The organism is Streptomyces sp. NPDC102279 (genome assembly GCF_044766365.1).
Taxonomy (GTDB): domain Bacteria; phylum Actinomycetota; class Actinomycetes; order Streptomycetales; family Streptomycetaceae; genus Streptomyces.
Map to the genome: position 1 here is coordinate 450189 of NZ_JBIWLU010000007.1, position 115343 is coordinate 565531.

Genomic DNA, 115343 nt, shown 5'->3' on the forward strand with positions numbered 1-115343 from the left:
ACGTCGACCTGCTGCACACCCTCGGCGCCGAGGTCACCCTCGTAGCGCCGCCCACGCTGGTGCCGGTCGGCGTCGAGTCCTGGCCCTGCGAGATCTCCTACGACCTCGACAGCACGCTCTCCAAGGCCGACGCGGTGATGATGCTCCGCGTCCAGCGCGAGCGGATGAACGCCGCGTTCTTCCCGACCGAGCGCGAGTACTCGCGGCGCTACGGCCTCGACGGCGAGCGCATGGCGAAGATGCCCGAGCACGCCATCGTGATGCACCCCGGCCCGATGGTCCGCGGCATGGAGATCACCGCCGAGGTCGCCGACTCCGACCGCTGCACCGTCGTCGAGCAGGTCGCCAACGGCGTCTCCATCCGCATGGCCGTGCTCTACCTGCTGCTGGGCGGCAACGAGCCCGCCGTCACCCACACCCGTACCGAGGAGAAGTAAGAACCATGAGCAAGATCCTTATCCGTGGGGCGAAGGTGCTCGGCGGCGAGCCGCAGGACGTCCTCATCGACGGCGACACGATCGCCGCGGTCGGCACCGGACTGTCGGCGGAGGGCGCCGAGGTCGTCGAGGCCGACGGCAAGGTGCTCCTGCCGGGCCTGGTCGACCTGCACACCCACCTGCGCGAGCCCGGCCGTGAGGACTCCGAGACCGTGCTCACCGGCACGCGCGCGGCGGCCGGCGGCGGCTTCACGGCGGTGTTCGCCATGGCCAACACCTTCCCCGTCGCCGACACCGCGGGCGTCGTCGAGCAGGTCTACCGGCTCGGCCAGCAGCACGGCTACTGCGACGTGCAGCCGATCGGCGCCGTCACCGTCGGCCTGGAGGGCAAGAAGCTCGCCGAGCTGGGCGCCATGCACGAGTCCGCCGCCGGCGTCACGGTCTTCTCCGACGACGGCAAGTGCGTGGACGACGCGGTGATCATGCGCCGCGCCCTGGAGTACGTGAAGGCCTTCGGCGGCGTCGTCGCCCAGCACGCCCAGGAGCCCCGCCTCACCGAGGGCGCCCAGATGAACGAGGGCATCGTCTCCGCCGAGCTGGGTCTCGGCGGCTGGCCCGCGGTGGCCGAGGAGTCGATCATCGCCCGGGACGTCCTGCTCGCCGAGCACGTCGGCTCCCGCGTCCACATCTGCCACCTGTCGACCGCCGGGTCCGTCGAGATCATCCGTTGGGCCAAGTCCCGCGGCATCGACGTCACCGCCGAGGTCACCCCGCACCACCTCCTGCTCACCGACGAGCTGGTGCGCACCTACAACCCGGTCTACAAGGTCAACCCGCCGCTGCGCACCGAGCGGGACGTCATGGCGCTGCGCGAGGCGCTCGCCGACGGCACGATCGACATCGTCGCCACCGACCACGCGCCGCACCCGCACGAGGACAAGGACTGCGAGTGGGCCGCCGCGGCCATGGGCATGGTCGGCCTGGAGACCGCGCTGTCCGTCGTCCAGCAGACGATGGTCGAGACCGGCCTGCTCGACTGGGCCGGCGTCGCCGACCGCATGTCCACCAAGCCCGCGCTGATCGGCGGGGCCACCGGCCACGGACGCCCCGTCTCGGAGGGTGAGCCCGCCAACCTCACGCTGGTCGACACCGCATACCGTGGGGACGTGGACCCCGCGGGCTTCGCCTCGCGCAGCCGCAACACCCCCTACCAGGGCCGCGAGCTGCCGGGCAGGGTCACCCACACCTGGCTGCGGGGCAAGGCCACCCTCGTCGACGGGAAGCTCGCGTGACACCTCTCCTCCCCCTGGCCGCCGAACAGAAGTCGGCGGAAGTGACCGACTGGGCCGCCCGCATCGGCTGGCTCGTCGGCATCGTCCTCTTCATCGCGCTCGTCTACTGGCTGATGCGCGAGGGCTGGAAGTGGCGCGGCACCCTCCAGGGCGACCTGCCCGAGCTGCCCACCGCGCCGGAAGACCCCGGCCCGGTGAAACTGGGCATGAGCGGCCGCTACCACGGCTCCACCACCGCCGGGCAGTGGCTCGACCGGATCGTGGCGCACGGCCTCGGCACCCGCAGCCGGGCCGAGCTCACGCTGACGGACGCGGGACTGGACGTCGTACGCCCCGGTGCGAGCGACTTCTTCGTCCCGGCCTCGCAGCTGCGCGAGGCCCGGCTCGACAAGGGAATCGCGGGCAAGGTCCTCACCGAGGGCGGACTGCTCGTCGTCACCTGGCAGCACGGCGACCGGCTGCTCGACTCCGGCTTCCGCTCGGACCGCGCGGACGAGCACGCGGCCTGGGTCGAGACCCTGAACAACATGATCAACACGACGGAAACGGAAGGCGCACGATGACGACCTCCACCCAGGGGAACGCCTCGCAGAGGGAGAAGGCGCTTCCCGCCGTACTCGTCCTGGAGGACGGCCGGGTCTTCCGCGGCCGCGCCTACGGGGCCGTGGGGGAGACCTTCGGCGAAGCGGTGTTCTCCACCGGCATGACCGGTTACCAGGAGACCCTCACCGACCCGTCCTACCACCGCCAGGTCGTCGTGATGACCGCCCCGCACGTCGGCAACACCGGTGTGAACGACGAGGACCCCGAGTCCCGGCGGATCTGGGTCGCCGGGTACGTCGTCCGCGACCCCGCGCGCGTGCCCTCCAACTGGCGCTCCCGCCGGTCCCTCGACGAGGAGCTGCGCACGCAGGGCGTCGTCGGCATCAGCGGTGTCGACACCCGCGCCCTCACCCGCCACCTCCGCGAGCGCGGCGCCATGCGCGTCGGCATCTTCTCCGGCAACGCGCTGCCCGACGAGGGCACCATGCTCGCCGAGGTCCGCCAGGCGCCCGAGATGAAGGGCGCGAACCTCGCCGCGGAGGTCGCCACCAAGGAGACGTACGTCGTCCCCGCGATCGGCGAGAAGAAGTTCACCGTCGCCGCCGTCGACCTGGGCATCAAGGGCATGACCCCGCACCGGATGGCCGAGCGCGGCATCGAGGTCCACGTCCTGCCCGCGACGGCCACCGCCGAGGACATCTACGCCGTGAACCCGGACGGCGTCTTCTTCTCCAACGGCCCCGGCGACCCGGCCACCGCCGACGGTCCCGTGGCGGTCATGCGGGAAGTGCTCGCCCGCAAGACCCCGCTCTTCGGCATCTGCTTCGGCAACCAGATCCTCGGCCGCGCCCTCGGCTTCGGCACCTACAAGCTGAAGTACGGGCACCGCGGCATCAACCAGCCGGTGCAGGACCGTACGACCGGCAAGGTCGAGGTCACCGCGCACAACCACGGCTTCGCCGTCGACGCCCCGCTCGACAAGGTCTCCGACACCCCCTACGGCCGCGCCGAGGTCTCCCACGTCTGCCTCAACGACAACGTGGTGGAGGGCCTCCACCTGCTCGACCAGCCGGCCTTCAGCGTCCAGTACCACCCCGAAGCGGCAGCAGGACCGCACGACGCCGCCTACCTGTTCGACCGTTTCACGTCTTTGATGAACACAGTCCTGATGGAGGGCCAGCGTGCCTAAGCGCACCGATATCCAGTCCGTCCTGGTCATCGGCTCCGGCCCGATCGTCATCGGCCAGGCCGCCGAGTTCGACTACTCCGGCACCCAGGCGTGCCGCATCCTAGGGGCCGAGGGCCTGCGGGTCATCCTCGTCAACTCCAACCCGGCGACGATCATGACCGACCCGGAGATCGCCGACGCCACCTACGTCGAGCCGATCACCCCCGAGTTCGTCGAGAAGATCATCGCCAAGGAGCGCCCGGACGTCCTGCTGCCGACCCTCGGCGGCCAGACGGCCCTGAACACCGCGATCTCCATGCACGAGCAGGGTGTGCTGGAGAAGTACGGCGTCGAGCTGATCGGCGCCAACATCGAGGCCATCAACAAGGGCGAGGACCGCGACCTCTTCAAGGGTGTCGTCGAGGCCGTCCGCGAGAAGATCGGCCACGGCGAGTCCGCCCTGTCCGTGATCTGCCACACCATGGACGACGTGATCGCGGGCGTGGACACGCTCGGCGGCTACCCCGTCGTCGTCCGCCCCTCCTTCACCATGGGCGGCGCCGGCTCCGGCTTCGCCCACAACGAGGAGGAGCTGCGCCGCATCGCCGGCCAGGGCCTCACGCTCTCCCCGACCACCGAGGTGCTCCTGGAGGAGTCCATCCTCGGCTGGAAGGAGTACGAGCTGGAGCTGATGCGCGACAAGAACGACAACGTCGTGGTCGTCTGCTCCATCGAGAACTTCGACCCCATGGGCGTCCACACCGGTGACTCGATCACCGTCGCCCCGGCGATGACGCTCACCGACCGCGAGTACCAGCGACTGCGCGACATCGGCATCGCGATCATCCGCGAGGTCGGCGTCGACACCGGCGGCTGCAACATCCAGTTCGCGGTCAACCCCGACGACGGCCGCATCATCGTCATCGAGATGAACCCGCGCGTCTCGCGCTCCTCGGCGCTCGCCTCCAAGGCCACCGGCTTCCCGATCGCCAAGATCGCCGCCAAGCTGGCCGTCGGCTACACGCTCGACGAGATCCCGAACGACATCACCGAGAAGACCCCGGCCTCCTTCGAGCCGACCCTCGACTACGTCGTCGTGAAGGCCCCGCGCTTCGCCTTCGAGAAGTTCCCGTCCGCCGACTCCACCCTCACGACCACCATGAAGTCGGTCGGCGAGGCCATGGCGATCGGCCGCAACTTCACCGAGGCGCTCCAGAAGGCGCTGCGCTCGCTGGAGAAGAAGGGCAGCCAGTTCACCTTCGTCGGCGAGCCCGGCGACAAGGCCGAGCTGCTCAGCGAGGCCGTCCGGCCCACCGACGGCCGCATCAACACCGTCATGCAGGCCATCCGCGCCGGCGCCACACAGGAGGAGGTCTTCGAGTCGACGAAGATCGACCCGTGGTTCGTCGACCAGCTCTTCCTGATCAAGGAGCTCGCGGACGACCTGGCCGGTGCCGACAAGCTCTACCCCGAGCTGCTCGCCGAGGCCAAGCGGCACGGCTTCTCCGACACGCAGATCGCCGAGATCCGCGGCCTGCGCGAGGACGTCGTGCGCGAGGTGCGGCACGCGCTGGGGGTACGCCCGGTCTTCAAGACGGTCGACACCTGCGCCGCCGAGTTCGCCGCGAAGACGCCGTACTTCTACTCCTCCTACGACGAGGAGAGCGAGGTCGCGCCGCGCGAGAAGCCCGCCGTGATCATCCTGGGCTCCGGTCCCAACCGCATCGGCCAGGGCATCGAGTTCGACTACTCCTGCGTCCACGCCTCCTTCGCGCTCAGCGACGCGGGCTACGAGACGGTGATGGTCAACTGCAACCCCGAGACCGTCTCCACGGACTACGACACCTCCGACCGCCTGTACTTCGAGCCTTTGACGCTGGAGGACGTGCTGGAGATCGTCCACGCGGAGTCGCTGGCCGGTCCCATCGCGGGTGTCATCGTGCAGCTGGGCGGCCAGACCCCGCTCGGCCTCGCGCAGGCCCTCAAGGACAACGGCGTGCCGGTCGTGGGCACCCCGCCCGAGGCCATCCACGCCGCCGAGGACCGCGGCGCCTTCGGCCGGGTCCTCGCGGAGGCCGGCCTGCCGGCCCCCAAGCACGGCACCGCCACCACCTTCACCCAGGCCAAGGCCATCGCCGACGAGATCGGCTACCCCGTCCTCGTCCGCCCGTCGTACGTCCTCGGCGGCCGCGGCATGGAGATCGTGTACGACGAGACGCGACTGTCCTCGTACATCGCCGAGTCGACCGAGATCAGCCCCTCCCGGCCGGTCCTCGTCGACCGGTTCCTCGACGACGCGATCGAGATCGACGTCGACGCGCTGTACGACGGCGAGGAGCTCTACCTCGGCGGCGTCATGGAGCACATCGAGGAGGCCGGCATCCACTCCGGCGACTCGGCGTGCGCGCTCCCGCCGATCACCCTCGGCGGGTTCGACATCAAGCGGCTGCGCGCCTCGACGGAGGCCATCGCCAAGGGCGTCGGCGTCCGCGGCCTGATCAACATCCAGTTCGCGATGGCCGGCGACATCCTCTACGTCCTCGAGGCCAACCCGCGCGCCTCGCGCACCGTCCCCTTCACCTCGAAGGCGACCGCGGTGCCGCTCGCGAAGGCCGCCGCCCGCATCTCGCTCGGTGCGACCGTCGCCGAACTGCGCGCCGAGGGACTGCTCCCGGCCGTCGGCGACGGCGGCACCCTGCCGCTCGACGCGCCGATCTCCGTCAAGGAGGCCGTCATGCCGTGGTCGCGCTTCCGCGACATCCACGGTCGCGGCGTCGACACGGTGCTCGGCCCGGAGATGCGCTCCACCGGTGAAGTCATGGGCATCGACTCGGTGTTCGGCACGGCGTACGCCAAGTCCCAGGCGGGCGCCTACGGTCCGCTGCCGACCAAGGGCCGCGCGTTCATCTCGGTCGCCAACCGCGACAAGCGCTCGATGATCTTCCCGGCGCGTGAACTCGTAGCCCACGGCTTCGAGTTGCTCGCCACGTCCGGCACGGCCGAGGTGCTCAAGCGCAACGGCATCAATGCCACCGTCGTGCGCAAGCAGAGCGAGGGCACCGGCCCGAACGGCGAGAAGACCATCGTCCAGCTCATCCACGACGGCGAGGTCGACCTCATCGTCAACACGCCGTACGGCACCGGCGGCCGCCTCGACGGCTACGAGATCCGGACCGCGGCCGTGGCCCGGGCCGTCCCGTGCCTGACGACGGTGCAGGCGCTCGCCGCCGCCGTCCAGGGCATCGACGCGCTCAACCACGGAGACGTGGGCGTGCGCTCACTGCAGGAACACGCCGAGCATCTGACCGCCGCGCGCGACTAACAGCCCAGAGGGGGACACCGGGAAACGGTGTCCCCCTCTTCATGAGGCCCCTATCCCGCCTGAGGCCCTCACCGGGCTCTTCCGAGGACACGATCATGTACAAGTTCTTCTTCAACCTCGTCTTCAAGCGGATGGACCCGGAGCAGGCCCACCACCTCGCCTTCCGCTGGATCCGGCTCGCCGCCCGCGTCCCCGTCCTGCGCACCTTCGTCGCCGCCGCGCTCGCCCCCCGCCACAAGGAACTGCGCACCGAGGCGTTCGGGCTGCGCATGCACGGCCCCTTCGGACTCGCCGCCGGGTTCGACAAGAACGCCGTGGCCATCGACGGCATGGCCATGCTCGGCTTCGACCACATCGAGATCGGCACGGTCACCGGGGAGCCGCAGCCCGGCAACCCCAGGAAGCGGCTGTTCCGCCTCGTCCCGGACCGCGCGCTGATCAACCGCATGGGCTTCAACAACGAGGGCTCCGCGGCCGTCTCCGAGCGCCTGGCGGCCCGCACGCCCGTCTTCAGGACCGTCGTCGGCGTCAACATCGGCAAGACCAAGGTGGTCCCCGAGGAGGAGGCCGTCGGCGACTACGTGACGTCGACCGAGCGGCTCGCCCGGCACGCCGACTACCTCGTCGTGAACGTCTCCTCCCCGAACACGCCCGGTCTGCGCAACCTCCAGGCCACCGAGGCGCTCCGCCCGCTGCTGAGCGCGGTCCGCGAGGCCGCAGACCGCTCGGTGACCGGCCGGCGCGTCCCGCTCCTCGTCAAGATCGCTCCCGACCTCGCCGACGAGGACGTCGACGCGGTCGCCGACCTCGCCGTGGAACTCGGCCTCGACGGGATCATCGCGACGAACACCACCATCGAGCGCGAGAGCCTCGGTCTGCTCTCCGAGCCCGCACTGGTCGGGGAGACCGGCGGACTGTCGGGCGCCCCGCTCAAGGCCCGCTCGCTGGAGGTGCTGCGACGCCTCTACGCGCGCGTGGGCGACCGCATCACCCTGGTGGGCGTCGGCGGCATCGAGGACGCCGAGGACGCCTGGCAGCGCATCCTGGCCGGCGCCACGCTGGTCCAGGGCTACAGCGCCTTCATCTACGAAGGACCCTTCTGGGGCCGCGCCATCCACAAGGGGCTCGCCGCCCGTCTGCGGACGAGCCCGTACACCACCCTCGCCGACGCGGTCGGCGCCGACGTGAGGAAGTCCGCATGAGCCTGGAACCCTTCGGCGCCCGCCTGCGCCGCGCCATGGACGAGCGGGGCCCGCTGTGCGTGGGCATCGACCCGCACGCCTCCCTGCTCGCCGACTGGGGCCTGGCCGACGACATCGCGGGCCTGGAGCGCTTCAGTCGCACGGTCGTCGAGGCGCTCGCCGACCGGGTCGCCGTCCTGAAGCCGCAGAGCGCCTTCTTCGAGCGCTTCGGCTCGCGGGGGATCGCCGTCCTGGAGAAGTCGGTCGAGGAGGCCCGCGCCGCCGGGGCCCTGGTCGTGATGGACGCCAAGCGCGGCGACATCGGCTCGACCATGGCCGCGTACGCCGAGACCTTCCTGCGCAAGGACGCGCCCCTCTTCTCGGACGCGCTGACCGTGTCGCCCTTCCTCGGCTACGGCTCGCTGCTGCCCGCGGTCGAGCTGGCGCGCGAGAGCGGGGCCGGGCTTTTCGTCCTGGCGCTCACCTCCAACCCGGAGGGCGGCGAGGTCCAGCACGCCCTGCGCGAGGACGGCCGGAACGTCGGGGCGACGATGCTGGCGCACCTGGCCGTCGAGAACGCGGGCGAGACGCCGCTCGGCTCCTTCGGCGCGGTCGTCGGCGCCACGCTGGGCGATCTGTCCTCCTACGACCTCGACATCAACGGCCCGCTCCTCGCGCCCGGCATCGGCGCCCAGGGTGCGACCCCGGCCGATCTGGCGGGCGTCTTCGGCCCCGCGGTGCGCAACGTCGTCCCGAACGTCAGCCGGGGTGTCCTCCGGTTCGGTCCCGACGTGGTCGCGCTGCGCTCCTCCGCGGACCGCTTCGCGGAGGAGATCAGGGCCGCTGTGGCCGCCGCCTGAGCCCTTCGCGTCACTCCGGAACAGCCCTGACGACGGTCTTCCCGGCGCCCCGAGTCTGAATACATTCTCAAATCCGGGGCATTATGTCGGAAATGTCGGGCCCCAGGGAGGCTGACCAGGACTTTTCCGCTGTTCTCGCTGACTCTGGCGCACTTGCCCGCTAGTCTCCGTCGAGAGAACGGGCAAGCGTGTTGCTCGTACCTCCCCAGGTGTGGGGCGAACAGGTTCCTCACCGGTCCCTATCCGACAGTTCGACATCCGAGGTGACGTAGGCGTGGCTCTTCCGCCCCTTACCCCTGAACAGCGCGCAGCCGCGCTCGAAAAGGCCGCCGCGGCTCGCCGGGAGCGGGCCGAGGTCAAGAATCGACTCAAGCACTCCGGTGCCTCTCTCCACGAGGTCATCAAGCAGGGCCAGGAGAACGACGTCGTCGGCAAGATGAAGGTCTCGGCCCTTCTGGAGTCCCTGCCGGGCGTGGGCAAGGTCCGCGCCAAGCAGATCATGGAGCGACTCGGGATCTCCGAGAGCCGTCGCGTACGCGGTCTCGGCTCGAATCAGATCGCCTCTTTGGAGCGCGAGTTCGGCGGTTCCGGCGCCTGAGTCCTGGGCACCCCGGGATTGCTGGAATAATCGCTGCATGAGTGAACGTCCGCGGCTGACCGTGCTCTCCGGCCCCTCAGGGGTCGGCAAGAGCACGGTCGTCGCTCATATGCGCAAGGAACACCCCGAGGTCTGGCTCTCGGTGTCGGCGACGACCCGCAAGCCCCGCCCCGGTGAGAAGCACGGGGTGCACTACTTCTTCGTCTCCGACGAGGAGATGGACAAGCTGATCGCCAACGGCGAACTGCTGGAGTGGGCCGAGTTCGCGGGCAACCGCTACGGAACCCCGCGTGCCGCCGTCCTGGAGCACCTGGAGTCGGGTGTGCCCGTCCTCCTGGAGATCGATCTCCAGGGTGCGCGCCAGGTCCGCGAGTCGATGCCGGAGGCGCTGCTCGTGTTCCTGGCCCCGCCCTCCTGGGAGGAGCTGGTGCGCAGGCTCACCGGTCGTGGCACCGAATCCCCCGAGGTGATCGAGCGGCGCCTCGCGGCCGCGAAGATCGAACTGGCGGCCGAGCCGGAGTTCGATGTCACCCTGGTCAACACCTCCGTCGAGGACGTGGCTCGTGAGCTGCTAGCCTTGGTGGAAGTTGTTTGATCTTTCAGGTCTTTTTCCACCATTCGGAAGGCAGAGCGTGTCCTCTTCCATCACCGCTCCCGAGGGCATCATCAACCCTCCGATCGACGAGCTTCTCGAGGCCACCGACTCGAAGTACAGCCTGGTGATCTACGCGGCCAAGCGTGCCCGCCAGATCAACGCGTACTACTCGCAGCTCGGCGAGGGCCTCCTCGAGTACGTCGGTCCGCTCGTCGACACCCACGTTCACGAGAAGCCGCTGTCGATCGCCCTGCGCGAGATCAACGCGGGACTGCTGACGTCCGAGGCCGTCGAGGGCCCCGCCCAGTAGTCGTTCACCATCCTCATCCCAGGCCCGGCGGCGCGACCGCCGGGCCTGTGGTGTGTCATGGAGTCGTACGTTTCCTAGCGCGGGGAGAGACGGTGGACAAGCCGAGGGTCGTCCTGGGGGTCAGCGGTGGCATCGCCGCGTACAAGGCCTGTGAGCTGCTGCGACGGCTGTCCGAGTCGGGCCACGACGTACGGGTGGTGCCCACCGCGTCCGCCCTGCACTTCGTCGGCGCCGCCACCTGGTCCGCCCTCTCGGGCCACCCGGTCTCGACCGAGGTCTGGTCGGACGTCCACGAGGTCCCGCACGTACGCATCGGACAGCACGCCGACCTGGTGGTGGTGGCCCCCGCGACGGCGGACATGCTGGCCAAGGCGGCCCACGGCCTCGCCGACGACCTGCTCACCAACACCCTGCTCACCGCCCGCTGCCCGGTCGTGTTCGCGCCCGCCATGCACACCGAGATGTGGGAGCACCCGGCCACCCGCGAGAACGTGGCGACCCTGCGGCGCCGCGGAGCCGTGGTCATCGAGCCCGCCGTCGGCCGCCTGACCGGCGTCGACACCGGCAAGGGACGGCTGCCCGACCCGGGGGAGATCTTCGAGGTCTGCCGCCGCGTCCTCGCTCGGGGCGTCACCGAGCCGGATCTCGCCGGACGGCACGTCCTCGTCAGCGCCGGCGGCACCCGCGAACCGCTGGACCCCGTCCGGTTCCTCGGCAACCGCTCCTCCGGCAAGCAGGGGTACGCCCTGGCCCGCACCGCCGCCGCGCGAGGCGCCCGCGTCACCCTGATCGCCGCGAACACCGGCCTGCCGGACCCGGCCGGGGTCGACGTGATCCAGGTCGGGACAGCCGTGCAGCTGCGGGAAGCCGTGCTGAAGGCGGCCCCGGAGGCCGACGCCGTGGTGATGGCGGCCGCGGTGGCGGACTTCCGCCCCCAGTCCTACGCGGCCGGGAAGATCAAGAAGAAGGACGGCCGGGAGCCGGAGCCGATCGTCCTCGTCCGCAATCCGGACATCCTCGCGGAGATCTCCGCCGAACGGGCGCGGCCCGGCCAGGTGGTCGTCGGCTTCGCGGCGGAGACGGATGACGTCCTCGCCAACGGACGGACGAAGCTGGCACGCAAGGGCTGCGATCTGCTGGTGGTGAACGAGGTCGGCGAGAGCCGGACGTTCGGCTCCGAGGAGAACGAGGCCGTGGTGCTCGGGGCCGACGGAAGCGAGACGCCGGTGGCCCACGGACCCAAGGAAGCGCTGGCCGACACGGTCTGGGACCTCGTGACACGCCGACTGGGGTGAATGTCTCATCCACCCCTCCGGATGCCCCGAAGCCCACGAAATCGGGCGTGGCGACCCTGGCGGACCCCCCTGGCGATGGCGCAGAATGCCCGTGCCGCAGGTCACAGGCTTCCCGAGAGGCGAGACAGGGGTCCTGCGGATGAGCGCGACCGATAAACTGTTCTCGGACGACGCCGGGCGCAGCCCCCGGCCCGTCCACCCATGATCAGCCAGCAGCCGCTGCAACCACAGGGAGCGTTGTGTCCCGTCGCCTGTTCACCTCGGAGTCCGTGACCGAGGGTCACCCCGACAAGATCGCTGACCAGATCAGCGACACCATTCTCGACGCGCTTCTGCGAGAGGACCCGACGTCCCGGGTCGCCGTGGAGACGCTCATCACCACCGGCCTGGTGCACGTGGCCGGAGAGGTCACGACCAAGGCCTACGCGCCGATCGCGCAGCTGGTCCGCGACAAGATCCTCGAGATCGGCTACGACTCGTCGAAGAAGGGCTTCGACGGGGCGTCCTGTGGCGTGTCGGTGTCGATCGGTTCCCAGTCCCCGGACATCGCGCAGGGTGTCGACACGGCGTACGAGTCGCGGGTCGGGGGAGCCTCCCAGGGGGACGAGGGCGACGAGCTGGACAGGCAGGGTGCCGGCGACCAGGGCCTGATGTTCGGGTACGCGACGGACGAGACCCCGAACCTGATGCCGCTCCCGATCCACCTCGCGCACAAGCTCTCGCGCCGACTGTCCGAGGTCCGCAAGAACGGGACCATCCCGTACCTGCGCCCCGACGGCAAGACCCAGGTCACCATCGAGTACGACGGCGACAAGGCGGTCCGTCTGGACACCGTCGTCGTCTCCTCGCAGCACGCGTCGGACATCGACCTGGAGTCCCTGCTCGCCCCGGACATCCGCGAGTTCGTGGTGGAGCCGGAGCTGAAGGCCCTCCTCGACGACGGCATCAAGCTGGAGACCGAGGGCTACCGCCTGCTGGTGAACCCGACCGGCCGCTTCGAGATCGGCGGCCCGATGGGCGACGCCGGCCTCACCGGCCGCAAGATCATCATCGACACGTACGGCGGCATGGCCCGCCACGGCGGCGGCGCCTTCTCCGGCAAGGACCCGTCCAAGGTCGACCGCTCCGCCGCGTACGCGATGCGCTGGGTCGCGAAGAACGTCGTCGCCGCCGGTCTCGCCTCCCGCTGCGAGGTGCAGGTCGCGTACGCCATCGGCAAGGCCGAGCCGGTCGGTCTGTTCGTCGAGACCTTCGGCACCGCCAAGGTCGACGCCGAGAAGATCGAGACCGCCATCTCCGAGGTCTTCGACCTCCGCCCGGCGGCCATCATCCGTGACCTCGACCTGCTCCGCCCGATCTACTCCCAGACAGCCGCCTACGGTCACTTCGGCCGTGAGCTGCCCGACTTCACGTGGGAGCGGACGGACCGGGTGGACGCTCTCCGCAAGGCCGCGGGCCTGTAGTCCCCGACTTCTCCGGCCGATCCGGGAGGCCCGGCACCCCAGGGTGCCGGGCCTCCCGGCTGTGCGGACGCCCCGCGGTGGCACGGGAACCGACGGCCCGGACAACCCTGCTCGGGACGCTGGTGATCTCCCGGTGCGCCGGTCGTGGCCACTTCGGTGGCGTACGTCCCGGAGGCGTGCGGTGAATCCGGGAGGAAACCAGCCGCTGCCGCCTTCCCGGCGTTCGCGATCCGCGGCCGGCCTGAACTCGGGCCCGCGGCGGTGTCGGTGCGGTCTGGTAGGAATACTGCTGTGAGCAGCAGGAACGGGCGACCCGAGGGTGACGGGGCTGACGGCGCCGACGCGGACGACACGGGCGGCGCGGACGGCGGGCCGCCCGAGCAGCTTGCGCTGATCCGGGAGACGGTCCGCCGGTCGAAGACGCCGAAAGAGCCGAAGGCCAAGCCGCGGACCTGGCGCGGGGCAGCGGTGGCGAAGGAGCTTCCCGTCGCGCGGGTCCTCGTCGACAAAGGGGTGCTGCACCTCGACCGCTACTTCGACTACGCCGTGCCCGAGGACCTCGACGAGGCCGCTCAGCCGGGCGTGCGGGTACGGGTGCGCTTCGGTGCCGGCGGACGCAATGTCCGGGACGGCCGGCGCGAGGGCGGCGGCCTGATCGACGGCTACCTCGTCGAGCGGATCGCCGAGTCGGACTACTCGGGGCCGCTCGCCGCCCTCGCCCAGGTCGTCTCGCCCGAGCCCGTCCTCGGGCCCGACCTGCTGGGACTCGCCCGTGCGGTCGCCGACCGGTACGCGGGATCGCTGGCCGACGTCCTGCAACTGGCCGTTCCGCCACGGCATGCCCGGGCCGAGGCCCGCGAATCGCCGCCGCCTCCGCCGCCGCCCGCGGCGCCCGACCCCGGGACGTGGCGGCGGTACGGGCGGGGCGCGGACCTCCTCGCCTCGCTCGCCTCCGGCGGTGCCCCGCGCGCCGTGTGGACCGCGCTGCCCGGACCGGAGTGGGCCGAGGAGATCGCCCGGGCCGTTCAGGCGACGCTCGCCTCCGGGCGCGGCGCCCTCGTCGTCGTGCCGGCCGGACGTCCCACCGCCCGCGTGGACGCGGCGCTCCTGGCCCTCCTGGGGGCGGGGCAGCACGCGGTGCTGACCGCCGACGCCGGACCGGAAAAGCGCTACCGCGAGTGGCTGGCCGTTCGACGCGGCGCGGTGCGGGCGGTCGTCGGCACCCGAGCGGCGATGTTCGCGCCGGTGCGGGACCTCGGGCTCGTCGTCGTGTGGGACGACGGTGACGCGGGACACAGCGACGACAACGCCCCCTTCCCGCATGTCCGCGAAGTGCTGGAACTGCGTGCGTCGCGGGACAAGTGCGGCTTCCTGCTGGGCAGTTGGACGTGCACCGTGGAGGCCGCGCAGCTGGTCGAGAGCGGCTGGGCGCTGCCACTGGCCGCCGACCGGGACCAGGTGCGCGCCGCCGCGCCCCTGGTGCGCACCGTCGGGGACGGCGATCTCGCGCGCGACGAGGCGGCCCGCGCCGCGCGACTGCCCACGATCGCCTGGCAGATCGTGCGGGAGGGGCTGCGACAGGGGCCCGTGCTGGTCCAGGTGCCCAGGCGGGGGTATGTGCCGCGGATGGCGTGCGCCCAGTGCCGGGCCCCCGCGCGGTGCCGGCACTGCGCGGGCCCGCTGGAGGCGCAGGACGCGCAGGCTCTGAGGTGCGCGTGGTGCGGGCGCGACGAGACCGCCTGGCACTGCGAGGAGTGCGGCGGGTTCCGGCTGCGGGCCCAGATCGTCGGCGCGCGCCGGACCGCCGAGGAACTGGGACGCGCGTTCCCGGCCGTGCCGGTACGCACGTCCGGCCGGGAGCAGGTGCTGGACACGGTGTCCGGGACCCCCGCCCTGGTGGTGAGCACCCCGGGCGCCGAACCGGTCGCCGAGGGCGGCTACGCGGCGGCCCTGCTGCTCGACGGCTGGGCCATGCTCGGCCGGCCCGACCTGCGGGCAGGGGAGGACGCGCTGCGCCGCTGGATCGGCGCGGCGGCGCTGGTCCGTCCGCAGGGCGAGGGCGGCACGGTCGTGGTGGTGGCCGAACCGACCCTGCGGCCCGTGCAGGCGCTCGTGCGGTGGGATCCCGTCGGCCACGCGGTGCGTGAACTCGCCGAGCGGGCCGAGCTGGGCTTCCCGCCGGTCTCCCGGATGGCGGCCGTGTCCGGCACCCCGGAGGCGCTCGCCGGGTTCCTCGCCGGAGCCCAACTGCCGGGCGACGCCGAGGTGTTGGGACCCGTCCCGGTGCCGGCCGCCGAGGCGGTACGCGGACGTCGGCCCGGCGGCCCACCCACCGGGGAGCCGACGGAGCGCGTACTGGTCCGGGTGCCACCCGGCAGCGGCGCCGCGCTGGCGGCGGCCCTGAAGCACGCCCAGGCGGCACGTATGGCCCGCGGCGGAACAGAGCCCGTACGGATCCGGATCGATCCCCTCGACATCGGCTGACCCCGACCGGCGGAAGGGTGCCTTCCTTTCCGTCCGAAGGGGAGTGGGACGGGCGGCGGTGTCCGGTCGGGGGCAGACGCACGACTGCCTCCCGGGGCCCTGGCCGGGAGGCAGTTCTCGGTCTCTGGTGGGGGAGTGGGTCAGCCGTTGCGCGGACCGGGGAAGGCCGTGGGCCTGACCTCGTCGCGGAAGGGGCTGCCCGCCGTGGGCTGGGTGGGCATGGAGCGGGCTGCGGGGACCGTGGGCACCGCGGGGAGTCCGGCACCGACGGAGACCGTGCGGGTGCTCGCCGTCTCCGTGGCGCGCTCCGCCTCGGCGGCTGCCTGGGCGGCGGCGCGGCGGGCGCCGTAACGACGGTGCACCGCCTGCTTGGTGACCCCGAGAGCCGATCCCACCGCGTCCCACGAGAATCCGAGTGAGCGGTCGAAGTCCACGGCAGCCGTGACCAGGGTCTCGACACTGTCCCGCAGCTCCTGCGCGAGACGGACGGTCGGGGCGGGGGCACGCCCGTAGACGACGAAGCCCGTGGACGGGCCGGAGCGGCGCGGGCGGTAGACGTTGCCCAACTGGGCGGTGAGCGTGCGCAGTGCGTCCACCTGCCGGCGGACCCGCTCGATGTCCCGCACCAGCAAGTGCAGGCTGGCCCGAGCCTGGGCGTCGTGGGTTGCGTGGTCGGCCATGAACAAGCCTCTCGAACCGGCGTTGAAAAAGGATCGGGCCGCTCGTGCAGCCCGCTGTGGTCAACTCTTTCTTGACCAACGCGTGGACGGGTGAGTGGTCACGCTGCGGGGGCGTGAGGGCATATGCACGGGGCGCGCCGCAGGACGTACGCCCCCTGTCATGGGGGTGACGCGCCCCCCGGTCCGGCGCCCGGACACGTCACCCGCCCGGGCCCCCCGGACGGGGGCGGGAGAACCCCCGAGCCCCGGCGCCGCGGGCGGCATAGACTGGTGCGCTGCCCCGCGCTGCGCCCTTCACGGCTCGCGCGTGGGCCTGGAAGAGCTCCCGCCCGAGAGGCCAACCGCCACCCATGAAGCTCGTCTTCGCAGGCACCCCCGAGGTCGCCGTTCCCGCCCTGGACGCCCTGATCGCCTCCGGGCGGCACGAGGTGGCCGCCGTCGTGACCCGGCCTGATGCGCCGGCCGGCCGAGGGCGGCGGCTCGTCGCGAGCCCGGTCGCCGTCCGGGCGGAGGAGGCCGGGATCGAGGTGCTCAAGCCCGCGAAGCCCCGTGACGAGGAGTTCCTGGCCCGGCTGCGGGAGATCGGGCCCGACTGCTGTCCCGTCGTCGCCTACGGCGCGCTGCTGCCCCGCGTCGCCCTCGACGTCCCCGTGCACGGCTGGGTCAACCTGCACTTCTCCCTGCTGCCCGCCTGGCGCGGTGCCGCCCCCGTGCAGCACGCGATCATGGCCGGCGACGAGATCACCGGCGCCTCCACCTTCCTGATCGAGGAGGGCCTCGACTCGGGCCCCGTCTACGGAACGGTCACCGAGGAGATCCGGCCCACCGACACCAGCGGCGACCTGCTGACGCGGCTCGCGTTCGCCGGTTCGGGACTGCTGGCGGCCACGATGGACGGCATCGAGGACGGCACCCTCAAGGCCGTGCCGCAGTCCGCCGACGGTGTCAGCACCGCGCCGAAGATCTCCGTCGAGAACGCCCACGTCGACTGGGCCGCCCCGGCGCTGCGGGTCGACCGCGTGGTGCGTGGATGCACCCCCGCCCCCGGCTCCTGGACCGTCTTCCGGGACGAGCGGCTCAAGCTCATCCAGGTCGCCACCGTGCCCGACCGCACGGACCTCGCCCCGGGCGAGCTGTCCGTCGCCAAGAACAACGTGTACGTGGGCACCGGCTCGTACGCCGTCGAGCTGCTCTGGGTGCAGGCCCAGGGCAAGAAGCCGATGCGCGCGGCCGACTGGGCCCGCGGGGTGCGGATCCCCTCCGGTGAGCGCCTCGGGGTCTGACGTCCGCCCCACGGCCGGTCTGCGCCGCGCGGCGTAGGCTGAACACCGCACCTTTTCCTGGATCCGGAGCACCTTTTTCGTGAGTGAGCAGTCCCGTCGGCCGGACAAGCCCGGCAAGCCCTACCGCCGCCCCCAGAAGGACCCGGTCCGCATGCTCGCCTTCGAGGCGCTGCGGGCCGTGGACGAGCGCGACGCGTACGCGAACCTCGTCCTGCCGCCGCTGCTGCGCAAGGCGCGGGAGAAGGGCGACTTCGACAGCCGGGACGCCGCGCTCGCCACGGAACTGGTCTACGGCACGCTGCGCCGGCAGGGGACGTACGACGCCGTCATCAAGGCCTGTGTCGACCGGCCGCTGCGCGAGGTCGACCCACCGGTCCTCGACGTGCTCAGCCTCGGCGTCCACCAGCTGCTCGGCACGCGCATCCCGACCCACGCCGCCGTCTCCGCGTCGGTGGAGCTGGCCCGGGTGGTGCTCGGCGACGGGCGGGCCAAGTTCGTCAACGCGGTCCTGCGCAAGGTCGCGCGGCAGGACCTCGACGCCTGGGTGGAGCAGGTCGCCCCGCCCTACGACGAGGACCCCGAGGACCACCTCGCCGTCGTGCACTCGCACCCCCGCTGGGTCGTCTCCGCTCTGTGGGACTCCCTCGGCGGCGGCCGGGCCGGCATCGAGGACCTGCTGGAGGCCGACAACGAACGGCCCGAGGTGACGCTCGTCGCCCGGCCCGGACGCTCCACCGCCGACGAGATCCTCGGCGCGCTCGACGAGGACTCGGCGCTGCCGGGCCGCTGGTCGCCGTACGCCGTGCGGCTCACCGAGGGCGGCGAACCGGGCGCGATCGACGCTGTCCGGGAGGGGCGCGCGGGCGTCCAGGACGAGGGCAGCCAGCTCGTCGCCGTCGCCCTCGCGAACGCGCCGCTCGACGGGCCCGACCGGGTCTGGCTGGACGGCTGCGCCGGACCCGGCGGCAAGGCCGCGATGCTGGCGGGCCTCGCGGCCCAGCGCGGCGCCATGCTGCTCGCCTCGGAGAAGCTGCCCCACCGCGCGGGACTGGTCGCCAAGTCGCTGGCCGGGAACCCCGGCCCCTACCAGGTCATCACGGCGGACGGCACGCGTCCGCCGTGGCGTCCCGGCACCTTCGACCGGGTGCTCATGGACGTTCCCTGCACGGGTCTGGGCGCCCTGCGCCGTCGTCCCGAGGCCCGCTGGCGGCGCCGCCCCGAGGACCTCGACGGCTTCGCCCCGCTCCAGCGCGGACTGCTGCGCACGGCCCTCGACTCGGTGCGGGTCGGCGGTGTCGTCGGATACGCGACCTGTTCGCCGCACCTCGCCGAGACCCGTGCGGTCGTCAACGACGTCCTCAAGCACTATGACGGAGGCTCCGCCGAACTCCTCGACGCCCGGCCATTGCTGCCCGGCGTCCCGGCCCTCGGCGACGGCCCCGACGTACAGCTGTGGCCGCATCTGCACGGCACCGACGCCATGTATCTGGCGCTCATCCGCCGGACGGGCTGACCGCGGCCGCGCTCTCCCGTAGCGGCCGTCTCCGTCAGCCCGGGGGAGCGGCCGGTCCCGGTGCCTCACCCGCCCCCGTGGCGGCGTGATCCGGTGGGGGCCGGGTCCCGCCGTCCTCGTGCGCCAGCCGGTTCGGCCACCACACCTTCGGGCCCACGTCCAGGAAGAGCGAGGTCACGAGGACCGAGCGGACGATGAAGGTGTCCAGCAGCACGCCGAAGGCGACCGCGAAGCCGATCTCGGCGAAGCCCACCACCGGGAGGGTGCCGAGCGCCGCGAACGTGCCCGCGAGGACCAGGCCGGCCGAGGTGATCACCGCCCCGGTGGTGGCGAGGCCGGTGACCACGCCGGCCCGGGTGCCCTGACGGGCCGCCTCCTCGCGTACGCGGGTGGTCAGGAAGATGTTGTAGTCGATCCCGAGCGCCACCAGGAACACGAAGACGAACAGCGGGAAGGACACGTCCTCGCCCGCGTAGTCGAAGACGTGCCGGAAGACCAGCGCGCTCACCCCGAGGGCCGCGGCCAGCGAGAGCACCACGGTCCCGATCAGCAGCAGCGGTGCGACCAGGGCCCGCAGCAGCACGCTCAGGACGAGCAGGACCACGATCAGGACGAGAGGGATGACCAGATAGTTGTCGTGCGTCTGGGCGTCCTCCATGTCCAGCAGGGCCGCGGTGCCGCCGCCCACCTTCGCGTCGGCGTCGGGCAGCGCGTGCACGGAGTCCCGTACCCGGTCGACCGTGGCCTTCGCCGCGTCGCTGTCGGACGGATCGCGCAGCGTCGCCTCGAACAGCACGCTGCCGTCGTGCTCCGGCGCCGTGCCCGGTGGCACGCCGATGCTCGCGGGCACCACGCCCGGATCCGCCGCCACGGTCCGGCGGACCTGCTCGGCCGATGTCGCGTCCGAGACCACCACCAGCGGATCACCGGCGCCGGCCGGGAAGTAGTGCTCGGAGATCTGCTGGCCCACGATCGAGTCCGGTTTCCCCGTGAACTGATCGGCTGTGGGGATACCCGCGGCCCGCAGTTCGACGAGCCCGATGGAGAGGGCCGCGAGCACCAGCGCCGTCCCGATCCAGGTCGTCCGGGGACGTCGGGCGATGCGGTGCCCGGTGCGCGACCAGAAGCCGCTGCGGGTCGGGTCGGACGAGCCGACGTGCGGCACGGCGGGCCAGAAGACCCAGCGCCCGAACACGAGGAGCAGAGCGGGGAAGAGGGTGAGCATGGCGAGCAGGGCGACGGCCACGCCGATCGCCGCGACCGGGCCGAGGCCCCGCGTGGAGTTCATCTCGGCGACCAGCAGCACCAGCATGCTCAGCACGACCGTCGCGCCCGAGGCGAGGACCGCCGGGCCCGCCCGGTTCATGGCGCGTGCCATCGCCTCGTGCCGGTCCTCGTGACGGCGCAGTTCCTCCCGGTAGCGGGCGACGAGCAGCAGGGCGTAGTCGGTGCCCGCGCCGAACACGAGCACCGTGAGGATGCCGGCGCTCTGCCCGTTGACGGTCAGCCCGGCATGGGTCGCCAGCAGATAGATCAGCGCCTGGGCCGTGAACAGGGCGACGATCACGCCGAGCAGCGGGACGAAGAGCAGGGTCGGGCTGCGGAAGGTGATCAGCAGCATCACGATGACGACGGTCATCGCGGCGTAGAGCAGCGTGGAGTCGATGCCCTCGAAGGCCTTCGAGGAGTCCGCGGAGGTCCCGCCGGGCCCGGTGATGTGCACGGCGAGCCCGTCACCGCCCTTGCCCACCTGGTCGCGGATCGAGTCGACGGCGGGAGCGATCCGCTGCCAGCCGGCCGCGTCCATGGTGATCGGCACGTAGATCTGCGCGGCGCGCGGATCGGCCGGACGGTCGAAGACCGGACCCCGGGTCTCCGCCCCGCGGATGCCGTGGTCCCGCAGCTTCTTGATCTGCTGCACGTCCTCGGTGATCTGCCGCCGGTCCTGCGCCGTCAGGCCGCTCCCGCGGGCGTACACGACGACCGCGGGGATCTGCTCCGGACGGAACTCGTGGGAGATGTCGAGGACTTGCGTCGACTCCGCCGAGCCGGGCAGCCAGGACTGCGCGTCGTTGTCCTGGGCGTCGCTGAGCTTCATGCCGAGCGGTGCCACGAAGAGCAGCACCAGCAGCCACAGGGCCAGCACGAGCCACTTCGACCGGCGCCCGCACACGACGCCGATGGCCGCCCGCTTCCAGGCGTCGAGCCGCTTCATGCCCACCCCCGGGGTCGGACGCAGCGCCGCTGGGCCGCCCAGCATGGCACGCGCGACGCCCGCAGGACATCGGCGGAGAGACCGAGGGCCGGACCGAGGAGAGCAACCGGCCCGGGACATGGCAGGCTTGGGGCATGGCCGCGCAGATCAACCCCAGCATCCTGTCCGCCGACTTCGCCCGTCTTGCCGAGGAGGCAACAGCGGTGGCGGGGGCGGACTGGCTGCATGTCGACGTGATGGACAACCATTTCGTACCGAACCTCACGCTGGGTGTGCCGGTCGTAGAGTCCTTGGCCCGGGCGACGGACACTCCGCTGGACTGCCATCTGATGATCGAGGACGCCGATCGGTGGGCGCCCCAGTACGTGGAAGCGGGTGCCGGCTCGGTCACCTTCCACGTGGAGGCGACCGCGGCGCCGGTCAGGCTCGCCCGCGAGATCCGGGCCAAGGGGGCCCGTGCCTCGATGGCGCTCAAGCCGGCGACGCCCATCGAGCCGTACGAGGATCTGCTTCCGGAGCTCGACATGCTGCTGATCATGACCGTCGAGCCCGGGTTCGGGGGTCAGGCGTTTCTCGACATCATGCTCCCGAAGATCCGCCGCACCCGCGAGTTGATCAAAAAGCACGGCCTCGAGCTGTGGCTCCAGGTCGACGGCGGTGTCTCGGCGTCGACCATCGAGCGGTGCGCCGACGCGGGGGCCGACGTCTTCGTCGCCGGATCGGCCGTCTACGGGGCCGCGGACCCCGCCCAGGCGGTACGTGCACTGCGCACCCAGGCCGAGGATGCGACGGCCCGCGCCTCGTGGGCGTGCGGCCACTGAACCAAGGGAACGTGAACGCCGCCCTTCCGGGCGGATCAAGTGCGCCGGATCTGCGAGGATGAACGGCGAATCCAGAGTGTGAACAGCAGTGAGGAGATCGCCGTGTCGGGTATGTCGTCGGGCCGGTCAGCCATGCGGATGGGACCCGCTGAGCTGGTGCAGGCGGCGGCCATGGCCCGCCGCTTCTACCTCGAGGGCAAGTCCAAGATCCAGATCGCCGAGGAGTTCGGCGTCAGCCGCTTCAAGGTGGCCCGGGTCCTGGAGACCGCTCTCGAACGGGATCTCGTGAGGATCGAGATCCGCGTCCCCGCCGAGCTGGACGCCGAGCGCTCGGACGCGCTGCGCGCCCGCTACGGCCTGCGGCACGCCGTGGTCGTCGAGTCCCCGGCGGACGCCGAGGAGTCGCCCGACCCGGAGAACCTCGGTGAGGTGGCCGCGGACCTGCTCGGCGAACTGGTCAACGAGGGCGACGTGCTCGGCCTCGCCTGGGGCCGCTCCACGATCCACATGGCGGCGGCCCTGGACCGGCTCCCGCCGTGCACCGTGGTGCAGCTGACGGGTGTCTACGACGCCGGGACCGCCGAGCGCGGCTCCGTCGAGGCCGTACGGCGTGCCGCGCAGGTGTCGGGCGGCGACGCCCACCCCATCTACGCGCCGATGCTGCTGCCCGACGAGGCCACCGCGGCGGCGCTGCGCAACCAGACGGGGATCGCCCGTGCCTTCGAGTACTTCGACAAGGTCACGGTCGCCTGCGTCTCCATCGGCTCCTGGGAGCCCGGCATCTCGACGGTGCACGACATGCTCAGCGACGAGGAACGCGCCCACTACGCGTCCCTCGGTGTCGCCGCCGAGATGTCCGCCCACCTCTTCGACACCGAGGGCCGGCGGGTCGGACGCGACCTGGGAGAGCGCTGCATCACGGTCGAGGCCGACCGGCTGCGCCGTATCCCCGAGGTCGTGGCGATCGCGGGCGGCCAGCGCAAGGCGGCCGCCATCGACGCGGTGCTGCGCTCCGGGCTCGTCACCAGCCTGGTGACGGACACCTCGGCCGCGGACTATCTGATGACGGCGGGCACGACCCCGCGTCCGGCGCTGAACCGGGCGGACCCGGACGGCCCCTGAGGGCACTCCAACGCGCGCCCCGAGGGGACGGCCGTGGCAGCATCGACGCATGCTGCCACGGCCGTCCCCTCGCGCGTTCGCGGGCCGTCTGACGGCCGCCCTGCTGGCCTGCCTGGCGGTGCTGCTGACGGGCTGCTCCTCGACGGACACCGCCACCCCGGTCGACCGGGTGACGACCACCGCGAGCCGCTCCGGGGCCCGTCCGTCCTGGGCGGGCGACCTGGGGACCGTCCGCGCGGCCGAGCTGCCCGCCGAGGCCCGTACGACCCTCGCCCTCATCGACCGGGGCGGGCCGTACCCGTACGCCAAGGACGGTGCCGTCTTCGGCAACTTCGAGCGGGAGCTGCCGCAGCGTCCGCGGGGGTACTACCACGAGTACACGGTGCGGACGCCCGGCGAGGGCGACCGCGGAGCCCGGCGCATCGTCACCGGGCAGAGCGGGGAGATCTACTACACCGATGATCACTACGACTCGTTCAAGGCGGTGCTGAGATGACCCGTGGGCCGCTCGCGGAGGTGTGCCGCTCGGCAGGGTGGCAGGTCAGCGAGCTCGACCTCTCCGGCGTCCTCGACAAGGCCGGCTTCATGGCCCGCTGCGTCCGCGCCCTCGACCTGCCCGAGTGGTTCGGCCGGAACTGGGACGCGCTCGCCGACGTCCTGGGCGACCCCGACTGGGGACCGGCCACCCCGGGCAGGCTCCTCGTGGTGAGCGGCTGGCGCCCGTACGCGCGGGCACGGCCCGGGGAGTGGGAGACCGCCCAGGAGATCCTGGAGGCGGCCTCCGGCCACTACCAGCAGTTCGACGCCACGCTGTCGGTCGTCCTCGTCCTTGGAGGATCCGACCAATTGCCCCCTGACCTGCCTGGATGATCTGTCCGGGCATCGCATACCGGCCGTCATGGGACAATGAAGTACGTGCTCTTCCCCCTGGCTGACCTGTCCGGGGGCCACCTCTGATCGACTGGGATGTGCAGCACGTGCGTTTCCTCAACGACATCCAGCCCCCGTACGACCTGACGTACGACGACGTGTTCATGGTGCCCAGCCGCTCCGCGGTCGGCTCGCGTCAGGGCGTGGACCTCAGCTCCCCGGACGGCACGGGCACCACCATCCCGCTCGTCGTCGCCAACATGACGGCGATCGCCGGCCGGCGGATGGCGGAGACCGTCGCCCGCCGTGGTGGCCTCGTCGTCATCCCGCAGGACATCCCGATCGAGGTCATCACCGAGGTCGTCTCCTGGGTCAAGGGGCGGCCCCTGGTGCTCGACACCCCGATCGTCCTCGCGCCCCACCAGACCGTCGCCGACGCGCTGGCGCTGCTGCCCAAGCGCGCCCACAACGCGGGCGTCGTCGTGGACGACGAGGACCGCCCGGTCGGCGTGGTCACCGACGCCGACCTCACCGGCGTGGACCGCTTCACGCAGCTGTCCGAGGTCATGTCCAAGGACCTGCTGCTCCTCGACGCGGACATCGAGCCCCGCGAGGCGTTCAACCGGCTCGACGGCGCCAACCGCCGCTACGCCCCCGCCGTGCACGCCGACGGCCGCCTCGCCGGCATCCTCACGCGCAAGGGCGCCCTGCGCGCCACGCTGTACACGCCGGCCACCGACGCCGACGGCAAGCTGCGCATCGCCGCCGCGGTGGGCATCAACGGCGACGTGGCAGGCAAGGCCAAGCAGCTCCTCGACGCCGGCGTCGACACGCTCGTCATCGACACCGCGCACGGCCACCAGGAGTCGATGATCAGCGCCGTGCGCACCGTGCGCGCGCTCGACCCGCAGGTGCCGATCGTCGCGGGCAACATCGTCGCCGCCGAGGGCGTCAAGGACCTCATCGACGCGGGCGCCGACATCATCAAGGTCGGCGTCGGCCCCGGCGCCATGTGCACCACCCGCATGATGACCGGCGTCGGCCGGCCGCAGTTCTCCGCCGTCCTGGAGTGCGCGGCCGAGGCCAAGAAGTACGGCAAGCACGTGTGGGCCGACGGCGGTGTCCGCCACCCGCGCGACGTCGCGATGGCGCTGGCCGCCGGTGCGTCCAACGTCATGATCGGCTCCTGGTTCGCCGGGACGTACGAGTCCCCGGGCGACCTCCAGCAGGACGCCAACGGACGCCTGTACAAGGAGTCGTTCGGCATGGCGTCGGCGCGTGCCGTCAAGAACCGCACCAGCGAGGAGTCGGCGTACGACCGGGCCCGCAAGGCGCTGTTCGAGGAGGGCATCTCCACCTCGCGCATGTTCCTCGACCCGTCCCGTCCCGGCGTCGAGGACCTGATCGACTCGATCATCGCGGGCGTCCGGTCCTCCTGCACGTACGCGGGCGCCAACTCCCTGGAGGAGTTCGCCGAGAACGCGATCGTCGGCATCCAGAGCGCCGCGGGCTACGCCGAGGGCAAGCCGCTGCACGCCAGCTGGAGCTGACCTCCGCACCGACGGCCGGAGCCGCCACACGCCGCGGCCCGGTCCGCCGCCTCCAGGGCCCCTGTTCCCCCGCGTGGGAGCAGGGGCCGTCCGCGTACCCGGACGTCCCGCGACGGGCGGACCGGCCTCCTCGGACAGGGAATTGACGCACCGTCGGTTCAGCGGCCCGCGAACCCCTTTCACCAGCGAAAAGACGCTTCGCGCAACCATCGAAAGGCCTCGCGCAACGAACCTCCGCCCCACCGCGATGAACGCAACGATCCTGCGGAGACGCGCAAGGTTGCTGCATTACGCCCGCGAAGCCCGGGCTCATAGGGTCAAGCGCTGTACACAGGCGTGGCGGGGACCCCGCTCGGTGGGTCCCCCCTGTCAGGGATGCCGCCGGTCCCCGCCCTTTTCGACCGGCAGCGATGAAGGAGCCACCCGCGTGCTCGACCACGGCGCACCCCCGCAGTCCCGAACCGCCTCCTCCCCACCGTCCCCGGGGTTCGGCGCGCGCCTGATGCGCCGCAAGCCGGTGGAACGTCTGCTCGCCGAGGGCGGTCAGGGCGAGGGAGGCTCCCTGCGCCGCTCCCTCGGACTGTGGCAGCTCACGATGATCAGCATCGGTGCCACGCTCGGCACCGGCATCTTCGTCGTCCTCGGCGAGGCCGTGCCCAAGGCCGGTCCCGCGGTCACCCTGTCCTTCGTGATCGCCGGTCTCACCGCGCTCTTCTCCGCCCTCTCCTACGCCGAGCTGGCGGGCACCATCCCGGTCGCCGGGTCGTCGTACTCGTACGCGTACGCAACCATGGGCGAACTGATCGCCTGGATATGCGGCTGGTGTCTCGTCCTGGAGTACGGCGTCTCCGTCGCGGCCGTCGCGGTCGGCTGGGGCGAGTACCTGAACGAACTGCTCGACGGCACCATCGGCGTCACCATCCCGGACGCGCTGTCCGCGCCGCCCGGCGCCGGAGGCATCTTCAACCTGCCGGCCCTCATCGTCGTCCTGCTCGCCATGGCGTTCCTGCTCGGCGGAGCCAAGGAGTCGGCGCGCGCCAACACCGTCATGGTGACCGTGAAGATCGCCGCGCTGGTGATGTTCTGCGCGATCGGCATCCAGGGCTTCCGTTCGGGCAACTACGAGCACTTCATGCCGCTCGGCATGGCGGGCGTCAGCGCCGCCGGTGCCACGCTGTTCTTCTCCTACATCGGCTTCGACGCCGCCTCCACGGCGGGCGAGGAGGCCAAGGACGCCCAGCGCGACCTGCCGCGCGCGATCATGCTCTCGCTGGTCATCGTGACCGCCCTGTACGTCCTCGTCGCGGCCGTCGCCGTCGGCGCGAAGCCCTGGCGGCGCTTCAACGACTCCGAGGCCGCGCTCGCCGAGATCATGAAGGACGTCACCGGACAGACCTTCTGGGGCACGCTGCTGGCCGCCTGCGCCGTCATCGCCATCGCGAGCGTCGTGCTCACCGTGCTGTACGGCCAGACCCGCATCCTGTTCGCCATGTCCCGGGACGGTCTCGTCCCCAAGGTCTTCGGCCGCGTCCACCCGAAGACCGGCACGCCCCGTGCCAACACGGTGATCGTCTCGCTGTTCTGCGGTGTCCTCGCCGCCGCGATCCCGCTCGGCCAGCTCGCCGACGCCACCAGCATCGGCACCCTCTTCGCCTTCGCGCTGGTCAACATCGCCGTCGTGGTGCTGCGCCGGACGCGCCCGGGCATGCGCCGCACTTTCCGCGTCCCGCTCGCGCCGGTGCTGCCCGCGATCGGCTTCCTGCTGTGCCTGTGGATGATGGCCAGTCTCTCCGCCGTCACCTGGGTGGTCTTCGGTGTCTGGATGGCCGTCGGGCTCGTGTTCTACTTCAGTTACGGCTATCGCCGGTCCCGGATGGCGACCGCGGAACCCGTCGCCGAGCAAGCCTAGAACCCCCGCAGGAACCCTCGCAGAAAAGTGAACCACCCGCAGTGCTGAACGATCTCGACGAACGCATCGTGCACGCCCTCGCCGAGGACGCCCGCCGCTCCTACGCCGACATCGGGCAACAGGTCGGCCTGTCCGCGCCCGCGGTGAAACGGCGGGTCGACCGGCTGCGGGCCACCGGTGCCATCACCGGGTTCACCGTCCGGGTGGACCCGGCGGCGCTCGGCTGGGAGACCGAGGGGTTCGTCGAGATCTACTGCCGCCGCAACACCTCGCCGGAGACGATCCAGCGCGGTCTCGAGCGGTACCAGGAAGTCGTGGCCGCCTCCACCGTCACCGGGGAGGCGGACGCGGTCGTGCAGGTCTTCGCCTCGGACATGCGTCACTTCGAGCGGGTGCTGGAGCGGATCGCGGGGGAGTCGTTCGTGGAACGGACGAAGTCCGTCCTGGTCCTGTCGCCGCTCCTGCGGAGGTTCTCCTCGGGGTCGCCCACTTAGGCGATGTCCGGATTGCCGGTGGCTCGTCGCCGGGGGCATGGACACGGTCGATCGAGAGTCGTCGGCGTCAGGTGGTGGCTGCCCCGTGGCGCAGGACCCCGCCACGCGGCAGCAGCTATCCCATACCGCGTTCCTCGGGCAACTCGTCAGCCGGCATTGCGGAGTCGGCGAGTCCGGAGACCGTCCAGCCGACGACACCCAGGCTGAACGGCGCCTGCTTGAAGGCTTCGGCCGCGATGCCGGCGAGCAAGTCGTCGATGACCGCGGATCGGAAGTGCGGCCGGCCGTCCCAGTACCTGGTGGTACCTGGTGCCCGTCTTGGCTCTACTCGGCCGTCTTTCTCGCCAGGGCGTTGTTGTCCATCGAGTTGTGGACGCTGAAGCTCACGGCGTCGGAACGGTAGCGGTCGTCGGACCACTCGACCGGGCGGCCCTCGCGGGTGGTGGTGACGCGGCGGACACGCAGCAGGGGGCTGGTGCGGCGGACGCCGAGGAGGTCGGCGTCCTGCGCGCCCGCGGCGACGGCGTCGATCACGTGCTCGCCGTACGCGAAGACCAGGCCGGTGTCCTCGAAGAGGCGCTGCGTGACGGACGGGCACCCGGGCTCGATGGCCGCCACGGCGGGCGAGATCCAGTCCGCGTACACCGTGCGCTCCAGCAGGACCGGCTCGCCGTCCAGGCCGCGGATCCGCAGTACGTGCAACACCGGTGTCTTTTCGGGCAGTTGCAGCCGGACGGTGTCCGCCGCCGTCGCCGGCAGGTACTCCTGCGACACCACCTGCCCGGTCGCCACGCGGCCCATCGCACGCGCCCACTGGGCGAAACTGCGCAGCTCGGCGAAGCTCTGGCTGCGGCGGCTGGCCAGGACCACGCGGCGGGCACCCTGGCGGGAACCGATCAGCCCCTCGGCGGTCAGGGCCGCGACGGCCTGGCGGACCGTGCCGCGCGAGACGCCGTAGTGGGCCGCGAGGTCGGTCTCCGCGGGCAACAGGCTGCCCACGGTGTACTCCTCGCGGTCGATCGCCCGCCGCAGCTCCTCGGCGATCTCCTCGTGTCGCGCCGGCATGCTTCCCCTCTGGCTGGACCACTGTGCACAGCGTGATCAGCCTAATCGACCGCGCGGTGCGATCCGTATCCGCCGGGATTGTGCAGGGAATGAGGGGTCACGGTTTGGCCAAAGTTTACGGACAGGACACCAACGCCGGGCCTACTTGGGCCAACTTGTTCAGACAAGTTCTCCGTCCCACCACACCCTCGTGCGTCATCCTGGAGAGACCGTGACCGTGTTCCTGCCGAGGACCGCCCTCCTCACCGGCGGCCTCGCCGTCGCCGCAGCCCTCACCCTGAGCGCCTGCGGCGCCGCCCCCGACGACAAGGCGACCAGCGCCGACGGCAAGAGCGCGGCCACCGCGACCTCCGCCGCGGACCTCGGCGGCCTCGACGCCCTGGTCAAGGCCGCCAAGAAGGAGGGCACGCTGCACGCGATCGCCCTGCCCCGCGACTGGGCCAACTACGGCGCCCTGATCGACGGCTTCACCAAGAAGTACGGCATCAAGATCGACGTCGAGAGCCCGGACGGCTCCAGCCAGGACGAGATCACCGCCGTCACCTCGCGCAAGGGCCAGGACCGCGCCCCGGACGTCCTCGACCTCGGCAGCTCCTTCGCCCTCAGCGCGGCCCAGCAGGGGCTGCTCGCCCCGTACAAGGTGGGCGCCTTCGGTGACATCCCCGAGGGGCAGAAGGACGCCACCGGCCGCTGGTTCAACGACTACGGCGGCTACATCTCCATCGGCTGCGACGCCAAGAAGGTCAAGGAGTGCCCGACGACCTTCAAGGACCTGCTCAAGCCGCAGTACAAGGGCCAGGTCGCCCTCAACGGCAACCCCACCAAGTCCGGTTCGGCGTTCGGCGGCGTGTACGCGGCCGCGCTCGCGAGCGGCGGCTCCTTCGACGACATCCAGCCCGGCCTCGACTTCTTCGCCAAGCTGAAGAAGAACGGCAACTACACGCCCGTCGAGTCGACCCCGGCCACCGTCGAGAAGGGCGAGACGCCCATCAGCATCGACTGGGACTACCTGAACGCCGGCTACGCCGACGAGTTCAAGTCCAAGGGCGTCGACTGGAAGGTCGCCATCCCCTCCGACGGCCAGTACGCCCAGTACTACTCCCAGGCCGTCAACAAGGACGCACCGCACCCCGCGGCCGCCCGCCTGTGGCAGGAGTACCTCTACAGCGCCGAGGGCCAGAACCTCTGGCTCAAGGGCTACGCCCGCCCGGTTCTGATGCCCGCGATGGACAAGGCCGGCACGCTCGACAAGACGGCCGCCGCGAAGCTCCCCGCGGTCACCGGTACGCCGAGTTTCCCGACCGAGGACCAGCAGAGCAAGGCCAAGACCGTGCTCGGTCAGGGCTGGGGCAAGGCCGTATCCGGATGACCACCGCTCTCACCGAGGCCCCGGCCGACGTGGCGCCCGCCGCTGCCCACCGGCAGCGGCGGCACCGCCGCGCCCCGGGCTGGCTCGCCGTCGCACCCCTGCTCGTCTTCGTGGCGATCGCCTTCGGCATCCCCGCCCTCGCCATGCTCAACGGCGCCTTCACCGTCAAGGACCCGACGACCGGCGCCAGTTCGTACACCACGGACAACCTGACCAGCTCGTTCCAGGGTGCCTACCTGACCGCCCTGATCGGCAGCGTCAAGCTGTCGGCGGTCTCCGCGGGCATCGCGACGGTCCTCGGACTGCCGCTCGCCCAGGCCGTGGTGACCTCGCGCTTCCGCGCGCTGCGCGAGGCCGTGCTCACCGCCTCCGGCGTCCTCGCCAACTTCGGCGGCGTCCCCCTGGCCTTCGCGTTCGTCGCCACCCTCGGCAACTCCGGTGTCCTGACCCGGCATTTCGGCCTGACCGACAAGGGCTGGAGCCTCTACAGCTTCTGGGGCCTGGTCATCGTCTACCTGTACTTCCTGATCCCGCTCATGGTCCTCACCATCACGCCCGCCCTCGACGGACTGCGCTCGCAGTGGCGCGAGGCGGCGCAGAACAACGGCGCGACCTCCGTCCAGTACTGGCGGCACGTGGCCCTGCCCGTGCTCGCGCCCTCGCTGCTCGGCGGCCTGGTGCTCCTGTTCGGCAGCGCCTTCGCCGCGTACGCCACCGCCGCCGCCATGGTCGGCAGCGCCGTCCCGCTGGTCACCCTCCAGATCGCCGACGCCATCTCCGGCAACGTACTGGTCGGCCAGGAGAACGTGGCGCTCGCCCTCAGCCTCGACATGGTCCTCATCGCGGGCCTGGTCATGGCCGTGTACCTGCCCCTGCAACGACGGAGCGCGCGATGGCTCGCCTGAACCTGTGGCGCTGGGTGGTCCTCGCCCTCGCCGCGCTGTACTTCCTGGTGCCCATGGCCGCGTCCGTCATCTTCACGGTCGACGTGCCCGGGCAGGGCGTCACCTTCGACGCCTACACCCAGATCGTCTCCGCCGACGGGTTCGTCTCCAGCCTGCTGCTCTCGCTGGAACTCGCCGTCGCCACCATCGTCGTGGTGCTGCTGCTGATGGTTCCGGCCACCGTCGCGCTGCGGCTCGGCGCGCCCCGGCTGCGGCCGGTCGTCGAGGTGGTGTGCTCGCTGCCCCTGGTCGTCCCGCCGATCGCCTTCGTCGCCGGCATGGCGACCGTCCTCAAGTGGGGACCCGAACACCTCTCGCGCACCCCGCTGTTCCAGACCTTCGTGGCCATCCAGAATCCGGACTTCCCCGTCGTGCTCGTCCTCGCGTACGTCGTGATGGCACTGCCGTTCGTCTACCGGGCCCTGGACGCCGGACTGCGCGCCGTCGACGTACGCACCCTCGTCGAGGCCGCCCGCAGCTGTGGCGCGAACTGGCCGCAGGCACTCGTCCGGGCGGTGCTCCCCAACCTGCGCGGCGCTCTGCTCAACTCCTCCTTCCTCACCCTCGCCCTGGTGCTCGGCGAGTTCACGGTCGCCCGGCTCCTCGGCTACCAGCCGTTCGCCGTGTGGATCTACAACGTCGGCGGCTCGCAGGCCCAGATGTCCGTCGCCGTCTCCGTGCTCAGCCTGTTCGTCACCTGGGCCCTGCTCCTCGCGCTCGCCGGCTTCGGCGGCCGCTCCCGTACCGCTTCCGCCTCCCGGGGATGACCATGACCCTCGCCACGCTCGAAAAGGCCGCCACCGTCGAATTCCGCGGACTGCGGCGCGAGTTCGGCCCGACCGTCGCCCTCGACGGTCTGGACCTCACCGTCCGGCCCGGTGAACTCCTCGCCCTGCTGGGCCCCTCGGGCTGCGGCAAGACCACCGCGCTGCGCATGCTCGCCGGCTTCGAACACCCCGACTCCGGCGAGGTGCTGGTCGACGGCGAGGACGTCACCCGGGTCCCGGCGCACCGCCGCGACGCCGGGATGGTGTTCCAGTCGTACAGCCTCTTCCCGCACCTCAGCGCCGTCGACAACGTCGCCTTCGGGTTGCGGATGCGCAAGGTGCGCACGGCCGAACGGCGTTCACGGGCCGCCGAGTTGCTCGACCTGGTGGGCCTCGCGGACAAGGGGGAGCAGTACCCGCACCAGCTCTCCGGCGGTCAGCAGCAGCGCGTCGCGCTGGCCCGCGCGCTCGCCCTGCGGCCCCGCGTCCTGCTGCTCGACGAGCCGCTCTCGGCACTGGACGCCAAGGTGCGCCTCTCGCTGCGCGAGGAGATCCGCCGCCTCCAGCAGGAACTCGGCATCACCACCCTGTTCGTGACGCACGACCAGGAAGAGGCGTTGTCCATGGCGGACCGGGTCGCGGTGATGCGGTCCGGGAAGCTCGAACAGTGCGCGGCGCCCGCCGAGTTGTACGGGCGTCCCGCCACCGCCTTCGTCGCCGAGTTCGTGGGCACGATGAGCCGGATACCCGGGACGCTCGACGGCGAGTCCGTCGAGGTCCTCGGCAGGCGCCTGCCGGTGGACGGGGAGGCGCCCGCCGTACGGGAGGTGGATGTGCTGGTCCGGCCCGAGGCCGTGCGGGTGAGCGCCGACGAGTCGGGTGGCGCGCGCCTCGTGGCCACGGCGTTCCTCGGCGCGGCCACCCGGGTCACCGTGCGCCTCGCCGACGGCACCGAGGTCAAGGCCGACCTGCCCACGCACGAGGCCGCGGCCCTCGCACCGGGCGCGCCCGTCGCGGTCACGCTGCCGGAGCGCCCCGTCCTCGTCGCCGCTCGCACGAGCTGAGCAGGGGCCGCCGTCCACGACCCGGTGCCGCCGGCACCGGCACCCGGCAGGGTGCCCCGCCCCGAGACCCCGCCGGGTCCCGCGTCCGCCGACCCTCCGGCGGACCGGCCCCGGCCTCCGTGGCCGGGCGAGGGCCGCGGCGCGGCAGCGGCCCTCGCCCGGGCCGTGTCGCGCCGCGGGCGCCCTTCCGGCCGGGCGGCCTCCTGACCGGACGGTCCTCCGACCGGGACGGCCTGCTGACCGTGCGGCCTTCCGGCCGGGCGGTCCGGGGTGCCCGCCCCGCCCGCGACCGCCCCCACACTTCCCCCACCGACGAAAGAGATCACCGTGAGCCACCGCACCACCGACCGACTCCCGCTCCAGGCCGTCCTGTTCGACATGGACGGCACGCTCGTGGACACCGAGCGACTGTGGTGGGAGGCGGTGGAACAGGTGGCCGACGGGCTCGGACACGCGCTCACGGGGGCCGACCAGCCCGAGGTGCTCGGACGGCCCGTCGAGCACACCGCCTCCTGGCTGGCGGGCGTCACCGCGTCCCCGGCGGAGGCGATCGCCGCCGAACTGCACCGCGAGTTCTCGGACCGGGTCCGCACCGGCATCGTGCCCCGCCCCGGGGCGACCGAGCTGCTCGACGCGCTCGCCCGCGAGGGCGTCCCCACCGCCCTCGTCACCGCCTCCCCGCGCGCGGTCGCCGACACCGTGCTGGCGGCGCTGGGCGCCGAGCGCTTCGCCGTCTCCGTCACCGCCGACGACACCGAGCGCACCAAGCCGGCCCCTGACCCCTACCTCGCCGCCTGCCGCGCCCTCGGCGTCGAACCCGCCGCCTGCGTCGCCGTCGAGGACACCCAGACCGGCGTCACCTCCGCCGAGTCCGCGGGCTGTGCCGTCCTCGCGGTGCCCTCGCTCGCGCCGATCGGCCCCGCCGCCGGACGCACCGTGCTCGGCAGCCTGGAGGAGGTGTCCCCGGCGCTGCTGCGCGCCATGGTCGCCCCGGACGAGCTGCGGGTGCTGAGCTGGAACCTCTGGTGCGGCGGCACCAAGGTCGACGACCACCGCGAGAAGCAGCTCAAGGTCATCGCCGAGACGGGCGCGGACGTCGTCGGCCTCCAGGAGACCTACGGGGACGCGGCGCGGGAACTCGCAGAAGCCCTCGGCTGGCACCACCACCGGGCGGGCGACAACCTCGGCGTCATCAGCCGCCACCCGATCACCGCCCAACTGGGCGACCCGGACGTCGGCTTCTACGGCGGCACCGGCGTCCGCGTCGAGCTGGCCGGCGGCCGGCGGGTGGACGTCTGGAGCGCCCACCTCGACTACACGCCGTACGGCCCCTACGAGGCCCGCTTCGACGGGCTCCCGGCCGCCGACCTGGTCGCGCACGAGAGCGGGCGGCTCGCCCGGATGCGGGAGATCCTGCGGATGATCGCCGACTCCGCCGAGGCGGCCACGCCGGTCGTCCTCGTCGGGGACTTCAACGCGCCCTCGCACCTGGACTGGCCGGACGTCGCATGGCCGGTGACGAAGGCGGCCGAGGAGGCGGGCCTGCGCGACTCCTACCGCGAGATCCACCCCGACCCGGTGCGGGACCCGGGACACACCTGGTCGCCGGTCCATGCCGACCACGAGGACGGCAGCGGGCGCCCCGAACCCCAGGACCGCATCGACTTCGTCCTGCACCGCGGGCTGACCGCCCTCGAATCCCGCACCGTCGTCAGCGGCACCCCGCGCTCCTGGCCCGACGTGGCGGGTAACGACTGGCCCTCCGACCACGCGGCGGTCCTCACCGTCTTCGGAGTGCCCCGCGGGGAGTGACGGGAGGGGGCGCGGGCGGCCGCGTCCGAGCGGCCCGCGCGGCGCCCGGCCGGTGGGGGAGCGCCCCGCGGGACCCGGCGCCGCCCGGCGGGACACGCGTCGCGCCGAGCGGGCCGCCCGTCACCGTTCCGCTACGCGGAAACCCGCCTGTGACCTGCGTCTCCCCGTGTTCTCCGGCGGAATCAGGGCCCGGGGGTGGACGCGCAACGAATCGCCGCCGGGGGCCCGGCGCACGCAACGATTCGTTCGGTGACGCGCAACGGGTCCTTCTTGTCCGGCCGAGGCCGCCGACCGTACCGTCTAACAGGCCCCCCAAACCCTCCGTACCGGTGGAGAACACGCATGCGCACAGCCCTGCTCCAGAGCTCCGGCCGCCCGGGCTCGATCGCCGAGAACCTCAAGGTGCTCGACGACGCCGCGGGCCGCGCCGCCGCGGCGGGCGCAGGTCTCCTCGTGACCGCCGAGATGTTCCTCACCGGCTACGCCATCGGCGACGACATCGGCCGCCTCGCGGAGCCCGCCGACGGCGACTCGGCCGACGCGGTCGCCGAGATCGCCGGCCGGCACGGCGTGGCCGTCGCCTACGGCTACCCCGAGCGGGGGCACGGCGAGGACGCCCCCGCCGACGGCGACACGGCGAACGTGTACAACTCCGTCCAGCTGATCTCCGCCGACGGCAACCGGCTCGCGAACTACCGCAAGACCCACCTCTTCGGCTGCTTCGAGCGCGACCACTTCACACCCGGCGACCGGCACGTCGTGCAGGCGGAGCTGAACGGCCTCCGGGTCGGCCTCATGATCTGCTACGACGTCGAGTTCCCGGAGAACGTCCGCGCGCACGCCCTCGCCGGCACCGACCTGCTGCTCGTCCCGACCGCGCAGATGCACCCCTTCCAGTTCGTCGCCGAGTCCGTCGTCCCGGTGCGCGCCTTCGAGAACCAGATGTACGTCGCGTACGTCAACCGCACCGGCCCTGAGGGGGAGTTCGAGTTCGTCGGGCTCTCCACGCTGGCCGGCCCCGACGGAGTCGCCCGGGCCCGCGCGGGCCGCGGTGAGGAACTGGTCCTGGCCGACGCCGACCCCGTCCTCCTCGCGGCCTCACGCGAGACGAACCCGTACCTGCAGGACCGCCGCCCCGGTCTCTACGGGTCCCTCGTCTGACCCGGTCCGCCCGGAACCCCCCGATCCGGCCCGGCCGAACCAGCCTTCCCCCACCAGTTTTCGCGCAAGGAGTCCGTACCCCATGACGTCCACCGTGCCCAACGCCGTCCAGCACGCCGACGTGCAGCAGCCGCCGATCACCATGTTCGGCCCGGACTTCCCCTACGCGTACGACGACTTCCTCGAGCACCCCGCTGGCCTCGGACAGATACCCGCGACCGAGCACGGCACCGAGGTCGCCGTCATCGGTGGCGGACTCTCCGGCATCGTGGCCGCGTACGAGCTGATGAAGATGGGCCTCAAGCCCGTCGTCTACGAGGCCGACCAGATCGGCGGACGGCTGCGCACCGTCGGCTTCGAGGGCTGCGACCCGTCGCTGACCGCCGAGATGGGTGCGATGCGCTTCCCGCCGTCCTCCACGGCGCTCCAGCACTACATCGACCTGGTCGGCCTCACCACCCGCCCCTTCCCCAACCCGCTCGCGGAGTCAACACCCTCGACGGTCGTCGACCTCAAGGGCGAGTCCCACTACGCGACCTCCGTGGACGACCTGCCGCAGGTCTACCGCGACGTGATGAACGCCTGGAACGCCTGCCTGGAGGACGGCGCCGACTTCTCCGACATGAACCAGGCCATGCGGGAGCGCGACGTGCCGCGCATCCGTGAGATCTGGGCGAAGCTCGTCGAGAAGCTCGACAACCAGACCTTCTACGGCTTCCTCTGCGACTCGGAGTCCTTCAAGTCCTTCCGGCACCGGGAGATCTTCGGCCAGGTCGGCTTCGGCACCGGCGGCTGGGACACCGACTTCCCGAACTCCATCCTGGAGATCCTGCGCGTCGTCTACACCGAGGCCGACGACCACCACCGCGGCATCGTCGGCGGCTCCCAGCAGCTCCCGCTGCGGCTGTGGGAGCGCGAGCCGCGGAAGATCGTCCACTGGGGTTACGGCACCTCGCTGTCGTCGCTGCACGACGGCGCCCCGCGCCCGGCCGTCACCCGGCTGAACCGGACGTCCGGCAACCGGATCACCGTGACCGACGCCAACGGCGACATCCGCACCTTCAAGGCGGCGATCTTCACCGCGCAGTCCTGGCTGCTGCTGTCGAAGATCGCCTGCGACGACGCGCTCTTCCCGATCGACCACTGGACGGCGATGGAGCGCACCCACTACATGGAGTCGAGCAAGCTCTTCGTCCCCGTCGACCGGCCGTTCTGGCTGGACAAGGACGAGACGACGGGCCGGGACGTCATGTCGATGACGCTCACCGACCGTATGACGCGCGGGACCTACCTGCTGGACGAGGGCCCGGACAAGCCCGCCGTCATCTGCCTCTCGTACACGTGGTGCGACGACAGCCTGAAGTGGCTGCCGCTGTCCGCGAGTGAGCGGATGGAGGTCATGCTGAAGTCGCTCGGAGAGATCTATCCGAAGGTCGACATCCGCAAGCACATCATCGGCAACCCGGTGACCGTGTCCTGGGAGAACGAGCCCTACTTCATGGGCGCGTTCAAGGCCAACCTGCCGGGCCACTACCGCTACCAGCGCCGCCTGTTCACGCACTTCATGCAGGACGGCCTGCCCGAGGACAAGCGGGGCATCTTCCTCGCCGGCGACGACATCTCCTGGACGGCCGGTTGGGCCGAGGGCGCCGTCCAGACCGCGCTGAACGCGGTCTGGGGCGTCATGCACCAGCTCGGCGGCACGACCGACCCGACCAACCCCGGACCCGGCGACGTCTACGACGAGATCGCGCCGGTCGAACTCCCCGAGGACTAGCCGGTCGAACTCCCCGAGAACCAGAGGGAGCAGCGGACCAGGGGCCCGTGGGTGGGCGGCTCAGACGCCGGCTGCCCGCGCCGCCTCGTACATCGCGGAGGCCACGTCCTTGAGCTCCTCGGCGTCCCGGAGCGTGCTCTGCAGGTCGAGGAAGATCTCGTCCATGCCGATCGCGGCGTGGGCGACGAGGTCCTCCACGATCTGGTCGACTCCGCCGTGGAAGGGCTTCCGGTCCTCGCCCTCGTACCCCTTCGCCGTGTAGCGCACGTTCGTCCGCAGGACCGTCCGGAGCGGCTCGGTGCGGCCGCGCTCGGCGGCCAGGTCCTGCAACGCGCGCCATTGCGACGCCAGTTGGTCCACGCCCATGCCGATCGGCATCCATCCGTCGGCGTGGTCGACGAGCCGGCGCCGCGCCCTGCCGGTGTTGGCGGCCAGCAGGACGGGGATCGGCCGGGCGGGCTTGGGGCCGACCACGGCCGACGCGATCCGGGTGAGGTCGCCCTCGTGGACCACCGGGTCGGGGCCCCAGACCGCGCGGCACACCTCGAGCACCTCGTCGAGGACCCGGCCGCGCTCCTCGAAGGGCCGCGGGGACGCCGCCGCGTACTCGTCGTGCGACCAGCCCGTGCCCAGTCCCGCGACGACCCGGCCGCCGCTCGCCGCGTCGAGCGTGGCGAGGGACTTGGCGAGCTGGAAGGGGAGGTGCAGCGGGGCGACCAGGACGCTGGTGCCGAGCCGGGCGCGCTCGGTGACCGCGGCCGCGAGCGCCAGGGTCACCAGCGGGTCGGCGACCCCGCGGTAGGTGTCCGGCCAGGGCAGCCCCTCGATGCCGTACAGGCCCTGGGTGGCGGGTTCCGGGAACAGGGCACGCTCGAAGACCCACAGACTGTCGTAGCCGATCGTCTCGGCGGTGCGCGCCACGTCGGGCACGTCCCGTCCGATGTCGTACTGCCTCATCTGGGGGAGGGCCAGACCGAGTCGCGTCGCCATGCCTGTTCGCTCCTTCGTGTCGGGGGGTGCCGACCGGTCAACGTACAGCGGGGGCCCGTGAGTTTCGGGGCGGACCGCTTGGCGTGGCGGGATCAGTCCGGCAGGGGAGTGAGCAGCATCCGGCCGGCCAGGCCGACCACGGCGTCGAGGCGCTCGGCGAACTCCTCGGCCAGATCCGGCAGTCCGCGCAGCGCCCACAGGGCGCGGGCCGCGGACCAGGTCGCCTCGCGGGCCCGCTCCAGACTCCAGGAGCCGAGCAGATGGGTGAGCGGATCGGCGATCTGGAGCAGGTCGGGGCCCGGCATCAGGTCCTCGCGGATGTGCTCCTCCAGCGAGACGAGGAGGTCGCCCACCCGGTCGAACTCGTCCTCCAGATCGGCCGGTTCGCAGCCGAGCGTACGGCAGGTGTCCACGAGGGCGAGCGCGAGGTCGTGCCCGATGTGCGCGTTGATGCCCGCCACCGCGAACTGCAGCGGACGTACTCCCGGATGGCGGCGGAACTGGAGCAACGGGCGCCAGCAGGCGGGCGCCCGGCCCTCCTCGGCCACCGCCAGATAGCGCTCCGCGAACCGCACGTCCAAGGCGGTCGCGGCCCGGCGGTCCGGGAAGAACCCGGAGTCCAGGCGCCGGTCGAACTCCTCGGTGACGGTGAGGTAGACGCGGTTGAAGACCGCGACACCGTCCCGCTCCGGCAGCGTCGCGTCCAGGAACCGCATCCGCGCGACGACCGCGTCTACGGGAGTGGTGAGGTGTGCCGACTGGGCCATGGGGGCAGCGTCCCAGTCCTAGGGTGGCCGCGGTGCCACCGGGCCGGAGGCTTCCCCAGAACGGGGGAACGCGTCCGGGGGCGCAGTGGGGGGAACAGGACGTGCCAGGCTTACGTGCCCAGCGGCTGTCCGAGCGCCGGGCGGAGCGCAGGCGGTCCGCCGGACGGGGGTTCATGGTCGCCGCGGCCTCGGCCGTGGTGGCGATCGCGACGGTGACGGGGATGGTGTCCGCGCTGGGCGACGGCCGCGCCTCCGACGAGGCGAGGCAGTCGCCGACCGGGGCGCCGAGCTTCCGTCCGCTGCCCGGCGTGCCGACGTCGTCCCCGGGCCGGCCGACTCCGTCCCCGTCGGCGACGGTCTCCGCGAGGAAGCCGGCCGCCCGTCCCTCGGTGGGGGCGGGCAGGACCAGGACGGCGGCCGCACCTGCGCGTCTCTACAGCCATCCCGACTCGCAGGTCCGCGAATGGGTCGACGCCCATCCGGGCGACGCGCGGCGCGCGGTGATCGAGTCCAGGATCGCGGACCGGCCGGCCGCGGTGTGGTTCGCGGACTTCACGCCGTCCACCGTCACCGCGCGGGTCAGGGCGGTGACGTCGGCGGCCGTCGCGGAGGGCCGGGTCCCCGTCGTCGTGCCGTACGCCGTGCCGCAGCGCGACTGCGGCGGCGCCTCGGAGGGCGGGGCGCCCGACCTCGCCGCGTACGACGCCTGGATCGACGACTTCGCGGCGGGGCTCGGCTCCGGCGAGGTCGTCGTCGTCCTGGAGCCCGACTCGATCGCCCAGACCGACTGCCTCAGCGCGGACCAGCGGGCCGGCCGTTTCGCCTCGCTCGCCCGCGCGGGCCGGGTCCTGAAGGCGGCGGACCCTCGGGCCCGGGTCTACTACGACGCCGGTCACTCCGACTGGAACCCCGCCGCCCGGCAGGCCGAACTGCTCGGGCGGGCGGGCGCCGCCTCGGCCACCTCCTCCGACGGCGTCTTCACCAACGTGTCCAACTTCAACCGGACGAGCGACGAGATCGCCTACGCCCGCAGCGTGCTGTCCGCGCTCGGCGGGCCGCCCGGGCTCGGCGCCGTCATCGACACCAGCCGCAACGGCAACGGCGCCCCGGCCGGCGGCGCGTGGTGCGATCCGTCGGGCCGCAGGATCGGACAGGCGCCGACCCTCGCCACCGGGGTGGCCGGGATCGACGCCTATCTGTGGGTGAAGCTGCCCGGCGAGTCGGACGGCTGCAAGGGCTCACCGGGGACCTTCTCGCCGGCGTACGCCTATGAGCTGGCGCGCTGATCGCCCGGCTCGTCGTACGAGGACGTCCCCGAGTCGAGCAGCGGCTCCTGCCCCTTGAGGTGGGCCGGGGCCATCGCCCGCAGCGCGTGGTAGCCGGTGATGACGACGATGGTGCCGAGGGCGATGCCGTTCAGCGAGAAGTTGTCGGTGAACTTCAGGCTCACCCCGCCGATCCCGATGATGATGCCCGCCGCGGCCGGCACCAGGTTCAGCGGATTGCGCAGGTCCACCCGGGCGTTGAGCCAGATCTGGGCGCCCAGCAGGCCGATCATGCCGTACAGGATGACGGTGATGCCGCCGAGGACACCGCCCGGGATCGCCGCGACCACCGCGCCGAACTTGGGGCAGAGGCCGAAGAGCAGCGCGAAACCGGCGGCGGCCCAGTAGGCGGCCGTGGAGTAGACGCGGGTCGCGGCCATCACGCCGATGTTCTCGGAGTACGTGGTGTTGGGCGGGCCGCCGACCGCGGTGGAGAGCATCGAGGCGACGCCGTCCGCGGAGATCGCGGTGCCGAGCCTGTCGTCCAGCGGGTCGCCGGTCATCTCGCCGACGGCCTTGACGTGCCCGGCGTTCTCCGCGACGAGCGCGATGACGACGGGGAGGGCCACGAGGATCGCCGACCACTGGAACGACGGCCCGTGGAACGTCGGGAGCCCGATCCAGTCGGCGTTCCCGACAGCGGAGAGGTCGAGGCGCCAGTGGTCGGTGACCTTGCCGCTCGCGTCCACCGAGTGGATGCGGCCGAAGATCCGGTCGAAGACCCAGGAGATCACGTAGCCGAAGACGAGGCCGAGGAAGATCGCGACGCGTGACCAGAAGCCGCGCAGGCACACGACGGCCGCGCCGGTGAGCAGCATGGTGAGCAGGGCCGTCCACTGGTCCTGCGGCCAGTAGGTGGAGGCGGTCACCGGTGCCAGGTTGAAGCCGATCAGCATGACGACCGCGCCGGTCACGATCGGCGGCATCGCGGCGTGGATGATCCGCGCTCCGAAGCGCTGCACCGCGAGCCCCACGAGGAACAGCGCGACCCCGACCACGAAGACCGCGCCGGTCACCGTCGCGCTGGTGCCCCCCTGCGCGCGGATCACGGCGGCGACTCCCACGAAGGAGAGCGAGCAGCCCAGGTAGCTGGGCACCCGGCCGCGGGTGGCGAGCAGGAAGATGACCGTCGCCACGCCGGACATCATGATCGCGAGGTTCGGGTCGAGTCCCATCAGGACGGGTGCCACGAACGACGCTCCGAACATGGCCACCACGTGCTGGGCGCCGAGCCCCAACGTCCGGGGCCAGGAGAGGCGTTCATCGGGGCGGACGACCGCTCCGGGGGCGGGGGTCCGCCCGTCGCCGTGCAGTTTCCAGCGCACGCCGAGGTCCATGGTGAGGGTTCGCTTTCTCTGTACGTGAATCTGTCCGGACCATTGTCAGGGTCAACCAGCGGCCCTACGCTCACACGGTCCTACTCATGAACGTCGTTCATATGTCTGATCGGAGTGTTCTGTGAGTGCACGTTCCCGACTGGGCCTGCTCGCGGCTGCCGCCGTCGCGCTCGCGTCCGTCGTCGTCCCCACGGCGTCCGCCGCCCCCTCGGTGCCCGCCCACGCCGTGCCCGCCGTACCGAGAACCGCCGTCCTCGACGGTCACCGGCTCCAGCGGACCCGGATCCGCCTCGACCACGGCGACCGGCAACTCGGCCGTTCGCTGCGGGACTTGACCGCACGCGCCGACACCTGGCTGGGCCAGGGGCCCTGGACGGTCGTCGACAAGCCGAAGCCCGCGCCCGGCGGCGACGTCCACGACTACCTGAGCCAGGCCCCGTACTGGTGGCCCTCGCAGCCCGCCACCACCGACAACCCCTGGGGCTGCCCCTACGTCCAGCGCGACGGGCAGCGCAACCCCGAGGTCGACACCGGCACCGACCGGCAGGACGTCGAGAAGGTCTTCGACTCCACGTACGACCTCGCCCTCGCCTGGTACTACACGGGACGACGGCAGTACGCCGAGAAGGCGTCCCAGGTCCTGCGCACCTGGTTCCTCGACCCGGCGACCCGGATGAACCCGAACCTGGACCACGGCCAGTTCATCCCCTGCAGGTACGACGGCCGCGCGATCGGCATCATCGACTTCTCGCAGTCCTACACCGGCGTCCTCGACGCGATCGCCCTGCTCGACACCGGCGCCCCCGGCTGGTCCCGGCGCGACCGCGCGGCGATGCTCGACTGGAACATCGCCTTCCGCGACTGGCTGGCGGACGGCGCCTTCGGCAAGGAGGAGGGCGCCGCCCAGAACAACCACGGCACCTTCTACGACATGCAGCTCGCCGCCCTCGCGTACGCCACGGGCGACACGGACCTCGCGCGGCGGACCGTGCTCGCCGCGCGCACCCTGCGGATCGCCCCGCAGATCGCCGCCGACGGCAGCCAGCCCCAGGAACTCGCCCGCACCCGCAGCTGGCACTACTCGACCTTCGACCTCGTGGCCTACACCCGGCTCGCGGCGATCGGCCGGCACGTCGGCGTGGACCTCTGGTCGTACCGGGGGCCGGAAGGGCAGAGCCTGTTCAAGGCCGTGGACTACCTGCTGCCCGCCGCGACCGGCACCGAGCCGTGGCCGCATCCCGAGCTGGAGTTCCACCGGTTCGCGGCGAGCGACGTCGTGCACGCGGCGGCCGACGCCGGGGACCGGGCGGCCCGGGCGGCCGTCCCGCTGCTCGAGGCCCCGCCCGGCGGCGACCTGTGGGCCCTGCGCCCGGCCGCCGAGCAGCTCGACTCGATCGCGGGCTGATCCCGCCGGGACGGCACTCCTGAGCGTTTGCTTAGGATAAGGGCATGTTTTCAGCCGGAGGATGTCGTACGGACCTGACCAGGACAGGGCCGCACGACACCCCCTCGGGCCGCCCCGTCCGCGCCGCACGCAGCACATCCAGGAGAGTCCCGCCCGTGACCGCCGAAGCCCCCGCCGCACCCGTTCTCACCCATGGCCGGCTGCTGCCCGTCACCGTGCACTTCGACGATCTCGACGCGCTCGGCCTGCTGCACAACGCCCGCTATCCGGTCATGGTCGAGCGCGCCTGGACCGCGCTCTGGAGCGAGCGCGGCTTCGGCTTCGACGGTGACTGGGAGGCGGCGGGCGACGCCTGCAACGCGGTCAAGGAACTGCGGATCACCTACGAGGTCCCGGTCGGCCGCCCCGGCGGGTACGCCGTCCACCTGTGGCTGGAACGCCTCGGTACCACCGGACTCACGTACGGCTTCCGCTTCTGCTCCGCCGACGGCGCGGTGACCTACGCCCACGGCACCCGCGTCCTCGTCCGGCTGGACGCGACGACGCTGCGCCCCACGCCGTGGAGCGAGTCGTTCAGGAGCGCGGGCCGGGAACTGCTGCGCTCGGCGGACTGACCTTCGGGCGGTCGCGGTCGCCCGTGCGCAGCACCCCGGCGAGCACGGTGAGCCCGCACACCAGCACGGTGACCAGCGTGAACGACACGACCAGGCTCGTCGCCTGCGCCACCGAGCCGATCAGGCTCGGCGCGACGAGCCCCGAGGTGTAGGTGATGGTGGCGACGCCCGCGATGGCCTGACTCGGGTTGGGGCCGCTGTGTCCGGCCGCCGCGAAGCAGAGCGGGACGACGACCGCGATGCCGAGACCGAGCAGCGCGAAGCCGCCCATCGCCGGCGCCGGACTGTCCGCGACGACGATCAGTACGCCGCCCAGTGCGGCGAGGACACCGCCCGCCCGCACCGTGCGCACGGCGCCGAAGCGGTTCACCACGGTGTCGCCGACCAGCCGGGCCACCGCCATGGTCAGCATGAAGCCGGTCGTCGTCGCGGCCGCCAGTCCGGCCGAACTGTCCATCCGGTCGCGCAGATAGACCGCCGACCAGTCCAGGCTCGCGCCCTCCGCGAACACCGCGCAGAAGCCGACCGCGCCGATCAGCAGCGCCGACCGCGGCGGCAGGGCGAACCGCGGGGGCGGCTCCTCGTCCTCGGTGGGCTTCAGGTCGAGCACCCAGCGACAGGCGACCAGCCCGAGGACCGTGAGGGTCGCCGCGGCCAGCGCGTGGTGCACCCGCGCGTCCGAGCCCAGGTGGGCGGCGAGCGTGCCGGCCGCCGAGCCGATCAGGGCACCGGCGCTCCACATGCCGTGCAGCCCCGACATGATCGACTTGTCGAGCCGCTGTTCGACCTCGACCCCCAGCGCGTTCATGGCGACGTCGGCCATGCCCGCCGTCGCCCCGTACACGAACATCGCGACACACAGGGTGAGCAGGCTCGGCGCGACGGACGGGAGGATCAGCGCCAGCGTCCACAGGGCCAGCAGACCGCGCAGCGCCGTACGGCTGCCGAAGCGGTGGGTGATCCGTCCGGCCAGCGGCATCGAGCAGGAGGCGCCGAGTGCCGTGAAGGCGAGGGCGAACCCCAACTGCCCCGCACTGACCGAGGCATGGTCCTGGATCCACGGCACGCGGGTCGCGAACGATCCGGTGACGGCTCCGTGTACGGCGAACACGGCCGCGACGGCGTACCGCGCGCGCTTCACCGTGCGCCGGTCGTACAGCACTTCACTCATGCTCGGGCCCCTCCCCGGGTCACACTTCCCCGCTCTGCCGCCGTAAACTATCAGGAACCCTGCCTGATAGATAGATGACCGTTCGCCGCCCCGTCCGGGGCGGTCCCACCGATCTGGGAGGATTCCCGGCATGCCCGCATCCCCGAGCACCGCCCGGGCCATCAACGACCGGCTCGCCCTGCGCCTGTTGCAGCAGGAAGGCCCTTTGACGGCAAGCCGGTTGAAGCAGCTCACCGGACTGTCCCGGCCCACCGTCGCCGACCTCGTCGAACGCCTCACGGACTCCGGGCTCATCACGGTCGTCGGGGAGTCGGGGGAGCAGCGGCGTGGCCCGAACGCCCGCGTCTACGGGATCGTCGCGGACCGCGCGCACCTGGCCGCGCTGGACATCCGCACCGAGGGCGTCTCGGTGGTCGTCTCCGACCTGCTCGGTGAGGTCCTGGCCGAGGCGTCCCTGCCCATCGGCGGCGACACGGGCACCGGCCCGGCGGTGGAACAGGCCGTCGCGCTGGTCGAACGGGCGGCGAAGGAAGCGCAGGCCCTGGGCGCCGCGCCCCCGCCCGAACTCGTCCGGGGGCGGGGCCGGCTGCACACCGTCGGCATCGGCGCGCCCGGCCTGATCGACCCCTCCACCGGCGAACTCCGTGACTCCTCGGGCCTGCCCGCATGGCATCGCAGCCTGGTCGCCGCCCTCCAGGAACGACTGCCCGAGGCCCGCGTCCTCGTCGAGAACGAGACCAACCTCGCCGCCCTCGCCGAACAGCGCGACGGCGTCGCACGCGACCGCGACACCTTCGTCCTCCTCTGGCTGGGCCACGGCACCGGCGCCGCTGTCGTCCTCGACGGCGCGCTGCGCCGCGGCGCCTCCGGAGGCACCGGCGAGATCGGCTTCCTGCCCGTCCCGGGCACCACGACCCTTCCCTCGGCGACCGACTGCGAGGGTGGCTTCCACTCCCTCGCCGGGGCCGCGGCGGTCGCCGCCCTCGCGGCGGAACTCGGTGTCGCGGCGGAGCCGGAAGGACACGAACCGCACGCCGCAGCGCTCGTGCGCCAGGCCGTGGCCGCCGGTCCCGACGCCCCGGCGGCGACGGCCTTCCTGGACGTGCTCGCCGACCGGCTCGCCATCGGCGCCGCCTCCGTCATCGCCGTCCTGGACCCCGGCTGCGTGGTCCTCGGCGGCGAGGTCGGCCGGGCCGGCGGGTCCGCTCTCGCCGAGCGGGTCGAGCGGCGGCTCGTCCGGATGTCGCCGCTGCCGACCGAGGTGCGCGCGAGCACGCTGGGCGGCCGCGCGGTGCTGCGCGGCGCCCTGCTGACCGCCCGCGACGGCGCCCAGGACGAGCTGTTCGCACCGCCTCCGGGGCGGTAGGCCGGCCCGGGATCACCGGGTCGCCGGGTACCGCACCTTCAGGAAGTCCTCGAACGTTCCCTTGCCCACGGCGAGTTCCGGGGTGAGGTGGTGGCCGTCCCGGAAGGCGCGGTAGGTGCTGCCCCAGAGCCGTACGTCGATGACGGGGCGCCGCTTTCCGGTGGCGCGCAGGTGGGCGGCGGCCAGCGAACGGAACGTCCGCACCTCGGGCCCGCCCATGTCCGCGACCCGTCCCGCGGGTGCCCCGGCCGCCAGCTCCGCGAGCCGGTCGGCGACCTCGGCGACCTCGATCGGCTGGTCGGACGCGCCGGCCGGGAGAAGCAGCAGCGGCGGCTTGGCGAGTCCGGTGAGGACCTGGTCGACCAGCTCGTGGAACTGCGTGGCTCGCAGGACGGTCCACCCCAGTCCCGACTCCTCGATCAGCCGCTCGACGGCCAGCTTGGTCTTGTAGTAGCCCATCGGCACGGCGTCGACGCCGACGATCGAGATGTAGAGCAGATGGGGGACGGCGGCCCGCCGCGCCGCCGCGACGAGATGCCCGGCCGCCTGTTCGTCGCCGCCCCGCGGGCTCGACGCGCAGTGCACGATCGCCTCCACCCCGGAGACGGCCGCGTCCAGCGCGGCGCCCCCCTCGCGCAGGTCGACGGCGTACGGCTGGGTGTGCCGGCTCAGTACCCGCACCTCGTGGCCGTTCGCCCGCAGCCGCTCGCAGACGAGCCGGCCGAGCGTTCCGGTCCCGCCGGTCACCAGGATCGTGGTCATGCCGTTCAGCCCCTTTCGACGCGGGACGCTCCCGTGCGGAGCCTCCTCGTCAATTGAGACCGGACAGCCCGCCCGAATGTGACACCGACCCGTCCCCGGCCCTCGCCTGGCACGGCCGCGCGACCGGCCCGTCACGCCGACCGACTGCAGCGGACCGACGAGGGTCCGACAGGACAGCGACGGCGACAGAGGTCAGGAGCCGTCCGGAATCCGCGCCGACTGGCGTCCCACGAACTCCAGTTTGTCGGGGTTCAGGACCGCCCGCACCCCCGTGAACACCCCGTCGCGCACCTCGAACGCGACCACACCGATGACGGCGCCGTCCGCAGCGCTCCCGTCCGCGCCTCCGGGCCCGCGCGCGACCAGCCCGGCGCGGCCGTTGACCTCGGTGACCGACAGGCGGACTCCGTCCGCCCGGGACCGGACGAGGACACCCGCCAGGAAGCGCAGCACCTTGTCGCGCCCCACGACCGGCCGCCGCGCCGCGGAGACCTTGCCTCCGCCGTCGGACCACCAGGTGACCTCGGCGGCGAACAGTCGCTCCAGGCCCGCGAGGTCGCCCTCCCGGGCCGCGGTGAGGAAGGAGGCGACAAGCTCGGCCTGCCGCTCCGGAGGGGCCTCGAAGCGGGCCTGTGGCGCGGCGATCCGCTGTGCCGCCCGCCGGTACAACTGACGGCAGTTGGCCTCGCTCAGCTCCAGGACCCCGGCGATCTCCCGGTGGCCGTAGGCGAACGCCTCGCGCAGCACGTAGACGGCCCGTTCGGTCGGGGTGAGACGTTCCAGCAGGACCAGCAGGGCCAGCGACACGGCGTCCCGCTGCTCCGCCGACTCCAGCGGGCCGAGCGCGCCGTCCCCGGTGACGACCGGCTCCGGCAGCCAGGGGCCCGGGTAGCGCTCACGTCGCGCGCGGGCGGAGGTGAGCCGGTTGAGACAGAGGTTGGTGACGACCTTGGCGAGCCAGGCGCCCGGCCTGCCGATCCCCGGCCGGTCGGCCTCGCCGAAGCGCAGATAGGCGTCCTGAACGGCGTCCTCCGCGTCGGCGGCGGACCCGAGCAGGCGGTAGGCGAGCCCGAACAGCCGGGGACGGTGGGTCTCGAACTCGTCGGCGGGGCTCGTGGTCACGCCGTCAGCCTCCCAGAGGCCTGGGCCGCGGCGGAGGGCGGGAGGAGAGGGGCGGCGGGCCGTGCCCGTGTCCGGCGGTGCCGGTTGGGGAGACCCGGCGGCGGGGCAAGGGCCTTCGTCACCGCCGCCGGGTCGATGGTGGGGGACCGGCGCTGGTTGATCACGCAGTCTTGGTCGAGGACACTAAGAGGACTAGACCATAGCGTCAATAGGTATGGACCAATTTTGAGTGGGTGTGCCACGCGCCCAAGGTCCGTCGCCCTGGCGGAGGTTGACCGGCGGGCCGGTCGGAGGCGGGGCCACGCAGAAGTCCATGGCGACCTCCTGTGAGCCACCCCACAGAGGATCGCCCGCATGGTCGCCGAGCGGGCGTGGCACACTGGCCGTGTACCAGAAGCAGCGCACTCCGGGGTCGGTGTAATTCCGAACCGGCGGTTACAGTCCGCGACCCGGTCGCTTCCAGCGGCCGGTTGACCAGGTGAAATTCCTGGACCGACGGTTAAAGTCCGGATGGGAGGCAGTGCGCGGCGGGCGGGCCTTCGTGCGCGCTGCCGTTTGTAGCTGCTCGTCCTACGGGACGAGTGTCCCTTTCGGCGTCGCTTCCGATGTGCCGTCGTCCGTTCGTTCTGTCGTCATCGACAGGCCCCGGAGTCCGTGCCCTATGAGGCAGGAGGACCCGGGAAGTGTTCACCGGAATCGTCGAAGAGCTGGGTGAAGTCACCGCCGTCGAGACCCTCGACGACGCCTCGCGTTTCCGTCTGCGTGGCCCCGTCGTCACGCAGGGCGCACAGCACGGGGACTCCATCGCCGTCAACGGTGTCTGTCTCACCGTCGTCGAGCACGAGGGCGACGAGTTCACCGCCGACGTCATGGCGGAAACCCTCAGCCGTTCCAGCCTCGGCGCTCTCGCCGTCGGCTCGCGCGTCAACCTCGAACGGCCCATGGCCGTGGGCGACCGCCTCGGCGGCCACATCGTGCAGGGACACGTCGACGGCACCGGCACCGTCCTCGAGCGCAAGCCGTCCGAGAACTGGGAGATCGTCAAGGTCTCGCTGCCCGCCGACCTCTCCCGCTACGTGGTCGAGAAAGGCTCCGTCACGGTCGACGGCATCAGCCTGACCGTCGTCGACGCGGGCCCCGACTTCTTCACCGTCAGCCTCATCCCCACCACCCTCGACCTGACCACGCTCGGCCACAAGCAGCCCGGCGACCCGGTCAACCTCGAGGTCGACGTCATCGCCAAGTACGTCGAGCGGCTGCTCGGCGCACGCGGCGAGCAGCCGGCCGGTCTGCCCGGCGTCCAGGGGGCCGGACAGTGAACTGGCTCAACTCCGAGGCCTTCGTCCTCTTCGACCAGCACATCAAGTGGTCGGACATGATCGGCAACGTGATCGGGCTGCTCGCCCTCGCGCTCGGCTGGCGGCGCTCCATCTGGAGCTGGCCGGTCCAGTTCCTTTCCGGCGTCGTCCTCTTCGCGGCCTTCTTCGGCCACCTCACCGGCAGCGCCGGCAAGCAGGTCGTGGTCATGGTCGTCGCCCTGTGGGGCTGGTGGCAGTGGAACCGCGGCGAGGGCAAGGACGGGCGGGTCTCCGTGCGGTTCGCGACCTGGCGTGAGCGCGGGTACATGGTGGGCGCCGCGGCCGTGGGCACGCTCGCGGTCGGCGCCCTGTTCCACGCGTACCCGACGCTGTCCTGGGACCCCTGGCCCGACGCCTACATCTTCGTCGGCACGATCGTCGCCATGTACGCGCAGGCCCGCGGCATGGTCGAGTTCTGGTTCGCCTGGCTGCTGGTCGACCTGGTGGGTGTCCCCCTCAACTTCGCCAACGGCTACGCCTTCTCCGGTTTCGTCTACGTCCTGTACGGCGCGCTCGTCCTGTGGGGCATGCGCGACTGGTGGCTGCGTTCCCGCAAGGCCGGGCAGCCCGTCATGGAAGGAGCCCCGGCATGACAACGACGCCGGTTTGGTACAGCACCGGGCACGATCAAGACGCCTCGGACTTCGCGCTCGACCCCGTCGAGCAGGCCATCGCGGACATCGCCGCGGGCCGCCCCGTCGTGGTCGTCGACGACGAGGACCGGGAGAACGAGGGCGACCTCGTCATCGCGGCCGAGAAGGCCACCCCCGAGATCGTCGCCTTCATGATGAGCGAGTGCCGCGGGCTGATCTGCGCCCCCATGGAGGGCGACGAACTCGACCGGCTGCGGCTGCCGCAGATGGTCGACGACAACACCGAGTCGATGAAGACGGCGTTCACGGTGTCGGTGGACGCGTCCGCCGCGCACGGCGTGACCACCGGCATCTCCGCGTCCGACCGCGCCGCCACCCTGCGGCTCCTCGCGGACGGCACCTCGGGAGCCGACGACTTCGTGCGCCCCGGCCACATCTTCCCGCTCCGCGCACGGCCCGGCGGCGTGCTGGCCCGCGACGGCCACACCGAAGCGGCCGTCGACCTGGCCCGGCTCGCCGGCCTGCGCCCGGCGGGGGCGATCGTCGAGATCGCCGGCGAGGACGGCCGGATGCTCCGGCTGCCCGAGCTGATCCCCTTCGCCCGCAAGCACGGCCTGACGATCATCTCCATCGAGGACCTGATCGCCTACCGCCGTGCCGCCGAGAGCGCGCCGTCCGCCGACGGCGTGGCGCCGATCGCCGCACCCGCCGTGCGCCGCGAGGCCGAGGTCCACCTGCCCACCGCCTTCGGTGAGTTCACCGGGTACGGCTACCGCTCGACCGCCGACGGCGTCGAACACGTCGCCCTCGTCCACGGCGAGATCGGCGACGGCGAGGACGTCCTGGTCCGCGTCCACTCCGAGTGCCTCACCGGTGACGTCTTCCACTCGCAGCGCTGCGACTGCGGGCCCCAGCTCCAGACGTCCATGGAACGCATCCAGGCCGAGGGCCGCGGCATCGTCGTCTACCTGCGCGGCCACGAGGGTCGCGGCATCGGACTGCTCTCCAAGCTGCGCGCCTACGAACTCCAGGAGCGCGGCCGGGACACCCTGGACGCCAACCTGGAACTGGGCCTGCCGGCCGACGCCCGGGACTACGGGGCGAGCGCGCAGATCCTGGAGGACCTCGGCGTGCGCAGCCTGCGCCTGATGACCAACAACCCCGACAAGACCGACGCGCTCGTCCGGCACGGCCTGCGGGTCTCCGGCCGCGAGCCGATGCCCATCCAGGCCGGCGAGCACAACCTGCGCTACCTGCGCACCAAGCGGGACCGGATGGGGCACGACCTGCCCTGGCTGGACGCGACGACCGTGTCCGCCTGCGGGAGCCAGTGACACCGCCCGACCGGGCACGACAGCAACACCGGCAACACGCCGGCACTATCGGCAACAGAGCACAGTGGGACTGAGGAGAGACGTGAGCGGCAAGGGTGCACCTGAACTGTCCGTACGCAACTGCGGCGACCTGCGGGTCGCGGTCATCGCGGCCCAGTGGCACGACAAGGTGATGGACGGACTCGTCGACGGCGCCCTGCGCGCCCTGCACGAGCTGGGGATCGACGAGCCGACCCTGCTGAGGGTCCCCGGCAGCTTCGAGCTGCCGGTCGTGGCCAAGGTACTCGCGGGCCGCGGCTACGACGCGATCGTCGCGCTCGGCGTCGTCATCCGCGGCGGAACGCCCCACTTCGAGTACGTGTGCCAGGGCGTCACCCAGGGCCTCACGAAGGTCTCCATCGACACCGGAGTCCCCATCGGCTTCGGGGTGCTGACCTGTGACACCGAGGAGCAGGCACTGGACCGCGCCGGTCTGGAGGGCTCCAACGAGGACAAGGGGCACGAGGCGGTCACCGCCGCCGTCGCGACCGCGGCCACCCTGCGCTCGGTATCCGAACCCTGGCGCTGAGGTACGGCACCGAGCGCGTAGGCTGAGGACCACCATGTCCAAGAAGACGTTCGAGGAGCTGTTCACCGAGCTCCAGCAGAAGGCCGCCACCGGCGACCCCGCCACTTCGCGCACCGCCGAGCTGGTCGGCAAGGGCGTCCATGCCATCGGCAAGAAGGTCGTCGAAGAGGCCGCAGAGGTCTGGATGGCCGCCGAGTACGAGGGCAAGGACGCCGCCGCCGAGGAGATCTCGCAGCTGCTGTACCACGTCCAGGTGATGATGGTCGCGCGCGGGATCTCCCTCGACGACGTGTACGCGCATCTGTAGGGGCCGACCCCCGTATCGCCCCGCAGTGCCCGTCCACCCGTCCCCGCCCCCAGCCCCGCACCACCTCAAGCAAAGGAAGCCGACCTCATGCTGCGCATCGCCGTCCCCAACAAGGGTTCCCTCTCAGGACCTGCGGCGGACATGCTGCATGAGGCCGGCTACCAGCAGCGTCGCGAGTCCAAGGAACTGCGGATCGTCGACCCGGTCAACGAGGTCGAGTTCTTCTACCTCCGCCCCCGCGACATCGCGATCTACGTCTCCTCCGGCCGCCTCGACATCGGCGTCACCGGCCGCGACCTGCTGATCGACTCCGGAGCCAGCGCGGAGGAGATCCTCCCGCTCGGCTTCGCCCGCTCCACCTTCCGCTTCGCCTCCAAGCCGGGCACCGCGAGCGGCGTCGCCGACCTGAACGGCAAGACGGTCGCCACGTCCTACGAGGGCATCGTCGGCAAGTACCTCGCCGACAGCGGCATCGACGCTTCCGTCGTGCACCTCGACGGCGCCGTCGAGACCGCCATCGAACTCGGCGTCGCCGAGGTCATCGCGGACGTCGTCGAGACCGGCACCTCGCTGCGCAACGCCGGCCTGGAGGTCTTCGGCGACCCCATCATGAAGTCCGAGGCCGTCGTCATCCGCCGCGTCGGAGCCGACCTCACCGAGGACGCCGAGCCCAAGGTCCAGCAGTTCCTGCGCCGGCTCCAGGGCGTCCTCGTCGCACGGACGTACGTGATGATGGACTACGACTGCCGCGCCGAGCACCTGGAGAAGGCCATCGCCCTCACCCCGGGCCTGGAGTCGCCGACCATCTCGCCGCTGCACAACGAGGGCTGGGTCGCCGTCCGCGCCATGGTCCCCTCCAAGGAGGCCCAGCGGATCATGGACGACCTGTACGCCGTCGGCGCGCGGGCCATCCTGACCACGGCCATCCACGCCTGCCGGCTCTGACGGGACCTCTGGACATGTCGGACCTTCCCCGCCTCCCCGTCACCTTCCGGCCGTCCCGTACCCGGGCCGTGCTGCTCGGCGCGGGCGCCGCGATCCTGGTGGTCATCACCACGGTCGCGATGCTCCTGGAGCAGCTCAGTCCGGGGGAGCGGCTCAGCTTCATCCTCACCGCCGCCCTGCTCTTCGGCGTGCTCCTGCTGCTGTCGCGGCCCAAGGTCGTCGCCGACGAGACCGGGGTCACCGTGGTCAACATCGCGGGCCGGCGCCGCCTGGACTGGGCGGAGATCCTCCGGGTCAACCTGCGCCCCGGCGACCCGTGGGTGTTCCTCGACCTCAGCGACGGCACCAGCCTGCCGGTGCTCGGTATCCAGCCGGGCATCGCCAAACGGCGGGCCATCGAGGACGCCCGGACCCTGCGCGCCCTCGTCGAGGCCCGCTCCGTCCGCGAGCCCGGTGGGCGGCGTGACGAACATCAGGGCTGACTCTCGCCCTTCCACCCTGCCCTGAGGGCCCATGTCTTGATTAATCTGGTGGCGGAGGCGTTTCACCGCGCCTCCGCCTCCGATACGGCCCCCGCCCTCAGAGGCTCCCTGCTACCCGAGGAGTGACTCCCTCCAGCGATGGACGGATCGTCCTGTAGTACCTGCGCCGCCCCCTGTCGACATAGCGAGGCGGCGGCATGACCATCCCCCTGTTGCTCCTTGGCGCGGCGTTCCTGCTGATTCTCGCCAACGGCTTCTTCGTGGCCGCCGAGTTCGGCCTCGTGACGGTCGAGCGCCCCGAAGCCGAGAAGGCCGCGGCCGAAGGCGACAAGCGCGCCGCCACGGTCGTCGAGTCGCTCAAGGAGCTCTCGTTCCAGCTCTCCGGAACACAGCTCGGCATCACCATCACCTCCCTCGTCGTCGGCATGCTCGCCGAACCGGCGCTCGCCCAGCTGCTCCACGGTCCGTTCACCGCGATCGGCCTGCCCGAAGGGGCGGTGCCCGGCATCGCCGTCGTGGTCGGCATGCTGCTGGCCTCCGCCGTGCAGATGGTGATCGGTGAACTCGTACCCAAGAACTGGGCGGTGTCCAAGCCGCTCCAGGTCGCCCGGTTCGTGGCCGGCCCCCAGCACGCCTTCTCCCGCCTGTTCCGGCCGGTGATCGCCGCGCTCAACACGGTCGCCAACCGGCTCGTCCGGGCCCTCGGCGTCGAACCCGCCGAGGAGCTGGCCTCCGCCCGCACCCCCGGCGAACTCGTCTCCCTGGCTCGTCACTCGGCCCTGGCCGGCGCCCTGGAGCAGGACACGGCGGACCTCTTCGTCCGCACCATGTCCCTCGCCGACCTCACCGCCCAGCACGTCATGACGCCGCGCGTGAAGGTCAGCGCCCTCCAGTCCTCGGCGACCGCCGAGGACGTGGTCAACCTCACCCGTGCCACCGGCCTGTCCCGTTTCCCGGTCTACCGGGAGCGGATCGACGAGATCGTGGGCATGGTGCACCTCAAGGACGCCCTCGCGATCCCCTCGCACGACCGGCTGCGCACCCCCGTCGGCCGGATCGCGCAGGCTCCGCTGCTCGTCCCGGAGACGCTGCCCGTGCAGCCGCTCCTGGAGCAGTTGCGCAGCGAGCAGCCGATCGCCGTCGTCGTCGACGAGTACGGCGGTACGGCCGGGGTCGTCACCCTGGAGGACATCGTCGAGGAGCTCGTCGGTGAGGTCCGTGACGAGCACGACGACGTGCTCGGCGAACCGCCCGAGCTCGCCACCGCCCCGCCGGAGGACGGCAGGCCCGCCTGGGACGCCGACGGCAGCTGCCGGGTGGACGTCCTGCAGCGCATAGGCCTGGACGTGCCCGAGGGGCCGTACGAGACGGTGGCGGGCCTCGTCGCCGACCTGCTCGGCAGGATCCCGGCCCCCGGTGACAAGGCCGAACTCCCCGGCTGGCGTCTGTCGGTCCGGCAGGTCGGCCACTACCGCGCCGAACGCGTCCGCCTGGTGCGGACCGCGCTCGCTCCGGAGGCCGTCCGATGAGCGTTCTCCAACTTCTTCTCGCCGGTCTGCTGGTCCTCGCCAACGGCTTCTTCGTCGGCGCCGAGTTCGCCCTCGTCTCGGTGCGGCGCAGTCAGATCGAGCCGCTCGGCACCACGCGCTCCCGGCAGGTCCTGTACGGCCTGGAGCGGCTTCCGCAGATGATGGCGGCGGCCCAGTTCGGCATCACCGTCTGTTCGCTGACGCTCGGCGCGGTCGCCGAACCGACGGTCGCCCATCTGCTGGAACCGCTCTTCGAGGCGGTCCACCTGCCCGACGGGGTGATCCACCCCCTCGGCTACGTGATCGCGCTCGCCCTCGTCGTCTTCTTCCACCTCGTGATCGGCGAGATGGTCCCGAAGAACCTCGCGATGGCGGCGCCGGAGAAGACGGCTCTGTGGCTCAGCCCCGGTCTCGTCGCCTTCGCCCGGCTTGCCCGGCCGGTCACCCTCGGACTCGGCGCCTGCGCCCGGCTCATCCTCAAGCTGTTCCGGGTGGAGCCCCGCGACGAGGTCGAGGCGGTCTTCACCAGCGAGCAGCTCAACCGCCTGGTGGAGGACTCGGGGCAGGCCGGCCTGCTCGACCCCGAGGAGCAGGAGCGCTTGGAGGACGCCCTGGAACTGGGCTCCCGCCCGGTCACCGACGTCCTGCTCGACGGAGACTCGCTGATCACCGTGGACCCCTCGGTGACCCCGGGCCAGGTCGTCGCGCTCACCGCGCGCACGGGCTTCTCCCGGTTCCCGGTGGTCGCGGAGAACGGCGCGTTCATGGGCTGCTACCTGCATGTGAAGGACGTCCTCGACCTGGAGGAGTCCGAGCGCGCGGTCCCGCAGCAGATGTGGCGCCCGATGACCACGCTGCGCGCGGAACTCCCGCTGGACGACGCCCTCACCGTGATGCGGCGGGCCGCCACCCACCTCGCCCAGGTCGCCGACGCGGCCGGCAAGGTCCTCGGCCTGGTGGCGCTGGAGGACGTACTGGAGCTGCTCGTCGGCGAGGTGCGCGACCCGGCGCACCGGGACGTCACGCCGGTGCGGGTCGCCGAGGCCCGTCCGAGTCCGGCCCCGGCCGCTTCGAGTGCGGCCCCGGCCGCTCCGGAGGAGGCGCTGGCCGGCTGACCGTGCGCGTGGGCCCCGGTACTCCGTGGGTCGTGCGACCGCCCCGGTGGTCGTACGGCCCACGGAGGCCGGGGCCTTCTCACATCCCCGTCGGGTCGTGCGGGCCCCGTCCCGACAGGACCTCCCCGTAGGCCTGCATGAGGTCCGGCAGCCGCAGCGTCGACAGGTCGTCGCGGGACGGGGTGGAGGTGTATCCCGTCAGCCGCAGATCGCGGTAGGCGCAGCTCTTCTCGTACAGGGTGCGCAGGAAGCGGCCGTTGCCCAGTTCGTCGATCCAGCCCTGGTCGACGACGTGGCCGGCGATGGAGCGCAGTTCGTCGAGCGCCTCCTCGTCCCAGACGTCGCCGTTCTCGGCGGCCAGCACCTCGCCTATCGACGTCAGTTCGAGGGGGCGGTAGGAGGGGAAGTCCACCCGGCTGGTGAAGCGGGAGGAGAGACCGGGGTTGGCGGCCAGCAGGCGGTCCATGCCCTCGGGGTATCCGGCCAGGATGACGACGAGGTGGTCGCGGTTGTCCTCGGCCCGCTTCAGCAGGACCTGGAGGGCCTCGTCGCCGTACGCGTCGCCCTTGCCGTAGCCGGAGTTGGACAGCGAGTACGCCTCGTCGACGAAGAGGACGCCGCCGATCGCCGAGTCGATCAGCTCGTTGGCCTTCACGGCGGTCTGGCCGAGGTACTCGCCGACCAGGTCGGCCCGCTGGGCCTCCACCAGATGGTCGCCGCCGAGCAGCCCGAGCGCGTAGAAGACCCGGCCGAGGATGCGGGCCACCGTGGTCTTGCCGGTGCCGGAGGGGCCGGAGAAGACGAAGTGACGTTTGGGCGGCTGCACCGGGAGGCCCTGCCCGGCGCGCAGCCGAGCCATGTTCAACTGCGCCGACAGCGCCTTGACCTGGCGCTTCACCGGTTCCAGGCCGACCATGCACTCCAGTTCGGCGAGCGCTTCCTCCAATAATGCCGGGTCGGTCGGGCCGGTCGGCAGCGGCTGCACCGGCACCATCGCCTTCTCCCGGAAGACGTCGGTCTCCGGCTGGAGGCCGCCCGACGGCGGATCGGGCTCCGAGAGCTTCAGGTCCCGTCCCTCGGAGCCGAAGAGCGGATCCACTCCGTCCGGGCCTTCCAGGACGTCCTGGCCCACTCCGGCGAGGGTGATCGCCGCGAGGTCGGCCGCGGCGTCGTCGTAGCCGTCCCCCTCGGAGATGGCGGCGAGCCGTGCCGAGGTGTCCATGAAGGACGGGTCGACCCGGTGCACGGCCCGGTACAGGGGGAGGGCCGCCGCGGACCGGCCGGTGCCCTCGTGGGCGCGGGCCAGCCAGTAGCGCAGCTCCTTGCGCTGCGGCTGTTCGCTGCGGCAGCGCATCAGCGCGGACGACAGCAGCGGCTCGGCGTGCCCGAACATCTCCAGCCTGACCCGTGCCATGCCGCCGAACAGGCCGGCCTCTATGCCGAGCATCGGATCGTCGATCAGCGGGTCGGTGTGCCGGACCAACTGCTCCCAGTCCTTGACCAGATAGGCCCGGCACGCGTGCAGGAACCGCACCTGGTGATCCGCGTCGACCGGCGGCAGACCGGCCAACGCCCGGTCCAGTTCCGGTACATGGCGTCCGTCGAGCCAGTGCGAGGCGTGCGCGAGCAGCAGGTCCCGCGGGCTCTCCAGCACCGGCTGCACCCACCAGCCCAGCCAGTACCAGGAGTTGATGGTGCGCCGGTGGCGGGCGCGTTGTTCGCCGAAGCGGTCCCGGTGCCGGAACATCCGCAGCAGCGCGGTCGTCGTGTCCACCCGTAGCGCGTGCAGTCCGAGCCAGCCGTCCGCCATACCGGGGTCCATCCGGACCGCGGCGCGGAACTCCTCCTCCGCCTGCGGGTAGGCGCCCATCGTGTAGGCGTCCACACCTCGCAGCCAGGCGAGGTCGGCCGGGGCCTCGGGGCCCTGCGTGCCGAAGTCCATCACGTCCCCCACAAACCGTGCCCCCGATGGTCGGGAAGTGTCTCGTGGATCAGGACACCTCCCTTGCCGCCGGGCAGGTGCCCGTCGGCATCTCTGGTCGAACGACTGTGCCACGGACGGGAGTTGCAGCGGTGCGCAGAGCAGCCGTCCGAAGGTCGCACCGAGAGGCATCGTACCTGCGGTTCATGGGCGTGCCGAAGGGTGCCGCACACCCCGTTCCACGAGGTGGGAGCAGACGGGGCGCACAAGGGGCGGTGACCCTGGGTGAGCGAATGGCGCCGCAGGGCGTCCGGAAAATGGGGGTGTGGGCAGAACGAAGCCCCCGATCACGGGGGAACAACCGGGGGCTTCGCGACTGCGGGGCGACTCCCGAAGGCCGCTCATTCAGAACGTAAGACCTGTACGGCCCCCCGGTCAAGGAGAGTTGAGGCACTGGGAGAACTTCTCCGGCGCCGCTCTTCACAAGTTCAGCACACTGCGGATGGTCCGTCACGGTGCGTGATGAAAAGGTCCTGTCCTGGTGTCCCAGCGGGCCCCGGCAGCACCTCGTACCCCTCGGAACTCTGCCGCACCACATGATGCGCGAAGGGCCGCGAGGGGTCCTCCGTGAAGTGCCGGCGCTCGGCGCGGACCCAGCCGGCCCAGAAGTCGCTCTGCGCCGCACCGTCCCGTCGCATCCCGCGCGCCCAGGCCTCGTCGTGCGGCAACTCCATCCACAACAGCCGCGCGAGCCACGGACGCAGCTCGCGACGCCCCGCTCCGACGCCCTCGAGCAGCACCACGGGCGCGGCGGGCAGTTCACGGACCGGCCCGAACTCCCGGGCAGTCCAGTCGTACGGGGTGTACCGCGCGCTCTCGCCCCGCCGCAGCGGCTCGATCACCTGGCTCAGCAGGCGCCCGGTCCAGGCGAAGAGATCCTCGTGGGTGGCGACGTCGTCGAGGTGCAGAACGGGCGCGCCGCCGAGGGCCGCCGCCAACTCCCCGGCGAACGTGGTCTTCCCGGAGCCGGCGTGGCCGTCGACGCCGACGAGGCGGACGGGCCCGCAGGAGGGCGGCAGCCGGCGCAGCCGGGCGGCGAGGACGTCGATGGGACTTCCCGGGGTGAGATCGGAGGTGAGCATATTCCTGGGGAACATTCTATCGAGGACCCGTGCGCGGTGGATCCGTGGGTGCTGAATGGTGTTGCGTTGAACTATCGATTGAACATTCCTCAAGAAATCCCGTCGGCGCCTCCGAAGTTCCAGGTCCCGGCGGAAGCAGGTATTTCGGATACGGCATTCCGGTTCTCCGGGAAGCTGAGTAGGGTGCCTGGTGCGCAACGGCGGGACGTCGCACGGGGATGGACAGGGGAAGATGGCCGCGGGGTTATTCGAGGGGCAGTACGTGTGGCATCCGGCGGCCGACGACCGCAGACTCGCGAGCGTCTGCGTGGATGTCCGGGCCGGCCGTTTTCTGAGCGCCCACGAAGCTCTCACGGACACCCGCGCGGACTTCCCGCTCCGGGCCCACCGCTCCCTGGTCCTCGCTTCCGAGGCGGCCGACTCCGACCTCGCCGAGCGCTGGCTGGCCGAGGAGGGATCGTCGCCCGAATCCGCGCTCCTGTGGGCCCGCGTGGCCGTCCTGCGGGCGCTGCGCGCGGCCGACGCGAAGGACGACCGGGCCGAGGCGCTGGAGCGGATAGCGCTGACCGCCTGCGACCGGGCCGCCGTCATGGACCGCGCCGATCCGACGCCGTGGGTGGCCCGGCTGTCCATGGCCCGGCTGCACGACCTGCGCGACGCGGCGCCGCACGGACTGCTCACCCAGCCGCCCGGTCCCTGGCGGCTCTTCTCGCACATCCTGCGTCTCGACCCCTGGCACCGTGAGGGGCACCACCGGTTTCTGGCCTTCTTCTTCACGCGGTACGGCGGTTCCGTGAACGCGGCCTGGGACGTCGCCGCCTTCCTGAGCCAGCGCGCCCCCGCCACCTCCCCGCTGCGGCTGCTGCCCCTGGTCGCCCTGGTGGAGAGCTACGACCCCTCGCAGCTGCTGGTCGACCGCACCTGGGAGCAGCCGCAGTGGCGTTCGACGGCGCTCGCGATCTACCGGCACTGGCTGCCGGAGGCGTCCGGATACCGCTTCACGCCGGTGCTCGACCTGGCGTACCTGGCGCACGCGCTCTTCATGGCGCAGTGCGAGTTCGAGGCGCGCGCGGTCCTCACGGCCATGGGGCCGTACGCCAGCCGCATGCCGTGGAGCGTGTTCGGCGAACCCGAGGAGCAGCTCTCCCGGGCCCGCCGCGCCTGCGGCCTGGCCGCACCGGGAGCCCCCTGACCGGTCGCCCCGCCCGGTGTCCGGAACACCCCGAGTGACCTCACGAAACCCCCGAGAGAAAGGTCAGTTGTGTCAGAACGGATATCGGCCCCCCACGCGCGAGCCCGTGCCGGACAGGATTCCGCCACGCTCGACGACGACGCGACACTGCACGCGATGGGATATCCGCGAAAACTCACCCGCCGATTCAAGGCGTTCGACAATTTCGCGATCTCCTTCACGATCATCAACATCGTCTCGGGTATTTTCTCGTCCTTCGGATTCGGGATGAACGCCGGCGGCCCCCGCATTCTCGTGTTCGGCTGGATCGGCGTCTCCGTGATGGTCCTCTTCATCGGCGCGGCGATGGCCGAGGTGGCCTCCGCCTATCCAACGAGTGGGGCCCTCTATTTCTCCGCCGGAAAGCTCGCCAAGCGGCACAAGGGCGCATGGTCCTGGTACACGGGCTGGCTGAATTTCGTGGGTCAGGTGGGCGGCACCGCCGCGACCGGCTACGCGGCCGCCACCTTCATCCAGGCCTTCGTGGCCCTGCAGTGGCACACCTACGAGCCGACCGCGCAGCAGACCGTCCTGATCACGGGGCTGATCATCGTGCTCCAGGGTCTGGCCAATACCTACACGGTCCAACTGGTCGCCCTGCTCAACCGGATCTCCGTCTGGTGGCTGCTGGTCGGGCTCGTCGTGATCGTGAGCACGCTGGTCGTCATGCCCGACGACCACCAGTCGCCGTCGTTCGTCACGCATTTCGCGAACAACACCGGTTTCACGAACGGGCTTTACGGCGGGATGCTCGGCCTGCTCGTCACCAGCTGGACGTTCACGGGCTTCGACGGCAGCTTCCACATGTCCGAGGAAACGGTGCGGGCGACGGTCAACGCGCCCAAGGGGATCACGCGCGCGATCGGCTATTCGGCGATCACCGGTCTCGTCCTGATGCTCGCCCTCGTCTACAGCATTCACGACTACGACAAGGTGGCCTCCTCCTCGGCGCCGCCCGTCCAGATTCTCATCGACGGACTTGGCATGGGCATGGCTAAGGTCATCCTGCTCATCGTGATCGGGTCCATGCTGTTCTGCGGGCTGGCCAACCTGACCAGCAACACCCGCCAGATCTTCGCCTTCTCGCGGGACGGGGCTATGCCGGGCTCCCGCTGGTGGCACTCCGTCTCGCCCCGCACCCGTACCCCCGTCAAGGCCGTGTGGCTGGCCGTCGGCTGCTCGCTGGTGCTCGTCCTGCCCGGCTGGTGGTCGCACACCGCCTTCACCGCGATCGTCAGCGTCAACGTCGTCGGCCTCTTCCTCGCCTACGCCGTGCCGATCTTCCTGCGGCTGCGGCTCGCGGACGAGTTCCAGCCCGGCCCCTGGAACCTGGGCCGATGGAGCAGGCCGGTCGGCTGGGTGGCCGTGATCTGGATCCTCGCCAGCAGCGTGCTCTTCATGCTGCCGCAGGGCTCGCCCATCACCGGCGACACCTTCAACTACGCCTCGATCGCCCTCGCCGCGGTCCTGATCGTGGCCACGGTGTGGTGGTTCGCCACCGCACGCCGCCGCTTCCAGGGCCCCGTGAGCTACGGCCGCCCCGACGAGGTCGCCGCCATGGACCTGGTCTGATCGAGCCCGCGCCCCGGCTCCGGCATCCGCCGGGGCCGGGTGCCGCAGGTCATGCCAGTGGTCCTTACCAATATTGGTGGGCGTGGCATGGCCGAAAGTGCTGGCAGAAGTCGGCCCCCGGCGTCCATAGTTGGCCCACGACCGAGCTTGGGCCCGCCCGTTCCGGACACCTGGGGGTCAACCACCCATGAGCAGAGCCGAACAGCCGTCCCGCAGAACAGTCCTCGCCGCCGCGGTAGCCGCGGCGGCGGCGGTGGGGGCCACCGGCCCCGCGGCCGCCGCCGTCCCGGACCGCCCGGCCAGGGCCCACGGCGGACTCGTGGACAACCGCGCCTGGACCTCGTACACCGACTGGCGCAGCGGCGCCGCACGGGGCACGCGTGCCGTGCCGGGCGTGCGTCCCGGTCTGGTGATCGTCGCCCGGGCCGGCACCACGGACTACACCGACCCGCACACCGGCAGGACGGCCACCTGGGAGTACGCGACCTGGACCAGCCCGGTCCACCGGCTCGGCGTGCCCGCGACGGAGGTCATCGCCTCCTGGAACGCGAACACCCCGGCCGGCACCTGGCTGCAGGTGGAGCTGACCGGCACGTACTCCGACGGCACGGCCACCCCCTGGTACGTGATGGGCCGCTGGGCCGCCGGCGAGCAGGACATCCGGCGGACCTCCGTCGACGACCAGAGCGACGGCCGCAGCAGCATCTGGACGGACACGTTCGCCATCGACGACGCGGCCTCCGGACTGCGCCTCGTCTCGTACCGGCTGCGCCTGACCCTCTACCGCACCCCCGGCTCCCGGCTCACGCCCACCGTGTGGCGGCTCGGCGCGATGGGCTCCGACATCCCGGACCGCTTCACCGTCCCTGCCTCCACCCCGGGGCTCTCGCAGGAACTGCGGGTCCCGCGGTACTCGCAGGAGATCCACGCCGGCCAGTACCCCGAGTACGACAACGGCGGCGAGGCCTGGTGCAGCCCGACCTCCTCGCAGATGATCATCGAGTACTGGGGCCGGAAGCCCACGGCGGAGCAACTCTCCTGGGTCGACCCGGCGTACGCCGACCCGCAGGTGTGCCTCGCGGCCCGCTCCACCTTCGACTACCAGTACGACGGATGCGGCAACTGGCCCTTCAACGCGGCCTACGCGGCGACGTACAAGGACCTCCAGGGTGTGGTGACCCGGCTCGGTTCGCTCACCGACCTGGAGACGCTGATCGCCGCCGGCATCCCGGCCATAACGTCCCAGTCGTTCCTCAAGACCGAGCTGACGGGCGCGGGGTACGGCACCTCGGGTCACCTCATGACGGTCATAGGGTTCACCGCCGACGGCGACGTGATCGCCAACGACCCGGCGTCTCCGGGCGACGACGCGGTGCGCAGGGTCTACAAGCGTTCCGAGTGGGAGAACATCTGGCTCCGGACCAAGCGCCACAACGCCTCCGGCGGCGTCTCCTCGGGGACCGGCGGTGTCTGCTACCTGTACTTCCCGGCCCATCCCTCCCCGCGCCAGGTCAAGGCGCTCGCGGCGGTGGGCATCCGCTGAGCCGACGGGCGGCCCCCGCGCGGTGGGGCCGCCCCCGGGCTCAGCCCTGGACGGGATCGACCGTCCAGTCCGGGTGGTTGGGCATCGGCGGGGTCTTCGCGCCGTACAGCCACGGGTGCAGGAATCCGTCGAGATCCTGGCCCGCCGTCTTCGAGGCCAGGTCGATGTAGTCCCGCGTCCGCGCGCTGCGGTCGCGGAAGGTGGTGACCCAGGCCCGTTCGATCTTCCGGAACGTGGTGTCGCCGACTTTCTCGCGCAGCGCGTACAGCACGAGTGCCGAACCGTCGTAGCGCATGCGCTTGAAGAGGTTCGGTTCGGTCGGCTCGGCCGGGGCGCCGTAGTCGTGCCGCCACTGGTCGTGGCTCGCGTACGCCGTCCGCATGGCCTCCTCGAAGCTCGCCCCGCCGTGCTCCTCGGAGTACAGGCGCTCGTAGAACCGCGCGTGGCCCTCGCTCAGCCACAGGTCGGACCAGGTCCGGATGCCGACGCTGTCGCCGGTCCACTGGTGGGCGAGTTCGTGCACCTGGTTCCGTTCGGCGCTCACCCGGTCGCCCAGCAGGTCGGCCTTCGGGATCAGGGACAGCGTCTGCGTCTCCAGCGCCACCGCGAGATCGGTGTCGCCGACGAGCAGTCCGTACCGGTCGAACGGGTACGGGCCGAGCCGCTCCTCCAGCCACGCGAGGTGCTCGGCGGTGAGCGCCCGGTACTCCGCGGTCGGGGCGACCAGGTCGTCCGGGACGACGTCACGGATCGGCAGGCCGTGCGGACCGGTGCTCTCGACGGAAGTGAACCGGCCGATCGCCAGCTGGACGAGCTGGGTGGCGACGGGTTGTTCGGAGTCGTACGTCCACTTCACGCGTCCGCCGGCCAGTGCGGTGCGGTCGGTGAGCCTGCCGCCCGCCACGGCCGTGAGCCCGGCCGGGGTGGTGATGTGGAAGGTGACCGGAGCCCGGCGGCTCGGGTGGTCGTTCGACGGGAAGATCATCTTGGCGCCGTCGGGCTGCGGGTAGAGCACCGTGCCGTCCGGCGTCGGGATCCACCCGTAGTCCTCGATCGCGTCGTCGCGGTGGCGTATCCGTGTCGGGTCCGCGGTGTAGGTGACCTTGACGGTGAAGGCCTTGCCCCGGGGCAGGGGCGCGCGGGGGGTGATGACCAGCTCGTCGCCCTCGCGCGCGGCGACGGCCGTGGTGCCGTTCACGGTCACCGTGTGCAGGGTGTTGCCGGCGAAGTCCAGGTCGAAGCGGGAGAGCGCCTGGGTGGCGGTCGCCCTGATCGTGGTGGACGCCTCGAAGGGCGTGCCGGGAGCCTGCCAGTCGAAGTCGAGGGTGTAGCGGCTCACCTCGTAGCCGCCGTTGCCGTCGAGCGGGAACACCGGGTCGCCGAGCCCCGCCGCGCCGGGGGACGGGACGTCGGCACGGGACGAGGGGGCCGAGGCCGCCTGCGAGACCGGACCCGTGAGGGCGACCGCCACGGCCAGGGCGAGGCGGGCGCGGCGGCGGCGTGTCCGGAACGTGCTCATCGAGGACCTTTCGGTTGGCTGAGCCGGGATGTGTGACGAGACCCACACCCTTCGCGCCCCGTCGCGGCATTCCCAGGCATTCGACGCTGGTCGAAACGTCGGCGTGAGCAAGCTCTCTACCGCCGGGGCCGGCTCCGGTGGCAAGGTGGTCGGGCCGGTGGGGAGCCGGCGGGGCGGGCGATTCGACCGCACCACTACGTCAGCGAGATGCCATGACCACGAGCTCCGCCACCGCCTCCCGTCTCCGTGCCCGCACCGGCGGCCCCCGGGAGGACGGCCCGAAGATCCTCGAGCACGTGCTGGGCTGGACCCTCGTGGTGGTCGTGGCGATGCTGGTGACGCAGCTCGGCCTGTTCTGAGCCGACGGCGGGGATCGTCGATGCCGGGCGCATCCGTGCCCGCGCCGTCGGACGCGGCCGGTCCGGGCCGCCGGGCGCTCCGTCGATCGCGTGCGAGCGAACGGTCGCCACGCTTCTGCCATACTGCGGATGTTCCGTCGGCAGTCGGAGACCAGGGCCAGAATTGAATAATAGTCAACAGCGCGATGCCGAGCGTCCACGGGCGCGCGGCACCGACCGCTCACTGGCGCGTCGCGCCGAACTCATCGCCATCGGGCGGAGATTGTTCGCCGACACGTCCTACGACGCACTCTCCATGGACGACATCGCGCGTCAGGCGCATGTCGCCAAGGGGTTGATCTACTACTACTTCAAGTCCAAGCGCGGCTACTACCTCGCCATCGTCGAGGACTCCGTCGCGGACCTCGTCTCGCGTGCCGCGGGCGGTCTCGAACTACCCCCAGTGGAGCGGGTCCACCGCACCATCGACGGCTACCTCCGCTACGCCGAGCAGAACCAGGCCGCCTACCGCACCATCATCGCGGGCGGCGTGGGGTTCGACGTCGAGGTGCAGGCGATCCGGGAGGGCGTGCGCGAGGTGATCGTCGAGACGATCGCCGAAGGCGCGTACGGCCGGGGCGGGATCGGGCCGTTGCCCCGCATCGCCCTGCTCGGCTGGCTGCACGGTGTCGAGGGGGCCACCCTCGACTGGATCGGCCACCAGACGGTGTCGCGCGACGTCATGCGCGAGCTGCTGGTCAAGATGCTCGGCGGCACGATGCGCGCGATCGAGGAGATCGACCCCTCGTACGTCGCGCCGCCGGACGCCCGCCGGGACGGCTGACGGGCACTCGACGCCCGTCAGGGCCGACGCGCAAGGGGCGGACACCGTGACCGGCGTCCGCCCCGACTCGCTTGCCGCGAAGGCTAGTTGATCGACTTGATCAGCTCACCGTTCGAGGTGTCGCCGCTCAGCTCCCAGAAGAAGGTGCCGCCCAGGCCCTGCGCGTTCTTGTAGCTCATCTTGCCCGCGATGGTCGACGGGGTGTCGTAGCTCCACCAGTTGGTACCGCACTTGGCGTACGCGGTGCCCGCCACCGTGCCGGTCGCCGGGCACTTCGCCTTGAGCACCTTGTAGTCGTCGATGCCCTGCTCGTACGTGCCCGCCGCCGGGCCGGTCGCCGTGCCGCCCGGTGCCGCCTGGGTGACGCCGGTCCAGCCGCGGCCGTAGAAGCCGATGCCGAGCAGCAGCTTCGAGGCCGGGATGCCGAGGCCCTTGAGCTTCGCGATGGTCGCCGAGGTGTAGTAGTTCGCCTTCGGGATGCCGGTGTAAGAGTTCAGCGGCGAGTGCGGGGCCGTGGGACCGGTCGCGTCCCAGGCGCCGAAGAAGTCGTACGTCATCGGGTTGTACCAGTCGACGTACTGGGCCGCGCCCGCGTAGTCCGTGGCGTCGATCTTGCCGCCGGTGGTGGCGTCGGCCGTGATCGCCGCGGTGACCAGGTTGCCGCTGCCGAACTTCGCGCGCAGCGCGGCCATCACGTTCTTGAACGCCGCCTTGCCGCTGGTGTCGCAGGACAGACCACAGGAGTTGGGGTACTCCCAGTCGATGTCGATGCCGTCGAAGACGTCCGCCCACTTGGAGTTCTCGACCAGGTCGTAGCACGACTGGGCGAACGCGGCGGGGTTCTTGGCGGCCTCGGTGAAGCCGCCCGACCAGGTCCAGCCGCCGAAGGACCAGAGGACCTTGAGATTCGGGTGCTTCTTCTTCAGCTCGCGCAGCTGGTTGAAGTTGCCGCGCAGCGGCTGGTCCCAGGTGTCGGCGGTGCCGTCGACGGACTGGTCGGCGGTGTAGGCCTTGTCGGTCGCCGCGTACGAGTCGCCCATGGCGCACTTGCCGCCGGAGACGTTGCCGAACGCGTAGTTGATGTGGGTCAGCTTGGCGGCCGAACCGGACGTCTCGACGTTCTTGACGTGGTAGTTCCGGTCGTAGACGCCCCATTCGGTGAAGTAGCCGACGACCTTGGAGCCCGCTGCCGCGGCGCTCGCGGACTGCACGGTGCTCGTGGTCGTCTTGCCGGCCGCGCTCGCGTCGGCCGTTGCCGTGCCGGCGCCGGCCAGCAGTCCCGCACCGAGGACGGCGCAACACGCGGCGGAGACGAGGGCACGGACCGATGTGCTTCTGGCGCGGACGGAGCGCCTGACGGGGGAGAGGGCGCGGGGGAGGTGCGGTCGGAGCATCTGTTCTCCTCGTGGGGGAGGGGAGCGTGAGGCGTTCGTGCCGGGACCTGTGGGCGGCCGTGAGGGGCCGCCGCATGCCGCTTGGCATGAACGCGGTGAGGCGTTGGGGGAACCCTAGGAGGACTAGACCACTGCGTCAATGGTTCGGACCAATTCCCCACAGCGCGGCTCACGGCCGTCAACTCCCTCTCGGTTGCTCCGGATTGGAGGCGTCAGTGCCCGAACAGGGTTCTCCCCGGTGCGTGGACGGGGAGGGCTGTGAGTGGCGCCGAGCGTGCCTGCCGGCTCCGACGTGCGCGTGGCCCTGGGCGTGATGCCGGCGATGTGCGGTCGGCGGCCCCGAGGCTCGGTCAGGGTGCGACGCCCTGCGGGTCCCGGCCCACGCCGAGATCCCCGCGCGGGCCCCGGTGCGCCCCGAACTCGCCCTGCGGGTCCGGCCCCGGGCCGAACTCCCCGCGCCGGTCGGGAGCCACGCCGAACTCGTTGCGCGGATCCCGGGACGCGTTGAACTGCCCCTCGCCCCGCGGATCGCGGACCGGGACGAAACGCGGCTCGCCGCGCGGATCACGGGTCGCCCCGAAGGTGCTGTACCCGTACATCGCCGACGGCGCCGACAGGCGCACCCACTCCGGGTCGTGGCGCCCCGGCAGCGTGCGGCCGCGATCGGCCCACGCGCGCATCAGCGCCCGGTAGATGGGCGGATCCTGGACCGGCGGCGCGGGCGGGGGCGGCGCACGGTGAACCGATTCTGCCGGAACCGGGACGAGGATCCGGCGCCGACGCCCGGGCGCGGCATAGGTGGGGTTCATACCGGGGCAACGCCGGGGCGGGCGGACAGGTCACCCGCCCACGGATTCGGGTGTGCGTTCGCGACGGACCCCGTGCGGGGCTCCAAGGGCGAACGCACCGTCTGGTCCGCCACCGTTATCTGACGTACCGTCATATCTGCCGCCGGGGGCCGTACCCCTCCGGGCGACGTCAACTGCCGCGCGCCCAGGGAGACCTGCCGTGACCGACGACCGCCCCGTTCCCCTCGACGAATACCCCGTGCACCAGGTCCCGCTGTCCATGAAGCATGTGGCCGGCGGCGACCGGAACGCCTACGACCGCTGCATCTTCCATGTCCTGGACCACCGGGGCCGCGCCCTGCTGATCCTCGGCCTCGGCGTCTACCCGAACGTCGGGGTGATCGACGCCTACGCCACGCTGCGGCTCGGCGACCGCCTGCACGCCGTCCGTGCCTCGGACGCGCTCGGCGACGACCGCATGGACCTCGCCGTCGGCCCCTTCCGGATCACCGTCGAGGAACCGCTGCGCCGGTTCCGGCTGCGCTCCGACGACGACTCCCTCGCGTACGACCTCACCTGGACCGCCGACTTCCCCGCCCTCTGGGAGCCGCACCACGTCCAGCGCCGGGGCGGCCGGCTCACCCTGGAGGGCCGCCGCTTCGTCCAGGCCGGCGGTGTCGAGGGCGTCATCCGGGTCGAAGGCGACGAGATCCCGGTCGGCGCGGGGGAGTGGACCGGCACCCGGGACCGCAGCTGGGGGGTGCGCCCGATCCCGGGCGAGGAGGGTGGCCGCCTCGCCGCCGAGAGCCCGGCCGAGGGGTTCCACTGGATCTGGTGCCCGGTGCGGTTCGAGGACCGCTTCCTGATGGTCGTCGTCCAGGAGGATGCCGACGGGTACCGGGCGCTGAGCGACGCGACCCTGGTGCGCGAGGGCCACCGGGACCTCCAACTCGGCTGGCCCCACGCCGACATCACCTACCGCTCCGGCACCCGCCGGCCCACCTCCGCCGTCCTGCACCTCACCCACCCGCAGGACCGCCAACCGCTGGAGCTGGGCGTCGAGGTGCTCTGCTCGTCACCGCTCGCGGTCGGAGCGGGGTATCCGCCCGCCGACGACTGGCAGCACGGCACCTGGCGCGGCCGCGGGTGGACCGACCGGCGCGTCTACGACCTCGCCGACCCGGCCGCCCACCCCCTCGCCGGCTACGGCGTGACCGACCACGCCGCCCGGTTCACCCTCGACGGGCAGGTCGGACACGGGATCTTCGAGCACGGCTCGTTCGGCCGCCACGACCCGAGCGGCTTCACCGGGTTCGACTCGGTCGCGCCCTGAGAGGAGTGGCGAGATGGCCACGGCACCCGCACCCCGCCCCCGTACGACCACCCGCGACCCCGGCGAACTCGCCCGGCGCCTGACGACCTGGCTCGACGCCCGCCTCCCGGGCGCCAGAGCGGTGGACGTGCGGATCCCCGAGTCCAACGGCATGTCCAGCGAGACGCTGCTCTTCGACATCGACCACCCCGAACCACCGCTGAGGGCCTGTGCGTTGAGGGCCGCCGCGGACCCCGCCGCCTACAGCGTGTTCCCCGTGTACGACATGGCCCGGCAGTACCGCACGATGCGCCTGGTCGGAGAGCGCAGCGACCTGCCGGTCCCCCGGGTGCGCTGGCTGGAGGAGGACCCCGGCCCGCTCGGGGTGCCCTTCTTCGTGATGGAGCGGATCGCCGGGCGCGTCCCTCCGGACGTCATGCCGTACACGTACGAAGGCAACTGGCTGCACACGGCGAGCGAGCCCGAACGCGAACACCTGGAAGCGGCGTCCGTCGCGTTGATCGCCCGACTGCACGACCAAGTCCCCCTGGGAGAAGCGGACTTCCTGGACCTGCCGGGCGATGGGAGCCCACTGCGCCGCCATGTGACATCCCAACGCGCCTACTACGCCTGGGTGGTCGACGGACTGTCGCCCTCACCGCTCATCGAGAGCGCCTTCGACCGGCTCGAGACGCTGTGGCCGCGCGACGAGGGCGAGGCGGTGCTCAACTGGGGCGACGCGCGCATCGGGAACGTCGTCTACGACGGGTTCGACCCCGTCGCGGTGCTGGACTGGGAGATGGCGGCGCCCGCCCCGCGCGAGGTGGACCTCGGCTGGACCGTCTACCTGCACCGCTTCTTCCAGGATCTGACCGTGAGCTTCGGACAGCCGGGGCTCCCCGCGTTCCTGCGCCGCGACCGCGTCGAGGCCCGCTACGCCCGGCTCACCGGACACACACCCCGAGACATGGACTTCTACACGCTCTACGCCGCGCTGCGGCACGCGATCGTCATGTTGCGCATCGCCTACCGCCAGGCGCACTTCGGCGAGGTGGCGGTCCCCCGTGACCCGGACACGCTGATCCTGCACCACGACAGCCTGCGGGCCATGGTGCAGGGCAGCTACTGGGACGGGCCGGGCGTCGCCCGGTGAACGAGCGTGCCGTTCAGGCGGCCTGGTCCCGCATCAAAGGGACGATACGCACCGGGCGCGAGGCCGGTCCGCCCACGTGGGAGAACGGCTGCGTGCGCCAGTCGAGTCCCTGAGGGAGCGTCAACAGCAGTGCGGCGTCCTGCTCCTGGGGCTCCACGGACTCGTCGGCCGGCCTCGCGTCGTCGGCCGAACGGCCCGTGCCCGAGCAGACCGTGAGCCCGAACGGGTTCCACGGGGAGGCGCACAGCGCGTGCTCCGGCAGGATCTCCTCGTCCGCCAGGAGCGCGATCGGCTGCGCGCAGTCCGGGCAGATCACCCGGTACATCTCGAAAGTGTCGTACGCGTCGAACTCGTCGCCGTCCAGGGCGTCGTGTTCGACACCCTCCGGCTCGGAATCGAGTGCGGGCTGCCGCTTGGGCGCGGTACGACCAGGGCGCTTAAGACTCTGCATGGGATTCTCCCCCTCGGGTGGGCCGACAAGGCGCTGCGACCTCGACCACAGCAAGCACTTCCCGCCCCGTCTCTGCGGTAATCACGAGAACATCACGGACCCGGTTGCAGCTATGTGGCGTTCGTCACATGCCGCCCGCAGGTGCCTGGCCCGGCGGATCTGTCCGCCCGGTGGCGTACACGTGACTCTAAGCCACATCACAAACCGGCTATGACCTGCGCCGCTGAGTACCCCGGAGATCACGGGCCCTGTAGGTTCTTGCGCCATGGAGGAGCTGGACCGACAGATCGTGCAGCTGCTCGTCGAAGACGGGCGGATGAGTTACACCGACTTGGGCAAGGCCACGGGCCTGTCCACGTCCGCCGTGCACCAGCGGGTGCGCCGGCTGGAGCAGCGTGGCGTCATCCGCGGCTACGCCGCGGTCGTCGACCCGGAGTCCGTCGGGCTGCCCCTGACCGCCTTCATCTCGGTGAAGCCGTTCGACCCGAGTGCCCCCGACGACATCGCCGAACGCCTCGCGGGCGTACCGGAGATCGAGGCCTGCCACAGCGTCGCGGGCGACGAGAACTACATCCTCAAGGTGCGCGTCTCCACCCCGCACGAACTCGAGGAACTCCTGGCGCGACTGCGCAGCCTCGCGGGCGTGTCGACCCGCACGACGGTCGTCCTGTCGACCCCGTACGAATCGCGCCCCCCGCGCATCTGACCGCTCACGCCGGACCGGGACCGCCCCGGGATCCGGCCGACCGCGGCCCCACTTGTCCTTATGTCCCCGCGCCTGCCCGCGCCCTGCGCCCGTGCGCGCTCGTACGCGCCTGTGCGCGCGCGTGCGCGTGCGGGAGCGTTGCGGAGCGCCAGGGTGCCTCCGAGCCGCTCCGGGGCCGCCAGTGGGCCCCGCCGGCGGCACGGCGGCACGTGACGCCACCGCGGCGCCCGGACGCCATGACGGGGCCGGACGGCGTGCGGTCGGGCACCCGGGCGACGGTCGGTGTCGGGGAGGCGGGAGACTGGTCCCATGAGTGAGAGCACCGCCCCGTCGGTCACCGTGCTGCTGCGCGGTGGAGAAGTCCACAGCCCCGCAGACCCCTTCGCCACCGCCATGGTCGTCGAGCGCGGCCAAGTCGCCTGGGTCGGCTCGGAGGGAGCCGCCGACGCCTTCGCCGCCGGGGTCGACGAGGTCGTGGACCTGGAAGGCGCCCTGGTGACCCCGGCGTTCACCGACGCCCACGTGCACACCACCGCCACCGGCTTCGCGCTCACCGGCCTCGACCTGTCCGACGCGCCCTCCCTGGACGCCGCGCTGGCCCTCGTCCGCGACTTCGCCGCCGCGCGCCCCGCCGACCGGGTGCTGCTCGGCCACGGCTGGGACACCGCCCGCTGGCCCGGTGGCAGGCCCCCGACCCGCACCGAACTCGACGAGGCCGCCGGCGGACGCCCGCTCTACCTCTCCCGTATCGACGTGCACTCCGCCGTCGCCACCACCGCGCTCCTGGACCTGGTCCCCGGCGTCACCGCGCGCACCGGATACGTGCCGGACGGCCCGCTGACCGGAGACGCCCACCACGGGGTGCGTGCCGCGGCCCTCGGCGCGGTCGGCGGGGCCCAGCGCACCGAGGCCCAGCGGGCAGCCCTCGCCCACGCCGCCTCGCTCGGCATCGGTTCCGTGCACGAGTGCGGCGGCCCCGAGATCTCCTCCGAGGACGACTTCACCGGCCTGCTGCGGCTCGCCGCCGAGGAACTCGGCCCGCGTGTCGTCGGCTACTGGGCCGAGCGCGACGTCGACAAGGTGCGCGCCCTCGGCGCCCTCGGCGCGGCCGGCGACCTCTTCGTCGACGGCTCCCTCGGATCGCACACCGCCTGTCTGCACCGGCCCTACCTCGACGCGGACCACACCGGCGTCGCCCACCTCGACACGGACGCCGTCGCCGCGCACGTCGTGGCCTGCACCGAGGCGGGCCTCCAGGCGGGCTTCCACGCCATCGGGGACGCCGCGGTGGCCTCCGTGGTCGACGGCGTCCGCGCCGCCGCGGAGAAGGTCGGCCAGGCCCGCGTCCGCGCCGCCCGGCACCGCGTCGAACACGCCGAGATGCTCACCCCGGAGACCGTCGCGGGCTTCGCCGAACTGGGCCTCACCGCCTCCGTGCAGCCCGCCTTCGACGCGCTCTGGGGCGGCGAGGACGGCATGTACGCCCAGCGACTGGGCACCGAACGCGCCCGGACGCTCAACCCGTTCGCCGCCCTGCTGCGCACCGGCGTACCGTTGGCCTTCGGCTCCGACAGCCCGGTCACCCCGCTCGACCCCTGGGGCACCGTCCGCGCCGCGGCCTTCCACCGCACCCCCGAGCACCGGGTGTCGGTCCGCGCCGCCTTCACGGCTCACACCCGGGGTGGCTGGCGGGCCGTCGGACGGGACGACGGCGGTGTGCTGGTGCCCGGCGCGCCCGCCGACTACGCCGTGTGGCGCACCGCCGAGCTGGTCGTGCAGGCCCCCGACGACCGGGTCGCGCGCTGGTCCACCGACCCGCGTTCGGGCACCCCGGGACTGCCCGATCTGACCCCCGGGAACGACCTGCCCGTCTGTCTGCGCACCGTGGTCGGCGGACGGACGGTATTCGTACGGCCTAACGAGTGATGTCCCGGGGTCCCGCGGTCGCGATCACCGCCCGCCACCCCGTCGCGCGACCTGCGCATCCTCCGCACCGGCCAGGGGCGGGACGGAGAACGCGCAGCTCACAGGACGGTTGACAGCCGGCCGCAGCGGGCCGGTAGGTTCGGCCGCGTCCACCACCGGACGTCCGACCGGGGAGCTTCCGCGCTGCCTCGCAGTGCCGCTGGGTCAGGGGTGGTGCGCCGCACCGGCGCACGGCCACTGGCAGCCAGGCCCAGCGCCCGCGCAGCGAGGCGGGGGAACGTTCCGACAAGTCGGCAGGTGCGACCCGGGTGGGGCCCGGACGTTCAGTAGACAACGGCTTTCGGTCGACCCGCAGCCAGCGGGTCCCTGGTCGGCCCGAAGGGCGCCGGGCCCCGATCCGCAGACGCGACGGCACGTCCGCGCGACCCCTCCCCTCCGGCTCACCCGTATTCGACACCCCCGGACGAACGCTGCGTCACAGCAGTGCAGGCCGGGCGCATTATGGTGGTCCCCTGCGTACGGACGAAGGGGCAGCAGTGAACGACGGCGACGGGACCCTCGCGGCGGAAGCCCAGGGGAGGCGGTTCGGCCCGCTCGGCACGGCCTTGGTGATCATTCCGACCTACAACGAGGCGGAGAACATCAAGAAGATCGTCAGCCGGGTGCGAGCGGCCGTGCCGGAGGCGCACGTGCTGGTGGCGGACGACAACAGCCCCGACGGCACCGGCAAGCTGGCCGACGAGGTCGCCGCCGGTGACGAGAACGTCCAGGTGCTGCACCGCAAGGGCAAGGAGGGCCTCGGCGCCGCCTACCTCGCCGGCTTCCGGTGGGGCATCGAGCACGGTTACGGCGTGCTCATCGAGATGGACGCCGACGGCTCCCACCAGCCCGAGGAACTTCCGCGCCTGCTGACCGCCCTCAAGGGCGCCGACCTGGTGCTCGGTTCGCGCTGGGTGCCGGGCGGCCGGGTGGTGAACTGGCCGAAGTCCCGCGAGTTCATCTCGCGCGGCGGCAGCCTCTACTCCCGCGTCCTGCTCGACGTACCGATCCGCGACGTCACGGGCGGCTACCGCGCCTTCCGCCGGGAGACCCTCGAAGGCCTCGGCCTCGGCGAGGTCGCGTCCCAGGGCTACTGCTTCCAGGTCGACCTCGCCCGTCGCGCGGTGAGGGCCGGCTATCACGTCGTCGAGGTCCCGATCACCTTCGTCGAGCGCGAGCTGGGCGATTCCAAGATGAGCCGCGACATCCTCGTGGAGGCGCTGTGGCGCGTCACCACCTGGGGTGTGGGGGAACGCGTCGGACGGATCACGGGCCGCAAGCAGCCCTGAGAGCTCCGAACGGGTCGCACAGCGGGGATTGATCATCCGCTTATCCCGTACTGAGCCCGGCCCAGGCACACTGGGAGCATGACGACTGGCGCTCCGACCCCCACCCGCTCCGCACGGCCGCGGCGCTCGCGGCTGCGTACGTTCCTGCCGCTCGGCGTCGCGGTGTGGCTGGTGCTGGAGATCTGGCTGCTGGTGATGGTCGCTCGCGCCACCAGCGGCTTCCTCGTGTTCCTGCTGCTGGTGGGCGGGATCGTGCTCGGAGCCGTGGTGATCAAGCGGGCCGGCCGCCGCGCCTTCAGGAACCTCAGCCAGACACTGCAACAGCAGCAGAGCGGCGTCACGCCCACGACCGAGGGCGGCGGGGGCAACGGCATGATGATGCTCGGCGGCCTGCTCCTGATGATCCCGGGGCTGATCTCCGACGCGTTCGGCCTGCTCCTGCTGATCCCGCCGGTCCAGAAGCTCCTCAGCAGGTACGCGCAGAGCGCCCTCGACCGCACGATGGGCGCGGCCTCGGCCGGCACGGTCGGCGGCGCCTTCCAGCAGGCCCGGATGCACCGCCCCGACGGCAAGGTCGTCCAGGGCGAGGTCATCCACCACGACGAGCCGCGCGAACCCGGCGAGCAGTACCCGCCGCTGAACCGCTAGCGCCGCCGCTGAACCGCCGGGATCCGCCGGCTCCCCGGCCCGTGGCGCGCGCCTCCCCGGCCCGTGGCGCGCGGTACCTCCGGGACGCGGCAGCGGCTCCGCAGCGCCCGTACAGCGCTGGACCGCAGAGCTCGTACAACGCACGAGACCGCGGACCCCGTACATGACGTACGGTGCCCGCGGTCTCGTGTGTGCGTGGTATGCCGCTCGACCCCGGGGGGTCAGGCGGACTTGCGGCTGTCGCGCGGATGCACCGCGATGTTCATCGCGCCGGAACGCAGAACGGCCAGACGCTCCTCGAGGACCTCTTCGAGCTCCTCGCGAGTGCGCCGCTCCATCAGCATGTCCCAGTGCGTACGCGCGGGCTTGGCCTTCTTTTCCTCAGGGCCGTCGCCGTCGACCAGGAGTGCCTGGGCCCCGCAGACCTTGCACTCCCACTCCGCCGGAATTTCGGCCTCCACCGAGAAGGGCATCTCAAAACGATGTCCCTTCTCGCATGCGTACTCCACGGCCTGGCGCGGAGCCAGGTCGATGCCGCGGTCCGTCTCATAGCTGGTCACTACGAGGCGTGTGCCGCGAAGAGCTCGCTCACTCATGAATCGTGCCTCCCGGGCTTGTCGCCCACAGGACAGGTGTCGCTGTCGTCGTCATCCGGTCAACGTCCGGTCGGCGGTAAAGATTCCCGTTACGGGTCATGCGTCGCCGTCGTAGCCGCCCCTTGTTGTACCCACCGTCGCCCGGTTTGTCACATCTGGTATCAGATGTCACCCAACGCTTCAGTATCATTGACGCGCAGTAACGGTACGCCAGGCAGGCCAAACGCGTACACTACCGCTCTTTGGGCCCGGACGCTAAATCCTCTCGGGTACGGGATTGCCCGCGTCGCGGACCGCCTGCCGCACCTGGACCCTCGCGAGCAGCACGAAACCGATGACGAAGAAGGCCACCAGCGAGATGATCGCGTCCCGATAGCTGCCCGTCAGCTGGTAGGTCAACCCGAACAGCAGCGGGCCGAGCCAGCTCATTCCGCGGTCGCTCATCTCGTACGCGGAGAAGTACTCGGCCTCCTTGCCCTGCGGCACCAGGTGCGAGAACAGGGAGCGGGACAGGGCCTGACTGCCGCCCAGGACGAGACCGATGGCGGACGCGAGGACGAAGAACCACACGGGCGCGCCCGCCGGCAGGAAGTAACCGGCGCCGAGCGTGAGCGTCCAGGCGACGAGCGAACCGAGGATGGTGCGTTTCGCGCCGTACGTGCGGGCGAGCCGGCCCATCCCCAGTGCTCCTCCCACGGCCAGCACCTGGACCAGCAGGACGGCCACGATCAGGGTCGACTGGCTGAGCCCCAGTTCCTCGGAGCCGTAGACCGAGGCCTGGGAGATGACCGTCTGGATGCCGTCGTTGTAGATGAGGTAGGCGAGCAGGAACGACAGCGTCAGCGGCTTGCCGCGCATGTCGCGCACCGTGGCCGCCAGCTGCCGCCATCCGTGCGCGGACGGTTGTCCGGCGGACGGCGCACGGCGGTCCCGCAGCCGTTTCAGCGGGACGAGGGTGAAGGCGCCCCACCAGACGCCGGCCGAGGCGAGGCAGATGCGGACGGCCGTCGACTCGGAGACGCCGAAGCTGTCGTGGGCCGTGAACAGGATCAGGTTCGCGATCAGGACCAGTGAGCCCGCCGCGTACCCGAAGGCCCAGCCGCGGGACGAGACGGCGTCGCGCTCCTCCGGTGGGGCGATCTGTGGCAGATAGGAGTTGTAGACGACCATCGACACGGCCAGCGAGGCGTTCGCGACGATCAGCAGCAGGCCGCCCAGCAGATAGCGGTCGCCGTCCAGGAAGAACATGCCCGTGGTGGCCGCGGCGCCCAGGTAGGCCGCCGCCGCGAGCAGTGGCTTCTTGCGGCCGCTGCGGTCGGCGGCCGCCCCCGCGAGCGGCATCACGAAGATCGACACGATGACGGACGCCGAGACCGCGTACGCGAAGAAGGAACCGGCGCGGACCGGGATACCCAACGGGTGGACGAATCCGTCCGCGTCCGCCGCGTGCTTGGCCACGGCCGTCAGATAGGGGCCGAGGAACACGGTCAGCACACTCGTCGAGTAGACGGAGCACGCCCAGTCGTAGAAGTACCAGCCGCGTTGTTCGCGTCGGCGCTCGACGGCCTCGTCGGCCACCCCCGCCCGCACGGTGTCCGTGCTCACCCGTGCCCTCGTTTCCCCGTGAACGGACCGCGCGAGCAGGCTCAGAACCAGGTGCCCCGGTCTTCCAGGACCTTGCGCAGCGTGTCGATGTGATCGGTCATGATGCCATCGACTCCCAGGTCCAGGAGCCGGTGCATGCATTGCGGTTCGTTCACGGTCCAGACGTGGACCTGGAGCCCGCGCGCGTGGGCGGCGCGCACGAAGCGGCGGTCGACGACCGGCACACCGGACTGCGTCTCGGGGACCTGGGCCGCGATCGCCGAGCGGCGTACGGCGGCCGGGACACCCCACGAGCGCAGCCGCAGATTCAGTACCCCGCGGGTGCCGAAGGACGTCGCGAGCCGCGGTCCCGCCAGGTGCTGGGCGCGGACGACGCGCGCCTCGGAGAACGAGCCGACGCAGACCCGGTCCCAGGCGTCCGTGCGGCCGATCAGGTCCAGCAGCGGCAGGAGGGCCGGTTCGGCCTTCACGTCGACGTTCCAGCGCACCTCGGGGAACGTCTCGAGCAGCTCCTCGAAGAGGGGCACCGGCTCTCTGCCCGCCACGCGCGCGCGGCGCACGTCCTCCCAGGGGAGGTCGGCGATCCGGCCCGCGCCGTCCGTCACCCGGTCGAGGCTCACGTCGTGGAAGGCGACCAGCCTGCCGTCCGCCGTCGCGTGCACGTCGGTCTCGATGTAGCGGTACCCGGCGTTCACCGCCCGCCGGAACTGGGTCAGCGTGTTCTCCAGGCCGTCCGCCGAACCGCCCCGGTGGGCGAACGGGATCGGGCCGGGGTGGTCGAGGTACGGGTGCCGCATGCGCGTGCTCACCCGGGCAGTATGGCGCCCTCCGGTTGACCGGTGGCGACGGAGGCGCTGCCGGCCGGTGCCGGACGGGCGGCGAACACCCGCAGGAAGAGCTGGGCGAGGGGCCCGATGGCGACGGCGTACAGGACCGTGCCGACGCCCACCGTGCCGCCCAGCACGAAGCCGGTCGCGACGACGGCCACTTCGAGGGCCGTGCGGACCAGGCGCACCGAGCGGCCGGTGCGCCGGTGCAGTCCCGTCATCAGACCGTCCCGGGGTCCCGCGCCGAAGGCCGCCGCGATGTAGAGGCCGGTCGCCATGCCGTTCAACACCACACCCGCCAGCAGCAGGGGGATCCGTACGGCCAGGGAGTGCGTGTCCGGGAGGAGGGCGAGCGTGCCGTCCATGGCGATGCCGACCACGAAGACGTTGGACACCGTGCCGAGCCCGGGACGTTGGCGCAGCGGGATCCACAGCAGCAGTACGGCCGCGCCCACGATGATCGACACCACGCCGATCGTCAGACCGGTCAGCTCGGCCAGCCCCTGGTGCAGCACGTTCCACGGCTCCAGGCCCAGCCCCGCCTCCACGAGCAGCGCCGAACTCGCGCCGTAGAGGGCCAGGCCCGCGTAGAGCTGGACGAGGCGGCGGGGGAGCCGCCGGGATCCGGAGCGCACACCGGGACCGGGTGCCGAGTCCGGGATGGGTGCGGACTCGGAACGTGCGGTCATGGGATGCCCCCCGGTGGTGATAGTGGCCTGACCCATGACACTCTGTGGCGTGGGAAGTGGCCACATCCATGGCCAATTCGGGGAAGGTGGACTGGAATCATGGCGCAGTGGACTTCGGCGGTGGGGGCCGCGCAACTCGCCCGGCTCCTCAACTCCCAGCAGGAGCGCCCCGCGGGCCCCGGTACCCGGCGTCCGCCCGCCTACCGGGCGCTCGCCGACGGCGTCCGCCTGCTCGTGCTCGAAGGCCGGGTGCCGGTGGCCGCGCGGCTGCCCGCCGAGCGTGAGCTGGCACTGGCCCTGTCCGTCAGCCGTACGACCGTCGCCGCCGCCTACGAGGCGCTGCGGGCGGAGGGCTTCCTGGAGTCCCGTCGCGGAGCCGGCAGCTGGACCGCCGTGCCCGCAGGGAACCCGCTGCCCGCGCGCGGGCTGGAGCCGCTGCCGCCCGAGACCCTCGGGTCGATGATCGACCTCGGCTGCGCCGCCCTGCCCGCCCCCGAGCCGTGGCTGACGCGGGCCGTGCAGGGCGCGCTGGAGGAGCTGCCGCCGTACGCGCACACCCACGGCGACTACCCCGCCGGGCTGCCCGCGCTGCGCGCCACGCTCGCCGAGCGGTACACCGCGCGCGGGATCCCGACCATGCCCGAGCAGATCATGGTGACCACCGGCGCGATGGGCGCGATCGACGCGATCTGTCATCTGTTCGGGGGCCGCGGCGAGCGCATCGCCGTCGAGTCCCCCTCGTACGCCAACATCCTCCAGCTGATGCGCGAGGCAGGGGCCCGCCTGGTGCCCGTGGCGATGGCCGAGGGGCTCACCGGCTGGGACATGGACCGCTGGCGGCAGGTGCTGCGCGACGCGGCGCCCCGGCTCGCCTATGTGGTGGCCGACTTCCACAACCCGACCGGGGCGCTCGCGAGCGAGGAGCAGCGGCGCGGGCTGGTCGACGCGGCCCGTTCGGCGGGGACCGTGCTGGTCGTCGACGAGACGATGAGCGAACTCCACCTGGACGACGGTGTCGAGATGCCCCGGCCGGTGTGCGGTTTCGATCCGGCCGGGTCGACCGTGATCACCGTCGGTTCCGCGAGCAAGGCCTTCTGGGCGGGCATGCGGATCGGCTGGGTGCGGGCCGCTCCGGACGTCATCCGCTCCCTGGTCGCCGCGCGCGCCTACGCCGACCTGGGCACACCCGTGCTGGAACAGCTGGCCGTGAACTGGCTGCTCAGCACCGGAGGCTGGGAGGAGGCGGTGGGCATCCGCCGGACCCAGGCCCGCGAGAACCGCGACGCCCTCGTCACCGCGGTCCGCAGAGAACTGCCCGAGTGGGAGTTCTCGGTTCCGCGCGGCGGTCTGACCCTGTGGGTGCGCACGGGCGGGCTGTCCGGCTCGCGGCTCGCCGAGGTCGGCGAGCGGGTGGGTGTACGGGTCCCGTCCGGGCCCCGGTTCGGGGTGGACGGTGCCTTCGAGGGATACGTGCGGCTGCCCTTCACGGTGGGCGGCGCGGTCGCGGACGAGGCGGCGGTGCGGCTCGCCGCGGCGGCCCGCCTCGTGGAGACGGGCGTCAGAGGGGGCGACGACGGTCCGCGGACGTTCGTGGCCTAGCGGCGTGGGGCAGGCCGTCCTCGGCGGTCTGTCGCCTTCGATGACATGAGGGAGGGGCCGGAGCCCCGGCCGGGGCTCCGGCCCCTCCGTCGTACGGGGAGGCTCTCGGACCAGTCGTGCGCCGTGGGACGTGGCGGCCGGACCGTCCGAGGAGGATCTATCCCTCCGCGACGGCGACCCCGGCGATCTCGGCGACCCCGGCGACCTCGGAGGGCGCTGGCTCCGCATCCACCGGAGTGGTCCGCTCCGGAAGGAGGCCGAGCACCGCTCGCCGGTGCGTCTCGCTCGTCGCGTCGTCGTACGGGTCGGGTGTGGCCGGCACCTGGAGGCGCAGGACGGGTCCCGTGCCCAGCCGGGCGTAGCCGCGACCGGGCGGCACGTCGCGGGTCGGGGTGGTGTGCGGCGGGGCGCCCAGGATCATCTCCAGCTGACCGGCGGAGGCCGGACCGAGCACCACGCGCGCGCGTGTGTGCTGCCGTACCGCGTCGCTGAGGAAGTCGAGGTGCTCGAAGTGCTCGGCCACCACGACCGTGACACCCGCCGCACGGCCGTGCCGCAGCGGCACCTGGAGCAGCGACTGCGGGTCCGTGCGGCCGTCGGCGGTGGCCAGGTGGGCCAGCGCGGTGGGCCGGTCGACCAGGATCCACAGCGGGTTCTTGATGTCGTCGGGAGCGGGGTGTCCCGACTGGAGGGCGCGGTTCGCGGCGATCAGCCGCCGTTCCGTCTCGTGCGCCGCCCACTCCAGGCTCCCGAGCGCGCCGGCCGTTCCGCACTCGACGGCCAGGACGCCGTCCCGCCCGGTCAGGCACGCGTACTCGCCGGTGCCTCCGCCGTCGACGATGACGACATCGCCGTACTGGAGGGCCTGGAGGGCGATGGAGCGCATGAGCGTGGTCGTGCCGGTGCCCGGTTCGCCCGCGATCAGCAGGTGGGGTTCTGTCGAGCGGACGCCGGTGCGCCAGACGACCGGCGGGACGTCCCGCTGTTCCTCGCCGTAGGTGAGGGGGAGCGTGCGCTGGACGTCGGCCGGATCGGTGAAGCCGAGGACCGTCTCGCCGGGCGCGGTGACGAAGCGCTGGGCGGCGATGTCGGTGGGCAGCGGCGGCAGGACGGTGACCGTGAGTTCGTTGCCCTCCTCGTCCCACTCGAAGTGGTACTCGCGGCCGCGGCCCGACTTGGCGTGCAGGAGCTGCTCGATCCGCGCGCGGGCGTCCGGCTCGCCGTCGGTGAAGTACGCCGGATAGCGGATGAGGAGACGGGAGACCCGGCCGTCGTCGTCGAACTCGTACGAGCTGAAGGTCTTCTCCCAGTCGCCGCCGTGGGCGTAGAGGGGAGTGGGGTCCTCGGCCGCGGAGAAGTACGGCACGAGGGCCTCGTAGAGCGACTGGAGGCGTCCGGTCTGCGCCTCGTCGGGACCGGTCGGGGCCGACGGGGTGCGTTCCCGGCCGGTCCAGGCTGCCGCCGCCATCAGGCTGATGACGGCGAGCAGCGGTCCGTACGGCACCAGAGCCACCACCAGGATCACCGAGGCCACCAGGAACAGCAGCGGTCCGCGCCGGTCCTTGGGCGTGGCGGCCCACTTGCGCCGTCCGGCGGCTGCCAGCCGGCGCAGTCCACGAGTGACCGTGATCAGTGGATGGAGAACATCGGTGGCGCTGTCGGCTGCCGTCCGGGCCAGCTCCCGGCTCTTGGCGATCTGTGCGTTGCCGTTGACGAGGATGCGGGGGAGAGGGCGCCGAGCCACTGCTGTCTCCTGAAGGTGCGTACGAGATGGAGGGACGTCGTCAGAACTTGATCCCGCCGAGGAGGCCCGCCAGGCTCTCCCCGCCGGCCTTGATGCTCGGCGCGATGGCCGTGCTCGCGAGATAGAAGCCGAAGAGTGCGGCCACCAGAGCGTGCGACGCCTTCAGTCCGTCCTTCTTGAAGAACAGGAAGACGATGATGCCGAGAAGGACGACGCCTGACATGGACAGAATCATTTGAGCTCTCCTGGTTCGTGGGGACAGTCACCATGAGTTGTTCCAGGATCACAGCATGTATCCATACGATAAAAGGTGCAACTGGGTGAATTCCGGCTGTTTTCACTCGCGCGGTGGAGCTCGCTTGGGCCGCCTGAGCTGGTCTGTTGCGCCTTGCGCGCGCTTTGTGATCTTTGCCGCAGGTGGTGCCGGTCATGTGGCCGCGGAGCCAGTACCCTGTCGATTCACCCGAACGGTTGCACTGAGAGGCGGTCCGCCCCGATGAGTGAAGTCCCCGACCCCGAGGTCGTGGAGCTCGCGACCAAGATCTTCGATCTGGCGCGGCGCGGCGAGACGGACACGCTCGTGGCGTACGTGGACGCGGGCGTTCCGGCGAACCTCACCAACGACCGCGGCGACTCGCTGGTGATGCTCGCGGCGTACCACGGCCACGCGGAGGCGGTCCGTGCGCTGCTGGAGCGCGGCGCCGAGGCGGACCGCGTCAACGACCGCGGCCAGACCCCTCTCGCGGGGGCCGTCTTCAAGAGCGAGGAAGCGGTGATCCGGGTGCTCCTGGCCGCCGGTGCCGATCCGGCCGCGGGTACGCCCTCGGCGGTCGACACGGCCCGCATGTTCGCCAAGGCCGACCTGCTCGAACTGTTCGGCGCGCACTGACGCCGGCGCCCTGACCAGGCGTAACGCACGAAAAAAGGGAGGCGGAACGGGGCCGCCGGAAATACGGTCGCGGCAGGAAGAACTGCCGAGTCATCATGACGACGTGATTCACGGACGTGATGGCCGGGCAGATGTTGCCGCACCGCGCGGGCCGTGACGCGGCCCGCATGGGCCACCGACGAGAGGCAGAGGAAGATGGTCTACAGCAAGCAAGAGACGGCGGGCGCCCCGACGTGTTGTCACGCGGCCAGGTAATGCAGGATCCCGGTTGCGTCGACGCTTGATGTGAGGCTGTTTCCCATGTTCGATCCGGTCATAGCGCCCAGCGGTACGCTGCTCGGCCTGCTCCAGAGGGGCCGCGGCGACGGCACGCTGCACGCGCTCACCGCACCGCGGGCCGAAGCGCTCGCGGCGCTGAACCACTGTGTGCTGCGGGATCCCCGCCACGACTGGCAGGTGGAGAACCGCTCCCTGTACTACGCCCGTCTCTACCTCGATCTGGCCGGTGAGCTGGACGAGATCGAGCGGCACCTCTTCGACGCCGAGGACGTCCTCGACGACTGCGAGTCACGCACGGGGCTCTCCCTCGCGGTCCTCGGCCACCTCGCCTCCTACGGCAGGCCGGACGCGCTCGCGCTCTTGCGCAGGTACGCCGCCACCGGCAGCAACTGGGCGTGGGCCCTCGACGAACTCGCCCTGCGGGACGACGACGCCGGCCTGCGGGCGCTCGCCGCCCCGACCCTCGCGCGGTTCCCGTCCGACCCCGAGGGCGAGGCCGCGCTCACCACCGCCGTGCGCGACGCGTTCGAACCACGGCCCTGGCGGCTGTGGGCCGACGACCCGCGTCCCTCCGTCGCCGCACGCGTGCGTGCCGCCCAGGAAGCCGGGTCCTTCGACCGCTGGCAGCGCCAGATGCGACCGTCCGGGCCCCGCCCCGGCTGGAGCGTGCAAGCCGTCTTCGACTGGGCCCAGCAGGGCATCGACCGCGGAGCCGCGCTGCACGTGCCGGCCGCCCGCTGCCTGACCGCCGTCGCCGGTCCCGAGGACCGGCCCGAGATCGTCGAGGCGGCACGCCACGGCGCGGAGGGCGCGCGCTGCACGGCGCTGCGCTACCTGGCCGACGGCAACGACCCGGACGCCCTCGACCTGATCGAGGCAGCCGTGGCGAACGGCTCGACGGGCGTCACCGAGGCGGCCGTCGACGCCTTCGAACGGATGCGCAGCGTCGCCGCCGTCGACCGGGCCCGCGGCTGGGCACACCGGCCCGACTCACTCGGCGCCGCCGCCGGACGCGTCCTCGCCTGCCGCGGCGGAGCGCAGGACCGCGACCTGGTGCTGGGAGCCCTGCGCGAGGCCGTACGGGGCGAAGGGCCCGACGCGCCGACCCTGTGGACCCTCGTCGACGGCACCGGACGGCTCGGCATCGCCTGTGCCGCCCCCGTCCTGCGCCACATCTACCGGGAGACCGCCTCCTCGCACCTGCGCCAGCGGGCCGCCCGGGCCCTGGCCGTCACCGATCCCTCCTTCCCCGCCGGCTTCGCCGTCGAGTGCCTGTGGGACTGCGAGGAGACCACCCGGGAGACCGCCGCACGGCACGCCGAGACCGGCGACGCGCGCGTGGTGGACCAACTGCGCCGGCTGGCGGCGGATCCGGCCGAGGAGGCCGAGGTCCAGACAGCCGTCAGGAGCCGGATCGGGCCCGACATGCCCGCCGTATGAACGTTCGGTGGCCCGTGAGCCGGAGTCGCGTGGACAGGGTCTGACCTGGACGGGTGCGGAGCGCAACGCTCACGGGACGTTCACCGTTCGCAAAGATCGACGTTGACGCGGGCACGTCCAGTACGGCGAGAACACCCGTATGCGTGTCGTCATCGTGACCGAATCCTTTCCCCCCGATGTGAACGGCGTGGCCCACTGCGCCCTCCAGACCGCCCGGCACCTCGTCGATCGCGGTCACGCTCCCCTCGTCGTCGCCCCGGCCACCTCCGCCGGGAACGGACCCGACGCCCTCGCGCCGTGTCCCGTCGTCCGTGTCCCCTCCCTCCCGCTCCCGGGCTACCCCCAGGTCCGCGTCGCCCTCCCCAGCCGACGCGTCGCTTCGGCCATCACCGAGCACCGCGCGGACATCGTCCACCTGGCCAGCCCCTTCATCCTCGGCGTCCGCGGCATGGCGGCCGCCTCCCGGCTCGGCATCCCCGCCGTCGCCGTCTACCAGACCGATCTCGCCGGGTACGCCCGTACGTACATCAGCGCGGGCGAGGCCACCGCGTGGCGGCGCATCCGCTCCGTGCACGCCGCGGCCGACCTGACCCTCGCCCCGTCCAGCGCGGCCCTGTCCGACCTCGAGACGCACGGCGTGCCCCGCGTGCGGCTCTGGGCGCGCGGCGTCGACACGGCCCGCTTCCGGCCCGCTCTGCGGGACGAGACGCTCCGCCGCGAGCTGGCCCCGAACGGCGAGCTGATCGTCGGCTACGTCGGCCGGCTCGCCCCGGAGAAGCAGGTCGAGCTGCTCGCCGGGGTCTGCGCACTCGACGGCGTCCGTGTCGTCGTGGTCGGCGACGGGCCCAGTGAGACCACCCTGCGGGCCGCCCTCCCCGGCGCGGTCTTCCTCGGCCGGCGCACCGGTGACGACCTCGCGCGGATCTTCGCCTCCCTGGACGTCTTCGCGCACACGGGCCCCTTCGAGACCTTCTGCCAGACCGTGCAGGAGGCCATGGCCAGCGGGGTGCCCGTCGTGGCGCCCGCCGCCGGCGGACCGCTCGACCTGGTGGACCACGGCCGCACCGGGCTGCTCGTCCCGCCCCGCGACGCGGACGCCGTGCGGGACGCGGTGCTGACCCTGGCCGCCGACCCCGCGCTGCGGGCGGCCTACGGAGCCGCCGGTCACGGCATGGTCGAGGGCCGCACCTGGGCCGCGGTGGGCGACCAGCTCATCGGCCACTACGAGAACGTCCTGTCCGCACGGAAGCTGGTGGCGGCATGAGCCTCAGGATCGTACGACTCGCCAACTTCGTCGCCCCCGCCTCCGGCGGTCTGCGCACCGCCCTGCGGGAACTGGGCGCCGGTTACCTGGCGGCGGGCCACGACCCGGTGCTGGTCGTCCCCGGCGCGCGCGTGAGCGACCGCGAGACCGAGCAGGGACGCGTGATCACCCTGCCCGGCCCGCTGCTGCCCGGGACCGGCGGTTACCGCGTGCTGACCGACAGGCGCAGGGTGGCCGGGCTCCTGGAGTCGCTCGCCCCCGACCGCCTGGAGGTCTCGGACCGCACCACCCTGCGCTGGACCGGAGTCTGGGCCCGGCGCGCCCGGGTGCCCGCCGTCATGGTCTCCCACGAGACCGCCGACGGTGTCCTGCGGACCTGGGGACTGCCGGAGGGGATCGCCCGGCGGACCGCCGACGCCCTCAACGTCCGTACCGCGCACACCTATGCGCGCGTGGTGTGCACCACCGAGTTCGCCGAGCGCGAGTTCGTCCGCATCGGCGCCCGCAACGTCGTACGCGCCCCCCTGGGCGTCGACCTGGAGGGCCGCCACCCCGCCCTGCGCGACCCGGCACTGCGGGCCCGCCACGCGCGCGCGGACCAGATCCTGCTCGTCATGTGCTCCCGGCTCTCGGTGGAGAAGCGGCCCGGCACGGCGCTCGACGCCCTGGAAGCGCTGCTGCGGCGCGGACAGCGCGCCGTGCTCGTCGTCGCCGGGGACGGCCCGCTCAGGGCCCGGCTCGAACAGCGGGCCCGGGAACGGAGGCTGCCCGTCACCTTCCTCGGGCACGTCGCCGACCGCACCCTGCTCGGCTCGCTCCAGGCCTCGGCCGACGTGTGCCTGGCCCCGGGGCCCGCCGAGACGTTCGGGCTCGCCGCGCTGGAGGCCATGGCCTGCGGCACCCCCGTCGTCGCCAGCTCGCTCTCCGCCCTGCCCGAGGTGGTGGGCTCCGCCGGAGCCACCGCCGCGGACAGCGGGGACTCCTTCGCGGACGCGGTCGGGCTGTTGCTCGGCCGCGCCGAGAGCGAGCGCCGCCAGGCGGCACGCGCGCGTGCCGAGTGCTTCGGCTGGGACGCCGCCGTCGCGGGCTTCCTCGCCGCGCACGACGTCCCGGTCCCGGCCCCGCCCCGGCTCCAGGAACTCCAGGAGGGCGTGGCATGAGACCGCTTCGCTTCGTGGCCCTCGGAGACGCGCTCACGGAAGGCGTGGGCGACCCCGTGGGGGACCGGTGGCGGGGGTGGGCCGCGCTGCTCGCCCGCGGGCTCGCCCCGGTGGACGCCGCCGTGGAGTTCACCAACCTCGCGCTCAGCGGGGCGCAGACCCGGGACGTCCTGGAACGGCAGACCACGGAGGCGCTCGCGCTGCGGCCCGACGTCGTCTCCGTCGTCATCGGCGTCAACGACACCCTGCGGTGCACCTTCGACATCCACTCCGTCGCCGAACGGCTCGACACCGTCTACTCGGCGTTCCGCGCACGGGACACGCTCGTGATGACGGCCTGCCTGCCGGATCCGGGCTCGATGCTCGGACTGCCGGGGGCGCTCGCCCGTCCGCTGGCCCGGCGGCAGCGCGCGGTCAACACCGTCGTGCACGCGCTCTCCGAACGGCACGGCGCGCTGCATCTGCACGCCGCCGAGGAGGAGTGGCTGACCGACCGGGCGATGTGGAGCGCCGACCGGCTGCACCCGGGGGAGCGGGGGCACCGTCAACTCGCCCTGCGTTTCCACGCCCTGCTCGCCGAACGGGGCATCGCCACCGGGGCCGCGCCATCGGCGGAGCCGGAGTTCGCCGCCCCCACCCGCGCGGCGAGCCTCTGGTGGCTCGCCACCGCCGGAACGGGCTGGGTGGCAGGCCGGTGCACGGACCTGCTGCCCCAACTGCTCACCCTCGCCGCGTCGGAGGTGCGCCACCGGGCCCGGGGCACCAGCTCCCGCCTCGACCTCAGCGCGGCGCACGCCGTCTCCGCCGCGCTGGCCGCCCTGTCGGTGGCCGAACAACCGGACGCGGCATGACGGTCGGGCGGCCGCGTGCGGGACGTGCGGGCCGTCGCCGTCTCCGTGTCCCGCTCCAAGGCTTACCCGTTGGGGGCGGGGCTCAGCGGCGGCGCACCGCCACGAAACGGACCGGGGTACCGGGGACCGCCTGAGCGGCAGCGGGGAGGTCCGTCTCACGGACGACCGCGATCACCGGGTAGCCCCCTGTCGTCGGGTGGTCGGCGAGGAACACCAGCGGCCGTCCGTCGGGCGGCACCTGCACGGCGCCCAGCACCATTCCCTCACTGGGCAGTTCACCGGAAACGGCCCACTCCAGGGCGGGGCCTTGCGTGCGCAGCCCGATCCGGTTGCTCGCCGGCGACACCCGGTAGGAGCGGGTCGTCAGCGTCCGTACCGCCGAGTCCGTGAACCAGTCCTCGCGCGGGCCGGGCGTCACCCGCAGGACCAGTTCGGCGGGCGGGGCGGGGTGCGGAACGACGTCCACGCGCGCGTGCGGGACACCCGGGCACCCCAGCGGAAGCACCGTTCCGTCGGTCAGGGGGGCGGGGCCCAGCCCGGACAGGAGGTCGGTGGACCGGCTGCCGAGCACCGGATCGACCGCCACGCCACCGGACACGGCCACGTAGGAGCGCACTCCCGCGCGCGCGGGGCCGATGTCCAGAAGGGCGCCCGCCGGCACCCGGACGGACGCTCCCCAGCCGGCCGGACGTCCGTCCACCGTGACCGGACAGGGCGCTCCCGTCACCGCGACGATCACCGTCGAACGGGGGCGCAGGGAACAGCCGGTGAGCGTCGTCTCCAGCACGGCCGCCCCGGTGGCGTTGCCGACGAGCCGGTTGGCCAGCGCGGCCGCCGGGGCGTCGAGCGCCCCGGAGCGCGGTACGCCGAGGTGCGCGTGGCCGGGGCGCCCCTGGTCCTGGACGGTGGTCAGGGCTCCGGCCCGCACCACCGACAGGGCCCGGTCGCTCATGAGCCGTCCACCGGGACGAAGCGGACCCGTGTGCCCGGCGTCAACAGCGCCGCCGGCACGCGTGTGTGGTCCCACAGGACCGCGTCCGTCGTACCGATCAACTGCCAGCCACCCGGCGAACTGCGCGGATACACCCCTGTGTACGGGCCCGCGAGCGCCACGGAGCCCGCCGGAACCGCGGTCCTCGGAGTGGCCCGGCGCGGCACGTCGTACCGCTCCGGCAGCCCGGTCAGATATCCGAAGCCGGGCGCGAACCCGCAGAAGGCGACCCGGAACTCGGCGGCCGCGTGGACCGTCGGCACCTCGTGCGCCCGCACCCCCCACAGGGCCGCCACGTCCGCCAGATCGGGACCGTCGTAGCGTACGGGGATCTCGACGGCCTCCTCCGCGCGCGTGCCCAGCGGCGGGACCGCCCAGCGGGGCAGCCGCTCCGCCACCCGCGCCGGGTCGTCCAGACCGTCCAGGAGGACCGTGCGCGCCGCCGGGACTATCTCCCGCACCGCCAGGGAGCCCTCCGCACGGCGCCGCAGCAGCTCGGCGTGCAGCGCCTGGGCCGCCTCGCCCGAGGAGACCTCGACGAGCAGGGCCCGGTCCCCGACGGGAAGGACCCTCGTACCGGCCGGCACGGCCGCCGATGTCGTGCGGTGCCCCGCGGGGGCGTCGTCCCCCGAAGGCGCCCGGGCCGCCCCGTGGTCGGCCCGGGCGCCGGTACGGGGGGATACCGACGGTGTCGTGTGACCCGTCGCGCGAGCCGTCATACGAACGCCTCCACGCGCACGCCCGAGGACTCCAGCCGCTCGCGCACCCGGCGGGCCAGGCCGACCGCGCCCGGAGTGTCCCCGTGCAGGCACAGGGAGCGGGCGCGGACCGGGACGCGTTCCCCGGAGCGGGCCGTGACCACCCCGGACCGGGCCAGTCCCAGTGAGCGTTCGACGACCGCCTCGGCGTCCGTGATCACCGAGCCCTCCTCGGTGCGCGGCACGAGTGTGCCCTCCGGCGTGTAGGCGCGGTCCGCGAACGCCTCGGTGACGACGGGCAGTCCGGCCCGCTCGGCCATCTTCAGGAACAGCGAGGACGGCAGCCCGAGGACGGGCAGACCGGCACCCGCGAGCACGACGCCCTCCACGACCGCCGCGGCCTGCTCCTCGTCGCGCACGATCCGGTTGTAGAGCGCGCCGTGCGGCTTCACGTACGCGACCCGCGAGCCCGCCGCGCGCGCGAACACCTCCAAAGCGCCGATCTGGTAGGCGACTTCGGCCGCCAGTTCGTCGGACGGCACGTCCATCGCGCGCCGCCCGAACCCCGCCAGGTCCCGGTAGGAGACCTGGGCGCCGATCCGTACCCCCCGCTCCGCGGCCAGTTCGCACACCCGCCGCATGGTGGCCGGGTCCCCGGCGTGGAAACCGCAGGCCACGTTGGCGCTGGTGACGACGGACAGCAGCTGTTCGTCGTCGGTCAGCCGCCAGCGGCCGAAGCCCTCGCCGAGATCGGCGTTGAGATCGATCCGGGTCATGGGACGCGTGTCTCCTCTTCCGGCCCCTTCAGGCCACTCGGTACTGCTCGTCGCGGGCGTCCGTGAGGAGCATCCGCCCCGGCGCGTGGGTGATCGCGAACGGCGGCCGGGACGCCATCACGGCGGCCTGGGGCGTCACCCCGCAGGCCCAGAACACCGGGATGTCGTCCGGTGCCGCGACCACCGCGTCGCCGAAGTCGGGGCGCGAGAGATCCTCGATCCCCAGCCCCGACGGTTCACCGCAGTGCACCGGACTGCCGTGCACGGCCGGCAGCAGACTGCTCTCCCGGATCGCCGCCGCCAGGTGTTCGGGCGGCACCGGACGCATGGACACCACCATCGGCCCGTGCAGCCGCCCGGCCGGACGGCACTGCCGCGCCGTCACGTACATCGAGACGTTCCGGCCCTGCTCGATGTGACGCATCGGCACGCCCGCCGCGCCCAGCGCCCACTCGAAGGTGAAGCTGCAGCCGATCAGGAAGGACACCAGATCGGGGCGCCAGTGCTCCACCACGTCCGTGGGTTCGGCCACCAACTCGCCGTGCTCCCAGACCCGGTAGCCCGGCAGATCCGTGCGCAGGTCCGCGCCCGTGGCGAGCGGCGTGGTCCAGGAACCGGCGTCGGTGACGTCGAGGACGGGGCACGGCTTCGGATTGCGCTGGCAGAACAGCAGCATCTCGTACGCCCAGTCCGCGGGGACCGAGACGAGGTTCGCCTGCGTGTGACCCGCGGCGACCCCGGCGGTGGGCAGCGACAGCCCCGCGCGAAAGCGCAGGCGTGCCTCGCCGGGGGTCCACGCGTGCGCGTGGGGATCGGCTTGCCGCCCCTCCGGGGAGGAGGCCTGGGCTCGGCCGGGGCTGTGGGCGAGGGCTCGCGGGAGGACCCGGGCGGTGTCGTTCACAGCAGCTCCTTGCCACGCGTCTCGGGGAGTCCGAGCAGGGCCACGGCGGCGAGGGCGTAACCGATCGCGCCGAAGACCAGCGCGCCGCCCACACCCCAGCTGTCGGCCAGGAAGCCGACCGTGGTGGGGAAGACGGCGCCGACGGCCCGCCCCGTGTTGTACGTGAAGCCCTGTCCGGTGCCGCGTACCGCCGCCGGGTACAGCTCGCTGAGGAACGAGCCGAAGCCGCTGAAGATCGCCGACATGCAGAAGCCGAGCGGGAAACCGAGCACCAGGAGAAGGGTGTTGGCCCCGCTCGGGATGTTCGCGTACGTGAGGATGCAGGCCGCGGAGAGGACCGCGAAGAGCAGGATGTTGCGCTTGCGGCCCAGTCGGTCGGTGAGATAGCCGCCGGTGAGGTAGCCGAGGAAGGCTCCCGAGATCAGGAACGTCAGGTAGCCGCCGGTGCCGACGACGGACAGCCCGCGCTCCGACTTCAGATAGGTGGGCACCCAGGTGGCCAGCGTGTAGTAGCCGCCCTGGACACCGGTGGACAACAGGACCGCGAAGAAGGTGGTGCGCAGCAGGCCCGGTGCCTCGGCCGTACCGGGCTTGAAGATGGCGGTGAACGAGCCCTTGTCCGCGCTCTTCTCGCGGACCGCGGTCGCCCCGGGCGCGTCCTGCACCCGCCGCCGGACCCACACCACGAACAGCGCGGGGAGCGCCCCGGTCCAGAACATCACGCGCCAGGCGAGGTCGTCGCCGAGGAACTGGAAGACCAGCGTGTAGACCACCACGGCGAGACCCCAGCCGACGGCCCAGGCGCTCTGGACCGCGCCGAGCGTCCGTCCGCGGTGCCGGGGGCTCGCGTACTCCGCGACGAGGATGGCGCCGACCGCCCACTCGCCGCCGAAACCGAGGCCCTGGAGGGCGCGGAACACCAGCAGCGTCTCGTAGTTGGGCGCGAAGCCGCAGGCGACCGTGAACACCGCGTAGGTGACGACGGTGATCATCAGGGCTCTGACGCGGCCGATCCGGTCGGCGACCACGCCGGCGACGGCGCCGCCGATCGCGGAGACGACCAGGGTGACGGTGGTGAACAGGCCCGTCTGGCCGCTGTCGAGGCCGAAGTACGCGGCCAGGGCGACCATGCTGAGCGGCAGGGTGAAGTAGTCGTAGGAGTCGAGGCCGTAGCCGCCGAACGCGCCGCCGAAAGCACGTCGGCCGTGCGGGCCGAGAGCGCGCAGCCAGCCGAACGCGCCTTCCTGAGCGGTGGGTTCACCCGCGACGGGTGGGGTGTCGGCGGTCAGGGATCGGGACGGAGGGGTCGTGCTCATGGGCACCTCGCAGTGAGGGACGGAGGGTGCTTGAGGACTGGGCCGTGCCGTGCGGAAGCGGTGGGCGCCCCGGCGGTGCGCAGGGGTGGGTCGGTGGGCCGTTCCTGGCGGCTCCTGTTCGACAAGGTAGAGGATCGTTGAACGATCCCTCAATACCCCTGTTGTTTCGTTCCTGCGTCTGCGGTTGAATTCCGGGCATGGCAGAGCTGACGGAACTGGCCGACGACCGAGTCCTGTTGGGGCGCACCAGCACCGCCGAGCGGGTCTCGGACATCCTCAGGACCCGCATCGCCGAGGGCTTCTTCCCGCCCGGGACACGGCTGTCCGAGGACAGCATCGGTGGCGCGCTCGGCGTCTCGCGGAACACGCTGCGGGAGGCGTTCCGGCTGCTCACGCACGAACGGCTGCTGGTGCACGAGCTCAATCGCGGGGTCTTCGTGCGGGTGCTCACCGTCGAGGACGTCGAGGACATCTACCGCACCCGGGCCCTCGTCGAGTGCGCCGTCGTCCGCGGGCTCGGCGATCCCCCGTACGAAGTGGACGGGCTCGCCGCGGCGGTCGCGAAGGGGCGGCGGGCGGCCGGCGAAAGTGACTGGAAAGGGGTGTCCACCGCCAACATCCACTTCCACCGCGAACTGGTCGCCCTGGCCGGCAGCGCCCGCACCGACGAGGTGATGCGCAGCGTCTTCGCCGAACTCCGCCTCGCGTTCCACGTCGTGGACGACCCGCGCCGGCTCCACGAGCCCTACCTGGCCCGCAACCTCCAGATCCTCCGGACGCTCCAGGACGGCGACCGCGACACCGCCGAACACCTCCTCGCGGCCTACCTCACCGACTCCCTGAAGGGCCTCGTGGAGGTGTACGCCCGCCGGGTGGCGGACGGGGGACAGGGGACCGGCTGAGGGGCGGGGACATAGCCAGGCCGGACGAGTCCGGTACGGGACCGGGTCCAGGGCGCCCGGACCGGCGTCTCGCGGTGACCTGCCGCGTGCTCATCGGGCGTGGCCCGAGCCGGACCGCCCCGGCGCTGCTCTCCTCGGCCCGACTCGGAACGGATCCGGCCGGACTCGGGCCCCGCCCGGCCCGGACCGGGATGGAGCGGGGGCGGACGTGGGTGCGAGGGCGGTGGTGAGGGCAAGGACGTGCGCAGGCCGGGGGCGCCGGTCGCTTCTGCGCCGTTTCGACCGTTGTCGGACCGAGGACCTAGTCTGTGCACCGTGACTTCGCCTGCATCGACGGACAGCGTTCCGCCCCAGCTCAGCGCGGGACCGCGCCCGGCTCCGGGTCCGGCCGCCGACGAGGGCCTGGCGCGGCGGCTGCGTGCGCTCGCCTGCACCGCGCCGCTGCACGACCTGGACGTGCGCAAGGCGAACCTCGCGGGCGAGTACACGGTGTACGGCATGGCCGAGGTCGCCCTCGCCGCCATCGACCTCGTCACACTGAACATGGACTTCGACACAGGTGCCGACCACGACCAGATAGTGGCCAGGCTCATCCCGCGCATCGCCGCCCAGGCCCCCCGCCGCCCCGTCGCCGAGCACGAGCGCGTGGCCCGCTGGGTCCTGGAGAACCTGATCAACGTCGGCAGCGTCGACCGGGGCTTCCGCGCCGTGTACGGCACCTTCGCCCCGGACGGCTCGTACGTCCGCCGCGACTACGACTTCAAGCTGATCGAGGAGGTCCCCGGCTACGGGGGCAGCGTCTACCTCCGGACGACCGACGAAGCGGTCAACGTCCTGGTCGGCGCACTCGACACGGACGTCACCAGCGCGCAGATCGCCGCCGAGGTCAAGCTGGAGGTCCTGATCAGCCGTGGCCGGCTGGCCGACGCCCAGCTCGCCGCCGAGCAGGCCCGCTACCGCACCGTGCAGTACGCGGAGACGCTCCGCAGGGCCCTCGACGCGACCCGGCGCAACGTCCGGGCCGTCGACTGGCTCCAGGCCGTCCCCGACATGATCGCCGAGGCCCTGGACCACGTCGCCGACCGGTACCGCCACGAGAACGCGATCCTCACCAACATCCGCAAGGCCCGTGACGAGTCCGAGGACCCCGAGCAGAAGCGCCGCGCCGCCGAGCTGGTGGACATCGTCAAGGACTGCATCCGCCGGCACACCCAGCTCCAGTCCCGCCTCCTCGAGGCGGGACCGCTGTTCCGCGCCGAGCAGGACCGGCAGGCCTTCGGCACGCCCATGACCACCTCGGGCATCGACCTGTACGGACATCTCGTCGCGCCCGTGCTGCCGCTCCCGGTCGAGAGCGCGCTCCGCGTCACCGACGCCTTCTTCGCGCGCGGTACGGGCCTGCGCACCCCCGTCGCCGTCCGCGTCGGGGATCTGGTCGACATCCTGCTCACGCCGCCCCAGGAGCGGGAGCACCTCGGCGCGGAGATGCCCGAGCCCGACCTGATCGCCACACCGGACGACAGCCGTTTCAGCGAGGAGCAGCTGGCCTCCGCCATGGACCTGCTGAACCTGCCCGCCGACGCCCCGCGCCGGCTGTCCGGTCTGCTGGCCGACGCCCGTCGCCGCGACCCCGAACTGCCCTACCTGGTGGCCCTGCTGGCCGTGCACGCCGCGAGCCCGCCGGTCGGCACCGCCTACCGCCAGGGCGAGGAGCGCCTGCTGTTCGCCGTGGACGACGGGACCGAGCTGGACGACCCGGAGTTCGGCGGCGCCGACCTGATCGTGGGCATGGCACTGCTCGACGCGGCCGGGATGAAGGCGGACCGCGCGTGAACACCCCGCCGAAACACCTGCCCCCGCCCGGCGGACCAGCCCGACGGAGCGCCACGGCTCACGTCCGCGTACCTGCCCGTACGCGGCCGAACCCGGTACCTCCCCGCCCGCGCCCCGAACCCGTACGTCCGAACAAGGAGTCCCAGCCGTGACCGAGCACGTCGAGTGGAGTGAACCGGAGGCCGTCGCCGCTCCGGCGACCGCCCCCGTCACCCCTGCCGACGCCGCCGACGCGGCGCGGCTCGTCGCCTTCGGACTCCAGCCCAAGCTGCAGCCCGCCCGCGACCAGGAGTACGCCGAGCTGCTGCGCCGCTACCGCGAGGACCCGCCGTTCGCGCGGCTCGCCGACGCGGTCGCGGCCGGCCTAGGGCTCATCGTCCTGGAGGTGTCCGCGCGCGCGGGAATGGCGGTGACCGCCGCCGAGGACTCGGTCTTCGCCGTCCGCATGGGCGACTACGCGCGCCGTGCCTCGGCCGACTCCGGCGACCGCTTCCTGCACGGCCTCGCCCACCTCGCCGTCGCCGCCATGGCCTTCCCGCGCCCCGAGGACCTCGCGGACGACGGATACATCGGGCGCGTCTCGGTCAACGGTGTCGACGCGTTCGTACGGCAGGCCTGCCGACGACTGGAGGAGCGGGCCGAGGAGACGGGCGAGAACACCGACCCGGCGACGGACGCGCCGGGCCTGGAAGCGGCGTGGCGGATCTGGGCGCGACGCAGCTCCACCGGCGCCACCAAGGACGCCCGAAGACTGGCCGGCTCGACGACCGGCATCATCGCGAAGGCCGTCGCGTTCCTCACCGACTCCGGCTTCCTCCAGCGCACCGGGGACGACGCAGGCGGCACCTACCGGACGACGGCGCGCTACCAGCTCCAGGTCCGCGACATGGCGGGAACCGCCGCGATGGGCGAACTGCTGGAGCTGGGCGTCGTGCCGGTCACCGACGGCACCGCGACCCTGCTGCCCGCCGAGGACACCGACGACATGGAACTGGCGGCCGGAGCCGGACTGCCCTTCCACTCCTGACACGGCCCGCCCGGCCCCCGCCCACGCCCCACCTCCCCTCACGACGACGAGAGTCCGCCGCCATGTACGAGCTGTCCCGGGTCCGCCTCTACTCCATCGGGCCTGCCGGTGCGCGCTACGCCGACACCGTGCTGGACCTGCGCGGAGTCGGCGAGCCCGTGCCCGACCCCGCGCCCACCCAGGCGGAGTTCTTCGCGGAGGAGCCGGTCGGCCCGCCGCGCCGCCCCGCGCCCGCCGGCGTGCTCTTCCTGGAGAACGGCGGCGGCAAGTCGGTCCTGCTCAAGCTGATCTTCTCGGTGATGCTCCCGGGCCACCGCAACACCCTGGGCGGCGCCAGTTCCGGCGTGCTGCGCAAGTTCCTCCTCGCCGACGACTGCGGACACGTCGCCCTGGAGTGGCAGCACACGATCACCGGTGAGTGCGTGGTCGTCGGCAAGGCGAGCGAATGGCGCGGACGCCAGGTCTCCAACGACCCGCGGAAGTTCGCCGAGGCCTGGTACTCCTTCCGGCCCGGCCCCGGACTCAGCCTCGACAACCTGCCCGTCGCCGAGGCCACCGCCGTACGGCCCTTTGCCGAAGGAGCCTCCGGCGCGCAGGGCAGGCGCCGCACCATGAAGGGTTTCCGGGACGCGATCACCGAGGCGGGCAAGGCGTACCCTCACCTGGAGGTCCACTGGGAGGAGATCCACGACCGCTGGAACGAACACCTCGGCGACCTCGGCCTGGACCCCGAACTCTTCCGCTACCAGCGCGAGATGAACGCCGACGAGGGCGAAGCCGCCGGTCTCTTCGCGGTCAAGAAGGACTCCGACTTCACCGATCTGCTGCTGCGCGCGGTCACCGACACCCGCGACACCGACGGACTGGCCGACCTGGTCGGCGGCTTCGGCAACAAGCTCGGACGCCGTGCCGAACTCATCGCCGAGCGCGACTTCACCGCCGGTTCCGTCGACCTGCTGCGACGCATCGTCGACGCCTCCGAGGCACGGGCACGCGCGCGGGACATCCACTCCGGCGCCGAGCGGCGCACCCGGAACCTCGCCCGCCGGCTGTCGGCACGCGCCGTGCGGGAGCGCCTGCGCGCGGGAGAGCTCGCCCAGCAGGTCACCGCGGCCGCGTACGCCGTCACCCATACCGAGGGCGCCCGTGGGCGCAGCGCGCTGATCGCCGCCGAACTCGCCTACCGGCACGCCTCCCTGGCACTCGCAGGAGCGGAGAAGGCGGCAGCGGCGCAGAAGCGGGAGCTGGCCGATGCGCGCACCCTCCACTCCGCCTGGCAGGCCGCCGAGGCCGTGCTGCGGCACCGCGCCGCCGCCGACCGCTCCACGCGTGTGGCCGCCGTGATCCGTGAGGCAGAGCGGGACGCCGCACCCGCCCTCGCCGCCCGCGCCCGCGCCGCCGTCGACCTCGTACGCGCCCTGCACCGGGCCGCCGACGGCGCCGAGTCCCTCGCCAACGAGGAGGAGGAGCGCTCCGCGGGCCTCCAGGAGATCGGTGAGCGCTCGCACGCCGACGCGACGGCGGCCGCCACCGCGGCCCAGCGCGCCCGCAGCGAGGTCGGCCACCTGAAGCAACGCCTCGCCGAGGTCGAACAGGAGACCGCCGAGGCGGTCCGCGCCGGCTGGCTCGACGACAGCGCCCCCGACGCCGACCCGGCCCGCGCCGCCCTGGCCGCCAGCGACGCGGAGAAGACCGCCGTCGCCGGCTGGGACACCGCCCGCGAGGCCTCGCGGCGCGCCGCCGACCACGCGCGCGAGGCCGCGTCCGCCGAGTCCCGTGCCGAACTGACGGCAGCCCGCGCGGCGGACGCGGCGACGGCCGCCGAGGGCTCGTACGCGGTGGAGTGCCGCACCGCCGAGGCCCTCGCGGAGGAGGAGCGGCTCGCGGAGCTGCTCGGCCTGCCGCGCGCCGGCACCCGTGCCGCCGTGCCCCAGCCCCGACGCGACGAGGAGACCGACGGCACCGCCGGCCTCGCCGACGGCGCACCGCTGACGCCCGAACAACTCGACCAGTACGCCGACGACCTGCGCGCGCTCCTCGACGACGGCGTCGCCTCCGCCGAGCGCCACCTCTTCGAGCTGCGCACCGCGGCGGCCGACGACGCGCGCATCCTCGGAGCGCTCGGCGACGGCGGCCTGCTGCCCCCCGGCCCGGACGTGCTCGCCACCGTCGAGTACCTCGGCGAACACGGCATCCCCGCCCTGCCCGGCTGGCGTTACCTCGCCCAGGCCGTCGACCCCGTCGACCACGCGCGCGTGCTCGCCGCCCGCCCCGAACTCGTCGACGGCGTGATCATCACCGACCCGGACACCCACGCCCGGGCCCGCGAGGCGCTCGGTGAAGCCGCCCTGCTGCCGCGCTCGGCGGTCGCCGTCGGTACGGCAGCCGCCCTGCTCGCCCCCACCCCGGCCGACGACGGGCAGGACGGCGGCGTCTTCCTCGTACCGCCGAACCCGGCCATGCACGACGAGCACGCGGCCGACGAGGAGCGCCAGGCGCTGCGGGCCCGCACGGGTCTGCGGGACGAGGAGATCCGTACGCTCGCCGCCCGCCTCGGCAAGGACCGGGAACTGGCGGCACGGCTCGCGTCCTGGCGCACCGGCTGCCCGGCCGGACGGCTCGTCGAACTGGCCTCGACCGCCGCGGAGGCGCGAGCCTTCGCCGAGGAGGCCGAGGCCGAACTGACCGAGGCACGAACCGTCCGGACGGAGGCCGACGAGACCGCGGGCGACGCCGCCCACGTACGCGACGAGCGGCAGGAGGCCGCGCAGAAGGCCCGGCGCGCCGCCGACGCCCTCGCCGGACTCGCCTTCCGGCTCCGCGAACGCGCCGGCTGGCAGGTCCGGGTCCGCGAACTCGCCGACGAGGCGGCCGAGTCCGAGGCCCGCGCGCAGGAGTGCCTGGAGCGCGCCCGCGCCGCCGACGAGGACCGCCGTGCCACCCAGCGCGCCGCCGACGACGCCCGCCGCACGGCCCGCGCCCTGCGGGCCGAGCGTGCGGAGATCGCGGGCGCACCGGACGACGTGTCGCAGGACGACACGGCCGCGCAGTCCTCGCTCCCGGCCCTGCGGGAGGCCTACCGGGCCGCGTCGCAGCTCTACGAGAAGGTCGGCGTGGGCGCCGACCTGCGGGCCGAGCAGGCGCGCGCCGAGAGCGACGAGAGCGCGGCCCTCGCCGATCTGGACCGCCTCAGCAACAAGGTCCGCACCCGCGCGGCCCAGCTCCTGGAGTCGCCCGACGGATCCGACGGCCCCTCCCGGCAGGCCGCCGCCGCGCGCGCGGACGAGTTGGTGCAGCTGCTGGAGACCCGGATGTCCACCGCGAGCGAGCAGCTCGGGCGGCTGCGCGGCGAGGCGGAGAGGCACGCGCCCGAGGAGGGCGACGCGCACACCGAGCTGGCCGAGGACCTCGTGCCCCGCGACGCCGAGCACGCCCAGGCCCTGCTCCGCACCGCGACGAACGAACTCGCCACCCGTGCCGAGGCGTTGGAGCGGGCGCGGGACGCGCACGGCGAGTTCCTCGGTGCCCACCGGTCGGCCGAGGACGCGGCCGGCGGTTTCGACGAGACGTCCGCCCTGCTCAGGGACCTCCTCCGGGAACACTCAGACGAAGAGCAGGAGGAGTCCGAGCCCTATCCCGGGAGCCTCGAAGAGGCACGCCACTCCGCCGCCGAGAGCCGTCGCTCGCTGCGCGGCTGCGCCGCCGACCTGAGCGCCGCCGATGCCGCCGTCCGCGAGGCCTGCGACATCCTCGTCCGGCACGCCAACTCCACCCGCTACGAGCAGGTGCGGACCCCCGCGCGGCAGCAGATCCGTGAGCTTCCCGCCTCCTCGCTGCCCGAGCACGCGCACAAGTGGGCGGACGCGTTCGCGCCCCGACTGCGCGTGCTGACCGACGAGTTGGAGCAGCTGGAGCGCAACCGGGACTCGATCGTGGACCGGCTGCGGGGACTGGTGGAGTCCTCCCTCGCCACCCTGCGGTCCGCGCAGCGGCTGTCCCGGCTCCCGGAAGGTCTCGGTGAGTGGTCCGGGCAGGAGTTCCTGCGCATCCGGTTCGAGGAGCCCGACCAGGCCACCCTCACCGAGCGGCTCGGCGAGGTCGTCGACGAGGCCACCCGCGCCGCGGTCAAGAAGAACTCCGACATGCGGCGCGACGGCATGTCCCTGCTGCTGCGCGGGGTCGGCGCCGCACTCCAGCCCCGGGGCGTCGCCGTCGAGATCCTCAAGCCGGACGCCGTCCTGCGCGCCGAACGCGTTCCCGTCGGGCAGATGGGCGATGTCTTCTCCGGAGGTCAGCTGCTCACCGCCGCCATCGCGCTGTACTGCACGATGGCGGCTCTGCGCAGCAACGACCGCGGCCGGGACAAGCACCGGCACGCCGGCACCCTCTTCCTCGACAACCCCATCGGCCGCGCCAACGCGACCTATCTGCTGGAGCTCCAGCGGGCCGTGTCGGACGCGCTCGGCGTCCAACTCCTCTACACCACCGGCTTGTTCGACACGACCGCGCTCGCCGAGTTCCCGCTCGTGATCCGCCTGCGCAACGACGCGGACCTGCGCGCAGGACTGAAGTACATCAGCGTGGAGGAACACCTCCGGCCGGGACTCCCGAAGGAGGCCCCGGCCGGCGAGGCCGGGCACACCGAGATCACCGCGACGCGGATGTTCAAGCGGCCGGCGCCGGTCGCCCCGTAGGGATCCGGCTCGGCGAGCCGCCGGACCGGTCACGGCCGGTCCGGCGGCTCCCCGGGCGGCTGCCGTTCCCTCAGGGGCCCGTCCGCGCGTCCTCCTTCACGAGGTCGGCGCACTTCTCGCCGATCATCATCGTGGTGATGCACGGGTTCACGGAGATCAGATCCGGCATCGCCGATCCGTCCGCGACCCGAAGACCCGTGACCCCCTTGACCCGCAGCCGGGGGTCGAGCGGGGCCGACGGGTCGTCGTCCGCGCCCATCTTCACGGTGCAGGACGGGTGGTAGACGGTGTTGTGGGTCTTGTGGATGTAGTCCAGCAGCTCGTCGTCGGAGCGGACGTCAGGGCCCGGTGCCAGCTCGGCGCCCGCCCAGCCGCTCAGCGCGGGCTGCGCGGCGATGCGCCGGGCCAGCTTCAGTCCGTACGTCATGACGCGCACGTCGTGTTCGTGCGTGAAGTAGCGCGGGTCGACCATCGGCTTGTCCCGGTAGTCGCGGGTGCGCAGCCGCACCGTGCCGCGCGACTTGGCGCGCGTCACGTTCGGAGTGAGGCAGAACGCGTTCTCCGACGTGGGGAAACCGTGCCGGGCGGTGTTCATGTCGAACGGCACCGAGCCGTAGTGGAACATCAGGTCCGGCCGGTCCAGGCCCGGTTCGGTGTCGTAGAAGATCCCCGCCTCCCACCACTGGCTGGACTTGGTGGGCATGGGCCGGCGGGCCTCCCACATGATGACGCCCTCGGGATGGTCCTGGAGGTTCTCGCCGACCCCCGCCGCGTCGACGACCACCTCCACACCGACCTCGCGCAGATGCGTCGCGGGCCCGATCCCCGACAGCATCAACAGCTTCGGGGTGTCGACCGAACCGCAGGACACGATCACCTCGCGGCGGGCCCTCACCGTCCGGGTGTGGACCAGATCCGGGTCGAGATACTCCGCTCCCACACATTTTCGCCCCTCCAGGACCAGCTTCTTCGCCCGCACGCCCGTCCGCACCGAGAGGTTCGGCCGCCTGCCCATGACCGGGTGGAGGTACGCCACCGACGAGGACTGCCGGATGTTGTTCTCGTCGGAGTTGATCTGGAACCAGTTGGCTCCCCGGACCACCGTCCTTCCGCTGTTGAACGGGGTCGTCGGGATGCCCTCCTGCGCGCACGCCTCCAACAGGGCGGCGCCGCACGGGTCCTCGCCCTTGAGCGTGCGCAGCTTCACCGGCCCGGTGCGGCCGTGGTGATCGCCGGGGGCGTCGTTCGACTCCAGCCGCCGGTACAGCGGGAAGAGATCGGCGGAACCCCAGCCCGTACAGCCCGCTGCGGCCCAGTCGTCCAGGTCCTCCGCCGGAGCCCAGAAGGCGATGCACGAATTGTGCGACGAACAGCCGCCGAGCACCTTGGCCCGGGCGTGCCGCATGAAGCTGTTGCCGCTGGCCTGCGGTTCGACCGGGTAGTCCCAGTCGTAGCCGGATTCCAGCAGACCCATCCAGCGGTCCAGTCTGAGGATGTCGTCGTCACCGACGTCGCTGGGGCCGGCCTCCAGGACGCACACGGTGACGGACGGATCCTCGGACAGCCGGGCCGCTACCACGTTGCCGGCGGTGCCACCGCCGACCACGACATAGTCGAACTCATCGATGCTCATGCGCTGTTGCCCTCCTTCAGTCGGCTGCCGGGGCGGTGAGCGGGGCCGTCGGCGCGGGTTCCGGCCGGTGCGAGTCGAGAACACCGGTGCGGTGCCGCTGGACGAACCAGTAGTAGGCGAAGCCCCCGCCGGCGATGACCGCCACGAACAGCACCGCGCCCCAGCGCAGGTACCAGTGGAACGGCGCCGCCGCGTTGTACACCTCGGCGCGCGGCCAGATCAGGTTGACCGTCATGGCCGCGCCCCACACCACGGCCACGATGTTCACGAGCAGACCCCACCGGCCCAGCGAGAACCTACCCTCGCCCGCCGGCTGCCACCGGCCGCGCAGCCGGGCCACCAGCATCGGCGCGGTCACCCCGAGATAGGCGAGGTAGATCATGACGATGCCGATGCTGGTGACCACGGTGAAGATCTGCGGCTGGCGGATGTTCACGACGAGGATCGCCACCGCCAGGATCCCGATGACCACCGCGGGCAGCACCGGGGTCCGAAAGCGCGGACTGACCCGGGCCATCAGGGACGACGCGGGCAGGTTGTTGTCCCGGGACATCGCGAAGGCCAGCCGGATCGCCGCCGTGTGCACCGCGAGAGCGCACACCGTGACCGCGATCAGCACGCACCACAGCATCGCCTTGCCGGCCGTCGGACCGAGCACGTCGAGCACCACGAACTGCAGCCCGTCCGTGGACAGCTTCTCGCCCTTCAGGCTGGACACGCTCATCAGCGCGAGCAGCAGGACCAGACCGCCGAGGACGAACGAGGCCACGATGGCGCGGATGATGGCGCGCGGCGCGTTGCGCGAGGGATCCAGCGACTCCTCACCGAGCGAAGCTGCCGTGTCGAACCCGTACATGACGTACGCCGAGGCCAGCGAGGCCACCAGGAAGGCGCCCAGGTACCCCGTCGAGTGACCGGCGCCCGTGCCCGCCGTCTCCGTGACCACCTGGGGACCTCGGGTGATGTGGACGGCGAACAGCACGATGAGGACGACGGTGGCGACCAGCTCGATGAACACGCCCGCGCTGTTGATGGTGGCCATCAGCTTCACGCCGAAGGCGTTCACCAGGGTCGTGAACAGGATGAGCACCGTGGCCAGCACCACCGCGTTCGTCGCGACGTCGTACTTCCCGGTGCCGTCGCCGACGAACTGGAAGACGTCCGAGATCTGCGGGAGCGTCAGCTGGTAGGCCAGCGCCACCGCCGAGATCGACACGATGGAGGCGATGAGCATCATCCAGCCGGCCAACCAGCCCAGATGCGGATTGCCTATCCTCTTCGACCAGTTGTAGACGGAACCGGCGACGGGATAGCGCGCGGCCAGCTCCGCGAAGCAGAGCGCGACCATGAACTGGCCGATGAAGACCATCGGCCAGGACCACCAGTAGGCGGGGCCCCCGCTGCCGTAGCCGAAGTAGAAGAGCTGGAAGGTGCCGGTGAGGATGGAGATGTAGCTGATGCCGGCGGCGAAGGTGTGGAAGCTGCCGAGGGTGCGCTTCAGCTCGGGTCTGTAGCCGAACTCGGCGAGTTCGGCGTCGTCGTGCTGCGGTCCGGTCGGTTGCTCGGTGGTGGACATGAGCGGACTCCAGGTGGTCCTGGGGGCGGGGTGAGGGAGCGGCCTGAGCGGGTGCCGGGTTCCTTGAGGGGCTGGTTCGCGGGTGCCATGTCCACGGGGTGCGCCGGGGCCGAACGGAGCCGCCCCCGGCGGTCGGGTCAGCCGAACCAGCCTTGCGGGGAGGGATCGGTGTTGCGCCAGATGTGCTTGGTCTCGCGGTACTCGGCCAGACCCGACGGGCCGAGTTCGCGCCCGGATCCGGACTGCTTGAACCCACCCCACTCGGCCTGCGGGACATAGGGGTGGAAGTCGTTGATCCACACCGTGCCGACGCGCAGCCGGGCCGCGACCCGCTGCGCCTTCGCCTCGTCGGTGCTGAACACCGCGCCGGCGAGACCGTAGATCGTGTCGTTGGCGAGCCGCACCGCCTCGGCCTCGCCGCTGAAGCGCTCCACCGTGAGCACGGGCCCGAACGACTCCTCCCGCACCACGGACATGTCACCGCTGCACTCGTCCAGCACCGTCGGTGGATAGTAGAAGCCCTCATCGAGCCCGGGACCGGTCGGACGCACGCCTCCGCAACGCAGCACGGCTCCCTCGGCCAGCCCCCGGGCGACGTACGCCTCGACCTTCTCGCGGTGCGCCGCAGAGATCAGCGGCCCGGTCTGCGCCCGCTCGTCGAAGGGCCCGCCCAGTCTGATCCGGGAGGCGCGCCGGACGACCTCGTCGACGAACCGGTCGTGCAGCCCGTCCTCGACCAGCAGCCGCGCGCCGGCCGAGCACACCTGCCCCGAGTGCAGGAAGACCGCCGTCAGCGCCATGTCGACGGCCGTCTCGAAGTCGGCGTCGGCGAAGACGATGTTGGGGTTCTTGCCGCCGAGTTCGAGTGCGACCTTCTTGACCGTCCCGGCGGCCGCGGCCATCAGCGCGCGCCCGGTCGCCAGGCCTCCGGTGAAGGAGACGAGGTCGACGTCCGGATGGTCTGCCAGCGGGGCGCCCGCCTCGGGGCCCGCGCCCAGCACCAGGTTGGCGACGCCCGGTGGAACACCCGCCTCCTCCAGGAGCCGCATCAGATGGATCGCCGTGTGCGGGGTCAGCTCGCTCGGCTTGAGGACGAAGGTGTTGCCCGCGGCGAGCGCCGGAGCGACCTTCCAGGCCGTCTGCAGGAGCGGGTAGTTCCAGGGGGTGATCAGCGCGCAGACCCCGACGGGTTCGTACACGACACGGCTGTCGACACTCGGCGTGCCCGTCTCGACGACCCGGCCGGCCTCGGCGGTGGCCTGCCGTCCGAAGTAGCGGAAGCAGTTCGCGATGTCGTCGATGTCGTACTCGCTCTCGACGAGCCGCTTGCCGGTGTCCAGCGACTCGGCACGGGCGAGGGCGTCCTTGTCGCGGACGAGGAGGTCGGCGACGCGCAACAGCAGATCTCCGCGGTCGGCCGCCGGGGTCGTCGGCCAGGGCCCCTCGTCGAAGGCACGGCGCGCGGCGGCGATCGCCTCCACCGTGTCCTTGCCGCCCGCCTCGTCGACGACGCCGACCGGCGAGCCGTCGGCGGGACAGCGGATCTCCCGGGTGCGCTCGTCGAGTGCGCCGCGCCAGCCACCGTCGATGTACAGGTCAGGCACGTGGGCCTCCCAGTCGTGCGATCAACCACTCGTGGAAGATCCCGATGTGATGCTCGGTCGGGACCAGCACACCACCGTTGCGATAGGCCCGCGACGCCATCGCCGGCTGGGTCCGCTCGCACGCCTCGAAATCCTGCTCGTTCACCCGGTGGAACAACTCCACCGACTTGGACAGGTCCGCGCCGGACTCGACGACCTCGGGGGCGTAGAGCCAGTCGCACTCGACGACGGTACGGTCCTCGGCGAGCGGGAACATGCGGTGCAGGATGACATGGTCCGGGACCAGATTGACGAAGACCGTCGGTTTCACCGTGATCGCGTAGTAGCGGCGGTCCTGCTCGTCCGCGACGGCGGGCAGCCTGGCGAACCCCTCGCTGCCGTCGACCGTGAACCCCCTGATCTCCTCGCCGAACGCGGCGCCGTGCCCCACGTAGTACTGCGCGGCGTACCCCTCGGCGAACTCCGGCAGTACCTCGGTCAGTTCCGGATGGATCGTCGCGCAGTGGTAGCACTCCATGAAGTTCTCGACGATCAGCTTCCAGTTCGCCCGCACGTCGTACGTGACGCGCCGGCCGAGCGCGAGGTGCTCGGTGCCGTAGTGCTCGACGGCCGCGGCCGTGCCGAGCCGCTCCACGGCCGCTCCCATCACCGTCTCCTCGAAGGAGGGCGGTTCGGCGGCCAGACACACCCAGGCGTAGCCCAGCCACTCGCGCAGCGCCACCTTGACCAGTCCGTACGCGACGCGGTCGACGTCCGGCATCTTCACCAGGTTCGGGGCGGCCACCAGCCGGCCGTCGAGATCGTACGTCCAGGCGTGGTAGGGGCATTGGAGGTTGCGCCGCACCTCGCCCGAGTCCTCGGTGCACAACCGGGCGCCCCGGTGCCGGCAGATGTTGAGGAACGCGCGCAGCTCGCCCGTGCGGGAGCGGGTCACGAGCACGCTCTCGCGGCCGACCTGCACGGTGCGGAAGGCTCCCGGCCTCGCGAGGTCCCCGGAGCGGACCGCGCAGAACCACATCGACTCGAAGAGCCGCTCCTGCTCCTGGCGGAAGATCTCCGGGTCCGTGTAGTACCGCCCGGGGAGGGTGGCGATGAGGCTGGGGGAGAGCGGGGACGGGGAGGCGGGGATCGTCGTCACGGGCGTGCTCCTCAGGCGGGCGCGGCGGCGAGGCGGTGGGGGTCGAACAGGCCGATGGGATGCTCGGTCGAGCCGTCCAGGGCGAGGTCGGCGAGGATCTCGCCGACGACCGGCACGAACTTGAAACCGTGCCCGGAGAAACCGCAGGCCACGGTGACCGACTCCGGATGCGCGGGATGACGCGCGATGACGAAGTGCTCGTCGGGGGTGTTGGAGTACATGCAGGTGGAGGCCTTCAGGAAGGTGCCGGGCAGGTCGGGGATGCAGCGCGACATCCGGTCCGTCATGGCCCGGATCTCGTCCTCGTGCACCGTCCGGTCGATGTCCTCGGGGGTGCATTCGACACCCCTTCGGAAGAACGCGACCTTGGCGCCCAACTCCGGTCCGTCGATGGCGGGGAAGCCGTACACCTGGACGCCGGCCGCGTCCTCCCAGATGTAGATCGGGTGCCTCTCGGGCACGAACGGGCCGGTCCCGCCGCGGGGCTGGAACCAGTACATGATCTGCCGCTCGATCCGGAAGGGCACTCCGAGGTCGGTGAGCAGCCGAGGAGCCCACGCGCCCGGGCAGACGACGAGTTGACCGGCCGTGTACGTGTTCTCGGCCGTGTGCACGCGGACGCCGTCCCGGTACGGCTCCCAGCGGGTCATCGGCTCGTCGAAGTGCAGGTCGGCGCCCCGCCGGGTGGCGAGCTGGAGGTGCGCGGCGACCGTGTTCTCCGGGCGGACCAGTCCGGCCCGGGCCTCGAACAGCGCCACCTCGTCGTCGCGCGGGTTCAGGGTGGGGAAGCGGCGCCTGATCTCCGCCGCGTCCAGCATCTCGTGGGGCAGGTCCCATTGCCGCGCCGACAGGAGGGAACCCGCGACGGTCCGCGACTCGGGCGGCCCCACCATCACGCCGCCGCAGAGGGTGGCGATGTCACGGCCGGTGGCCCGCTCCAGGTCGTCGTACAGCTCGTAGGCGCGCAGCAGCAGCGGGACGTACGCCGGGTCCTCGAAGTAGGACTGGCGGGTGACGCGTGAACCGCCGTGGCTGGAGCCCCGGTTGTGCACGGGGCCGAACTTCTCCAGCCCGAGCACGCGGGCGCCGCGGGCGGAGAGGTGGTGGGCGGCGGCGCTGCCCATACCGCCGAGACCGATCACGATCACGTCGTACGTGGGGGACATGGGGCCTCCTCGATCCTTTTGTCCGGCTCTTGCCTCTTCATCGGATTCAACGGCGGATTCGGTTCATCTCCGGATCGAAGAGCGGTTCGTCGCGGACGGTGGCGGGGATCTTCTCGCCGAAGTAGTCGACGTGGACGCCCGTTCCGGCGGGCAGCGCGGGCAGCCAGGCGTAGGCCACGCAGCGGCCCAGCGTGTAGCCGTAAGCGGCGCTGGTGACGTAGCCGGCGGGGGCGCCGTCGACGTGGACGGGTTCCTTGCCGAGGACGACGGCTGCCGGGTCGTCGAGGAGGAGTGCGGTGAGCCGGCGAGCCGGTGTCCGCGCGGCCGGTCCCTGGAGGGCCTCCTGGCCGACGAATGCGTCCTTGTCCATGCGGACGGCGAAGCCGAGACCCGCCTCGTAGGGGTTGTGCTCGTCGGTCATGTCGGTGCCCCAGGCCCGGTAGCCCTTCTCCAGGCGGAGCGAGTTGAAGGCGGAGCGTCCGGCGGCGATCAGGCCGTGCGGCCGGCCCGCCTCCCAGAGCGTGTCCCAGAGCCGGAGTCCCAGGTCGGCGGTCGTGTACAGCTCCCAGCCCAGCTCTCCGACATAGCTCAACCGCATCGCGGTGACGGGGACATGGCCGATGTACGTCTCCTTCGCGCGGAAGTAGCCGAAGCCCTCGTGCGAGAAGTCGTCGCGGGTCAGCGGCTGGACGAGGTCCCGGGCGAGCGGCCCCCACACCCCGACGCAACAGGTGCCGGACGTGATGTCCCTGATGTGCACGTCCCGCGGGGCGTGGCGCAGGAACCGGTCCAGGTCGGCGGGGGAGTTGGCGCCCACCTGGAACCGGTCGGGGGCCAGCCGGGCGACGGTGAGGTCGGAGCACACACCGCCCGACCCGTCGAGGAGCAGGGTGTAGGTGACCGCGCCGGGTTTCTTGCGGAGGTTGTTGGAGGTCATGCGCTGGAGGAAGGCGAGGGCACCGGGGCCGGTGACTTCAAGGCGGCGCAGCGGGGTCATGTCGTAGAGGGCGACCTTCTCGCGGGTGGCCCTCGCCTCCGCAGCGGCGACGGGGGACCAGTGGCGGGCCGCCCAGGCGTCGCGCTCGGGCAGCGGGCCGAGGGAATCGACGAGCGGGGCGTTCGCCTCGTACCAGTGCGGGCGTTCCCAGCCGCCGCCCTCCAGGAAGTAGGCGCCGAGCTGCTCCTGCCGGGCGTGGAACGGGCTGACGCGCAGCGGGCGCGGGTGCTCCATCGGCTGAAGGGGGTGCAGGATGTCGTACACCTCGACGAACTGCTGTGAACCGCGCTCACGGACGTACGCCGGTGAACGCTGTACGTCCTCGAATCGCGTCACGTCGCACTCGTGCAGGTCGAGGGAGGCCCGTCCGTCGACCATCCATTCGGCGACCGCCTTCGCCACCCCGGCCGAGTGCGTGACCCACACGGCCTCCGCCAGCCAGAATCCGCGGAGTTGCCGGGACTCTCCGAGGAGGGGCATGCCGTCCGGGGTGAAGGAGAAGACGCCGTTGAAACCTTCCTCGATCTCCGTCCCCCGCAGCGCGGGCAGCAGACGGCGGCAGTCTTCCCAGCTCGGTGCCCAGTCCTCCTCGGTGAACGGGTACGAGGACGGCATCTGCATGCCGCGCTCTCGTGCCGCGTCGTAGGGAAGCACCGCGAACGGGTCGACCGGCAGGGGCCGGTGGGCGTAGCTGCCGATGCCGATGCGGTCGTGGTGCTCGCGGAAGTAGAGGTCGCGGTCCTGGAATCGGAGGATGGGCTTCGAGGCCTCCGCCGACGCTCCGGTCAGGTCGGGGAGCGGCCGCGTCCTCGCGTACTGGTGCGCGAGCGGCTGCAGGGGTACGTCGACGCCGGCCATGCGGCCGATGACGGGACCCCAGAAGCCGGCCGCGGACACGACGTGATCGGCGGGGAACGTGCCCCGGTCGGTGACGACCCCGGTGACCCTGCCGTCCGCCTGTTCGATCCCGGTGACCGTGTGGCGGTCGAGGAAACGGGCTCCTCTTCCGGTGGCGCGGGCCAGTTGGGCGCGGGCCGCGAGGACGGCGCGGGCGAGTCCGTCGTCCGGGGTGTGGAAGCCGCCGAGGACGACCGACCGGTCGATGAGCGGCCAGAGTTCCTCGCACCGGTCGGCGCCGACGATCTCGCCGCGGATGCCCCACGCGGTGGCGTAACCGGCCCTGCGATGCAGTTCGGCCAGACGCTCGGGGGTGGTGGCGAGTTCGAGGCCGCCCACCCGGTCGAAGCAGGAGACGCCGTCGACCTGGAGCGAGGAGAACTTCTCGACCGTGTACCGCGCGAACGCGGCGAGCGTCCTGGAGGGGCTGGTCTGGAACACCAGGCCCGGTGCGTGCGAGGTGGAACCGCCAGGGGCGGGCAGCGGGCCCTGTTCGAGAACGGTGACGTCGGTCCAGCCTCGGGCGGTCAGCTCGTCGGCGAGGGAACAGCCGACGATGCCGGCGCCGATGACGACGACGCGGGGACGGAGTGCGGGAGTGCTGGACATGCCCCTCCTTGCCGGGTGGGGAAGTGGAAGCGCTCAGTTGGCGGGGGAGTCGAACCGTCAGGGAGCGAGGACGGGTTCGCCGTGTACGGGCGTCGACGACGACGAGTGCTCCGGTCCCGTCACAGGACCACCACGGAGCGGAGGACCTCACCCCGGTGCATCTTCGTGAACGCCTCCTCGACCTGGTCGAGCGCGATCGTCTCGCTCACGAACGCGTTCAGGTCGAGCAACCCGTACAGGTACTGGGCGATGAGGAACGGGAAGTCGCGGCTGGGCAGGCAGTCCCCGTACCAGGAGGACTTCAGGGAGCCGCCGCGCGAGAACAGGTCGATCAGCGGAAGATCGACCGTCATCCCGGGATCGGGGACGCCGACCTGGACGAGCACACCGGCGTGGTCACGCATGTAGAAGGCCTGTTTGTACGTCTCCGGTCGGCCCACCGCGTCGATGGCGACGTCGACCCCGAAGCCGTCGGTCAGCGCCCGGACTGCCTCGACCGGGTCGGTTCCGCGCGAATTGACCGTGTGAGTGGCGCCGAACCTCTCCGCCAGGTCGAGCTTCCTGTCGTCGATGTCCACGGCGATGACCTTCATCGCGCCGTTCAGGCAGGCGCCCGCGATGGCCGCGTTGCCCACGCCGCCGCACCCGATGACGGCGACGGTGTCACCGCGCCCGACGTTGCCGGTGTTGACCGCGGCGCCGTACCCGGCCATCACCCCGCAGCCGATCAGCCCCGCCGCCTCCGGCCGTGCCGCGGGATCCACCTTCACCGCCTGTCCGGCGGCGACCAGGGTCTTCTCGGCGAAGGCCCCGATCCCGAGGGCGTTGCTCAACGGCGTGCCGTCGAGGAGGGTCATCGGCTGGGTGGCGTTGCGCGAGTCGAAGCAGTACCAGGGGCGGCCACGGCGACAGGAACGACACGTGCCGCAGGGCGCGCGCCAGGCGAGGACCACGTAGTCGCCGGGTGCCGGCTCGACGACACCCGGGCCGACGGCCGCGATCGTTCCCGCGGCCTCATGGCCCAGGAGGAACGGGAACTCGTCGTTGATCGCGCCCTCCCGGTAGTGCAGATCCGTGTGGCAGACCCCGCACGCCTGGACGTCGACGAGCACCTCGCCCGGCCCCGGATCCGGAACGACGATCGTCCGCACCTCGACGGGTGCGCCCTTCTTCACAGCGACTACGGCACGGACCTCGTGGGGCACGATGGCTCCTCTGCTGTTGCGCATTGCACGATGGGTTGCGTGATGAGGAACATCTTGAGAACGCCGCCAGGGGGCCGTCAAGAGGTGGGAGTTAACCCTTGGCAAAAGGAACGGGAGCCCCGAAACGCTGCGGACACACAACGACGCGGGGCCGGATTTCCCGGCCCCGCGTCACCGATCCAGGGTCCTGCTCGCGCTCGGGCCCCGACCCTCAACTCCCTTGGGTGGCTCGCCTACCAGCCGGCCGACGCGCACCACGCCGCCCCGGAGCACCGGACCGCCCCGAGCGCCTCAGAAGCCGTACCCCATCCGACGGGACAACTCGGCCCCCGCTGCCACCGTCCGCTTCGACAGCTCCGGCAGCCGGTCCGCGTTCATCCGGTACACCGGCCCGGACACGCTGATGGCGGCGATCACCTTGCCGTCGTGTGCCCGCACCGGAGCCGCGACGCCGGCGAGCCCCAACTCCAGCTCCTCCAGCGTGAGCCCGTACCCCTGCTCGATCACGGCCTCCAATTCGCCGCGCAGCGTGGACGGCCCGGTGATCGTGCGCTCCGTGAAGCGTGGCAGGGTCCGCGCCAGCAGACCTTCCCGCAGCGTGGGCGGCATGTGTGCGAGCAGCACCTTTCCGCTGGACGTCGCGTGCAGCGGGGTGCGTCTGCCCAGCCAGTTCTGCGCGGTGACCGACGCGGTGCCGCGGGCCTGCATGATGTTGACCGCCGCGTCGTCGTCGAGCACCGCGATGTTGGCGGTCTCGCCCAGCTCGTCGGCGAGTTCGCGGCAGACCGGCACTCCCTCCTGGGAGATGTCGAGGCGCACCGCCGCCGCTCCCGCGAGCCGCAGTACGGCGGCTCCCAGGTAGTACTTTCCCCGGTCCTTGGCCTGCGCGACCAGGCCGCGGTTCTCCAGGACCCCGAGCAGACGGAAGGCCGTGGACTTGTGCACGTCCAGTTTCTCGGCGATCTCGGTGACGCCCGCCTCGCCGAGCCGGGCGAGGATCTCCAGCACGCTCACGGCGCGGTCCACCGACTGGACGGCGCTGCCCGCGCCCCGGCCGCTCCGCTTCTCGGGTGTGTCCTCGGTCCGTTCAGCCTGCTTCTGCGTGCGGGTCATAGGTCAACTCTCACCACCTGACGGCCCGGTTTGGGCCGCATCTGCGGGAAGCCCTTGACGTGACGGGACCCCCGCGCGGATTCTGTTGCGCATAGCGCTCCCTCATGCGCCATGCGAAACATCATGTTACCGAAGCGTCCGGAACCGGGAAGGTTCCCGACGCCCCTGGACCTGAGAGGTCGCGGACGAACCGTCCGGACCGAGAGGGGGGCCCATGATTCCCGTCTGCCGCCTTGAAGACCTCCCCGTCGGCGGATCCGTCCGTGTCGGGACCTCACCACCGGTCGCCGTGTTCAACGCCGACGGTGAGCTGTACGCCATCGACGACACCTGCACCCACCAGGACGCCTCCCTCTCGGAGGGGTGGCTGGAAGGCCGTCTGATCGAATGCCCGCTGCACGCGGCCTCGTTCGACCTCCGCACCGGTCTGCCGACGTGCCTCCCCGCGCGCCGC

99 protein-coding genes and 1 riboswitch (2 of these 100 cut by a window edge) are annotated in these 115343 nt (G+C 72.0%); of the genes, 64 read left to right on the forward strand and 35 right to left on the reverse strand.

Features of this window, described 5'->3' with window-relative positions; all coding sequences use genetic code 11:
• The 13 genes from ACIRQH_RS20640 to ACIRQH_RS20700 all read left to right on the forward strand — a co-directional run.
• Positions 1–437 carry the final stretch of an aspartate carbamoyltransferase catalytic subunit gene (locus ACIRQH_RS20640; RefSeq protein ID WP_358819968.1) on the forward strand. It extends 541 nt beyond the left edge of the window, so the window shows 437 of its 978 coding nt (coding positions 542–978); the start codon falls outside the window, past its left edge; its stop codon occupies positions 435–437.
• A 5-nt stretch (positions 438–442) separates the two neighbouring features.
• Entirely contained in the window at positions 443–1729 is a 1287-nt protein-coding gene (locus ACIRQH_RS20645; RefSeq protein WP_358819969.1) for a dihydroorotase, read from the forward strand.
• Positions 1726–2292, forward strand: coding sequence for a hypothetical protein (locus ACIRQH_RS20650; RefSeq protein WP_358819970.1), 567 nt, complete (start codon positions 1726–1728; stop codon positions 2290–2292). Before ACIRQH_RS20645 ends, ACIRQH_RS20650 begins: the two co-directional genes overlap by 4 nt.
• Positions 2289–3461 carry a glutamine-hydrolyzing carbamoyl-phosphate synthase small subunit gene (carA, locus tag ACIRQH_RS20655; RefSeq protein ID WP_388876400.1) on the forward strand — a complete coding sequence of 391 codons (1173 nt, stop codon included), beginning with the start codon at positions 2289–2291 and terminating at the stop codon, positions 3459–3461. The genes ACIRQH_RS20650 and carA overlap by 4 nt, the downstream gene beginning before the upstream one ends.
• Entirely contained in the window at positions 3454–6762 is a 3309-nt protein-coding gene (gene carB / locus ACIRQH_RS20660) for a carbamoyl-phosphate synthase large subunit (protein ID WP_404226769.1), read from the forward strand. The genes carA and carB overlap by 8 nt, the downstream gene beginning before the upstream one ends.
• A gap of 95 nt (positions 6763–6857) precedes the next feature.
• The gene (locus ACIRQH_RS20665; RefSeq protein ID WP_358819973.1) at positions 6858–7964 is read left to right on the forward strand and encodes a quinone-dependent dihydroorotate dehydrogenase; all 1107 of its coding nucleotides are present in this window, start codon (positions 6858–6860) and stop codon (positions 7962–7964) included.
• A complete protein-coding gene (gene pyrF / locus ACIRQH_RS20670) occupies positions 7961–8803 on the forward strand; it encodes an orotidine-5'-phosphate decarboxylase (RefSeq protein ID WP_358819974.1) in 843 nt (280 codons plus the stop codon). Before ACIRQH_RS20665 ends, pyrF begins: the two co-directional genes overlap by 4 nt.
• 274 nt (positions 8804–9077) lie before the next feature.
• Positions 9078–9401, forward strand: coding sequence for an integration host factor (locus tag ACIRQH_RS20675; RefSeq protein WP_081223334.1), 324 nt, complete (start codon positions 9078–9080; stop codon positions 9399–9401).
• A gap of 37 nt (positions 9402–9438) precedes the next feature.
• A complete protein-coding gene (gene gmk, locus ACIRQH_RS20680) occupies positions 9439–9996 on the forward strand; it encodes a guanylate kinase (protein WP_164369986.1) in 558 nt (185 codons plus the stop codon).
• 37 nt (positions 9997–10033) lie between these two features.
• A complete protein-coding gene (gene rpoZ / locus ACIRQH_RS20685) occupies positions 10034–10306 on the forward strand; it encodes a DNA-directed RNA polymerase subunit omega (RefSeq protein ID WP_003982715.1) in 273 nt (90 codons plus the stop codon).
• 92 nt (positions 10307–10398) lie between these two features.
• Entirely contained in the window at positions 10399–11601 is a 1203-nt protein-coding gene (coaBC, locus tag ACIRQH_RS20690; RefSeq protein ID WP_388876395.1) for a bifunctional phosphopantothenoylcysteine decarboxylase/phosphopantothenate--cysteine ligase CoaBC, read from the forward strand.
• Between the two features lie 239 nt (positions 11602–11840).
• Positions 11841–13064, forward strand: a complete 1224-nt coding sequence (gene metK, locus ACIRQH_RS20695; protein WP_366701003.1) for a methionine adenosyltransferase — start codon at positions 11841–11843, stop codon at positions 13062–13064.
• 291 nt (positions 13065–13355) lie between these two features.
• Complete coding sequence (locus tag ACIRQH_RS20700) at positions 13356–15548, forward strand: primosomal protein N' (RefSeq protein WP_404226770.1); 2193 nt, start codon at positions 13356–13358, stop codon at positions 15546–15548.
• Positions 15549–15688: 140 nt separating this feature from the next.
• Here the strand turns inward: ACIRQH_RS20700 and ACIRQH_RS20705 are convergent, their stop codons facing one another.
• Positions 15689–16228, reverse strand: a complete 540-nt coding sequence (locus ACIRQH_RS20705; RefSeq protein WP_081224030.1) for a hypothetical protein — start codon at positions 16226–16228, stop codon at positions 15689–15691.
• A gap of 350 nt (positions 16229–16578) precedes the next feature.
• Between ACIRQH_RS20705 and fmt the strand changes: the two genes are divergently transcribed.
• Both fmt and ACIRQH_RS20715 read left to right on the forward strand, forming a co-directional pair.
• Positions 16579–17511: a methionyl-tRNA formyltransferase gene (fmt, locus tag ACIRQH_RS20710; RefSeq protein WP_404226771.1), complete on the forward strand. Its 933-nt coding sequence runs from the start codon at positions 16579–16581 to the stop codon at positions 17509–17511.
• 79 nt (positions 17512–17590) lie between these two features.
• Positions 17591–19024 carry a transcription antitermination factor NusB gene (locus ACIRQH_RS20715; RefSeq protein ID WP_358819978.1) on the forward strand — a complete coding sequence of 478 codons (1434 nt, stop codon included), beginning with the start codon at positions 17591–17593 and terminating at the stop codon, positions 19022–19024.
• Positions 19025–19058: 34 nt separating this feature from the next.
• Here ACIRQH_RS20715 and ACIRQH_RS20720 read toward each other — a convergent pair whose 3' ends face one another.
• The gene (locus ACIRQH_RS20720; protein WP_404226772.1) at positions 19059–21239 is read right to left on the reverse strand and encodes an MMPL family transporter; all 2181 of its coding nucleotides are present in this window, start codon (positions 21237–21239) and stop codon (positions 19059–19061) included.
• A 134-nt stretch (positions 21240–21373) separates the two neighbouring features.
• Here ACIRQH_RS20720 and rpe point away from each other — a divergent pair, with 134 nt between their 5' ends.
• The 7 genes from rpe (at position 21374) to ACIRQH_RS20755 (ending at position 28005) form a co-directional block, all read left to right on the forward strand.
• The gene (gene rpe, locus ACIRQH_RS20725; RefSeq protein WP_358819980.1) at positions 21374–22060 is read left to right on the forward strand and encodes a ribulose-phosphate 3-epimerase; all 687 of its coding nucleotides are present in this window, start codon (positions 21374–21376) and stop codon (positions 22058–22060) included.
• Positions 22061–22138: 78 nt separating this feature from the next.
• Positions 22139–23182, forward strand: coding sequence for a sugar-binding domain-containing protein (locus ACIRQH_RS20730; RefSeq protein ID WP_358819981.1), 1044 nt, complete (start codon positions 22139–22141; stop codon positions 23180–23182).
• 49 nt (positions 23183–23231) lie between these two features.
• Positions 23232–23678 carry a ribonuclease domain-containing protein gene (locus ACIRQH_RS20735; protein WP_404226773.1) on the forward strand — a complete coding sequence of 149 codons (447 nt, stop codon included), beginning with the start codon at positions 23232–23234 and terminating at the stop codon, positions 23676–23678.
• Complete coding sequence (locus ACIRQH_RS20740) at positions 23675–24052, forward strand: barstar family protein (protein ID WP_358819983.1); 378 nt, start codon at positions 23675–23677, stop codon at positions 24050–24052. Before ACIRQH_RS20735 ends, ACIRQH_RS20740 begins: the two co-directional genes overlap by 4 nt.
• Positions 24053–24159: 107 nt before the next feature.
• Entirely contained in the window at positions 24160–25602 is a 1443-nt protein-coding gene (locus ACIRQH_RS20745) for a GuaB1 family IMP dehydrogenase-related protein (protein ID WP_388876416.1), read from the forward strand.
• 427 nt (positions 25603–26029) lie between these two features.
• Positions 26030–27511 (forward strand): amino acid permease, encoded by a 1482-nt coding sequence (locus ACIRQH_RS20750; protein ID WP_404226774.1) that lies wholly within the window; start codon positions 26030–26032, stop codon positions 27509–27511.
• Positions 27512–27552: 41 nt separating this feature from the next.
• The gene (locus tag ACIRQH_RS20755) at positions 27553–28005 is read left to right on the forward strand and encodes an Lrp/AsnC family transcriptional regulator (RefSeq protein WP_081223320.1); all 453 of its coding nucleotides are present in this window, start codon (positions 27553–27555) and stop codon (positions 28003–28005) included.
• Positions 28006–28120: 115 nt separating this feature from the next.
• On the opposite strand, the gene ACIRQH_RS20760 is transcribed toward ACIRQH_RS20755, so the two are convergent.
• On the reverse strand, positions 28121–28255 hold the full coding sequence (locus tag ACIRQH_RS20760) for a hypothetical protein (RefSeq protein ID WP_404226775.1): 135 nt from the start codon (positions 28253–28255) through the stop codon (positions 28121–28123).
• 74 nt (positions 28256–28329) lie between these two features.
• Positions 28330–29070, reverse strand: coding sequence for a GntR family transcriptional regulator (locus ACIRQH_RS20765; protein ID WP_388930428.1), 741 nt, complete (start codon positions 29068–29070; stop codon positions 28330–28332).
• A 211-nt stretch (positions 29071–29281) separates the two neighbouring features.
• Here ACIRQH_RS20765 and ACIRQH_RS20770 point away from each other — a divergent pair, with 211 nt between their 5' ends.
• The 7 genes from ACIRQH_RS20770 to ACIRQH_RS20800 all read left to right on the forward strand — a co-directional run bounded on the left by ACIRQH_RS20770 (position 29282) and on the right by ACIRQH_RS20800 (position 37964).
• Positions 29282–30439: an ABC transporter substrate-binding protein gene (locus ACIRQH_RS20770; protein WP_388876372.1), complete on the forward strand. Its 1158-nt coding sequence runs from the start codon at positions 29282–29284 to the stop codon at positions 30437–30439.
• Positions 30436–31344, forward strand: a complete 909-nt coding sequence (locus ACIRQH_RS20775; protein WP_388876369.1) for an ABC transporter permease — start codon at positions 30436–30438, stop codon at positions 31342–31344. Before ACIRQH_RS20770 ends, ACIRQH_RS20775 begins: the two co-directional genes overlap by 4 nt.
• Positions 31332–32150, forward strand: coding sequence for an ABC transporter permease subunit (locus ACIRQH_RS20780; RefSeq protein WP_358819989.1), 819 nt, complete (start codon positions 31332–31334; stop codon positions 32148–32150). The genes ACIRQH_RS20775 and ACIRQH_RS20780 overlap by 13 nt, the downstream gene beginning before the upstream one ends.
• Positions 32147–33214 carry an ABC transporter ATP-binding protein gene (locus tag ACIRQH_RS20785; protein WP_404226776.1) on the forward strand — a complete coding sequence of 356 codons (1068 nt, stop codon included), beginning with the start codon at positions 32147–32149 and terminating at the stop codon, positions 33212–33214. The genes ACIRQH_RS20780 and ACIRQH_RS20785 overlap by 4 nt, the downstream gene beginning before the upstream one ends.
• 327 nt (positions 33215–33541) lie before the next feature.
• The gene (locus ACIRQH_RS20790; protein WP_388876362.1) at positions 33542–35026 is read left to right on the forward strand and encodes an HAD-IA family hydrolase; all 1485 of its coding nucleotides are present in this window, start codon (positions 33542–33544) and stop codon (positions 35024–35026) included.
• 342 nt (positions 35027–35368) lie between these two features.
• Positions 35369–36187: a carbon-nitrogen hydrolase family protein gene (locus ACIRQH_RS20795; RefSeq protein ID WP_388876359.1), complete on the forward strand. Its 819-nt coding sequence runs from the start codon at positions 35369–35371 to the stop codon at positions 36185–36187.
• Positions 36188–36269: 82 nt separating this feature from the next.
• Positions 36270–37964, forward strand: a complete 1695-nt coding sequence (locus tag ACIRQH_RS20800; RefSeq protein WP_388876356.1) for a flavin monoamine oxidase family protein — start codon at positions 36270–36272, stop codon at positions 37962–37964.
• Positions 37965–38024: 60 nt separating this feature from the next.
• Here the strand turns inward: ACIRQH_RS20800 and ACIRQH_RS20805 are convergent, their stop codons facing one another.
• Both ACIRQH_RS20805 and ACIRQH_RS20810 read right to left on the reverse strand, forming a co-directional pair.
• Positions 38025–38954 carry an LLM class F420-dependent oxidoreductase gene (locus ACIRQH_RS20805; RefSeq protein ID WP_388876353.1) on the reverse strand — a complete coding sequence of 310 codons (930 nt, stop codon included), beginning with the start codon at positions 38952–38954 and terminating at the stop codon, positions 38025–38027.
• 92 nt (positions 38955–39046) lie between these two features.
• Positions 39047–39721 carry a DUF5995 family protein gene (locus ACIRQH_RS20810; RefSeq protein ID WP_358819994.1) on the reverse strand — a complete coding sequence of 225 codons (675 nt, stop codon included), beginning with the start codon at positions 39719–39721 and terminating at the stop codon, positions 39047–39049.
• Between the two features lie 173 nt (positions 39722–39894).
• On the opposite strand from ACIRQH_RS20810, the gene ACIRQH_RS20815 reads away from it, so the two are divergent.
• On the forward strand, positions 39895–41007 hold the full coding sequence (locus ACIRQH_RS20815; protein WP_388930495.1) for a glycoside hydrolase family 6 protein: 1113 nt from the start codon (positions 39895–39897) through the stop codon (positions 41005–41007).
• Here ACIRQH_RS20815 and ACIRQH_RS20820 read toward each other — a convergent pair.
• Positions 40989–42383, reverse strand: coding sequence for a solute carrier family 23 protein (locus tag ACIRQH_RS20820; protein WP_358819995.1), 1395 nt, complete (start codon positions 42381–42383; stop codon positions 40989–40991). The two genes, ACIRQH_RS20815 and ACIRQH_RS20820, sit on opposite strands and share 19 nt — an antisense overlap.
• 121 nt (positions 42384–42504) lie before the next feature.
• Between ACIRQH_RS20820 and ACIRQH_RS20825 the strand changes: the two genes are divergently transcribed.
• Together ACIRQH_RS20825 and ACIRQH_RS20830 are read left to right on the forward strand one after the other, a co-directional pair.
• A complete protein-coding gene (locus ACIRQH_RS20825; protein ID WP_388930434.1) occupies positions 42505–43788 on the forward strand; it encodes an alginate lyase family protein in 1284 nt (427 codons plus the stop codon).
• Positions 43789–43943: 155 nt separating this feature from the next.
• Positions 43944–44402: a thioesterase family protein gene (locus tag ACIRQH_RS20830; protein ID WP_358819997.1), complete on the forward strand. Its 459-nt coding sequence runs from the start codon at positions 43944–43946 to the stop codon at positions 44400–44402.
• Here ACIRQH_RS20830 and ACIRQH_RS20835 read toward each other — a convergent pair.
• Positions 44362–45573 carry an MFS transporter gene (locus tag ACIRQH_RS20835; RefSeq protein WP_358819998.1) on the reverse strand — a complete coding sequence of 404 codons (1212 nt, stop codon included), beginning with the start codon at positions 45571–45573 and terminating at the stop codon, positions 44362–44364. The two genes, ACIRQH_RS20830 and ACIRQH_RS20835, sit on opposite strands and share 41 nt — an antisense overlap.
• Positions 45574–45703: 130 nt before the next feature.
• On the opposite strand from ACIRQH_RS20835, the gene ACIRQH_RS20840 reads away from it, so the two are divergent.
• Positions 45704–46939, forward strand: a complete 1236-nt coding sequence (locus ACIRQH_RS20840; RefSeq protein ID WP_404226777.1) for an ROK family transcriptional regulator — start codon at positions 45704–45706, stop codon at positions 46937–46939.
• Positions 46940–46951: 12 nt separating this feature from the next.
• On the opposite strand, the gene ACIRQH_RS20845 is transcribed toward ACIRQH_RS20840, so the two are convergent.
• Both ACIRQH_RS20845 and ACIRQH_RS20850 read right to left on the reverse strand, forming a co-directional pair.
• Positions 46952–47701, reverse strand: a complete 750-nt coding sequence (locus tag ACIRQH_RS20845) for an SDR family oxidoreductase (RefSeq protein ID WP_358820000.1) — start codon at positions 47699–47701, stop codon at positions 46952–46954.
• A gap of 192 nt (positions 47702–47893) precedes the next feature.
• Positions 47894–48823 (reverse strand): RNA polymerase sigma-70 factor, encoded by a 930-nt coding sequence (locus tag ACIRQH_RS20850; protein ID WP_404226778.1) that lies wholly within the window; start codon positions 48821–48823, stop codon positions 47894–47896.
• Positions 48824–49220: 397 nt separating this feature from the next.
• Positions 49221–49351, forward strand: a riboswitch (FMN riboswitch).
• 155 nt (positions 49352–49506) lie between these two features.
• Here ACIRQH_RS20850 and ACIRQH_RS20855 point away from each other — a divergent pair.
• The 9 genes from ACIRQH_RS20855 to ACIRQH_RS20895 all read left to right on the forward strand — a co-directional run bounded on the left by ACIRQH_RS20855 (position 49507) and on the right by ACIRQH_RS20895 (position 57054).
• Complete coding sequence (locus tag ACIRQH_RS20855) at positions 49507–50142, forward strand: riboflavin synthase (RefSeq protein WP_081223302.1); 636 nt, start codon at positions 49507–49509, stop codon at positions 50140–50142.
• Positions 50139–50774, forward strand: a complete 636-nt coding sequence (locus ACIRQH_RS20860; RefSeq protein WP_388876335.1) for a nicotinamide riboside transporter PnuC — start codon at positions 50139–50141, stop codon at positions 50772–50774. The genes ACIRQH_RS20855 and ACIRQH_RS20860 overlap by 4 nt, the downstream gene beginning before the upstream one ends.
• The gene (locus ACIRQH_RS20865) at positions 50771–52108 is read left to right on the forward strand and encodes a bifunctional 3,4-dihydroxy-2-butanone-4-phosphate synthase/GTP cyclohydrolase II (protein WP_358820003.1); all 1338 of its coding nucleotides are present in this window, start codon (positions 50771–50773) and stop codon (positions 52106–52108) included. The genes ACIRQH_RS20860 and ACIRQH_RS20865 overlap by 4 nt, the downstream gene beginning before the upstream one ends.
• Positions 52109–52190: 82 nt before the next feature.
• Positions 52191–52676 (forward strand): 6,7-dimethyl-8-ribityllumazine synthase, encoded by a 486-nt coding sequence (gene ribH, locus ACIRQH_RS20870; RefSeq protein WP_358820004.1) that lies wholly within the window; start codon positions 52191–52193, stop codon positions 52674–52676.
• 34 nt (positions 52677–52710) lie between these two features.
• Positions 52711–52983 carry a phosphoribosyl-ATP diphosphatase gene (locus ACIRQH_RS20875; RefSeq protein WP_081223298.1) on the forward strand — a complete coding sequence of 91 codons (273 nt, stop codon included), beginning with the start codon at positions 52711–52713 and terminating at the stop codon, positions 52981–52983.
• Positions 52984–53070: 87 nt separating this feature from the next.
• Positions 53071–53928, forward strand: coding sequence for an ATP phosphoribosyltransferase (hisG, locus tag ACIRQH_RS20880; protein ID WP_355866257.1), 858 nt, complete (start codon positions 53071–53073; stop codon positions 53926–53928).
• Between the two features lie 14 nt (positions 53929–53942).
• Complete coding sequence (locus tag ACIRQH_RS20885) at positions 53943–54410, forward strand: PH domain-containing protein (protein ID WP_358820005.1); 468 nt, start codon at positions 53943–53945, stop codon at positions 54408–54410.
• A 197-nt stretch (positions 54411–54607) separates the two neighbouring features.
• The gene (locus tag ACIRQH_RS20890; RefSeq protein WP_358820006.1) at positions 54608–55939 is read left to right on the forward strand and encodes a hemolysin family protein; all 1332 of its coding nucleotides are present in this window, start codon (positions 54608–54610) and stop codon (positions 55937–55939) included.
• Complete coding sequence (locus ACIRQH_RS20895) at positions 55936–57054, forward strand: hemolysin family protein (RefSeq protein ID WP_358820007.1); 1119 nt, start codon at positions 55936–55938, stop codon at positions 57052–57054. Before ACIRQH_RS20890 ends, ACIRQH_RS20895 begins: the two co-directional genes overlap by 4 nt.
• A gap of 79 nt (positions 57055–57133) precedes the next feature.
• Here the strand turns inward: ACIRQH_RS20895 and ACIRQH_RS20900 are convergent, their stop codons facing one another.
• Both ACIRQH_RS20900 and ACIRQH_RS20905 read right to left on the reverse strand, forming a co-directional pair.
• Positions 57134–58996 carry an AAA family ATPase gene (locus ACIRQH_RS20900; RefSeq protein ID WP_358820008.1) on the reverse strand — a complete coding sequence of 621 codons (1863 nt, stop codon included), beginning with the start codon at positions 58994–58996 and terminating at the stop codon, positions 57134–57136.
• A gap of 467 nt (positions 58997–59463) precedes the next feature.
• Positions 59464–60117, reverse strand: coding sequence for a hypothetical protein (locus tag ACIRQH_RS20905; protein ID WP_358820009.1), 654 nt, complete (start codon positions 60115–60117; stop codon positions 59464–59466).
• Positions 60118–60349: 232 nt separating this feature from the next.
• Here ACIRQH_RS20905 and ACIRQH_RS20910 point away from each other — a divergent pair, with 232 nt between their 5' ends.
• The 3 genes from ACIRQH_RS20910 to ACIRQH_RS20920 all read left to right on the forward strand — a co-directional run bounded on the left by ACIRQH_RS20910 (position 60350) and on the right by ACIRQH_RS20920 (position 64463).
• Entirely contained in the window at positions 60350–61309 is a 960-nt protein-coding gene (locus tag ACIRQH_RS20910; protein ID WP_358820010.1) for a hypothetical protein, read from the forward strand.
• Between the two features lie 69 nt (positions 61310–61378).
• Positions 61379–62920, forward strand: coding sequence for an amino acid permease (locus ACIRQH_RS20915; protein WP_388876325.1), 1542 nt, complete (start codon positions 61379–61381; stop codon positions 62918–62920).
• 187 nt (positions 62921–63107) lie between these two features.
• The gene (locus ACIRQH_RS20920; protein ID WP_358820012.1) at positions 63108–64463 is read left to right on the forward strand and encodes a peptidase C39 family protein; all 1356 of its coding nucleotides are present in this window, start codon (positions 63108–63110) and stop codon (positions 64461–64463) included.
• A gap of 40 nt (positions 64464–64503) precedes the next feature.
• On the opposite strand, the gene ACIRQH_RS20925 is transcribed toward ACIRQH_RS20920, so the two are convergent.
• The gene (locus tag ACIRQH_RS20925) at positions 64504–65982 is read right to left on the reverse strand and encodes a M1 family metallopeptidase (protein WP_388876322.1); all 1479 of its coding nucleotides are present in this window, start codon (positions 65980–65982) and stop codon (positions 64504–64506) included.
• Positions 65983–66194: 212 nt separating this feature from the next.
• Between ACIRQH_RS20925 and ACIRQH_RS20930 the strand changes: the two genes are divergently transcribed.
• Positions 66195–66341 carry an SCO1431 family membrane protein gene (locus tag ACIRQH_RS20930; protein WP_358820014.1) on the forward strand — a complete coding sequence of 49 codons (147 nt, stop codon included), beginning with the start codon at positions 66195–66197 and terminating at the stop codon, positions 66339–66341.
• Between the two features lie 163 nt (positions 66342–66504).
• A complete protein-coding gene (locus ACIRQH_RS20935; protein WP_388876319.1) occupies positions 66505–67164 on the forward strand; it encodes a TetR/AcrR family transcriptional regulator in 660 nt (219 codons plus the stop codon).
• An 83-nt stretch (positions 67165–67247) separates the two neighbouring features.
• Here ACIRQH_RS20935 and ACIRQH_RS20940 read toward each other — a convergent pair whose 3' ends face one another.
• Together ACIRQH_RS20940 and ACIRQH_RS20945 are read right to left on the reverse strand one after the other, a co-directional pair.
• Positions 67248–68558, reverse strand: a complete 1311-nt coding sequence (locus tag ACIRQH_RS20940; RefSeq protein WP_388876316.1) for a glycoside hydrolase family 18 protein — start codon at positions 68556–68558, stop codon at positions 67248–67250.
• Positions 68559–68908: 350 nt separating this feature from the next.
• Complete coding sequence (locus tag ACIRQH_RS20945; RefSeq protein WP_388876313.1) at positions 68909–69238, reverse strand: hypothetical protein; 330 nt, start codon at positions 69236–69238, stop codon at positions 68909–68911.
• A 328-nt stretch (positions 69239–69566) separates the two neighbouring features.
• Here ACIRQH_RS20945 and ACIRQH_RS20950 point away from each other — a divergent pair, with 328 nt between their 5' ends.
• Together ACIRQH_RS20950 and ACIRQH_RS20955 are read left to right on the forward strand one after the other, a co-directional pair.
• Positions 69567–70679: a hypothetical protein gene (locus ACIRQH_RS20950; RefSeq protein WP_388876310.1), complete on the forward strand. Its 1113-nt coding sequence runs from the start codon at positions 69567–69569 to the stop codon at positions 70677–70679.
• 13 nt (positions 70680–70692) lie between these two features.
• Entirely contained in the window at positions 70693–71811 is a 1119-nt protein-coding gene (locus tag ACIRQH_RS20955; protein ID WP_388876307.1) for a phosphotransferase family protein, read from the forward strand.
• 13 nt (positions 71812–71824) lie between these two features.
• Here the strand turns inward: ACIRQH_RS20955 and ACIRQH_RS20960 are convergent, their stop codons facing one another.
• Entirely contained in the window at positions 71825–72262 is a 438-nt protein-coding gene (locus ACIRQH_RS20960) for a hypothetical protein (protein ID WP_358820018.1), read from the reverse strand.
• 265 nt (positions 72263–72527) lie between these two features.
• Here ACIRQH_RS20960 and ACIRQH_RS20965 point away from each other — a divergent pair, with 265 nt between their 5' ends.
• From ACIRQH_RS20965 to fxsA, 4 genes are all read left to right on the forward strand, one after another.
• Entirely contained in the window at positions 72528–72968 is a 441-nt protein-coding gene (locus ACIRQH_RS20965) for an Lrp/AsnC family transcriptional regulator (protein WP_358820019.1), read from the forward strand.
• A 309-nt stretch (positions 72969–73277) separates the two neighbouring features.
• Entirely contained in the window at positions 73278–74894 is a 1617-nt protein-coding gene (locus ACIRQH_RS20970) for an amidohydrolase (RefSeq protein WP_404226779.1), read from the forward strand.
• Between the two features lie 536 nt (positions 74895–75430).
• The gene (locus ACIRQH_RS20975; RefSeq protein ID WP_355866308.1) at positions 75431–76222 is read left to right on the forward strand and encodes a polyprenol monophosphomannose synthase; all 792 of its coding nucleotides are present in this window, start codon (positions 75431–75433) and stop codon (positions 76220–76222) included.
• A gap of 78 nt (positions 76223–76300) precedes the next feature.
• Positions 76301–76870 carry an FxsA family membrane protein gene (gene fxsA, locus ACIRQH_RS20980; protein ID WP_358820021.1) on the forward strand — a complete coding sequence of 190 codons (570 nt, stop codon included), beginning with the start codon at positions 76301–76303 and terminating at the stop codon, positions 76868–76870.
• 221 nt (positions 76871–77091) lie between these two features.
• Here the strand turns inward: fxsA and ACIRQH_RS20985 are convergent, their stop codons facing one another.
• The 4 genes from ACIRQH_RS20985 to ACIRQH_RS21000 all read right to left on the reverse strand — a co-directional run bounded on the left by ACIRQH_RS20985 (position 77092) and on the right by ACIRQH_RS21000 (position 80587).
• Positions 77092–77466, reverse strand: a complete 375-nt coding sequence (locus tag ACIRQH_RS20985; protein WP_081223278.1) for an RNA polymerase-binding protein RbpA — start codon at positions 77464–77466, stop codon at positions 77092–77094.
• 255 nt (positions 77467–77721) lie between these two features.
• Positions 77722–79071, reverse strand: coding sequence for an MFS transporter (locus ACIRQH_RS20990; RefSeq protein ID WP_388930449.1), 1350 nt, complete (start codon positions 79069–79071; stop codon positions 77722–77724).
• A 41-nt stretch (positions 79072–79112) separates the two neighbouring features.
• Complete coding sequence (locus ACIRQH_RS20995; protein WP_404226780.1) at positions 79113–79880, reverse strand: glycerophosphodiester phosphodiesterase; 768 nt, start codon at positions 79878–79880, stop codon at positions 79113–79115.
• Positions 79877–80587: a YitT family protein gene (locus tag ACIRQH_RS21000; protein ID WP_388930451.1), complete on the reverse strand. Its 711-nt coding sequence runs from the start codon at positions 80585–80587 to the stop codon at positions 79877–79879. The genes ACIRQH_RS20995 and ACIRQH_RS21000 overlap by 4 nt, the downstream gene beginning before the upstream one ends.
• 99 nt (positions 80588–80686) lie before the next feature.
• On the opposite strand from ACIRQH_RS21000, the gene ACIRQH_RS21005 reads away from it, so the two are divergent.
• Positions 80687–82186 (forward strand): PLP-dependent aminotransferase family protein, encoded by a 1500-nt coding sequence (locus ACIRQH_RS21005; protein WP_388876290.1) that lies wholly within the window; start codon positions 80687–80689, stop codon positions 82184–82186.
• A gap of 157 nt (positions 82187–82343) precedes the next feature.
• On the opposite strand, the gene ACIRQH_RS21010 is transcribed toward ACIRQH_RS21005, so the two are convergent.
• Both ACIRQH_RS21010 and ACIRQH_RS21015 read right to left on the reverse strand, forming a co-directional pair.
• On the reverse strand, positions 82344–83930 hold the full coding sequence (locus tag ACIRQH_RS21010; protein WP_404226781.1) for an ATP-binding protein: 1587 nt from the start codon (positions 83928–83930) through the stop codon (positions 82344–82346).
• A gap of 40 nt (positions 83931–83970) precedes the next feature.
• Positions 83971–84165 (reverse strand): hypothetical protein, encoded by a 195-nt coding sequence (locus ACIRQH_RS21015; protein ID WP_037621052.1) that lies wholly within the window; start codon positions 84163–84165, stop codon positions 83971–83973.
• Positions 84166–84426: 261 nt separating this feature from the next.
• On the opposite strand from ACIRQH_RS21015, the gene ACIRQH_RS21020 reads away from it, so the two are divergent.
• The 5 genes from ACIRQH_RS21020 (at position 84427) to ACIRQH_RS21040 (ending at position 89813) form a co-directional block, all read left to right on the forward strand.
• Positions 84427–84819 (forward strand): ankyrin repeat domain-containing protein, encoded by a 393-nt coding sequence (locus tag ACIRQH_RS21020; protein ID WP_404226782.1) that lies wholly within the window; start codon positions 84427–84429, stop codon positions 84817–84819.
• 300 nt (positions 84820–85119) lie between these two features.
• Entirely contained in the window at positions 85120–86538 is a 1419-nt protein-coding gene (locus ACIRQH_RS21025) for a HEAT repeat domain-containing protein (RefSeq protein WP_388930454.1), read from the forward strand.
• A 139-nt stretch (positions 86539–86677) separates the two neighbouring features.
• Positions 86678–87802 carry a glycosyltransferase family 4 protein gene (locus tag ACIRQH_RS21030; RefSeq protein WP_388930455.1) on the forward strand — a complete coding sequence of 375 codons (1125 nt, stop codon included), beginning with the start codon at positions 86678–86680 and terminating at the stop codon, positions 87800–87802.
• A complete protein-coding gene (locus ACIRQH_RS21035) occupies positions 87799–88962 on the forward strand; it encodes a glycosyltransferase (RefSeq protein ID WP_388876275.1) in 1164 nt (387 codons plus the stop codon). Before ACIRQH_RS21030 ends, ACIRQH_RS21035 begins: the two co-directional genes overlap by 4 nt.
• Positions 88959–89813: an SGNH/GDSL hydrolase family protein gene (locus tag ACIRQH_RS21040; protein ID WP_404226783.1), complete on the forward strand. Its 855-nt coding sequence runs from the start codon at positions 88959–88961 to the stop codon at positions 89811–89813. The genes ACIRQH_RS21035 and ACIRQH_RS21040 overlap by 4 nt, the downstream gene beginning before the upstream one ends.
• 82 nt (positions 89814–89895) lie before the next feature.
• On the opposite strand, the gene ACIRQH_RS21045 is transcribed toward ACIRQH_RS21040, so the two are convergent.
• The 5 genes from ACIRQH_RS21045 to ACIRQH_RS21065 form a co-directional block, all read right to left on the reverse strand.
• Positions 89896–90765 (reverse strand): biotin-dependent carboxyltransferase family protein, encoded by an 870-nt coding sequence (locus ACIRQH_RS21045; RefSeq protein ID WP_388876269.1) that lies wholly within the window; start codon positions 90763–90765, stop codon positions 89896–89898.
• Entirely contained in the window at positions 90762–91523 is a 762-nt protein-coding gene (locus ACIRQH_RS21050) for an allophanate hydrolase subunit 1 (RefSeq protein WP_388930461.1), read from the reverse strand. The genes ACIRQH_RS21045 and ACIRQH_RS21050 overlap by 4 nt, the downstream gene beginning before the upstream one ends.
• Complete coding sequence (locus ACIRQH_RS21055) at positions 91520–92278, reverse strand: 5-oxoprolinase subunit PxpA (RefSeq protein ID WP_358821020.1); 759 nt, start codon at positions 92276–92278, stop codon at positions 91520–91522. Before ACIRQH_RS21055 ends, ACIRQH_RS21050 begins: the two co-directional genes overlap by 4 nt.
• Before the next feature lie 28 nt (positions 92279–92306).
• Positions 92307–93053 carry a putative hydro-lyase gene (locus ACIRQH_RS21060; protein ID WP_388876410.1) on the reverse strand — a complete coding sequence of 249 codons (747 nt, stop codon included), beginning with the start codon at positions 93051–93053 and terminating at the stop codon, positions 92307–92309.
• A 122-nt stretch (positions 93054–93175) separates the two neighbouring features.
• On the reverse strand, positions 93176–94495 hold the full coding sequence (locus ACIRQH_RS21065; protein ID WP_388876262.1) for an MFS transporter: 1320 nt from the start codon (positions 94493–94495) through the stop codon (positions 93176–93178).
• Positions 94496–94692: 197 nt separating this feature from the next.
• Here ACIRQH_RS21065 and ACIRQH_RS21070 point away from each other — a divergent pair, with 197 nt between their 5' ends.
• From ACIRQH_RS21070 to ACIRQH_RS21085, 4 genes are all read left to right on the forward strand, one after another.
• Positions 94693–95397: a GntR family transcriptional regulator gene (locus ACIRQH_RS21070; RefSeq protein ID WP_388876259.1), complete on the forward strand. Its 705-nt coding sequence runs from the start codon at positions 94693–94695 to the stop codon at positions 95395–95397.
• A gap of 315 nt (positions 95398–95712) precedes the next feature.
• Positions 95713–97230, forward strand: a complete 1518-nt coding sequence (locus ACIRQH_RS21075; RefSeq protein ID WP_358821023.1) for a hypothetical protein — start codon at positions 95713–95715, stop codon at positions 97228–97230.
• Positions 97231–97378: 148 nt separating this feature from the next.
• Positions 97379–98257, forward strand: a complete 879-nt coding sequence (locus tag ACIRQH_RS21080) for a hypothetical protein (protein WP_388876256.1) — start codon at positions 97379–97381, stop codon at positions 98255–98257.
• A gap of 62 nt (positions 98258–98319) precedes the next feature.
• Positions 98320–102951: a hypothetical protein gene (locus ACIRQH_RS21085; protein ID WP_388876254.1), complete on the forward strand. Its 4632-nt coding sequence runs from the start codon at positions 98320–98322 to the stop codon at positions 102949–102951.
• A gap of 70 nt (positions 102952–103021) precedes the next feature.
• Here ACIRQH_RS21085 and ACIRQH_RS21090 read toward each other — a convergent pair whose 3' ends face one another.
• The 8 genes from ACIRQH_RS21090 to ACIRQH_RS21125 all read right to left on the reverse strand — a co-directional run bounded on the left by ACIRQH_RS21090 (position 103022) and on the right by ACIRQH_RS21125 (position 114889).
• Positions 103022–104584, reverse strand: coding sequence for a GMC family oxidoreductase (locus ACIRQH_RS21090; RefSeq protein WP_404226784.1), 1563 nt, complete (start codon positions 104582–104584; stop codon positions 103022–103024).
• Positions 104585–104600: 16 nt separating this feature from the next.
• Positions 104601–106160: an APC family permease gene (locus tag ACIRQH_RS21095; protein WP_404226785.1), complete on the reverse strand. Its 1560-nt coding sequence runs from the start codon at positions 106158–106160 to the stop codon at positions 104601–104603.
• 137 nt (positions 106161–106297) lie between these two features.
• Positions 106298–107764, reverse strand: a complete 1467-nt coding sequence (locus ACIRQH_RS21100) for an aldehyde dehydrogenase family protein (protein ID WP_358821028.1) — start codon at positions 107762–107764, stop codon at positions 106298–106300.
• Positions 107757–108902, reverse strand: a complete 1146-nt coding sequence (locus ACIRQH_RS21105; protein WP_388876241.1) for an aromatic ring-hydroxylating dioxygenase subunit alpha — start codon at positions 108900–108902, stop codon at positions 107757–107759. Before ACIRQH_RS21105 ends, ACIRQH_RS21100 begins: the two co-directional genes overlap by 8 nt.
• An 11-nt stretch (positions 108903–108913) precedes the next feature.
• A complete protein-coding gene (gene solA / locus ACIRQH_RS21110; protein ID WP_388876238.1) occupies positions 108914–110068 on the reverse strand; it encodes an N-methyl-L-tryptophan oxidase in 1155 nt (384 codons plus the stop codon).
• Between the two features lie 46 nt (positions 110069–110114).
• On the reverse strand, positions 110115–112571 hold the full coding sequence (locus tag ACIRQH_RS21115) for an FAD-dependent oxidoreductase (RefSeq protein WP_404226786.1): 2457 nt from the start codon (positions 112569–112571) through the stop codon (positions 110115–110117).
• A gap of 119 nt (positions 112572–112690) precedes the next feature.
• Positions 112691–113776 carry an S-(hydroxymethyl)mycothiol dehydrogenase gene (locus ACIRQH_RS21120; protein ID WP_404226798.1) on the reverse strand — a complete coding sequence of 362 codons (1086 nt, stop codon included), beginning with the start codon at positions 113774–113776 and terminating at the stop codon, positions 112691–112693.
• Between the two features lie 291 nt (positions 113777–114067).
• The gene (locus ACIRQH_RS21125; RefSeq protein ID WP_388876232.1) at positions 114068–114889 is read right to left on the reverse strand and encodes an IclR family transcriptional regulator; all 822 of its coding nucleotides are present in this window, start codon (positions 114887–114889) and stop codon (positions 114068–114070) included.
• A 214-nt stretch (positions 114890–115103) separates the two neighbouring features.
• Here ACIRQH_RS21125 and ACIRQH_RS21130 point away from each other — a divergent pair, with 214 nt between their 5' ends.
• A protein-coding gene (locus ACIRQH_RS21130; protein WP_388930472.1) for a bifunctional 3-phenylpropionate/cinnamic acid dioxygenase ferredoxin subunit crosses the window boundary here: on the forward strand, positions 115104–115343 show its 5' portion. Its footprint extends 81 nt past the window's final position; the window shows 240 of its 321 coding nt (coding positions 1–240); it begins with the start codon at positions 115104–115106; its stop codon lies beyond the right edge, outside the window.

Excerpts from the sequence above, each read along its gene's own strand:
- ACIRQH_RS20645 (WP_358819969.1), top strand. The coding sequence starts at position 443 with ATGAGCAAGATCCTTATCCGTGGGGCGAAGGTGCTCGGCGGCGAGCCG.
- carA (WP_388876400.1), top strand. The coding sequence starts at position 2,289 with ATGACGACCTCCACCCAGGGGAACGCCTCGCAGAGGGAGAAGGCGCTT.
- ACIRQH_RS20665 (WP_358819973.1), top strand. The coding sequence starts at position 6,858 with ATGTACAAGTTCTTCTTCAACCTCGTCTTCAAGCGGATGGACCCGGAG.
- pyrF (WP_358819974.1), top strand. The coding sequence starts at position 7,961 with ATGAGCCTGGAACCCTTCGGCGCCCGCCTGCGCCGCGCCATGGACGAG.
- gmk (WP_164369986.1), top strand. The coding sequence starts at position 9,439 with ATGAGTGAACGTCCGCGGCTGACCGTGCTCTCCGGCCCCTCAGGGGTC.
- ACIRQH_RS20705 (WP_081224030.1), bottom strand. The coding sequence starts at position 16,228 with ATGGCCGACCACGCAACCCACGACGCCCAGGCTCGGGCCAGCCTGCAC.
- fmt (WP_404226771.1), top strand. The coding sequence starts at position 16,579 with ATGAAGCTCGTCTTCGCAGGCACCCCCGAGGTCGCCGTTCCCGCCCTG.
- ACIRQH_RS20720 (WP_404226772.1), bottom strand. The coding sequence starts at position 21,239 with ATGAAGCGGCTCGACGCCTGGAAGCGGGCGGCCATCGGCGTCGTGTGC.
- rpe (WP_358819980.1), top strand. The coding sequence starts at position 21,374 with ATGGCCGCGCAGATCAACCCCAGCATCCTGTCCGCCGACTTCGCCCGT.
- ACIRQH_RS20735 (WP_404226773.1), top strand. The coding sequence starts at position 23,232 with ATGCTGCCACGGCCGTCCCCTCGCGCGTTCGCGGGCCGTCTGACGGCC.
- ACIRQH_RS20740 (WP_358819983.1), top strand. The coding sequence starts at position 23,675 with ATGACCCGTGGGCCGCTCGCGGAGGTGTGCCGCTCGGCAGGGTGGCAG.
- ACIRQH_RS20765 (WP_388930428.1), bottom strand. The coding sequence starts at position 29,070 with ATGCCGGCGCGACACGAGGAGATCGCCGAGGAGCTGCGGCGGGCGATC.
- ACIRQH_RS20775 (WP_388876369.1), top strand. The coding sequence starts at position 30,436 with ATGACCACCGCTCTCACCGAGGCCCCGGCCGACGTGGCGCCCGCCGCT.
- ACIRQH_RS20780 (WP_358819989.1), top strand. The coding sequence starts at position 31,332 with ATGGCTCGCCTGAACCTGTGGCGCTGGGTGGTCCTCGCCCTCGCCGCG.
- ACIRQH_RS20785 (WP_404226776.1), top strand. The coding sequence starts at position 32,147 with ATGACCATGACCCTCGCCACGCTCGAAAAGGCCGCCACCGTCGAATTC.
- ACIRQH_RS20795 (WP_388876359.1), top strand. The coding sequence starts at position 35,369 with ATGCGCACAGCCCTGCTCCAGAGCTCCGGCCGCCCGGGCTCGATCGCC.
- ACIRQH_RS20800 (WP_388876356.1), top strand. The coding sequence starts at position 36,270 with ATGACGTCCACCGTGCCCAACGCCGTCCAGCACGCCGACGTGCAGCAG.
- ACIRQH_RS20805 (WP_388876353.1), bottom strand. The coding sequence starts at position 38,954 with ATGGCGACGCGACTCGGTCTGGCCCTCCCCCAGATGAGGCAGTACGAC.
- ACIRQH_RS20810 (WP_358819994.1), bottom strand. The coding sequence starts at position 39,721 with ATGGCCCAGTCGGCACACCTCACCACTCCCGTAGACGCGGTCGTCGCG.
- ACIRQH_RS20815 (WP_388930495.1), top strand. The coding sequence starts at position 39,895 with ATGGTCGCCGCGGCCTCGGCCGTGGTGGCGATCGCGACGGTGACGGGG.
- ACIRQH_RS20820 (WP_358819995.1), bottom strand. The coding sequence starts at position 42,383 with ATGGACCTCGGCGTGCGCTGGAAACTGCACGGCGACGGGCGGACCCCC.
- ACIRQH_RS20835 (WP_358819998.1), bottom strand. The coding sequence starts at position 45,573 with ATGAGTGAAGTGCTGTACGACCGGCGCACGGTGAAGCGCGCGCGGTAC.
- ACIRQH_RS20840 (WP_404226777.1), top strand. The coding sequence starts at position 45,704 with ATGCCCGCATCCCCGAGCACCGCCCGGGCCATCAACGACCGGCTCGCC.
- ACIRQH_RS20845 (WP_358820000.1), bottom strand. The coding sequence starts at position 47,701 with ATGACCACGATCCTGGTGACCGGCGGGACCGGAACGCTCGGCCGGCTC.
- ACIRQH_RS20865 (WP_358820003.1), top strand. The coding sequence starts at position 50,771 with ATGACAACGACGCCGGTTTGGTACAGCACCGGGCACGATCAAGACGCC.
- ACIRQH_RS20875 (WP_081223298.1), top strand. The coding sequence starts at position 52,711 with ATGTCCAAGAAGACGTTCGAGGAGCTGTTCACCGAGCTCCAGCAGAAG.
- hisG (WP_355866257.1), top strand. The coding sequence starts at position 53,071 with ATGCTGCGCATCGCCGTCCCCAACAAGGGTTCCCTCTCAGGACCTGCG.
- ACIRQH_RS20885 (WP_358820005.1), top strand. The coding sequence starts at position 53,943 with ATGTCGGACCTTCCCCGCCTCCCCGTCACCTTCCGGCCGTCCCGTACC.
- ACIRQH_RS20890 (WP_358820006.1), top strand. The coding sequence starts at position 54,608 with ATGACCATCCCCCTGTTGCTCCTTGGCGCGGCGTTCCTGCTGATTCTC.
- ACIRQH_RS20895 (WP_358820007.1), top strand. The coding sequence starts at position 55,936 with ATGAGCGTTCTCCAACTTCTTCTCGCCGGTCTGCTGGTCCTCGCCAAC.
- ACIRQH_RS20900 (WP_358820008.1), bottom strand. The coding sequence starts at position 58,996 with ATGGACTTCGGCACGCAGGGCCCCGAGGCCCCGGCCGACCTCGCCTGG.
- ACIRQH_RS20905 (WP_358820009.1), bottom strand. The coding sequence starts at position 60,117 with ATGCTCACCTCCGATCTCACCCCGGGAAGTCCCATCGACGTCCTCGCC.
- ACIRQH_RS20910 (WP_358820010.1), top strand. The coding sequence starts at position 60,350 with ATGGCCGCGGGGTTATTCGAGGGGCAGTACGTGTGGCATCCGGCGGCC.
- ACIRQH_RS20920 (WP_358820012.1), top strand. The coding sequence starts at position 63,108 with ATGAGCAGAGCCGAACAGCCGTCCCGCAGAACAGTCCTCGCCGCCGCG.
- ACIRQH_RS20925 (WP_388876322.1), bottom strand. The coding sequence starts at position 65,982 with ATGAGCACGTTCCGGACACGCCGCCGCCGCGCCCGCCTCGCCCTGGCC.
- ACIRQH_RS20930 (WP_358820014.1), top strand. The coding sequence starts at position 66,195 with ATGACCACGAGCTCCGCCACCGCCTCCCGTCTCCGTGCCCGCACCGGC.
- ACIRQH_RS20940 (WP_388876316.1), bottom strand. The coding sequence starts at position 68,558 with ATGCTCCGACCGCACCTCCCCCGCGCCCTCTCCCCCGTCAGGCGCTCC.
- ACIRQH_RS20945 (WP_388876313.1), bottom strand. The coding sequence starts at position 69,238 with ATGCGCGCGTGGGCCGATCGCGGCCGCACGCTGCCGGGGCGCCACGAC.
- ACIRQH_RS20955 (WP_388876307.1), top strand. The coding sequence starts at position 70,693 with ATGGCCACGGCACCCGCACCCCGCCCCCGTACGACCACCCGCGACCCC.
- ACIRQH_RS20960 (WP_358820018.1), bottom strand. The coding sequence starts at position 72,262 with ATGCAGAGTCTTAAGCGCCCTGGTCGTACCGCGCCCAAGCGGCAGCCC.
- ACIRQH_RS20965 (WP_358820019.1), top strand. The coding sequence starts at position 72,528 with ATGGAGGAGCTGGACCGACAGATCGTGCAGCTGCTCGTCGAAGACGGG.
- ACIRQH_RS20970 (WP_404226779.1), top strand. The coding sequence starts at position 73,278 with ATGAGTGAGAGCACCGCCCCGTCGGTCACCGTGCTGCTGCGCGGTGGA.
- fxsA (WP_358820021.1), top strand. The coding sequence starts at position 76,301 with ATGACGACTGGCGCTCCGACCCCCACCCGCTCCGCACGGCCGCGGCGC.
- ACIRQH_RS20985 (WP_081223278.1), bottom strand. The coding sequence starts at position 77,466 with ATGAGTGAGCGAGCTCTTCGCGGCACACGCCTCGTAGTGACCAGCTAT.
- ACIRQH_RS21000 (WP_388930451.1), bottom strand. The coding sequence starts at position 80,587 with ATGACCGCACGTTCCGAGTCCGCACCCATCCCGGACTCGGCACCCGGT.
- ACIRQH_RS21005 (WP_388876290.1), top strand. The coding sequence starts at position 80,687 with ATGGCGCAGTGGACTTCGGCGGTGGGGGCCGCGCAACTCGCCCGGCTC.
- ACIRQH_RS21015 (WP_037621052.1), bottom strand. The coding sequence starts at position 84,165 with ATGATTCTGTCCATGTCAGGCGTCGTCCTTCTCGGCATCATCGTCTTC.
- ACIRQH_RS21020 (WP_404226782.1), top strand. The coding sequence starts at position 84,427 with ATGAGTGAAGTCCCCGACCCCGAGGTCGTGGAGCTCGCGACCAAGATC.
- ACIRQH_RS21025 (WP_388930454.1), top strand. The coding sequence starts at position 85,120 with ATGTTCGATCCGGTCATAGCGCCCAGCGGTACGCTGCTCGGCCTGCTC.
- ACIRQH_RS21030 (WP_388930455.1), top strand. The coding sequence starts at position 86,678 with ATGCGTGTCGTCATCGTGACCGAATCCTTTCCCCCCGATGTGAACGGC.
- ACIRQH_RS21035 (WP_388876275.1), top strand. The coding sequence starts at position 87,799 with ATGAGCCTCAGGATCGTACGACTCGCCAACTTCGTCGCCCCCGCCTCC.
- ACIRQH_RS21040 (WP_404226783.1), top strand. The coding sequence starts at position 88,959 with ATGAGACCGCTTCGCTTCGTGGCCCTCGGAGACGCGCTCACGGAAGGC.
- ACIRQH_RS21045 (WP_388876269.1), bottom strand. The coding sequence starts at position 90,765 with ATGAGCGACCGGGCCCTGTCGGTGGTGCGGGCCGGAGCCCTGACCACC.
- ACIRQH_RS21050 (WP_388930461.1), bottom strand. The coding sequence starts at position 91,523 with ATGACGGCTCGCGCGACGGGTCACACGACACCGTCGGTATCCCCCCGT.
- ACIRQH_RS21055 (WP_358821020.1), bottom strand. The coding sequence starts at position 92,278 with ATGACCCGGATCGATCTCAACGCCGATCTCGGCGAGGGCTTCGGCCGC.
- ACIRQH_RS21065 (WP_388876262.1), bottom strand. The coding sequence starts at position 94,495 with ATGAGCACGACCCCTCCGTCCCGATCCCTGACCGCCGACACCCCACCC.
- ACIRQH_RS21070 (WP_388876259.1), top strand. The coding sequence starts at position 94,693 with ATGGCAGAGCTGACGGAACTGGCCGACGACCGAGTCCTGTTGGGGCGC.
- ACIRQH_RS21085 (WP_388876254.1), top strand. The coding sequence starts at position 98,320 with ATGTACGAGCTGTCCCGGGTCCGCCTCTACTCCATCGGGCCTGCCGGT.
- ACIRQH_RS21090 (WP_404226784.1), bottom strand. The coding sequence starts at position 104,584 with ATGAGCATCGATGAGTTCGACTATGTCGTGGTCGGCGGTGGCACCGCC.
- ACIRQH_RS21095 (WP_404226785.1), bottom strand. The coding sequence starts at position 106,160 with ATGTCCACCACCGAGCAACCGACCGGACCGCAGCACGACGACGCCGAA.
- solA (WP_388876238.1), bottom strand. The coding sequence starts at position 110,068 with ATGTCCCCCACGTACGACGTGATCGTGATCGGTCTCGGCGGTATGGGC.
- ACIRQH_RS21115 (WP_404226786.1), bottom strand. The coding sequence starts at position 112,571 with ATGTCCAGCACTCCCGCACTCCGTCCCCGCGTCGTCGTCATCGGCGCC.
- ACIRQH_RS21125 (WP_388876232.1), bottom strand. The coding sequence starts at position 114,889 with ATGACCCGCACGCAGAAGCAGGCTGAACGGACCGAGGACACACCCGAG.